This window comes from Nocardia rhamnosiphila NBRC 108938, from assembly GCF_000720425.1.
Classification (GTDB): Bacteria; Actinomycetota; Actinomycetes; order Mycobacteriales; family Mycobacteriaceae; genus Nocardia; species Nocardia rhamnosiphila.
This window is the reverse complement of the sequence record NZ_JOAJ01000015.1, coordinates 1-112,179: the sequence shown is the minus strand read 5'-3', so window position 1 is coordinate 112,179 and position 112,179 is coordinate 1. Positions and strand designations below refer to the sequence as shown.

Sequence of the window (112,179 nt, the reverse complement as noted above, 5' to 3'; positions counted from 1 at the left end):
TTCGTGCTGGTACTCGGCGCCGTAGGAGGCGGTGTAGCGGACCTGGGAGAGCGCGTAGTCGAAACCGTTGCGTTCGGCCGTCTGGGCGAGTTTCTTGTTGTACTCGAAATCCCAGCCGGTGCGCTGTTCGATCTCACTGGTCACCAGACCGCCGCTGACATTGGGGACCCAATAGGCGAACCGGACCTGGTCGCTGATCTTCTCAGTACTCAAAGGAGCCTCCTCGGGCTGTTTCATGCGTCGGCGGAGGCCGCAGCGAAGGCGGAGGTAGGCCGCAGCGAAGGCGGAGGTATCGCCTCACGGTGGCCCTCCTCGGGCTGTTTCATGCGTCGGCGGAGGCCGCAGCGAAGGCGGAGGTATCGCCCCTCCCTGGAGCTGGTACATGCGGTCCGCGAAGGCCGCATCGACAGCGGAGGTATCGCCTGATCGCTGCTCCCGTTGCTCGCCGTCGGCATCTGTGGTCCGGACGCCGGGCACGGCAACCCTGCACCGGCGCGAGTCCAGTTCACCAGCGCGGTTGTGGGCGGACGAGGTTTTGAATCGGCGGGAACCTATCCCACAGGTGCGCGCGTACTCGGCGGCGGGGACGGCCCCGTGGACCCGCACCCGAGTACCGGCGACCCGTGTCCGGTACTCGGGCTCGCGGCCGGCGGCCCGGCGACCGAGGGGCCGCCGAGTCGCCGGGGTCGGGGGGCCGGTCAGGCGGTGGCTGCGGCTCCGTTGTACCGCGACCTGCTGAATCGTCCGGCGGGCCGGAACCGGCCCAGCACCTCGGCCGCGTCCTCCCCGGTGACCTGGGCGATGAGCTGGTGCGCGTCCGCCACCGAGTTCACCGGGCGCGCCGCTTGCGGGCGGTGCAGTGTGCCCACGAGCGCCGACGCGAAGCGAGGGTCGGCCGCGGCCGCGCTGAAGAACTGGCCGCCGATCTCGGCGAACTCGGGGTCGCTGAGGAACAGCCGGGTGACCTTGGCGGCGTCCTCGGCGCGGGCGTCGAGGAATGCCTCGTACTGCGCGGTGATCCAGGCATCGTCGAAGGCGCCGTCGTGGGTGGCTGCCGCGGCGACCAGGCGCTGTGCCTGGATGAGCCCGCTCTGCGCCCCCTGCCCGGCGATCGGGTCGTAGGTCACGGCGGTATCGCCCAGCGCCGCCACCGGATGCCCACCCGCGGTGTGCCCGACCCCGCGCCGGAACAGCGGCCGCACCGCACCCTTCAACCACGAGTGTGGATCCTCGGAGAGGACCTTCGTGGCGAGCACCTCCGGCAGGTCCCAGTCGAGGTAGTCGCGGTAGAGGTCGGTGACGATCCGGTGCGCCGATTCGGCCGAATCGGCGGCCGCGAACCGCTTCTCCCAGTCGCCGCCCGGCCGTGCCCAGCCCAGGAACGCCCAGGTAGGCCCGGCGTCCTTGTGCAGGTACGGGCCCCACCATGCCTCGCCTTCCTCGGCGACGATGGAGAACCCGCTGCGGCCACCGCCGGCCGGGCTGCGGTGGGCGAACGCCGACTCGTCGTGCGGGAGACCGGTCACGGTCACGGTCAGCAGGCTGCGCTGGGGGGCGTCGTACACGGTCCGGGTCTCGTCCACCGCGAACAGCTGGGACAGCCCGCCCCGGCCGGTCGCGACCAGGGTGAGGTCGTTGTCGGCGGCGATCGGGTCGAGCCGTTCGGGTGTCACCGGGTCGACGACGAACCGGCCGCCGCGTTCCAGGAAGGTGGTGAGCCGTTCGTCGGCCTTGAGCCGTGTGTCGACGGCGAGACCGTGGAACCCGTCGAACGCGCCGTCGAAGGCGATCAGTTCCTCACCGCCCCCGGCGACACGGACCGTGAGGCCGCTGTGCAGTGGTGCGCGGTCGAGGTAGGTGGGCAGCCCGAGCGCCGCTTCGGCGGCCTGGGCCTCACCGAAGATCAGGGCGGTACCGGTGGCCGGCACCTTGTCGCGCAGGTCACGCTGGTCCTTGTCGCTGTAGACGGTGACCGCGAACCCGGCGTCGAGCAGGCCGAGCGCCGCGGTCACGCCGGTCTGCCCGGCCCCGATCACGGCGGCCTTACGGTGGGAGGTGTGCTGTGTTGTCATAGCGCCATGGTCACGATCACAGCGGCCGGGCTGCACTATTACACTCACCGCGAGTTGATGCCGAACAGCCCCGCATCGCAGCGCTTTTCGTGACACCATCGACGGTTTCCGCGGAAACGGCCCGGGCCGGGCCGCTCTACCATCCGTACATGACCTTCGACCTCGTCCCGCCGACCGGCGACCGCGCCGAGGGGTACCGGCAGCTCACCGCGCAGGCCGCCGCCCTGCTGTCCGGTGAAGCCGACCGGATCGCGAACGCCGCCAATCTGAGTGCGCTGATCTACCACAGTCTGCCCGAGGTGAACTGGGCCGGTTTCTACTTCTACGACGGCCGCGAGCTCGTCGTCGGGCCCTTCCAGGGCAAACCGGCCTGCGTGCGGATCGCGCTCGGCGCGGGTGTGTGCGGTACCGCCGCTCACACCCGCCGCACCCAGCTGGTCCCCGATGTGCACGCCTACCCCGGCCATATCGTCTGCGACGCCGACAGCCGGTCGGAGATCGTCGTGCCGCTGATCGGCGCCGGTGAGCTGGTCGGTGTGCTCGATCTCGACAGTCCGCGCGTCGCGCGGTTCGACGAGACCGACCGGCGGGGGCTCGAATCGGTCGCCGAGGTGTTCGTGCGGTCGCTGTCCGCGCCCTGATCGGCGCCACGCCGCGGCGGTTCTACAGCCGGACCCGCTCCTGCGCCCGGCGGTGCAGGCGCCGGCGACGCGGCGTTCTGCCTTCGGCTTCCTGCCGTACCTGCGCGACGAGGTGGTCGGGGACGAACGGGGCGATGTCGTACCGCGAGCCGATCACCAGTTTGCGCAGTACGGAGGCCAATTGCGCCTCGGTGGTGCGCACCGAGGTGCCCCGGCGGGCGGCGATGGCCCGGTCGGTCCATCCCGCGGCGGCGAGTAGCGCGACCGTGCACTCGGCCCCGGACAGCTCGCGCCACGGTTCCCGGTCGGCGGCACGCCCGGGCGCAGCTCCGGCGCCCACCCGCCGATCGCAGGCGCCGAGTACTGTCGGGCGGACGCGCGGGTCGTGCAGCACCGGCGTCACAGGGGAGCCGTGAGTTCGAGATGGATCCCGTCGGGGTCGTCGAACGACAGGATCGCGATGCCGAACTGGTCCATCTCGATGACCGCACCGTGCTCGATACCCGCGGCCGCCAGTCGTGCGGCCGCGGTGACGAGGTCCTGCCGGGAGTCCACACCGAAGCTCAGATGGTCCAGGCCGACCCGCTCGGAGTCGAACGAATCCCCGGCGGGCGCGACCGGGCGCAGCCCCAGCAGTAGGGCACCGGCCTGGAAGACGCAGCCGCCGTACAGCCGGTGCGGATCGGTGCGCACCGCCGGATCGTCCGGGCGTCCGGGGGATTCGGCGACGATGTCGAACCCGAGCACATCACGGTAGAAGTCGCGGGACCGATCGATATCGGTGACCGTGAGGCGGATGTGGTGGGGGCCACGGGTGGCGAGGACGGGCATGTGCACTCCGGGATGGGTGTCGCGCTGGACGTCGAGGTGGTGAGTAAACCGACCGGCCGGGCCGGTACGGTCTCTTCATCGCGAAAGCGTAGGACCGATTCATCCGGAACAGGAGTGTCGGAAACGACATTTTTCGTACTATTCACGACATGGACGTCATCCTATTCGTCGTGGACGGTATCGCCGATTTCGGCTTCGCCGCCCTGCTCGAAACCTTCGCCACGGCGAACGCGATGCGCACGACCCTCGACGCACCGCCGGAACCGTGGCGGGTCCGCGTCGCTTCGCTGGGTACCGAGATCCGTTCCGGACACGGCCACACCGTGCCCACGGTCCCGCTCGGCGAACTCACCGACGACCCCGATCTGCTCCTGATACCCGCCGTCAGCGCGCTCGAGGCCGACGCCCTGATCCAACTGGTCTCCGCACCCGAGAACGCCGCCGTGCTGGATCGGATCAGAGGTATGCACGCCGCCGGCGCCCGGCTCGGCGCCGCGTGTACAGGTACCTTCCTCCTGGCCGAGTCCGGAGTATTGAACGGGTGCCGCGCGACCACCAGCTGGTGGCTGGGCCCGAGCTTCCGGCGGCGCTACCCCGAGGTCGAGCTGGACGAGAGCGTGACACTGTGCCGCGGCGAGCGGGTGACCACGGCGGGCGCGTCGCTGTCACATCTGGATCTGGCGCTGTCCTTCGTGCACGCGCGCAGTCCCGCGCTCGCCGACCTCGCCGGCCGATACCTGGCCGACGGAAACCGCCGGACCCAGGCCAACTTCGCCGTCCCCGAGGTGATCGCCGCCGGCCATTCGCTCACCTCCGGTTTCGAGCGATGGGTCCGCGAACACATCGGGGAAGGATTCCGGATCTCCCGGGCCGCCGCCGAACTCGGCGTCACCGAACGCAGCCTGCAACGCGCCACCCAGGCCGAACTCGGCAGATCACCGCGCGATTTCGTGGACGATATCCGGCTCGAGCGGGCCGCGCACCTGTTGCGCACGACGGCTCTCACGGTGGACACCGTGGCGGCGAAGGTCGGCTATCTGAACGGCGGTACGCTGCGCAACCTCGTCCGGCGGCGCCGCGGTATGTCCATGGCCGAGTTCCGGTCGGCCGGTCCGGCGTGGTGAGCCCGCACCGGCCGCGAATGCGTCGTGCGGCCGAATGCGCGTTCGCCACACTTTTCACGCGTGGGCGATGAATTCGGGAAGCGGACCGGGTCTGCCCTTTTATGACCCGAATCATCGCTGACCGCGCGTTCGTCGCCGGAACGGATCGGCCGCCCCAATGACCACTATCGACCTCGATGGGATCACCTTGGGCATCGAGTCGTTCGGTGACGACGACGCGCCCCTCGTTCTGCTCGCGGGCGGGACGACGATGCTCTCCTGGCCCGACGCGCTCTGCGAGCACCTCGCCGCCGGCGGGCACCGTGTGGTGCGCTACGACCTGCGCGACAGCGGGGAGTCGACGACGACGGACCCGGAGGCACCCGCCTACACCCTGCGCGACCTCGCCGCCGACGCGGCGGCACTCGCCGACGCGCTCGGCGGGGGGGCTGCGCACCTCGCCGGGATCGGCGTCGGCGGGATGGTCGCCCAGGTGGCCGTGCTCGACCATCCGGGCGCGTTCTCGGCGCTCACCCTCGTCGGCACCCGCGCGGTCGCCCCTGGTCCGCCCGACGACGACCTCCCCGACCACGATCGTGCGACGATGCGCAGGCTGTTCGCGCGTCCGATGCCCGACTGGGCCGACCGTGCGGCGGTGGCGGATTTCGCCGCCGGCGGTGCGGAGATCCGCGGCGACGACCCCGGCACCGCGCGCACACTCGCGGCACGTATCTGGGACCGCACACCCGGCACCACGCCCCCGGTTCAGATGGCCAACCAGCTGGCCATGCTGTTTTCCAGGCTCGACTGCACACCCCGCTGGCGCGAGCGCCTGCCCGAGATCGAGGTCCCCACGCTCGTCGTCCACGGCCGGCGCGACCGGTTCTTCCCTGTCGGCAACGGCGAGGCGATCGCGCGCGAGATCCCCGGCGCACGGCTGCTCGTCCTCGAGGAGGCCGCCGGTGCGATCCCCGATATGGCGGTCGGCGAGGTCGCCGAGGCGATGCTCACGCTCGGACAGACCACGGCGGGTGCCGCGCGGGTCCGGCCTCCACGGACTAGGTGATCAGTTCGCCGGCGACGTTGCGCGACACCTCGTCCGGCAGCACGGTGGAACCGGGCCCACCCAGCCGATAGCGTGCGCCCCGATGCTCGGGCGGGAGCCGGTCCCCGCGTTCGAACAGCGCGTTGCGCAGCGTCCCCGGCACGTACTCGGTGGGGTAGACGCCACGTTCGGTCAGCACCGGGATCACATACCGGACGATGTCCTCGAAGGTCCCGGGCGTGACGGCGTAGGCGAGATTGAACCCGTCGACATCGGTGTCGTCCACCCATTCCTGCAGCCGGTCGGCCACCGTGGCGCCGGAGCCGACGAACACCGGTCCGATCCCGCCGATCCCGGCCCAGCGCCCGATATCGCGGACCGTCCATTCCCGGCCGTCGTCGTCGAACTCCTGGAACGCCGCCACCGCCGAGCGGATCGCGTTGCTCTCCACCTCGCCGATCGAGTCGTCGAGGTCGTAGCGGGACAGGTCGATCCCCATCCAGCCCGACATGAACACCAGTCCGCCCTCGACACTGGCATAGGACAGGTATTCCTCGTGTTTGCGGCGTGCGGCGTCGTCGGTGGCATCGGTGACGATGGTGGCCAGCGCGTAGATCCGGGCGGCGTGGCGGTCGCGGCCCGCCGTCTCCAGCGCCGCCCGGATACCGGACACCGTCTGCGCGAGTACTCGTTTCGACGGGGCGGCGACGAAGATCGCCTCGGCGTTCTCGGCGGCGAACCGCACCCCGCGCGACGAGGCACCCGCCTGGAAGATCACCGGCGTCCGCTGCGGCGACGGCTCGGACAGGTGCACGCCGGGAACCGTGTAATGCCGCCCGGAGTGGCCGATATGGTGCACCTTCGCCGGATCGACATAGATATTGCGTTCCGGGTCGCGGACGACCGCGTCGTCCTCCCAGGACCCCTCCCACAGTTTGTAGAGCACTTCCAGATATTCGTCTGCCTGGTCGTAGCGGTGGTCGTGGTCGAGCTGATCGTCGGCCCCGAAATTCCGTGCGGCCGAGGGCAGATACCCGGTGACGACATTCCAGCCGATCCGGCCGCCGGTCAGATGGTCCAGGGTGGACAACCGGCGGGCGAACGGATACGGATGTTCGAACCCGGTGCCGGTGGTGATCCCGAAGCCGAGATGTTCGGTCACCGCCGCCATCGCCGAGACCAGCAGCAGCGGATCGGCCACCGGGATCTGGGCGCCGTTGCGCAGCGCCGCGCGATCGTCGCCGCCGTAGACGTCGTAGGTGCCGAGCACATCGGCGATGAACAGGCCGTCGAACCGCCCGCGCTCCAGCAGCGTGGCCAGCTCCGTCCAGTAGCCGAGCTCCTTGTACCGGTGCGACCGGTCGTCGGGATGCCGCCACAGTCCGGGAGACTGGTGGGCGACACAGTTCATATCGAAGGCGTTGAACCGGATCCGCCGGGCCATCACACCGCCCCTTCCGGCTTACGCTCCCCCGCGCTCCAGGCGAATGGCAGCGCGGTGCCGTTCAGCAGGTGGTCCCCGATGGCCCGGGCCTTCTGGATGGCCGGGTTGTGCACCGAGATGGTGCGCGCATTGCGCCAGTGCCGGTCCAGCCGCAGCCCCTCCGAGGTGATGGACGCGCCGCCCACCTCGAACAGCTGCGTCGTGGCGGCCAGCACGGTATCGATCACCCCGAGTTGCGCCTGGGCCGCCGCCAGTTCGGCGTCGATCAGTCCCTGCTCTTCGGTGGCTCCGGCGGCGAGTACCTCGTCGAGCACATCGGCGACCGCCAGCACACTGGCGCGGGCACCGAACGCCGCCGCCGACAACCGGCCGATCACCTGCTGCACCAGCGGATCGTGACGGGGTAGATCGGCCGCGGAATGGGTGTAGCCGCGGCGGCGCGCGGCCACCCATTCGCGGGTGTCGCGTTCGGCCCGCTGCGCGATACCGGCCAGCACGGCGAGCTGGAACAACTGCAGGTAGGAGGTCGAATAGGTGGCGCCCGCGTCCCCGTAGCCGGGGCCCAGAATACGGTCCGGAGCAATGGCGACGTCGGTGAACTCGGTGGTACCGCTGGCGGTCAGCCGCTGCCCGAAACCGTCCCAGTCGTCGTGCCGGCGCACCCCCTCGGCCTCGGCGTCCACCAGCACACTGACCCGTTCCCCGTCCCGGTCCGCGGCGACCAGAATGTGGTCGGCGTACAACGATCCGGTGCTGTAGTACTTCGTCCCGTTGAGCACCCAGCCGTCCCCGGACTGCGTCAGCCGGGTCCGATACCGGTCCACCGCGCCCACGCCGGGTTCGGTGATCGCATTCCCGACCAGCGTCCCCCGCGAAATCTTGCGCAACCACTCCGCGCGCGCCGGACCCGCCTCGGCGAGCAACTGGTCCTCGGCGAACACGAAATGCACACGCAGCGCCTGCGGCAGATTCGACTCGGCGGCGGCCAGCTCGATCAGCTGCCGGAACAGCTGGCGCACGCTCGCGCCGTACCCGCCGTATTCGACCGGTACCCGCAGCGCGCCGAACCGCGCCGCGCGTAACCGGCGCACTTCGTCGTGGGCGAGCCGGCGGTCGATCTCGCGCTCGACCGCGCCCGCCGCGATATCGGCGTAGATCGGCGCGAACACCGCGTCCAGATCGGTATCGGAGACAGGTTGTGCGGTGGAAGTCATCAATCCACGATCACCGACCCCGCACTCCCCCTCACCGGTTACACGCAGCCGGATTCGAAACACTCGCGGCAAAAAATCCCGTCGATTCCAACCGGCGACACCGCGCCCGTGATCGGTCAGGATCACAGATCGGCCCGGCGAGGAGCTCGGCCACCGCACTGTCCGCTCCAGAGCCCCTCGAAGGAGGTTTCCGGTGAGTCTGTCGTTCCACTGGTTCCTACCCACCTACGGCGATTCCCGCGGTCTGATGGCCGGTGGTCACGGCACGTCCATGTCCGGCGACCGCCCCGCCTCGCTGCGCTACCTGAACCAGATCGCGGGCGCCGCCGAGGAGAACGGCTTCGAGGCGGTACTCACCCCGACCGGCGCCTGGTGCGAGGACGCCTGGCTGGCCACCGCCATGCTGGTGGAGACCACCGAGACCCTGAAATTCCTGGTGGCCTTCCGGCCCGGACTGGTGAGCCCGACCCTGGCCGCCCAGATGGCCGGCACCTATCAGCGGCATTCCCGGGGCCGGCTGCTGCTCAACGTGGTCACCGGCGGCGAACCGCACGAGCAGCAGGCGTTCGGTGATTTCCTGGACAAGGAGCAGCGCTACGAGCGCACCGGCGAATTCCTGCACATCGTGCGCGAACTGTGGGAGTCGCGGGAACCGATCAGCTTCGAGGGCACACACCTCCAGGTCCGAGGCGCCCTGCTCAACAACCACCCCGACCCGGTCCCCCCAGTCTTCTTCGGCGGCTCCTCCGCCGCCGCGGGCCCCGTCGCCGCCCAATACGCCGACACCTACCTGACCTGGGGTGAACCGCTGGTCGCGGTCGGCAAGAAACTGGAATGGATCCGCGGCCTCGCCGCCGAACGCCACCGCACCCTCGACTACGGCATCCGCCTGCACGTCATCACCCGCGACACCTCCGAGGCCGCCTGGGCCGAAGCCGACCGCCTGCTCCAGGGCATCGACCCGGCCGATATCGAGCGCGTGCAGTCCAATTTGGCGAAGAGCGAATCCGAGGGCCAGCGCCGCATGCTCGAACTACACGGCGGCCGCACCGACCGCCTGGAGATCGCCCCCAACCTGTGGGCGGGCGTCGGCCTGGTCCGCGGCGGGGCGGGCACCGCGCTGGTCGGGTCGCACGAAGAGGTCGCCGAACGGCTCATCGAGTACTCGCGGCTGGGTCTCACCCACTTCATCCTGTCCGGCTACCCGCACGTCGAGGAGGCGTACTGGTTCGGCGAGGGTGTGCTGCCGATCCTGGAGAAGAAGGGCCTGTGGCGCCGGCCGGTCGACCGGCCCGTCGCGGCCACCGGAACCCCATTCGCCACCGCCTCCACCAGCTGAGTCGCCTCCGCGTCGGGACACCCGCGCACCCTCGAGCCGACCGCCGGCTGCGACCCGTGGCGTTCAAAGCCGTGCATGCAGCGGGATACGCGCTCGTCGACGTCGCGGCAAAGCTCAGGTCGAATTCATTCTGCACAGCCACTTACCAGGCGTTTGCCCGCTACCCCACGAACTCGATACCGTCGGCGCACAACTTGTCGAGCTACCACGAAGCAATTGACAGTGCACGGGGCCCAAACTACGATTGGCCAACTCCGAGCAGTTGTTCGAGCGCTGGTCGGCTCAGGAGCAATGGTGATCACTTACACAACCCTCATGGGTCTTGCAGCCGGTCTCGGAATGATTCTGCTTTGCACTCTCGGATATCACCTGTACCGACAAGAGAGTCTGCCGACCTTCGACGGCTGGGCGTTCTCGTTCGCCGCTCTCGGCGGAATCCTCACCGTACTCGGCGGTCATATGACCCTCACCTGGCCGTTGCAGGCACCGGAGCGGTTCAAGAACTTCATGTTCGGAGAACCGCTCCTGTTGTTCGGGGTGCTGCTGATAGCCGCCGCGGTCTTTCTCCGGCGTAGCGGAACGGACCTTCTGGAACTGCGCCGAAATGAAAGCGGCAACAAGGCATTCGACTCCTACTTACTCGCTCTTCTGCGGCCGGTCGTGTGGATCGTATTCGCCATGGGCCTGGTACTGACAGCCTGTACCGTCGCTGCATTCCAATACGATGTATTCGCGACGGCTCCGCAGCAGGAGCCGCTTTTCGGCACAGGCCCGATGAAACATGCTCTCAGCGTTGCCCTCTGCCTGTTGTACGCACTACCGGCGGTAGCGTGCCTACTGGTTCCCTTTGTCTTCTACACCCGTAATCGACCGGCAATGGCAGTCAGTGGAATCGCCTTGTTCATCTCCGGCGCAGGCTGGCTTGCCACAGCGGTCCTTGTCTACTACACGCATATCGGTATGGACTTCAATTTCCGTTCCTAGTACTCCAGCCCGACATAGCCCTCGCGAGAAGAAGAGTGCCGTGAGTGACACAAGCATCCGGACAGGCCCTGCTCCTATCCATCGCTCGGTGTTGGACTACTGGCCCATCGCGCTGGGACTGGCAGCTGCGATATTCCAGATCGTGACCGGCGTCGACGCCGAGGCGGTGGCCATCACGGTCGCCGTTGCCGCCAGCTGTTACTTGGTGGCTGCCGCGTTCGGTAGGCCGTGGACCGCTTGGGCGGCCATTCTGGGCGGCTCGACAGTCGTGGTCCTCAGCGAGATTGCCGGGATCCAATGGTGGATGGGACTTGCAGGTTTCGCGGCTCTATTACTCGGGATCGGTGTCCTCCGCAGGGTTCCTGCGCCGGTCCTCGCCGCCCAGGGCCTCGCCATGGTCGGATTCGGTGGGATAGCAGTGATCGCGGTTCTGGTGTCACCGGGCCTGGGCTCGGCCCTGGCCGGTATCGCACTGGCAACCCACGCGCTGTGGGATTACCGCCATTGGCGCCGCAACGATGTGGTCCCTCGGTCCTTGACGGAGTTCTGCATGGTGCTGGATATCCCTTTCGGGATCGCAGCCATACTGCTCGCCTTCACCGGATGACCCCGATCCTGGTCCGGCCGGCCGGACGTGGTCGTGCCGGCTGATGAGGTGCGGCCGGATCAGAATGCCGAGCCGGTGGGTGGTTTGGCGTTCGGGTCGTAGGGCACGGCCCTGTCGTAGCTGATGCCGACCGGTTCCCGGGGGATCTGGTGATGACGATTGGGAACATGGCGGTCCTCATAGATCAGTGGGCTGCACTCCACGCCGGTGACCTGCACAGTCTCGTGCGGTTTCAGCATGACGTTGAAGGGGATCGATGATTCGAGATACCCGTCGACGACCTTGCATTCCTGCCGCGATTCGACGAGGTAATGCTGATCGGTGTCGTTTCGGCAGGTGGTCCCGGAGCAGCTGACTCCCGGCGGGAAGGGGTCGGCGTGTGCCGGTCCGGCCGGAAGCCCGAGTGCGAGCACCAGCGCGAGGCCGGTAAGGCTCCCGGCCCTCGGAATGTGGTTGAACATGTGCGGTCCTCGAGTTCGCTCTCGTTCGGGTCGCGCGGTGTGGTTCGAGAGCCATCGTCGGCAGCCGGTTCCGGGCGCGCGCAACCGCGGATGAACGGCGCCCTGAGCAGTGGGCGATCAGTGCCACGATGGACGGCATAACGTGCGCGTCAGTCGTCGTCCAACGACGCGTGGTAGTCGGTTTCGGCCCAGGCGTTCCACAGAATCGGGTGAGCGCCGGGACCGCACTCCTCGCTCCATCGGACGGTCGATTCGGGGCGCATCCGCTCCTCCCCGCGGTAAAGAATGCGCAGGTCGGTGCACAGCCCGGCCATACCGGCGGTCGCCGGCCCCACATCGGTGTTCACGCATTCCACGTCGACACGACTACCGACCGCGACCGATGAGCAGTTCGCCCATCCCGGTGGTTCCGCCTGCGCGACGCCCGCACCGGCTGCCGCCGACACCGTCACCATGGCGACGCCGGAAACGACCGCGCCCGCAATCGGAAGGCGCCTGAGAAAGCCAATGGAATCGAACAACTGCGCTCTTTCCTCCCTGTCGAAAGCTGATGCGGGCAATTCGATCACATGGCGAAACCACTTTTCAGCGGCAGGAAGGCAGCCTCTGGAGAAGAATGCCCGCCGACACGCACGCCGCGATGAAGCAGAACCCCCGATTACCCTCACCACCGTGACCACCTCCCAGCCCACCCCCCGCACCGGCCCCGGCACCGCCGTCGCGGACGCCGTCCGCGAGGACATCCTCGCCGGCCGGCTCTCCCCCGGCGACCGGCTGCGTGAGGTGGACCTGGCCGAGCGTTTCGGGGTCTCCCGGGTCCCCGTTCGCGAGGCGCTGTCGCAGTTGCAGAGCGAGGGCTTCGTGACGCTGGTGCGCTATCGCGGGGCGACCGTATCGGCGCCGTCGGGGTCGGCGGCGCGGGAGTTGGTGCAGATCCGGCGGGGGCTCGAGGTGCTGGCGGCGCAGCTGGCCGCGCGCGCGAAGGGCGGGCCGGTGGCCGCGGAGCTGGCGCGGGTGGTGGAGTTGGGCCGCTCGGCCGATCTCAGCCATGCCCACGAGGAGTTGCCGCCGCTGATCCTGCGGTTCCACACCCTGGTCGCCGAGGCGTCGGGTAATCAGCAGTTGCGGGCCATGCTGGAGCAGATCCTGGAGCGGGTGTCCTGGATCTTCGGGCAGCGGTTGGAGAGCCGCACGCATATCTCGTGGAGTGATCACGCGGCGATTGCGCAGGCGATCCTCAACGGGTCACCCGTGCAGGCGGGCTATCTGATGGACGAGCACATCGCGCGGGACGAGGAGCTGCTCGCCGATATGGACGCCGAGGCGACACCGGGCTGAGGCGAGCGCTGGGCCTCCGGCCGGGTGATCGCCCGGTGACCGGAGGCGGCCGAGATGGGGTCCGATGGAACTGGCCGGTTCACCGCAGATCCCCGCTTTCTCCCTCGGGTACCGAATGGCAGACCGATCGGTACGAATGACAAGGTTTGTATACAAGAATCATGCCACCATCGCGTGATCTTGCATAGTTCACAACCCTGGAACCTCGAGCAACATCAGCGAAACAGTATTTGTATACAAATTCTGGTGTTGCTTATTTCTTCTGCCCGAGGCCAGGTCCCATGTCCACAGACGCTGCCCCGACCCAGTCGCCGCCGCTGGCTCCACCCGCTCGCCTATCGTTCTGGCGCGCGTCACTTTTCGGCATCCAGCATGTGCTGGTCATGTACACCGGCTGCGTCGCGGTCCCGCTGGTCTTCGGCGCGGCCCTGGGGCTGGACACCTCCACCATCGCCACCCTGGTGAACGCCGACCTGCTGGTCGCCGGGGTCATCACCCTCGTCCAGGCCCTCGGTATCGGGAAGCTGCTCGGGGCCCGGATGCCGGTGGTGGCGGGAGCCTCGTTCACCGCGGTGACGCCGATGATCCTGATCGGCGAGGAATACGGGCTGTCCGCCGTGTACGGCGCCATGATCGCGGCGGGGATCTTCGGCATGCTGGTCGCGATCCCGTTCTCCAAACTGGTCCGCTTCTTCCCGCCTATGGTGCGGGGCGCGGCGGTCACCATGATCGGGCTGTCGCTGATCGGCAAGGCCGTATCCATGACCTTCGGTGATGAGCCGGCGGGTGGCGCGCCGCTGGCGCTGGCCCTCGGGGTGGTCGTGATGATCGTCGTGCTGATGCGTTACGGCCGGGGTCTCGTCGCGCAGTCCGCGATCCTGATCGCGCTGGTACTGGGCACGGTCGCGGCCGCCGCGCTCTCGCTCACCGATTTCGGCGCCGTCGGCAGCGCCGCCTGGTTCGGCCTGCCCGACCCGTTCCTGTTCGGTACCCCCACCTTCCCGATCGCCGGAATCATCTCGATGTGCCTGGTGATGCTGGTGATCTTCACCGAATCCACCGCCTACCTCATGGCCACCGCCGACCATCTCGGCCGCCCGCTGGAACCGAACCGGCTCGCCCGTGCCCTGGGCGCCGACGGCGCTTCGGCGGTGCTGGGCGGCTTCCTGACCTCGTTCCCGGACACGATCTTCGCGCAGAACGTGAGTCTGGTGCGGATGACCGGGGTGTCGAGCCGCCGGGCGGTCGCCGTCGCGGGCGGTCTGCTGGTGGCGCTCGGGCTGGTGCCCAAGATGGGCGAGGTCGTCGCCAATCTGCCGGGTGCGGTGATCGGGTCGGTGAGCCTGGTCATGTTCGCGACCGTCGCCGGGGTCGGCATCGCCACGCTGGCGCGGGTCGACTATTCGCGCAACGACAACCTGCTGGTGGTCTCGCTGGCCATGGGTATCGGCATGATCCCGGTGGTCGCGCCGGAGGTCTACGAGGGGCTTCCGTCCTCGGTCCGCATCATCGCCGGTGGCGCGATCACCAGCACGGTCATCGTGGCGTTCGTCCTCAACCTCGTCTTCAACCACCTCACCCCCGCCCGCACCCCGAAGGAGGCCGCCGCATGACCGGCATCGCCCTGCTGACCGTGCCCACCACAGACCCCGGCGATACCCGGCCCTTCGAGGTACTGACCGAAAGCGGCTTCCGCACCGACGATCTCGTCTCGGTGATCGGCAAAACCGAGGGCAACGGCTGCGTCAACGATTTCAGCCGCACCCTGGCCACCGCCGTCTGGGAGCCGCGGATCCCGGAGGCCGCGGTCACCGTGTTCTCCGGCGGTACCGAGGGGGTGCTCAGCCCGCATGTGAACATGTTCGTCCGCGACGAGCGGCGCCATGCCGGGTTCGATCGCGGCCTGGTCGCGGCGGCCCGCCGCAGCCGGGTCCTGGATCCCGGAGAGATCGGCCGGGCGGAACAGGTCGATACGGTCACCGATACGGTGGGCAAACTGCTCGCCGAACTCGGTGCCACCCCCGCCGATGTCCATCTCGTGCTGGTGAAATGTCCGCTGCTCACCTCCGACAAGATCACCGCGCTGCACGCCGCGGGCCGGGCTCCGGTCGCCACCGACACCTACGCGTCGATGGGCTGGTCGCGGGCGGCGAGTTCGCTGGGTATCGCGGTCGCGCTGGGTGAATGCGACCGGGCGACCGCGCTGCGGGCCCTGGCCGGCGCAGCCGATGTCTGGTCGGCCCGGGCCTCCGCCAGCGCGGGCGCCGAACTCGACGACTGCCATGTACTGGTGGTCGCCGAGAGCCCCACCGCGGCCAACCCGTTGCGCGCGCTGCACGGGGAGATGGCCGACGCGATCGATCTGGCCTCGGTGCAGCGGTTGCTCGCGCAGGTGGCGGCGGCCGGCGGCACGGTGCGGCAGATCTTCGCCAAGGCCGATGCCGATCCGAGCGGTGCGATCCGCGGGCTGCGCCACACCATGCTCACCGACTCCGATATCAATGCCACCCGGCATGCCCGCGGCGCCGTCGGCGGCCTGCTGGCGGCGCTCAAAGGTGACGGCGCGGTCTACGTCTCGGGTGGCGCCGAGCACCAGGGTCCGCCGGGCGGCGGCAGCGTCACCGTCATCTACGAACTCCCCACCCCCGAAGGGACCGATGCGCCATGACCACCACGACGCTGACCGAACCCGAGAAAACCTGGGAGATCGAGGAGTTCGAGAACGTGCCGGTACCCGCCGACCGGCGGCGCGGCCTGGGCTCGGTCTCCGCGGTCTGGTTCGGCTTTCCGATGGTGCTGACCTGCGCCATCTTCGGCGGACTGATCGTCTACTCTCTCGGCTTCCGGCTCGGGTTGCTCGCCATCGCGGTGGGCAATATCTGCATGATGCTCTACGTCGGCGCGCTGAGCGTGCTCGCCGGGCGAACCGGTAAGAACTTCGCGCTCTCGGCCGCCGAGACCTTCGGCAAGGCGGGGGCGTTCCTTCCCTCGGCCTTCCTGGCGACCGTGGTGATCGGCTGGTTCGCCTTCCAGACAGGTATGGCCGGCGCGATACTGCACGACACCCTCGGCTGGCACGAACAGTTCACCGCGCTCGCCGCCGGGCTCGGTTTCATCGCGGTGACCCTGCTCGGTATCCGGGCGCTGTCGGCGATCGGCATGATCGCGGCGCCGGTGTACATCGTGCTGGGGCTGGTCGCGATCGGGCTCGCGGTCGCCGACGGCGGCTCCTCGCCCACCTCGTACCAGGGACAGGCCGGCGCGGCGGCGATAAGTTTCGGCGCGGCGGTCACCCTGGTCATCGCCTCCTTCATCGACTCCGGCACCATGACCGCCGATTTCACCCGCTGGTCCCGCAACGGCCGCGAAGCCTTCCTGGCCGCGGCCTCGGCCTTCCCGGTGGGTAATTCGATCGCCCTGGTGATCGGCGGACTCGTGGTCGCCCTGGGCGGCAGCGCCGACCCCGCCGCCGACGGCGGGAACTTCCTCGGACTCCTCGTCGACCACGGCGGGCTGCTGGTCCCGCTGGCCGTGGCGTTCGTGTTCATCAACCTGGGTTCGGTCTGCGCGCACTGCCTCTACAACGGCGCGGTCGGCTGGAGCCAGCTCTCCGGCGGCCGGATGCGGCGGCTGACCCTCATCCTGGGCGCGGTCGGCGTGGTGCTGGCGGTCGCGGGTATCTGGTCGTACTTCGAACAGTGGCTCAACCTGCTAGGTGTTATCGTGCCGCCGATCGGCGCCGTGGTCATCCTCGATCAGCTGGTCCTGCCCCGGTTCGGTCTCGGTCCGCGCGACCGCCGCGCCCGCTGGCACCTGCCGGCGTTCACCGCCTGGGCCGGCGGTGCGGTCGCTGCCCTGCTCACCCATCGATTCGCCCCGTGGCTGTCGGACGCCGTCATCGGTTTCGCCGCCGCCGCATTGATTCTCACTCTCGGCGCGGCCGTCACCGCGCGACGCGACAAGGAGCTCACCGCATGACCACGACCACTGTGGATGCCACCCCTTACGCCTGGCCGTTCGATGGCCCGATCGACCCGGCGCGCACCGCGCTGCTGCTCATCGACTGGCAGACCGATTTCTGTGGGCCCGGCGGCTACGTCGATCGGATGGGCTATGACCTGTCCCTCACCCGGGCCGGCCTGGAACCCACCGCCAGGGTCCTGGCCGCCGCCCGCGAACTCGGTCTCACGGTGATCCACACCCGCGAAGGCCACCGCCCCGATCTCTCCGACCTCCCCGCCAACAAGCGCTGGCGTTCCGCGCAGGTCGGCGCGGAGATCGGCAGTGTGGGCCCGTGCGGGCGGATCCTGGTGCGCGGTGAACCGGGCTGGGAGATCGTGCCCGAGGTCGCGCCGATCCCCGGGGAGCCGGTTGTCGACAAGCCCGGCAAGGGTGCCTTCTACGCCACCGATCTCGACCTGCTGCTGCGCGGCGCGGGGATCACCCACATCATCCTCACCGGTATCACCACCGATGTCTGCGTGCACACCACCATGCGCGAGGCCAACGACCGCGGCTACGAATGCCTGATCCTCTCCGACTGCACCGGCGCCACCGAACGCAAACACCACGAGGCGGCCTTGAGCATGGTCACCATGCAGGGCGGCATCTTCGGCGCGGTCGCCACCTCCGAGCAGTTGCTGACCGCCCTCGGGAAGCGGTCCGTCACCGCATGAGAGTCGTCCTGATCCACGGCGTGGCCACCGACAGCCGGGTGTGGGCGGGCACGATCGGCGCCCTCGGCCCGGCCGTCGAAGTCCATGCCCCCGACCGTCCGCAGTCGGGTGATATGGACACCGAGATCGCCGCCCTCGCGCCGCTGTGCGCGGGGGCGCTGGTGGTGGGGGTCAGCGGCGGTGCGACCCTGGGCCTGGAGCTGGCCGCCCGCGGTGTCGAATTCGCCGGGGCGCTGCTGCACGAACCGGCGGCGGGGTCGCTGGCGCCGGGCTTGCTCGACGAGGTGGCCCGGGCGTTCCGGCGGCAGGGGGTGGCCGGATTCGGCGGGGCTCTCTACGGTCCGAGCTGGACGCCGGCACTCACCACCGCCTCGCGGGACACCGTCGCCGGAGAACTCGCGATGTTCCGCGCGTTCGAACCCGGACCGGTGGGCCGGTCGGCGGACCGGATCACGCTGACCGTGGGCCGGTATTCATCCCCGGCCCGGCACCGATCGGTCCACGATCTGGCCGCGGCCTTCGGTATCGAGTGGCGGGTCCTCTCCGGCGCCGGCCACGCGGCACACCTGGAGACCCCCGACCGGTTGGCGCACTGGGTCCGGCGACACTGCGGCGCCGACCTCGGCTCGTACTGCCTACCCCCTTTCCCGTGAACGGCGGCAAATAAAACGAATGGTCATACGCTATTTTTTCCGGCCGCCGGCGCCGGACCGGGCCCGACCGGTCAGGGGCTCGATCCCGTTTGTGCGCGCAGCACGAGAGCGCGCCGATGTTTCATGACGCCGGCCCATAGGCGACACCGCCGGGTCGCCTTACGATGGCAGTGCCAGGTCCGATCGGGCACGCGACGCGCTTCCTCGTTCGTGCGATGCCACTGGGGATTTCGGCACCGATCGGAGTTCGAGATGTTGTGCGGTGGAGAGTCACGATGCCGGTGAAGCCCGACGGGCCGGCCGCTGAATCTCCCTCGAACCCCCGCCGGTTCATGCCACACCGAATCCATCGCGAAAGTACGACTCACCAATGCACGTTCAGCTGTATCGCGCGCCCGGAATTGGATGCTCGTCGGTCCACGGCTGCGTAGAAAGCTCCCCAACCGCCGTGCGGCGCCCGCCGCGCATCACCCCGAGGAGGGGGTGATCGTGCGGCCACAGCCCGGCTCGGGCACATCGTGCCTGCCCACGGCCACCGAGTTGCTGTACGCGGTCGGCGGCCGGCGCGCCGACGGGCCGGTGTGCAGCCTCGCGTCGGCCCTGTCGGAGTCCTATCGGCTCGAAGCGGGGCTCGCCGGAATCCGGCTGCAATCGCGCCGGCGGACGCTGATCGCCGAGATCGACGCCTGGAGTTCGCGGCATCTGCCCGCGCCGACCGCGGGTATACGCGTCTACGAACGCACCCTCGGTGAACTCATCGATGTGATCGCCGCCGGTGCCGCTCGCGCGTTCCATCTGCTGCGCCACGACGACCCGGCCGGTGAGCTCATGCACTTCGAATGGACCCGCCTCGCGGAGTTGCAGCTCATCTACCGCGATCTGGTGCACGATGTCGAGACCGGCCGCTGCTGTCTCCCGAGCGAACAGCACCTCCGGGTGGTCGGCGAGCGGATGCCGTACCAGCTGCCCGTCGGGACGGGAGAGTCGAAATGAGCGAGGCGGACCGGGACATCCCCACCGGACTGGGCACGCTCCACGTCCGGATCACCGGGACCGGGCCGGCGATGCTGCTGTGGCCGAGCCTGCTGATGGACCACACGCTCTGGGACGGCCAGGTCGCCTATTTCTCCCCGCGGTTCACCACCGTCGCCATCGACCCGCCGGGCCACGGCGCGAGCACCCCGCTGGACCGGCCGTTCACCTTCGGGGAATGCGCTCGAGCCCTGCTCCAGGTCCTCGACACGCTCGAGATCGACCGCGCGCACATCGTGGGTAATTCCTGGGGCGCCATGATCGGCACCACCTTCGCCGCGTTATATCCCGAGCGCGTGCTGACCGCCGTGCTGATGAACGGCACCGCCTCGCCGGCCGGTCCGCGGCAGCGCCTCGAATACGGCGCCCTGCTCGCGCTCGCGCGCGTACTGGGTGGATTCCGGGGGCCGCTCGTGCATGCCGCGCTCGCCGCGTTCCTGGGTCCGGAGACGATGCGGAGCCGGCCGCAGGTGGTCGAGCAGGTGCGGCGCACGGTGCGCGCCAACGATATCGGTTCGGCGGCGCACGCGGTGCGCAGCGTGGTCGTCCGCCGTCCGGACCAGCGCGAAGTCGCCGCCGCCATCCGCACGCCCACACTGGTGATCGGCGGCCGGCAGGATGCGACCTTCCCGCCCGCCGAGGTCGAAGAGATGGCGCGCGCCATCCCCGATGCCGAGCTGTCGTTCCTGGAGGACGCCGCCCATCTGGTCGCCCTCGAAGTACCGGACGCGGTGAACGCCCTGGTAGACGACTTCCTCCGCCGGCACGCACCGCACGGCTGAACCCGGGCGCCCCGGCCGCACGGACGGTCACGAACGACCGGCTGCCCGGTGTTCAGCGACATCCCGACCGCGTTACGGCGCCGGGTCGTCGCGCAACGGCGCCAACTGCGCCGTACGTCCCTCGGTGGCGGGATACACCTCCCATGCGGGGAGCCGCCTGCCGGTATTGTCGTACGCCTCTTCGACGGCGAGGAATGGCCGGCGGTCCCACATGATCTGCGATCCGGTGGCGAAGTAGACATCGCGGGTGAAGCCCTCCCTGTGCAGAGCTTCGGTGAAGCGAAAGGCCACGGTCTCGTCCGGTCTACCGGCTTTACCGGCCAGCATGACTAGGCTGCGTTCGGGTTCGGCGTTCGCCAGATCTCGCAGGACACGCTCGTTGGCCACGACCTTGGCGAAATGCTCCGGCTCGAGCTCTATTGTCGTACCACCGAGATCGAGTCGGTCATCATGCGGGTCGAAGGTCGGGACCTCTGCCTTCACAACGAACGCCGGTCTCTTGGCGTCCAATTCCGCGTGCACGTAGATGGCGGTACCGTCGAGCCACGGTAGACCGCCGGCGCCGGTGTACTCCGCCTTCCCGCCGTTCAGGAACCGGAATGTGGTGTAGGCGCCGATCCGGTCGGGGATCGCGAGGCGATCCATGAAATCCGCGGTGATGTCGGAATGCGGATAGGCCATTCCCTTGACCGAACCGGACGGGTCTCGGATACCTACCTTGCCGACATCCCCGGACCACAGATCGAGTTCCCGCCCGTTCAGGTCGATGCCGTGCAGTGGAACACCGCGGATCGGGCGGACACCGTTCTCCGGGAGTTCGAAGTCGGTCATCGGGGCGGCGTAGTCGAGCAGGTGGGCGTCCTCGTCGGACAACGAGAACTCGTCCAGACTGCGCCGGATATCGATGGAGGTCCGGTGGCGATACTGGTGAGCCCAGGAATGCGTCAGTTGGCCGGTGGTGTCGGTCAGACGCCGTCCGAGAACCATGCCGATGTTGATCAGTTCGCCGTGACTCATCGCCCCTCCCTTTGGTTGACGGCCGCACGAACCTCGCCACTATGACAGCACACCGGCCTGGGCGGGTCCGTCCCGTCAGCTGCTCCCGCTGGGCACCGTCCGCCCCCGCACCGCCGCCTGGATCAACGCCCGTGCCCCCTCTCCCGTCTCCGACTGCCGGGCCAGGATGTCGAACGCCCGCCCGTATACATCGATCTCGCGCGGCTGGGTGATGGTGAGTTCGGCGGCGGTCCCCTCGACCATGACCAGCCGGTTGTCGAACATGGCGAAATTCGTGGACACCACCAGCGCTTCGGCGGTGAACGGCACGATTCCGATGGTCACGCGAGGCATGCCGATCAGGGAGGACAGCCGGTCGAGCTGGCCGATCATCACCGCATCGTCACCGACCGTGGTGTAGAGGGCCTGCTCGGCGATCAGGAAGTGGAACAGATGGTCGCGCTGGTACAGGATGCGTTGCCGTTCCATCCGCTTCGACACGGCGTTCTCGACGTCGTCGGGGACGCGATGGAATTCGATACCGCGACGCAGTTTGGCGGCCGCGTACTCCGCTGTCTGGAGCAGCCCGGGTACGATCTGCGGCTGGTAATCGCGGATATGGGCGGCCGCCGCCTCGAGTTTCAACGATTTCTGTTGCCGGCGGCCGAGGCCGGTGCCGAGGATCTTGCGCCATTCGAGGTAGGCGACCTCGATGGTGTTCGAGGTGGCCAGCAGGTCCGGTAGCTGGTCCTCGGCGCCGCAGTGGCGGCAGTACGCGCGAATATCGTCATCGGAGGGTCTGATCCGGGCGAACTCGATCTTGCTCACCTTGGATTCGTGCCAGCCGCAGAGTTGCGCGAGTCTGCGGTTGGTGAGGCCGGCCTGGCGCCGCAGCTCCCGCAGCCGTGCCCCGAGAGCTTCTCGCGCATCGTGCACTTCGTTCATCTGTCGACATATTCCGTGTAGGGCGTAGCCATGTCCCAGAGCCGGTGCTTCACACACCGGGCGTACTGGATGATCCCCCGATCGGTCGTCACCGCGAGACCGGAGGGTTTGCCGTGCTCGTCGACCAGGTTGTAGACGACGCGATCGTCATCGATCAGCCACCAGTCGTCCGAGGGCACGTCGCCGGCCAGATGCCGCGGGACGTACCGGATATCCTCGCCCGCGTCGGTATTGGTGCCGGTCACCGAGAGCAACCAGCGGTGATAGTCGCTGTGCGGCACCGATACCACGCGGACCCTTCGTACCGTGACGCCCCGGCCGATGGTCTCCCGGATCAGGGTGTTCCACCGATTCTTCTGATCGTCCGGTAGCGCGGGCCGACCGTCCAGGAAGCGACCGAGCCGGCCGGTTTCGGCCGGGACGGCGTAGACGTCGCGGACTTCGAGATGGAATGCCTCGGAGACGCATTCGCGGAAGAGCGCGGCCCAGTCCGGCGGCTCATGCGGAAGATAGCGCACCGTAGAACGTCCTTTTGGTCTTCGGGACTTCGATCGCGACCTCGTCGGGTGCCAGATCGAGCTGCTCCAAGATCTCACGCTCGGCGACCGGACGGCCGGCGAGGGTGAACGTTCCCCTGCCGGTATCCTGCATGGGCGCGCCGATGAAGGTATCGGGTTCGGCGTAACCGAGCAGAAGATGCGGGATCTCGACGGTCGCCGGTCTGTCCGTCTCCCATCCCTGCACCAGATAGCTTCCCTGATCGGTCGTGTACAGACTGGGGCATCCACCGAGATCCGAGCCCCCCTTACCGAGAAACCGCAGACGCATACTTCAACCCCTGTTCGATGGTTAGCACGAGTTTTCCCGCACTTCGTACATGATGCACTTTTCCACTGAGACCGGAAAAAGAGCGCAGCGTAGTTGTGCAAACTTGTGCTCACTACTCGCCATGATCGGTCTGCACTCCTTAACGTCGATTCAACCGTCGCGCCCGATAGCCGTGCCGGGAAGCAGTTGTGCGGGCGGGCCTTACGACCAAGGGGTGAGCATGCGATTCGAGGTGAAGGTGAGCAGATACGGGGACCGATGGCTCATCTCCGCACCGGCGTTCGGCATCCGCAAGATCGTGGACGAGGAGTCGGCCATCCTGAGCGAGGCCTACCGGCTGATCGCCCGATGCGGCGCCGCGCCGGGCGATTTCGAGGTCGAGCTCGTACCGGGCCGCGGTCCTGATATCACGGCGGTGGGCAACGATCCGGCCGGGCCCGTGGAGGCTCATGGCCCCCACCGATTTCCCCGCGGCGCGTCGGTACACCAAATTCGGGCCGGTCTCCCGCGCACGGACGAACCGCTGGTCGACGACGGCTTCTGACCCGACGCAGGGGTTCTAGAGTCGTGGCATGGGATTTGGGGACGGCAGCCGTGCCGTAGACGTCCGCGACATCGTGACCGGCCAACTGCCCGGCTACCGGATCGACACGGTGGCGCTACTCGGGGAGGGGGAGGACAACCTCGCCTATGAGGTCAACGGCGAGTTGATCGTGCGTTTCGCCAAGGAACCCGATCCCGTGAGTCGAGCCGCGCGGGTGACCGATGAAGCCGCTCTCCTGGCCGCTGTCGCGAATATCTCGCCGCTGCCGGTTCCCGAGCCGTGTTTCCGCGTTCCCGAGCAGGGTTGCCTGGCGTACTTCGAACTCCCCGGCCGACCGCTGATCGACGTGCCCGCGGCGCGGCGATCGGCCCGGCTGCGACCGATCGCCACGGAGCTCGGTCGATTCCTCGCCGCCCTGCACGCCGCTCCTGTCGACCGGATGGCCGACCTGGTGGACACCGACGACGAGCCGGCGGAATCGTGGCTCGCAGAGGCCACGGGGACCTACGAGACGGTCGCCGACGCAGTTCCCCGCGCGCACCGCGCTGTGGTGGAGGCGTTTCTCGGAACAACGCCCCCGGCGGATCGCTACGACCTGGTGTTCTCCCACAACGACCTCGGGATAGAGCATGTTCTCGTGGAACCGGTTTCGGGAACGATTACCGGCGTCATCGATTGGAGCGACGCCGCGATCGTCGACCCGGCCCACGATTTCGGCCTCGTCTACCGCGACCTCGGCCCGGCCGCCCTGGACACGGCGTTGGACAATTACCGGACAGCTGCCCATGACGTGCGGGCGATCCGGGCGCGTGCCGCCTTCTATGCCAGGTGCAGCGTGCTGGAGGATATGGCCTACGGGCTCGAGCACGGGCTGCACAAATATCTCGACAAGAGCCTCACGGCATTGACGTGGCTGTATCCGTCCCCCGCCGACTGACCCCGCCCCTTCGGCGACGGCAGGCACAGCACGCGCACGAATATCGTCGGCAGCGGCCACCACCTCACTGGATCTCGTAACCGACTTCGCCTTCGGCGCCATGTGGTACCGGCTGCTCGGCCGTCACGCAGCGGTAGCGCCGGTCTCGCGCGGGAGATCACCGCGGCTGTCGCGGCCACGCTCGCACCGCGAGCCGACGGGACAGCACACATCCTCCGGTAGCCACGACACGGCCGGCTACCGGAGGACACGCTCGAACATCACCGGGACGCGGCCCGGGACAGTGGAATTCAGGGTTTCGGCACGGTCGGCAAGGCGATGGCCGGATCGATGAATTCGTTGGTCACCAGGTCCGCGGCGGTGAGTCCATCGGCAATGCTGTCGCCACGTGCGCGCAGGATGGGGGTGACGGCGTCGATCACCCGGTCGACCCGCGCCTCGTCGAAATTCCCGAGAGTGCTGTCCGGCCCGTTACCGACTATCTTCTCGGCCACCTGCACCTTCACCGAATCGGCATTACCGGCGGCGGTCATCGGCGGCCCGTCGGGGATGGTGTCGGCGATCCGCAACAGCGCCTGATTCACCGGTTCCGGATTCGCGATGTAATCGACCTGGGCCTGCTGCAACATCGGGACCAGCTCCGCCAGGCAGGGGCGCAGGGCATCGAGTTCGCCGGTCCGCACCGACCAGGCGTGTGGATAGATCTCGTAGCCGGATTCGTGGACGAGCAGATAGTCGGTGGGTTTGCGCCAGCCCTCGACATCGTGTTCCCAGCGGAAGGGCTCATTGGACACATAGCCCTGCTGCATCACGCGACCGCGCTCGGCGACGAAACGGCTCGGGGTGCCGTCGAACGAGGCATCGGCCTGGTCCGGGCGCACATAGCCGTTGGCGGTCAGGTAATCCATGAAGATCTTGCCCTCGCTGTACACCACGGGGGCGCCGGTGCCGGGTACGTCCTGCCACGATCCGACGTGATAGGTCGCCGGATCCCACATGACGATCTGCGGATTCACATCGAGCGAGGCGAACACGCCGGTCACCGGGAAATCGGCCTGCGCGCGGACGGCATCGTCGGTGGGCACGAAACCCAGGGTGATCGAAGTGTCCTGGTACATCTGCGCGGGTACCGGCTGGCCACCCAGGAACGGGCCGCCGAGCCGGACCTCGACATTGACACCTGTGGCGCCCAACGGCCCGACGTAGGAGCCTTTGTCGACGTCCACGGTGCCGTCGGCGCCGACGAGCTGGAACGCGGCGGCGCGTTCCGGGGTGGCGTACCAGTCCGTCTGGATCACGACGGTCGATGGGCAGACCCCGGCCAAGGGTCCCTCGCCGGTGGGTTCCGGGACCGAGTTCGCGCCTCCGCAGGCGGCGGTGAGCAGTGCAGTACCCGCGAGAGCGGTGAGGGCGGACAGTGGTTTCTTCATAACGATTCCTGAGGTGAGCGATGGTGGGGCAGAAGCGGTCGGGAAGGTCAGTGGCCGCGGCGGCGGCCGTGTGCCCGCTCCACGCGGACGGCCAGGAAATCGAAGAACCAGAACAGGAGCAGGCCGGCCAGCAAGGACAGCAGCAGCGCGGTGAGCAGTTCCTCGGTGGCCAGTCGCTGCCGGTACACGTCGATCATCCGGCCGATACCGGGTTCGCCCTGGCGGAAGAAGAAATCGGCCACGATCGAACCGATGATCGCCATCCCGCCGGAAATCTTGAACCCGGAGATCATCGCGGGCAGCGCGGTGGGCAATTGGAGTTTGCGCAACCGCTGCCGGCGGCTCGCGCCGTGCAGCGTGAACAGATCGTGTTCGGCCGGCGCGACGGCTTTCAGCCCGAACAGGGTGTTGGTGACGACCGGGAACAGCGACACCATCACACAGACGATCACCCGGCTGCCGAATTCGTAGCCGAACCAGAAACCGAACAGCGGGACCACGGCCAGGATCGGAATGGTCTGCAGGATCACCGCATACGGGTACAGCGAGTACTCCGCCCACCGTGCCTGGCTCATCGCGACCGCGAATCCGACGCCCAGCACCATCGCGACGATCAGCCCGCTCAGCGCGACCAGCACCGTGGAGCCCAGCGCGGACAGGATCTCCGACCGCACCGCCGCATCCAGCAGTCCTTCGCTGAGCACCTGGTCGGGGCCGGGCAGCAGGAAGCGCGATTCCGCCGCGATCAGATAGTGGCTCGCGAAGTACCAGAGGCCCGTGACGAGTACGAAAACCACCACGGGGGCGATGATCCGCACGGGTGCGGCCCGGCGCCGGGGTGTGCCCGCCGCCTGCTTCGGCCGAGCATGCGGCACGACCGTTCGGGTGGCGGTATCCGCCGCGACCGTGGTCATGCCGCGACCCCCTGTTCGGCCGTGTGCAGGGCCGCCGAGACCGCGCCCGCGATCTCGGCGAATTCCGGGGTATAGCGCAGTCCCGGTTCACGCGGGAAGTCCAGGGGTACCGGGATATCGGCGGCCACCCGGCCCGGACGGCCGGTGAGCACGACGACCCGGGTAGACATGAACACCGCCTCCGGGACCGAATGGGTGACGAAGACGCCCGCGAAGGCGTCCCGGCGGAAGAGCCCGCCCACTTCCTCGTTGAGCCGCTGGCGGGTGATCTCGTCGAGGGCGCCGAAGGGTTCGTCGAACAGGAACAGTTCCGGGCGCAGAGTGAGTGCGCGGGCGATGGAGGCCCGCATCCGCATACCGCCGGAGAGCTGGGCGGGTTTGTGTTTCTCGAATCCGGCCAGGCCCACCCGCTCGATGGCGCCCAGTGCCGCCGCGCGACGTTCGGTGCGGTCCACCCCGGCCAGTTCGGCGGGCAGTTCCACATTGCGCAGCACCGTCCGCCACGGCAGCAGCGTCGCCTCCTGGAAGACGTACCCGAGTTGCCCGGCCGCCACGTCGACCGCTCCGGAACTGGCCTCCTCGAACCCGGCCGCCAGCCGCAGCAGGGTCGATTTTCCGCAGCCGGACGGCCCGACGAGGGAGACGAATTCGCCCGGGCGGATGGTGATGTCGATATCGCGCAGCGCGGCGGTCCCGTTCTCGAAGACCATCGACACATTCCGGAACGCGAGTGCCGGATCCGGCTCGGTCGTATACGTTGCCGCCCCCGCCGGGGCCGACGCCGAGATAGCCTTTGTGCTCATGGAACAGTTCTATCGGCCGCGCATTGCCGATGGCGGTCGTCGGGATTACACCCCTGTTTCGTATACGATCAGTCGGCCAATTGCCCGTCCCGGGCCACCACCCGGCCGCCCTTGAGGACCAGTTTCCGGGTCGGCACACCGACTACCGCCGCAGCGGGCGTCGCGGCGTCGACCGTCACGAGATCGGCCCGGCCCCCCACGCCGATACCGTGGTCGGCCAGCCCGAGAACCTGCGCGCCGCCGAGAGTTCCGGCGGCCAGTGCCAGTTCGATCTCCTCGTCCGCGAGCAACCGGTCGCGGAAGGCGACGGTGCCGATGCGGCGCAACATATCGCCGTCGCCGTACGGCGTCCACAGGTCCCGGATCCCGTCGTTGCCGAGCGCGAGAGTCGCCCCGGCGGCGTGCATCACCCGCAACGGCACCACCGGCGCGTCACCGACCGCGCAGGTCACCATGGCCACACCCGCCTCGGCGAGCCGGTCGGCGATCCGCCGCTGCTCGTCCGCCGGAAGGGCGCCCATCGCATAGGCGTGACTGATGGTGACCCGCCCGCCCAGACCCGTGGCCTTCGTCCGTTCGATGATCAGCTCGAATTCCCACGCACCGAGGCTGCCGCCGTCGTGCAGGTGGATATCGACCTTGGCGCCGTGGCGTTCGGCCAGCCCGAAGATGATGTCCAGCTGGCCGGTCGGGTCGCCGTCGAATCCGGCGGGATCTATCCCGCCGACCACTTCGACGCCACCCGCCAGCGCTTCGTCCAGCAGTTCCGCGGTCCCGGGCCGGCGGACCAGGCCCCCCTGCGGAAAGGCAACCAACTCGACGTCGACCCGGCCGCGGTGCCGTTCGGCGGCTGTCCGCACTGCCTCCACCCCCGCCAGCCCGACCGAGGGGTCGATATCGATATGGCTGCGCACATGCGCGGTGCCCCCGGTGATCATGGTCGCGAGCAGGGCGGCGGAGTAGTCGGCGCGGGGGATGCCGAGTTCGGCGCGGCGGTTCTCGCCGTTGGCGATCCGGCCGGCCAGCGAGCGTCCGCCGGTATTGGGCACCCAGGGACCGCTCCACAGGGTCTTGTCCAGATGACAGTGGGTATCGACGAAGCCGGGCAGGACCAGCGCACCGGCCAGGTCGAGGGTTTCGACGCCGGCCGCCGCCAGGTTCGCGCCGATCTGCGCGATCCGGCCGTCGCGCAGCAGCAGATCGGCGGTGTCCAGCGGGCGCCCGGGCATCCAGGGGCGCCCGTTACGCAGCAGCAGATCGGTCATGGTTCCTTCTTTCACCCGATTCATGTGAACAACATCGCGATGCCCGCACCGGCACCGAAGACGATCACCACGGCACGAAACGCGCCGGGGCGGAGACGGTCGGAGATCTTGGCGCCCACCATGCCGCCGAGCAGACAGGCCGGAGCCAGGACCGCGACCGACCACCAGTCGACCGGCCCGAACACCGCGACCGCGATCGTCGCGGTGGTGGAGACGGTCAAGGTGAGCACGCTCTTCAGACCGTTGAGCAGGTTGACCGACGCGTCGATACCGAGGGCGAGCGCGGTGAGCAGCACGATTCCCATTCCGCCGTTGAAGTACGCGCCGTAGACCCCACCCAGGAACACACCGGCGAAGAGCGTGAACCGGGAGTCGCTGCCCTTTTCGGCGAGCCGCCGGGAGATCAGCGGCTGGGCGGCGAACAGGGCGGTCGCCGCCAGGACGAGGTAGGGCACCAGGGCGGTGAACACTTCGGGCGGTGCCGCGAGCAGCGCGACCACACCGCCCACGGCGCCGGCCGTACCCACCACGATCAGCCGGGGCAGCAGACTGCGATGTTCGGTCAGCCGGGAGCGCAGCGCGGCGGCGCCCCCGAGGTAGCCGGGCCATACGGCGACAGCGTTGGTCACAGTCGCGGTCACCGGCGGCAGGCCGGCGGCCACCAGGGCGGGAAACGACAGCAGGCTGCCGCCGCCGGCGATGGTATTGCACACACCGGCGCCGAAACCGGCCGCGAGCAGCAGAACCGCGTACACGGGGTCCATGGCGTCCTTCCGATCGAAATCGAGACCGGATCGTATACGAAAATCCGCACCCTCGCCGGGCATGTGCCGCCGGTCACTGCGAAGACACGCCGCTCCCGGGGACCCTCGACGGCAACCGAGACGCTCTCCTGGTATCCAGGTGGAGTGCCGAGCGGCGGATCGTATGCGACCGCCCGCCGATTCCCCGAACCGAGGACCAGGTGGACAGCAAGAACCCGCGGATGACCAAACAGCAGGTGTGCCGCGCCATTCGCGACGACATCATCCGCGGCGTATTCGCACCGGGCCAGCGGTTGACCGAGGACACCCTCGCCGAGAGCTACGGGGTCTCCCGGGTACCGGTACGGGAGGCCTTGCGCACGCTGGAGGCCGAGGGTTTCGCCTACTCGCGGCCCTACGCCGGAACCTTCGTGGCCGAACTGACCGAGGACGAGGCGGCCGATCTGCTGGAGATCCGTGCCCGGCTGGAACCGCTGTGCGCGAGCCGCGCCGCCCACCGGCGCACCCCGGAACAGCTCGGGCGGCTCAAGGAGCTCACCGCGCTGGGCCAGGAATCGGTGCGCTCCGGCCGGCTCGACGATCTGACCAGGCTCAACAGCCGCTTCCACGAGGTGCTGGCCGAGGCATCGGGCAGCAGCCTGCTGGCCGGCCTGATCACCCAGCTCGGCTGGAAGATCGCCTGGGTGTACGCGGTCGAGCTGCCGCGCCGCGCCACCGACTCCTGGGACGAGCACGAGCGGATCTGCGCCGCGCTCGAGGCCCGGGACGCGCAGCTGGCCGAACGGCTGGTCACCGAGCACATCGCCCACGCGACCTCCGCCTACCAATTGCGGCACATCCGCTCCGCGCCCCCGGGCGCCGGTTCGTAACCTCCGCGAAGCAATACGCGGGGGCATCAGAAACAACCGGGTCGTATACAACCGGTGTGACTGTTTCGGAACCCGAGGTAGCCCGGGCGCACGCATCGCCACTCGACCGCACGGATCTGCTGCTACGCGACGCGCGGATCGACGACGAGACCACACCAGTGGATATCGCCGTCGCGGAGGGGGTCATCACGGCGATCGGCCCGGCGCTTGCGCGCACCGCCCCGGCGGAGATCGACTGCGCGGGCCGCGTGGTGATACCCGGCCTGGTGGAATCGCATGTGCATTTGGACAAGGCGCTGCTCGACGCCGAACGCGCGAACCCCGACGGCACCCTGGCCGGAGCCATAGCGATCACCGCGGAGCTGAAACGCGATTTCACCGCCGCGTCGATCCGGGACCGTGCCCGGCGCGTACTCGAGCAGGCGATCGGCAACGGCACCACAGCCATCCGGGCACATCCCGATGTCGACCCCATCGTCGGGCTGCTGGGAGTGCATACGCTGCTGGAGCTGCGCGAGGAGTTCCGCGGCCGGATAGATCTACAAATCGTGGCGTTCCCCCAGGAGGGGATCTTCCGGGCACCCGGCACGCTCGCGCTGCTCCGCGAAGGCCTGCGCGACGGCGCCGATGTGATCGGCGGCTGCACCTACAACGAGGAGTCGGTGGCCGAATGCCGGCGCCATATCGACCTGGTCTTCGAGTTGGCCGCCGAGTTCGGGGTCCCGGTGGACCTGCACGCCGATTTCGCCGACGACACCGCCGACCCGCGTTTCGCGCTGGCCGATTACATCGCCGAGGTCACCGATCGCACCGGGATGGCGGGCAAGGTGACGATCGGCCACGCGACCTCGCTCGCCGCCCGCTCCCCCGCGGATCGGCGCCGGGTCCTGTTCCGGCTCGCCGACGCGGGCGTGGCCGTGGTGCCGCTGCCGGCCACCGATATGTTTCTCGGCGGGCGCGGCGATACGGCCAATATCCGCCGCGGTATCGCACCGGTGCGGGAGCTGTGGGACGCCGGAGTACGGACCGCGTACTCCTCCAACAACATCCGTAATGCCTTCACCCCGTACGGCAACGCCGATCTGCTCGATATCGGCCTGTTCCTGGCCCAGACCTCGCATCTGGCCGGGCCCGCCGAGCTGACCCGGGTCCTCGGGATGGCCACCTACGAGGCCGCCGCGGTGATCGGTATCGCCGACGACTACGGGTTGCGGGTGGGCGCGGCGGCCGATCTGGTGGTCCTGTCGACGCGGCGCGTGGCCGACGCGCTGCTGGACCGCCCCGACCGCTGCTATGTCGTGAAAGCGGGCCGGGTCGTCGCGCGGACGACCCGGACCCGGGAGCTGCTACCGGCGGCCCCGGTCCGATGACGGTTCAGGCGGCGGCCCGGTCGCCCTGATGGATCAGCGCGTCGATCCGCCGCTTGTAGTCGTTGAACTCCGGTGCGGTCGCCTCGCGTTCGCGGGGCAGATCGATGGTGACGACCTCCCGCACATGCCCGGCCGTACCGTGCGCCGTACCGCCCGCCATGACCACCACCCGGTCCGACAGGTACACCGCCTCCTCGACACTGTGGGTGACGAAAACGACCGTGACGCCGGAATCGCGGTGCATCCGGGCGAGTTCGGTCTGCATATCGCCACGGGTGAGGGCGTCGAGCGCGCCGAAGGGTTCGTCCATGAGCAGGACCGCGGGCCGGTTGGCCAGCACTCGGGCGATGGCGACCCGCTGCTGCATACCACCGGAAAGCTGGTGCGGGAACGAATCGCGGACCCGGCTGAGACCGACGGTCGCCAGCGACCGGTCGGTGGTCTCGCGGATATCGTCGCGGGTCATCCGGGCCTGTTTCGGCCCGTAGGCGATGTTCTCGGCGACGGTGAGCCACGGGAACAGGCCGTAGTCCTGGAATACGACACCGCGGTCCGGGCCGGGGCCGGTGACCGGTTCCTCCCCCACCGAAACGGTTCCCTGGGTGGCGTTCTCGAAACCCGCGAGGATGCGCAGCAGCGTCGATTTACCGCAACCGCTGGCGCCGACCACACAGACGAATTCCCCGGCGGCGATATCGAGGTTCACCCCCTCGACCGCGAAACCCGCCGCGGCGGGATAGCGTTTGCCCAGGTCGGCCAGCACGATACGGGCGGGCCGGTGCGGCCGGCGGCGGGTGGAGTAGATCTTCATGTCATCACCTGATCCGAGGAGGGGTCACGGGAGCAGCGGTCGCCGCCCGGCGACCAGGCGTACGGCGAGCATCATGATCCGGTCGGCCGCGAACCCGGCCAGTCCGATCACGATCATGACGGCGACGATGAGGTCGGTACGCGACTGCTCACGCGCCTGGGTGATCAACGCGCCCAGGCCGACCCGGATACCGACCGTCTCGCCGACCACCAGGATCACCCAGGACAGCCCGAGCGCGATCCGCAACCCGGACACGATCGTGGGTATCGCGGCCGGGAGCACCACCTTGTACAGCGTCTGCGCGGGCGGTGTGCCGAGCATGGCGGCGGCCTCGAACAACCGGGCCGGGACCGCGCGGACGCCGGCGATCGTATTGATCAGGATCGAGAACACCGCGGCCAGGAACACCAGGAAAATGGTGGCCCGGTCACCGAATCCGATGATCAGCAGCGACAGCGGTGCCCAGGCCGTCACCGGGATCGGGCGGACCAGATTCAGCGTCGGTTCGAGCATCCGATGGACGAGCGGCGAGCGGCCCATCACGATCCCCAGCGGCACCGCCACCGCGGCCGCGATCGCGAAACCCTGCAGCACGCGCGCCGTACTCGCGTAGAGATGCAACCACAGCGTGCCGCTGTAGGAGTCGTCGACGATCCCGCCCACCGCCAGATCCGCCAGCCGCCGCGCGACTTCCACGGGGGTGGGCAGGAATTGCATCTGGATCCCGAACGGCAGGGTCCAGCCGCCGCCGACTCCACGGTCCCACAGCAGCAGTACCAGCAGCGGTACCGGCAGCGCCCAGCAGATCGCGATGATCCGGGACCGGGCACGACCGCCGCGCGGCTTCGGGTCCGCCGCGCCCGTCGTGGTGCCCGGATCCCTGGGTGCGGTCGTCTGCCCGGTCCGGATTCCCAGGGTGGTCATCACTGCGCGCCCACGGCGTCGAGGAACTCGGTGCGGAAGACGTTCCGCATATCCGGTGCGGCCGGCAACTGGTCGAAGTCCACCATCTGCCGGGCCAGTTCGGTCACCCGCCCGCGGAACTCGTCATCGAGTTCCCAGCGCAGCCACACATTGCCGATGGCGATATCGGTGACCGCCGGGTCCAGGCCGAAGGTCTCCACCAGGCCGGCCGCCCAGGCCGCGCGGTCGCCCTTCATGAAATCGATGGCGCGGGCGAAGACTCGCACGGCGTCGCGGGCCCGGTCGGGGTGTTCGTCGAGGAACCGGCCGTTGCCGCCGACGACGATATTGGTGGCCCCGATCGGGGTCTCGTAGGGCGAGACGATCTCGTGCGCCCCGGCCTGCCGGGCCAGGGAGACGCCCATCTCCGCGCTGAGGAAGGCATCGACACGTCCGGAGCCGTAGGCGCTCGCCATATCGGAGTACGCCAGGTTGACCAGCTGCACATCGGTGTCGGGGTCCAGGCCGTGGGCCCGCAGGGTGAGTTTCAGCGCGATCTCCTGCGACGACCCCGCCGGGAACCCGATCCGCTTACCGCGCAGATCCTGTGGGGTACGGATCTGCGGCAACCCCACGAACCCGGATCCGCCGTCGGCCGCCGACGCGATGATGTGCACATCCTGTTCCGCCGCGACACCGGCGAGCACGGCGGGCGCGCCGAGGACCCCGATATCGACGGCACCCGAGGCGAGCGCGTTCTTGATATCCGGTGAGTTCTCGAACAGGACGATCTCGTAGGTGGTGCCCTCCGGGGCGAAGCGCTGCATGAAATAGGGCGCGTAGAGATGCGGCTGCCCGCGCAGGGTCCCGATCCGGATCGCCCCCGGGTCACCGCCGAGACTGTCCGGGGTGGCGATACAGCCGGTCAGTCCCGCGACCGCCGCCAGCATGACCGCGAGGAACGAGAAGAGGTGACGGAGTGGTCGTTTCATGGTCGGTCCTCACTGTGGATCGAGCCCCCGGCGGGTACAGCGACACTGCTGAGCGCGAGGTGGATCAGGGAGCGGTCGGCGCCCGGCGCGCCGAGCAGGCACAGGCCGAACGGGCCGCCGGTACCGGACCGCAGCGGCACCGTCAGCGCGGGCAGGCCGGCGATGGATGCCAGGCAGGTCAGCCGCAGGGTGCGGGCGCGGGCCTGTTCCCATACCGCCTGCCCGCCCGCACGCCGCGGCGGCCGGGTCGCGGCGGCCGGCAGCAGGAGTACGCGATCACCGAGCGCGGACCGCAGGGTTCGTGCCGCCACGCTCAGGACCTCCCGCGCGCGGGCCGCCTGTGCCGTGGTGACCGTCGCGGCGAAGGCGAACCGCTGCGCCACCGCCGGCTCCAGCACTCCCGGATGGTCGTCCACCCACTCACCATGGTTGGCCCAGGCCTCGAATGCCTGGACCGTGCGGAAGGCGGCGACCCAGCTGTCGGCCACGGGTATTTCGACCGGTCCGGCGCCCAGCGATGCTGCCGCGGTACCGACCGCGGCGGCGATCGCCGGGTCGGCGTATAGGCAGAGGCCGGGATCCACCACGAATCCGGCGGCAGCCGAGGTATCGGTGTCCAGTAGGCAGTCGGCGACGGCCGCCAGAGTCGCCCCGTCACGCGTGATCCAGCCGACGGTGTCGAAGGACTGCGCGAGCGGCAGCAGCCCGGTGGTATCGGCCCGGCCGTGCGTGGTCCGGATCCCCCACAGTCCCTGATAGGCCGCCGGGACCCGGATCGAGCCCGCGGTATCGGTGCCCAGGCCGATATCGGCCGCACCGCGGGCCACGGCGACCGCCGGGCCGCTCGTGGACCCGCCGGGGATCCGGTCGGGCGCCGCCGGGTTCACCGGCATACCGAAACAGCCGTTGCCACCGGTGAGGCTGTAGGCGAATTCGTCGGTCTGCGCGATCCCGCCGACCTGCGCCCCGGCGGCCAGTAGTCGCGCCACCGCGTCCGCGTGCCGGGACGCGGGGGGCTGCTCCCGCCGGTAGGCGGGCACCCCGGCGCCGACGGGGAATCCGGCCACCGCGTACAGGTCCTTCACCGCCACGGTCGTCCCGGACAGCGGGCCCGGCGCGGTGGCCGCCACCAGCGGCGAACCGGTCACCCGCCAGACGCTGGTGTCGAGCCCGGGTTCCATCGCGAGCCCGGTCATCGCGCGCGCTCCAGTACTCGCCGCGCGAAGGCCGTCTCGGCGGACCGGCCGAAATCGGCGCACCGCACCGCGGCGTGCACACCGCGCACCTGATCGACGGCCTGTGAGATCGTGAAATCGGCCGCGGCACTGAGGTACAGGTACGCCTGCCGCGGGTCGGCCTCGAACAGTCCGGTCACCAACTCCACCGCATGCGTGACGCACAATTCGAGTGCGGTGTTCAGATCCGCGTGCAACCCGGTCGGGATCAGCAGGCCGTGCGCCGCGGCGAAGGGCCCGATCCGGCCACCGAATCCGCCGGCGATCTCCGCCGCCGGCACGAGGTCCAGGGTGAGGCGCGCCCGCAGCGGAGCCTCCAGCGCCGTCAGCGCGACCTCGCCGTCGCCCTGCGCGAAATGCGGGTCGCCGATGTAGAGAAGGGCCTCGGGCACCTGCACCGGCAGGAACAGGGTGGCCCCCGCGGTGAGCAGTTTGACGTCGATATTGCCGCCGTGCGGCCCGGGCGGCACCGAGTTCACCCGGGTCCCGGTATCGGTGGCCACACCGATGATCCCCAGGAACGGCGCCAGCGGAAACGTCGCGTGCCCGGCCTTCCCGGCCGTGTCCAGCGGCATCGTGGCGACCCACTGGTCGTCGCCGGGACGCACCCGGCAGAACTGCCCGTAGTCGCCGTCGAATCCGGCCCGCCCGCCGAGCACTCCACGGCCGTGCCGGGTGGACACCACCCCGTAGGGCGCGCGCATGGTGAGCTCATCGATCCGCACGGCCAGCAGATCACCGGGTCGCGCACCGGCGACCGCGATCGGTCCGGTCACGATATGCGGCCCCGCCCCGGGGTCGCGGCTCCGGCGCGCGGCCACGGCCACCGCGTCCTCGAGCACATCGGCGCGGTCCACGCCGCGTTCGCCGAAGTACCGCAGCGGGTCCGAGCCCTGGTCCTCGAGAATCCCCTCGTGGCTGACGGTATCGATCACCACCGTGGTTCCCGGCGCGACCGTGGCGATCGCGGTATCGGTCCGGCAGGGCAGCCGGCCCCAGAAAACCCGGTCGGGTTCGGCCGGTACGTACACCGTGCCCGGGTCGATTCCCATGTCCTGCTGCAGGACCGGAAACGCCGGGGCCGCTTCCTTCGATGCCAGCGTCGTCACCGCGCTCCTTATTGGTCCGACCACTTGATGCACCGACCATAAGAGGCGCGGCACCCGCCCGCGACCGCCGCCGCGGAACGTAACGACCGGTTTACCGGTCGGCAACAGAGGCCCCGAATACACCGGTTATCGGTAACTTTCCCGAAGCACGGCGGGTGCGCGGAAGGCCGCGGCGACAAGCGGACGCGCGACTCGTAGAATCCCTGTCGGAGCAACGATCGAGAATTGGTCGGACCGTGTGGGACGGTCGCCGTCCGCGCCGGACCGGCATCCGTGGCCGAGTGGCCGGTGTCAGGAGGGGCCATGACCAACGCAGAGATTCCGCCGATGCGCCGCCACTCGCGCAGTGTCGGCGCCGAGGTCGCCGCCCACCTGGAGAAGCTGATCATCAGCGGGGAACTGCGCGCCGGGGACCGTCTTCCGCCCGAGCGCGAACTCGCGGCGAGTTTGAACATCTCCCGGTCCTCACTGCGCGAGGCGATGTTCGAGCTGGAATCGAAGAAGCTGGTGCTGCGGCGTCAGGGCCGGGGCAGCACGGTGGCCGATATCTCGCGCGGGGCCTCCCGGCTGTACGAGGACCTGGCCGATCTCGATGTCGAGCTCGGTTATGCCACCGAACTGCGCGATCTGGTGGAGCCGCGGATCGCCGAACTCGCCGCGCTGCGGGCCGTGGAGTCCAATCTGCTCTCGCTCGACGACGTACTGACCCGTTCGCGGGAGAACCTGCCGCCCGGGGAATCGATGCGGCTGGATATCGAGTTCCATACCCTGCTGGCGCATGCGGCGCAGAACCCGCTGCTGGTCACGCTGTGCACGATGACCACCGAATGGACACAGCGCACCCGGGCACTCTCCCACCGCACCGCGCTCGGCCGCCGGATCTCCGTCCAGGGCCACGAGCTGATCTACCGGGCGGTGTGCGACCACGACGGGGCCGCGGCCGCGGCCGCGATGGAACAGCATCTGCGCGAGGTCCGCGAAATCAGCTCACCGAGGGGTTGAGCTGCCCGCGGGCTCGCCAGTTCCGGAAAACCGACGAATCGCGGTTCACTTTCCGCTATCGTCGCGGTCGCCGGGTGATTGCCCGGCGGGGGCCGGTGACGCCGCACGCGTCGCGGGCCCCGGCTCGGCTCGGCGGTCGTCCTCCGATCGCTTCGTTCCGTAGAGGAGCAGTATGTATCCCGGCGCGCATGTCGATGATTTCCCGGATAAACCAGCCGTTATCGTCGCCGAGACCGGCGAGACGCTGACCTATCGGGAGCTGGAGGACAACTCCGTCCGGCTCGCCCGGCATCTGCACGCCGCCGGATTGCGCCGCGGCGATCATGTCGCGTTGCTCTCCGGTAACGACCCGAAGGTCTACGAGGCGTACTGGGCTGCTCTGCGATCGGGGCTTTACATCACCGCCGTGAACCGGCATCTGTCGCCGGCCGAGATCAGCTATATCGTCGGCGACTGCGGCGCGAAGGCGCTGATCGCGTCCGCCGGTCTGCGCGAAGCGGCCGAGGCGATCGTCGAGCAGACGCCCGGGGTGGAGATCCGGCTGGCCTTCGGCGGCCCGGTCGAGGGCTACCAGTCCTATGAGGACGCACTGGCCGCCCAGCCCGCGCAACCGCTGCCCGACCAGCCGCGCGGCGCCGATATGCTCTACTCCTCCGGCACCACCGGGCGGCCCAAGGGCATCAAACAGCCGCTCTCGGACCAGCAGGTCGGTGATCCCCCCGGTGACCCCTACACCGCCGTCTTCGGCCCGCTCTACGGTTTCGGCACCGAATCGGTGTACCTGTCGCCCGCCCCGCTGTACCACGCAGCGCCGCTGCGGTTCGGTGGTGTCGTCCAAGCCCTCGGCGGCACTCTGGTCGTGATGGAACGCTTCGATGCCGAGCAGGCCCTGGCCGCGATCGAACGCTATCGCGTCACGCACAGCCAATGGGTGCCCACCATGTTCGTCCGGATGCTGAAACTCGACGAGGCCGTCCGCTCCCGCTACGACATCTCCAGCCTGAAGGTCGCCGTGCACGCCGCCGCGCCCTGCGCCGTCGACGTGAAGCGCGCGATGATCGAATGGTGGGGTCCGGTGCTCTACGAGTACTACGCCTCGACCGAGGCCAACGGCGCCACCTTCATCGACAGCGAGCAGTGGCTGCGCAAACCGGGTTCGGTCGGCCCGGCCGGTATGGGCTCGATCCGGATCTGCGGCGACGACGGCGCGGAACTGCCGACCGGCGAGATCGGCACGATCTATTTCGAACGCGACGAACTGCCCTTCGCCTATCACAACGACCCGGCGAAAACCGAGGCGGCGATACACCCGGACCATCCGACCTGGACCACCACCGGCGATATCGGCTATGTCGACGCCGAGGGCTTCCTGTTCCTCACCGATCGCAAGGCGTTCATGATCATTTCCGGTGGGGTGAACATCTACCCGCAGGAAATCGAGGACGCGCTCGCCCTGCACCCCGCGGTGCTCGACGTCGCGGTGATCGGAGTCCCCGACGAGGAAATGGGTGAATCGGTGAAGGCCGTGATCCAGGCGGCGCCGGGCGCGACCCCCGGCCCGGAACTCGCCGCGGAACTGCGCGACTATCTGCGCGAGCGCATCGCTCACTACAAGGTGCCGCGCAGTATCGACTTCGCCGACGAACTGCCGCGTACGCCGACGGGCAACGCTCCCTCGCTCCGTCGGTCCAGAATCGGGGGCGGGCCCCGACCATGGAGGTAGACCATCCGGAATAGACAGAAGGTGCATGCTGTCGTGCGCCTCGACCAGCCTGGGGAGGTTCACGACTCTGTCAGTGCTCAAAGGTCTCCACCCTCTGGACGGCCAACCGCACACGCTCAGTCGCTGCGCTCCCTCGCTCCGTCGGTCCAGAATCGGGGGCGGGCCCCGACCATGGAGGTAGACCATCCGGAATAGACAGAAGGTGGATGCAGGCGTGCGCCTGGACCGGCCTCGGTAGGTTGGCGACCCTGTCAGTGCTCAATGGTCGCCGGTCTCCGGACGGTCGGCCGCACACGCCGACCGGGGATGTTTGTTCTGCCGCCCCCGGGAAATACGGCGGGCAGGAGGGCTGAGCGATGACCAACGATGCGGAGAAACGCTGGTCCGACGATGGAAACTTCCGGCGGGCCGTGCGCTACGCGCTCGTCGTGCTCGGCGTCGCGGCACTGGTCTGCGCGGTCACCGCCATCTGGGCGGCGACCGGGCGGTGCCGTGACGCCGACGCACTGCTGTGCGACACCACCGCGCAGACCGCTGTACTTTTCGGACCCGGTCTGGTGCTGCTCGCGGGCGGTATCGGCGCCTTCGTGGAGACCCTCCGGGTCTGGCGACGGGGCGGGCCCTGGCCCATCTGGCAGGGGGCGGGCTGGTTCCTCTTCCTGATCACGCTGTTCTACCTGGGAATCGGCGCGAGCACCGTCCCCGCGGATTGACCGGCGGCCCGCACCTCCGGGTATATCTCCGGCCCTGGTGAGGGCAACCGCCCGGTAGCACTGCTATCTCCGCGGCACCTGTGGCAGACTTTCCAGGACTGCTCGGACTACGGCCGCTCGACGACCGTGCGCGGAAGGTGATGCGGGAATTGAGATCGCGATGGACCTGATCGCCATCGAGGGCCGGGTGGCCGCGGACCGGCTCGCGGCGCGGGACCGAACACCGGAGGCAGAACTCCAGCTGGCCACCACACTGTGTGAACTCGCTTCGGCCTATCTGGCCACCCAGACCGACGGTTCGGTGCGCAACCGGGTGGCCGGCGCGTTGGAGCCCGCGCAGGAAGCGGTGATGATCCGGCTGCGCTGGTTCACCTCCGGTCATGTGTCCGCGGTGTTCGCCAACCAGGTCCAGGACACGCTGCGGCTGCTGGAACAGGCCGCCCGCGCCATCGGCCATCGGGAACTGGCGACCGCCACCATTCGCGACGCCTGCAACGCCTACACCCGGGTGGCGCACGAGTATCCGAATGTCGCGGGGGTCTGCGCGGACGGCCTGTCGAAATGCGGTGTGTGGCTGTGCCGGCCGGATCCGGGCGCGGCCGTGGTGGCCACCGACGAAGCGGTCCGCATCCGGGCCACCCTGTTCGAGGCCGACCCGGAACAGTCCCGGAAGTACCTCGCCACCCTGAACACCCTGCTGCGCACCCTGATGGTGGGCCGGCAGCGTAAGCAGGCGGTGGCCATGTACCGCGAACGCTATACCGCGCTCACCACCGCGGCCATGGCGTCGCAGCTGCGGAACCTGAAGATCGAGGAGATCGGTTTCACCACGAAAACGCAGGCTGCCCTGCGGAAGCTGGAATGCCGGACCCTCGAACGCGCCGGTTACCTGACCCAGCAGCAGATCCTGTATCAAAGCGCCGGGGATCTGGCCACGATCGAGGAGATCAACTGGCAGCTCGCGCTGGTCGGGCTGAAACCGCTGGTGGCCGGGGCGATGCCGGACCAGCCGGCCAAACCGGTGGAGATCGGGTCCTCGTTCGGCGCGTTGAGCGTGCTGTGCTCGGCACCGGATGCGCTGGAACAGGTGCGCGACGCGATCGTCGCCGCGTTCACCGGGGCCGGTGCCGAACCGGTGGATATCAATACCGCCTACGGCGTGGACAAGGCGCACTGGGGCACCCGGGATCCACAACTCAACGCCACCACCGAACTCGGTGAGGACATCGTCCTGGTCGAGCGCATGTCGGGCAGCTGGATCGCGGTGAAGAGCCTCAAATGGGAGCTGACACCGGTGGCGAAGAATCCGCTGGCGCTCGCCCTTTCGCAGCAGTGGCCGGTGATGAGTGTGACGAGCACCGAGAACCTGGCCTACGAGTTGTGCTGGTACGAGCAGGGGTCGGCCACCCAATACGCGGCGCTCGGCCGGCCCGCCGAACCGGTCGCCCTGGATACTCCGCTGGCACCGTTGGATTTCGGCAAACTCGCCGACTACGGCGCGGATTACGCCTCGGAGACCCAGATCCGTTCCGCGTTCGGTAATGCCACCATGTTCGCCAAACTCACCGAACTTCCGGCCAGTGGTATCCGGCAGGCCGCCGAGGCCCAGCCGCTGGCCGGATACGGCGAACGGGTGCTGTGTTTCCGGGTCGCGGGCGCGAAACGCGCGGCTACGGCGGGCAGTGGCAACCGATCACGAGCAATTCCGGAATAAACCGTAACGTCCCGGCTTCGATACCCGAAAAGAATGCCTGGTGAGAGTAGTAGTTTTCGAGACTGAAACGTATTGCTTTCGCTAATGTCTGGTACCGGAGTACGACGCATTGCCGGGAGACCGCAGTGCCGGGATAGTTGGGCGGTGAGCCGGCGGCGATGATGCTGTTCGCGCGCATCCCCGGGAACGAGTTGATCTACTGTGTCCAAGCGGCTGCCTCTCCCCGAGTTCGCATCGACTTCCCGTTCCCGACCGAGTCGAACGCGCGGCCGCGTCGGCATTCGGACCCGGCTGCTCGCCATAGTGCTCATCACCAGCATCACGCTGCTCACGGTCGCCATCGTCGCCGCGGGCTATCTGGTGAAATCCGGTCGGCAGGCGCAGGAATGGGCCGATCTGGCCAGTAGCACCACCACCCCCGCCATTCTGATGGTGCAGGGTCTCGAAGAGGAACGGCGCCTGTCGCTGCTGTATCTGGCGGGCGATCCCGGGGCCGCGCCGGCGCTCGCGGACGCACGGAAACGCTCCGATATCGCCCTGGCCGAGGTCACCGCGAAGGGCGACGCCGCCCAGCGGCTCGATCCCGACGGCTCGGCCGGCCAGATCGAGGGCTACCGCAAACTCTTCGAGGCCGTGCCGAACCTGCGCGCGGCCATCGACGCGCGCGCGATCCCGCGGGAAGAGGCGTTCGGCTTCTTCAGCTCGGTGATCGACACCATCATCGGGGCGTCGGTGCTGGCGGCCCGGGTCGCGCCCGATGCCGGTGTCGGTCTCGCACTCAACTACGGTGTCGAGCCGCTGCGGGCGGCCGAGGCTTTGTCGAAGGCCGACACCCTCGGCGCCGTGGCGGTGACTCTCGGTGAACTCACCGACGCCCAGCTGGTGGAATTCAACCGGCACGTCGGTGAATTCCGGGGTGAGGTCGCGTATTCCGCCACGGTGCTCAAAGGCGACCGGCTGGCCCAGTTGCAGGCCCTCACCGCTTCACCGGCCTGGCGGCAGCTGATCGCCGTCCAGGACGCCGTCATGCTGCGCGGGGCGGTCTCGGCCGAGGACGCGGAGACCGCGGACTCCACGACCGGGCGCACCGGCACCCGTACCGGCTCCGGCTACAGCACCACCGACGAGTCCACCGAGTCCGATACGCCGGTCCTGCCGTTGACCGTCGCGGAGTGGCAGCGGGTTTCCGGCGAGGTCGTCGCCGCCCTGCTGAAACTCTGGGAGGGGCAGAGCGCCGACGCCCACGCCATCGGCCGCGCCCAGGGGGCCGACACCGCCAACGGCTCGCTGGCCGGCGGCGCCGCGGTCCTGGGTATCACGGCGCTGGCGTTCCTGGCCGCGCTCGTACTGGCCAACCGGTTCATCGCGCGGATGCGCCGCCTGCGCGACGACACCCTGAAACTCGCCGACGAGCGGCTGCCCGACATCATGGACCGGCTCGACCGCGGCGAGGACATTGATTCGGCCGCCGAGGTCGCGCGCCTGGACTTCGGTACCGACGAACTCGGCGAAGTGGCCGACGCGTTCAACCGCGCCCAGGTCGCGGCGGTTTCCGCCGCGGTGGCCGAATCCAAGACCCGGGCCGGCTTCCATACCGTGTTCCTCAATATCGCCCACCGCAACCAGCTGGCCGTACACCGCCAGCTCGCCCTGCTGGACAAGGCCGAACGCCAGGAGGAGAACGCCGACCAGCTCGAACTGCTGTTCCAGCTGGACCATCTGGCCACCCGCGCCCGCCGGCACGCCGAGAACCTCATCGTGCTCGGCGGTGAACAGTCGGGTCGCCGCTGGCGCAATCCGGTTCCGCTGTGGGAACTCATCCGCGGCGCGGTCGCGGAGAGCCTGGACTACACCCGGATCCACACCGGACGCGTACCCGATGTGCTGATCGCCGGAAAAGCCGTGGCCGACCTCATCCATCTGCTCGCGGAGCTGATGGACAATGCCACGGCGTTCTCGCCGCCGGAATCCCAGGTCGAGGTATCGGCCTCGGTGGTCGGCCGGGGGGTCGCGGTCGAGGTCGCCGATCAGGGGCTGGGGATGACCGCGGAGGAGATCGCCGAGCGCAACGCCCTGCTGGCCGAACCACCGGATTTCGGCGTCGCGGCCCTCACCGGCGATACCCGTCTCGGCCTGTTCGTGGTGGCCACCCTGGCGGCCCGCCACGGTGTCACGGTGCGTCTGACGGATTCCGTGTACGGCGGCATCAAGGCCATCGCGCTGATCCCGACCGCACTCACCGAATCCGGCGGCCCGGCCCGGCCCGGCCGTCCGGCCCTCGAGCCCGCGGCGGCCGCCGCCCTCGGTATCTCCGCCAACGGGTCCGCCGCACAGGTCGCCGCCCCCGCGCCGCCCCGGCCCGCCGATTCGCAACCCATGACCGTGATCTCGCAGCCCCGCCCGGACGAGGGCGCGCGCCCGGCGCTGCCGCGCCGGCAGCGGCAGTCCGCCGAAGCCGATACGGGGGTCATTCCGGTCGTCGATATGCCGCGCACCCGCACTCCCGAGCAGGCCCGAAACCTCATGTCCGCCATCGAGAGCGGATCCCGGTCCGGCCGCCGTCCCGATTCCGACTCGCCCGCCACCGATCGCACTCCAGAAGAAGGCAACGATGACAACTCCTCCGCGCACTGACCTGAGCTGGCTGCTGGAAGAACTGGTGAGCGGATTGCCGGACGCCGAATCCGCGGTTCTGCTGTCCACCGACGGACTGCTGATGGGCCATTCGACGGGTCTGGAGCGCACCGAGGCCGAACGGTTCGCGGCGATGGCGTCGGCCTTCCACTGCTGGCCACCGAATCCGCGAATATGGGCATGGTCGCGTTCGAGATGAACCGAACCGTCCAGCGGGTCGGCAGCCATCTGGCCGTCGACTCGCGCCCGCGGCCGAACGGGGCGAGACAGCCGTGAACAGGCCGCGCGAACCCTGGGAGGAAGAGGAGGCCGGTCCGGTCGCACGGCTCTACGCGATGACCGGCGGCCGGGGTCGCACCGCGCGCAGCGAACTCACCCTCGACACCATGGTGGTCGATGTCGGAGCCGGCTTCGCCCCGCGGCGGACCGATCCCGAATACGTCGAAATCGTCCGGTTCTGCCGGATACCGCAATCGGTGGCGGAGGTCTCGGCGCAGCTGCGGATTCCGCTGGCCATGACAAAAGTGCTCATCGGCGATCTGATCGATGACGGCCGGCTGGCCGTGCGGGCTCCCGCCGAGAGCACCGACAGCGCGGCCGAGCTCGGTCTGCTGCGGACCATCGCGAACAGCCTGCGGGGTGGTTGAGACCGGGTACCACGCTCGCCACCGTCCCCACCTGGCACCCCGGGTTTCGAACGAACGCCCTTTAACATTTCGGCGGCTTCTGTAGCCGCGCTCACACCGATACCCCGAGCCCCGCTCGGTGAGACCGGTCTCCGGTAGGCGCCCGGCTTTCGCTATGGTCTGGACGAGAGCTGATGCATTGCCGGAGAACGGCAATGCCGAGAACATTGGGTGACGCGCCGGTCACCGCGGTGTCGCACTGGCGCACGCCCGGAACGGGTTGATCTATCGTGGCTGTTCGGCGGCATCTACCCGAAGTACTGGTGCGGGCGTTCCGTTCCGGCGCAGACGCGACTCGTGGCCGGCTGGGCATCCGCGCCCGTCTCCTGTCGATCGTGCTGATCACCAGCGTCACCCTGGTCGTCGTCGGGGTCGGCGCCGCCGGATATCTGGTCAAATCCAGTGTCACCGCGACGATCTGGGCCAATCTGATCAGTGGCACCACCACCCCGGTGATCTCGATGGTGCAGACCTTCGAAGAGGAGCGCCGGCTGTCCCTGCTGTATCTGGCCGGAGATCCGAATGCGGCCGGCGGCCTGGTCGACGCCCGGAAGCGCTCCGATATCGCCCTCGCCGCGGTGATCGCCAAGGGCGAGGCGGCCCAACGCCTCAACCCGGACGGATCGGCCGCCGAACTCGAGACCTTCCGCCCGCTCTACAACCGGGTCCCCGGCGTGCGCACCGCGATCGACTCGCGTGCGATGCCGCACGCCGAGGCGTTCGAATTCTTCAGCACCGTGATCGGCACGATCCCCAAGGCGTCGATGGTCGCGGCCCGGGTGGCTCCCGACGCCAAACTCGGTATCGCCCTCGGCTACGGTGTCGAGCCGCTGCGTGCCGCCGAGGCACTCTCCCAGGCCGACACCCTCGGTGCCGTCGCCCTCACCCGCGGCGAACTCACCACCGCGGAGTTGCTCGAGTTCACCCGCTACGCCGGCGAAGTCCGCTCGCAGGTGGCGTATTCGGCCACGGTGCTGACCGGCTCCCGGCTCGCCCAGCTGCGGGCCATCACGGATTCACCGGACTGGCAGCAGGTGACCGCCATGCAGGACGCGCTCATTCTGCGCGGTCCCGTCCCCGCCGCAGACGCCGCGGCGGAGACCTCCGATTCCGGGTACGACTCCGAGCAGTCCACGGAAACCGGGCCCGCTCCGCTACCGATGACGGTGCCCGCGTGGCAGGATGCCTCGGTGCGGGTGAGCGCGGCCCTGTTGAGCCTGTGGGAGAACCAGAGTCGCGATGCCCATGCCATCGCCCGGTCCGAAGGCACCGATACCGCGGGGATCTCCCTGATCGGCGGTATCGCGGTGCTGATCGTGACGGCGGTGGCGCTGCTGGCCGCACTCATCGGCGCGAACCGGTTCATCGCGCGGATGCGCCGCCTGCGCGACGATACCCTGGAACTGGCGGATGTTCGTCTGCCCGATCTCATGCGGCGCCTCGACGATGGGGCGGAGATCGATACCGCCGCGGAGGTGGCACACCTGGACTTCGGTACCGACGAGCTCGGCGAAGTGGCCGACGCGTTCAACCGCGCCCAGGTCGCGGCGGTCTCGGCCGCGGTGGCCGAATCCAAGACCCGCGCGGGGTTCCGCACGGTCTTCCTCAATATCGCCCACCGCAACCAGCTGGCCGTACACCGCCAGCTCGCCCTGCTGGACAAGGCCGAACGTCAAGAGGAGAACGCCGACCAGCTCGAGCTCCTCTTCGAACTCGACCATCTGGCCACCCGCGCCCGCCGGCACGCCGAGAACCTCATCGTGCTCGGCGGTGAACAGCCGGGCCGCCGCCGGCGTAAACCGGTTCCGCTGTGGGACCTGGTCCGGGGTGCCGCGGCGGAGAGCCAGGACTACACCCGTATCCACACCGGCCGGATTCCCGATCTGAAGATCACCGGCCCGGCCACCGCCGACCTCATCCACCTGCTCGCGGAGCTGATGGAGAACGCGACCACCTTCTCGCCGCCGGAATCACGCGTCGAGGTATCGGCCGCGGTCGTCGGCCGCGGCGTGGCGGTCGAGGTCGCCGACCGCGGTCTGGGTATGTCGGCGGAGGAGATCATCGAGCGAAACGAACTGCTGGCCGCACCACCGGATTTCGGGGTGGCCGCGCTCACCGGGGAGACCCGTCTCGGCCTGTTCGTGGTGGCCACCCTGGCGGCGCGCCACGGTGTCACGGTGCGACTGGCGGATTCGGTCTACGGCGGAATCAAGGCCGTGGTGGTGATCCCGGCCGCGCTCCTGGAGACCACGGACCCCACCGAACCGCCCGCCGAGCCCGCCTACGCGACGGCGCCCCCTGCCGCTTCCCCCGATACCGCGTCGGGTGAGAGCGTTGCCGCGCAGCCGCAGGCCGCCGCCGCGCCGCCGGCCACCACCGCACCCGGTGACGGCACCCGTCCCGCGCTCCCGCGCCGACGCCGACAGCTTGCCGAACCGGAGGCCACGGAAGCGCCGGTCACCGAGGAGACCCCGCGGACGCGCACACCGGAACAGGCTCGCAATCTGATGGCCGCCATCGAAGGCGGCACCCGGTCGGGACGCCACCCGCATCCCGATCCGACCGCGGCCGATCGGCCCCGACAGGAAGGCGACGATGACAACTCCTCCGCGCACTGACCTGAGCTGGCTGCTGGAAGAACTGGTGAGCGGATTGCCGGACGCCGAGTCCGCGGTCCTGCTGTCCACCGACGGGCTGCTGATGGGCCGCTCGGCGGGACTGGATCAGACCGAGGCCGAGCGATTCGCTGCGATGGCTGCTGGCCACCGAATCCGCGAATATGGGCATGGTCGCGTTCGAGATGAACCGAACCGTCCAGCGGGTCGGCAGCCATCTGGCCGTCGACTCGCGCCCGCAACCGAACGGTGCGCCGCAGCCGTGAACGGCCCGCACGACGACGACTGGGACGAGGAGGACACCGGCCCCGTCGTACGCCTCTACGCGGTGACCCGGGGCCGCGGCCGCGCCTCGCGCAGCGACCTCACCCTGGACACCATGGTGGTCGACGCCTCGCCCGGGCTGGCCTCGCGGCGGACGGAACCGGAATACGTCGAGATCGTCCGCCTGTGCCGGGTCGCGCAATCGGTGGCGGAGGTGTCGGCGCAACTGCACGTTCCGCTCGCGCTGACCAAGGTCCTCATCGGTGATCTCGTCGACGACGGACGCCTGCTGGTCCGCGCCCCGGCCGAGACCGGCGACACCGCCGATCTCGGCCTCCTGCAGACCATCGCGAACAGTCTGCGCGGCGGCTGAGCCGAACCGATCAGGTCAGCCGGGCGGCCAGCCGTTTCGCGTTCATATGGGCGATCGCCTCGATCGATACCATCGGGTTGACCCCGGAGGAGGTCGGGAAGCAGGACGCGTCGGCGACGACGATGTTCTTCACATCCCAGGTCGCGCCGTCCGGGTCGGTCGCCGAGATCTCCGGCGAACCGCCCATCCGCGCCGATCCCATGATGTGCAGGGCGCCGAGCGCACACTGTCCCGGCCCGTAGCCCGCGGTGCGGCAGGCAGCGGAGAATTCGGCGTGCGACCCCCGGGCGCCGGGTTCGTAGGAGATCCCGGCCTGGTGCCCGGAGAAGATGCGCCGCGCCCCGGCGGCTTCCAGAATGCTCGCCGCGCCCTCGATCCCGGTGTGCAGATGCCCGGCGTCGTAGTCGGAGATGCGGTAGTCGACGGTGGGATGCCCGTCGCGGTCCACCTTCACCTCCCCGGAATCACGATCGCGGGTGATGATGCCGATCGCGTTCGAGCGGCCGAAGTCGAGCATATTGGTGCGATGGTTCGCGGCGCCGCGCCAGCTCATGAACCCGGTCGACAGCCCGGGATGCAGCGGCCCGGTCTCGTAGATGACGCCGTATCCGTTGCCGTCGAGATCCGCGTGGCGACGGCAGATACGGGTCTGCAAACCACCTTCCCACGGCCGGATCTCCTCGTCGAACACCCCGAACACCGCCGCGGCAGGATGCAGCCGCAGGTAACGGCCGATGTTCTTGTTCGCCAGCCCCGAGCGCTTCAGCAGCGCCGGGGTCTGGATCGCGCCCGCCGCGACCACCACGGCCCGGGCCCGGATCTCGAATTCGATACCCGTCGCGGTGCGCGCCGATACCGATTCGGCCTTACCCTCGCGGACCGCGATCCGCCGCACATCGGCGTCCACGATCAACCGCGCACCCCGCGCGGCGGCATCGGCCAGCCACGTCTTGGTGACCGACTGTTTGGCCCCCACCCGGCAGCCGTTGCCGCACCGGCCGCATTCCACCCCGGCATCGCAGGCGTCGGTCACATTGCGCGGCAGCGGGTCCACCGCCCAGCCCAGCGCGCCGGCACCACGTTCCAGCACCCCGTCGCGCGCCGAGAGGATCGAGCGGCGTTCGTTCACCCCGAGCCGGCGCACCACCGCGTCCAGCGATTCGCTGAACTCCGCCTCGCCGAATTGCTTCGCGCCGACCCTGGCCCACTCCTCGCGCACAGTATCGGGTGTCGGCAGCGAGGTACTCCAGTTGACCACCGTCCCGCCGCCCAGACAGGTTCCCGCGACCAGCGTGATCTGTCCTTCGGCCGAGGCCGACGGTCCCGGCGCGTACAGCTGCTGCAGGCCGGCGAGTTCGCCCGCGCCGAAATCCTTGTCGTCGTAGTAGCCGCCGCGTTCGACGACGATCACGTCGAGTCCCGCTTCGGCGAGCACGGCGGCCGCCGTCCCACCGCCCGCGCCCGACCCGACGATCACCACATCACAGGTGAGTGTGCCGGGTTCGGTGATCCGCTGCGGCGCCAGCGCGGGCTGCGGTGCGGTCGGCAACGGTCCGGGCGGTCCCGGGTAGCCGATCTCCTTCCACAGCGGGTGGAACCCGGTGGGTCCCGGCGTGACGTTGTAGGCGAGCAGCGACGCCTGTTTCAGCGCCTGGAAAACCGCCCGTACCGCGCCGATGCGGGAGTCGCCGAGCCGCAGCAGCGCCCGCTCCCGCTGTTCCTGGGACAGCTTCGAGAATCGCCGCGGCCCCCGCCCGGTGAGCAGACCGGTCACGGGGGAATCCCATACATCCAGCAGCGTCGCCAGCTGCTTGCCCTCGGCCTCCCGAGGATTGCGCCCCAGCAATTCGAATACGGTGTCCACGGCACCGATTTCGGTCGCCGACGGCAACGTGAGACCGTCCCCCGGCACGAACGTATCGCAGATCGTCCCGAGCGCGGCACGTTGCTTGGCTGTCGCCTTCATACCTATCCGCCTTTCAGATTGCCGAAGTTCTATCACGGTGCGTGAATCACCGCTTACAAAAGTGGATAAAATCCGGCGTGAATACGGCAAATATCCCAGAACTCCGATTCACTTCGACCGGCGATCGGCTGCGACCGACCGGCTCCCGCGGCGACGAACGGCCAACCGGGCGACGAGGGGCCCATGCGGTCGGCCCGGACCATCCCCGGTCAGTGAGCGTCGGTGAGCCGGGCGAGCACGATACCGGCGACGATCATCGACAGCGCCAGCACCCGGCCCACACTGAGCGGATCCTTGTTGACGATCACGCCGAGGCCGATGGCACCGAGTGCACCGATGCCGGTGAACACGGCGTACGCGGTGCCGACGGGCAGGGTGCGCATCGCATACGAAAGCAGGTATACAGCGACAGCGGCGAGCCCGAAACAGAGCAGCGTGGGCAGCGGCCGCGTGAAATTCTCCGTCGGTTTGATGCTCTGCGACCAGGCGATCTCGACCACTCCGGCGAGAGCGAGTACGAGCCAGCTCACCTCAGTACGCCTTCCCGAGTCTGCGGGCGGTGTCGAGGGCGCGCGCGTACGACGCATCGTGCTCGCCGCGCAGTCGCGACAGGGCCGGGTCCTGACGCGAGTTGGCCAGCTCGGCGTTGATGAAAACCGGGTCGGTCACGGCGAAATGACCGGCGAAGAAGTCGCGTAGGTAGCGTTCCTGATAGTCGAGAGCGGCCTTGGGCATACCGGGCGAGTAGGCGCCGCCGCGTGCGGTGACGACCACGAAACGGCGCGGCGCCAGCGACATCCGCGGAAAGGTCACCTGATCGAGCCACGCCTTGAGTGCCGCCGGAATGGAGTAGTTGTACATCGGGGTGCCGATCAGCACGATATCGGCGGCGAGCAGCTCGGCCAGCAGCGGTTCGATGGTCCGCCACGCCGCGGCCTGGGCAGGGGTGCGAACCAGCGTGGCGAGCCGATCGAGGTCGGTGGCGCCCGCGGCGAGGACCGCGTCGCAGAGCTCGGTCCAGCCGGAATCGATGAACGGTACCGGGTCGGCCGCCAGATCTCGGTACACATAGCCCGCGCCGGGATGTTCGAGACGCCAGGAGTCGGCGAACGCCGCGCTCACCTCCCGGCTGATCGAACGGGTGCGTGCGCTCGAGTCCAGGTGCAACAGAGTGGACATGATGAAACCTCCAGATAAGTGGACAGCGCGTCCACTTATCGGATCGTAGAGACAAGTGGACGCAATGTCCACTTATTGCGTTAGGGTGCTGGGATGGATATTCGTGTCGACCTGCTCACGGCACCGGCACCCAGTGGTGGCGAACGAGCGGACGCGGCGCGCAATCGGGCGAAGATCCTCGCCGCGGCGGCCGAACTGTTCACCCGCCGCGACCCACGTGCGGTAACCATGGACGACATCGCCAAGGCGGCCGGCGTGGGGCGCGGCACGCTGTATCGCCGCTATCCGGATATCGGCGCCATCGCGACGGCCCTGCTGGACGACCACGAACGAGAACTCCAGGAGCAGTTGCTCGGTGGAGCACCACCATTGGGTCCCGGCGCACCCCCGGCGGAGCGGCTGGCCGCCTTCTACGCGGCCATGATCCAACTGCTCGATGCGCACGCCGATCTCGTATTGGGCGCGGAGAGCGGTGGCGCACGGTTCGCCACCGGCGCATACGGGTTCTGGTCGGCACATGTGCGGGCGCTACTGGTGACAGCGGGGGTGGCGCGGCCCGACCCGCTCGTCGACGTCCTACTCGCCCCCGTGGCCGTGGAGGTCTATCGGCATCAGCGCGAGCGAGGCATCGATTCCGCCCAGATCACCAGCGCGCTCACCGAACTCGCCCACGCCGTCATCGCGTCCGCTGCCGGCTGACCCATGTGCCCGCCGGCCGCACCCGGATCTCGTCATCGAGGGCTCGCGGGGTCCATTCGCCGAGTACGCGCGAGGGAGCGCCCGGCCCACGGTGGCGGCCGAAAGGGCCCGCCCTCAGAACAGCGTCATGGGCTCGGCGTCCGCCGGATCCGGCAAGGGCTCGAGTGCGGGCACCAGGGCGCGGACCTCGTCGTGGAACCGGCGCGCGAGATCCCGGGAAGAAGCATTGTCCGGAGTGTGCAGGAAGACCGTCGGCGACCGCCCCTCGCGCAGCCATTCCGCGGTCCGCTCGACCCAGGGCCGCCAGCCCGCGACCGTGACCGCGTGATCGTCGCGGCCGTGGTATCGGACGATCGGTGCGTCCGTCAGTGCTTTCATTCGGCGCGGCAGCCGCGGTTTTTTGGATCGGGCCTCGAATTCGGCCGGGCTCGCGGCGGGCGCGGCGAACAGCACGGTGGTGTCGAACGGCACCCATTCGGCGCCGACTCGGCCCAGCACCCGCTCGAGTTGCGCGGCAGCACCCTCGTCGGTGAAGAACTCCGGATGCCGCACCTCCACCGCGAGCGGCAGTTCCGCGGGCAGCCCACGGAAGAACATCGCCAGCGCACCCAGGTCCGCGGGCCCGAACGAGGACGGCAGCTGCACCCACAGCGCATGCAGCCGGGACCCGAGCGGTTCCATCGTGTCCAGGAACTGCCGCAGCTCGGCCTCCACCCCGGACAGCCGGCGCTCATGGGTGAGGGTTTTCGGCAGTTTGATCACAAATCGGAAATCGGGATCGGTCTGGTTCGCCCAGTTCTCCACGGTCCGCCGCGCCGGAACCGCGTAGAATGTCGTATTCCCCTCCACCGCGTTGCACCACTGTGCATAGCCGCGCAGTTTGTCCCCGCGGACCGGCCACGCGGTATGCGTCCACATGGCACAGCCGACGTGGAGCTTCAACGCTTCAGCCCGTGCATCCCCGCGACGATCTTCTCGATCACCGTCGCGGGCGCCAACCGCTGCAACAGAAAGACGATCGGCGCGCGACTCCCCCTGGCGTACAGCGGTTTCGGCTTATCCGCCTCGATCGCCCGCAGAATCGTCTCGGCCACCTGCGCCGCTGATATCCCGGCCCGCTCGTTGCGATCCAGATGCGTGATCATCGTGTCGAAATCCCGCGCGTACACCGAATCCGGCGCGATGTACTTCGTCCGCCGCTCCCCGATCCCGGTGGCGATGGATCCCGGTTCCACGGTGCTGATCCACACCCCGAACGGCGCCGTCTCCAGCCGCGCCGCATCAGCGAACCCCTTGATCGCCGCCTTCGCCGCCACGTACGACGACCGATACGCCAGCGGAAAACTCGCCAGCATCGACCCCACCATGACGATCCGCCCGTAACCCCGCTCCCGCATCCCCGGCAGCACCAGCTGCGCCAGCCGGACGGCCCCGAAAACATTCAACTGGAACAATCGCTCGATCGCCTCGATCGGCAGTTCCTCGAGCGGCCCCGACTGGCTCTCCCCCGCATTGTTGACCAGCACATCCACCGGCCCCAGATCGGCGCCGAACCGCTCCATCCCCGCCTGATCGGTCAGGTCGAGCGCGCGATACTCCACCCCCGCCACCCGCGCCGAGTCCGCGATCGTCTCCGGATTCCGGCTGGTCCCGATCACCCGGTAGCCGCGCCGCACCAGCAGCGCGGCAGTCGCCCGCCCGATCCCCGAGGACGCTCCGGTCACCAGCGCGGTCTTGGCCATACGACACCTATCCTCGACGATCCGTGGTCAACCGGGTGAGGCCACCCGATCCGCCAATCTAACGGACCCGCGCGCAGCCCGGGCGGGTGCCGCCGACGCCCGGCCGGGCCGGAGCATGCCTTCCCTCGCCGTGCGGCGCGCGGGCCGGCGAACCGGGAGAAGGAATCGAGCCGTCGGCGTGGCGCCGCGCTCGGTCGACAGCCGGATGCGGGTGACACCACCGGCTCGACGCGATATGTCCAATAGGCTGGCGACTGTCGGGTGCCAGGAGAGGATCACATCGTGCAGAGTGAATTGTTCGCCGCCGAGAACACGGCGCAGCCCGCCACCGCCCCCGGCCTGACCGCGCAGAGCGCCAAATCCCTGAAATACGCGGTGAACGGTGAATGCCTCGCCCGCCAGGGCTCCATGGTCGCCTTTCGCGGGGACCTGCGGTTCGAGAAGAAGGGCCAGGGTGTCGGGAAGTTCCTGCAGCGCGCGCTCACCGGTGAAGGCGTGCCGCTGATGACGGTCCGCGGCCACGGCGAGGCCTGGTTCGCGCATTTCGACCGCAACTGCTTCACCGTCGACCTCGCCCCGGGCGACGCACTGACCCTCAACGGCCGCAATGTGCTGGTGTTCGATTCGAGTCTGCACTACGACATCCGCATGGTGCAGGGCGTCGGGATGGCCGGCGGCGGGCTGTTCAACTGTGTGTTCTCCGGGCAGGGACGGCTCGGTCTGGTCTGCGCGGGAACACCGATCATCATTCCGGTGCACCCTCAGGCCCCTGTTTTCGTCGACACCGACGCCGTGGTCGGCTGGAGCGCGAACCTGCAGACCTCGCTCAACCGGTCGCAGTCGTTCGGCTCGATGGTGCGCGGCGGGTCCGGTGAGGCGTTCCAGCTGCGGCTCGACGGTGAAGGCTTCGTCATCGTCCAGCCCAGCGAAGCCTGACCGATCCCCGGACGCGGACCACGCTCACGGCTTCGAAGCGGCCCGCAGTCGTAACAAGTGCGGGTGGTTGGCATCGTCCAGCGCCAACGCCGCAGTCCACAGCGAGACATCCAGACCTGCGGTGATACGCCAACGATCAGGTGGGGTCGCGGGCAGGTGGATACGCACCGGGCCCAGTTCCCTCAGGTGCCGCCCGACCACGGCCCACCACTGACGGCCCCGCGCGTCCGCGATCGCGGCCACGATGAGGTCGTAGGCGCCGGGTAGTTGTTCGGCCGCCGCACGAACCTGCTCGGGAATGTGCCGGTGCTCCGGCCGATCGGTGAGCTGATCGGCGAAGACGACGAATACCAGACCGAATCCGAACATGCCCGGCCCGAGCAGCCGGCGCAGATCCGCCGCGCGCCGATGGATCGGATTGGCCTCCCCCTCCCCGCGCTCACCCGCAAGATCCACGGCGGCGCATTCCGCGTCGATGGCGTGGCCGTCGAAACGGAACCCGTACAGCATCGGCATCAACGCGGTGGGCAGCGACAGCAGATAGCGGGCGGTGATCTCGTCGACCGACTCCGGGTCGGGATAGCGGATCAGAGTCATCCGTGCACCGCCGCGGCCAGCCGGGACCACAGATCGTGCCGGACAGCGTCCCACAGTGGCGCCAGCTCGGGGCAGCGCTCCCGCATCTCCGCCAGATCCGGCGCGCCCGAGACCGGCATCCGGCTACCGGACGCATCACGCACCTCGACGACCCGGACACAATCCCGGTCGAGCCACCACAGCACCCGCCGGCCGTCGAACTCGGTACAGCGCAAGCCCCGCGGCACACCGATCAACGCCGGGCGCCGCTCGGCACCCATCCCCGAGCGCGCCCGCGCTCCTACCGCGCGGTGCGCGGACTCGTCGTGATCCTGTCGTCCTGCCCTGGTCAGCGGGCTTCCGTGTTGCTCGGCCATATGGTTATGTTGCTGCCCGCACGCCGCGACCGTACGGCTCAGCAACACAGCAGAATTCAGCTCATCCGTACATCCAGACAACAGTCCGGTCGACCGAGCGGCGTCGTCCGGAACGGACCGCCACCTGGGCCGTTCCGGACCGATCTGGGGAAGGGGAACAATGCCGACACACGATCAACCCGGTTCGACGCTGCCGCGCCGGCAACTCGGTCGCGCACTGCGGGAAGCGCGCGAGGGGGTGGGGTTCACCCTCGAGCAAGCGGCACGGGAAATGGAGATGAGCAAAACGGCGCTCATCCGACTGGAGAAGGGACACAACGAGAAGGTCAAGCTGAGAGACGTGGAGGGGTTCGGGAGGCTTTACGAACTCGACGATGCCAATATCGACGATCTGAAAGAGCTGGCACAGCAGGCGGCAACCAAGTCGTGGTGGAACGGGACGCACCGCTTGTTCAAAGGCGGATTCAGCACCTACTTGGGACTCGAATCAGCAGCCTCTCACCTGGATATCTACCAGTCCTCAGTCGTACCCGGGCTCTTACAGTCGGCCGAGTACGCGAGAGCGGTCGAGAGACCCTTCTTCCCGCACGATACGCCGGAAGACCTAGAACGCCGTGTCACGCTGCGAATACGCCGAGCTGCGATACTCACTCGGCGAATCAGTCCCGTGTCAGCAGAGTTCCTTATGCACGAGAGCGTCCTGCACATAAGAGTGGGATCGCAGTCGGTCATGGGCGCGCAGCTACGTCATATCGCCGACTTGAGCACGCTTCCAACCGTAACGGTCCGAGTACTACCGTTCGCAGCGGGCTTGCCAGGGAAATGGAATCCTGTCCTTCCCTATATCGTTCTCGATTTCCCGAAACACAGCCGCGAGTACCGTGATGAACCTCCGGTGGTCTACACCGAGACAACCACTGGCTCAATGTTTTTCGAAGATGCATCGGACGTGGACGTCTATCGCGAGATCCACGAGACGCTCCGATGCGCCACACTGGATGAACAGCGATCGCGCGATCTACTGCGGCAGGTAGCAAGGAGATACGAGCAATGACGATGGATCGGCCTCACGGCCGATGGTTCAAATCATCGCACAGCCACACAGCCGGAGAATGCGTGGAAGTCGCCTGGCTGGGCGATGGGCGAGTCAGCATCCGGGACTCGAAGCGTCCGGACGAGCCTGCCTTGGTCTTCGACGCGCGCGCGTGGTCGGCCTTCGTGACCAGCGTGCGGAACGGTGAGCCCACTCTTTCACCATCGTGACGGGTGCCGCCGCGCAACCACAGCCGCCACCGAGTTTCGGCGAGACACCGAGCAACCAAGTCGACGACTGACCGGGCGCGCCGGAACTAAGGCAACTCACCCACTCAACCACCACGTTTGCGGTGTCGGGCGAGAAGGCGACCCGGTATGGTGAGTCCGGGTCCGTGTGGAAGGTTCACACGTTGTTGCAGGAGGGGCATGCGTACTGCGAGGAAACACACTGCGACCACCGTCGGGCACGCCGTGCTGGCCATTTCGGCGTTGGGGTTGGTCACAGGGTGCGGGACCGTCGTCGACGGAAGCTCAGCAGCGGAGGGACAGAACACCAGCCAGCGCGAGCAGACCGTCGGGTGGAACCCCTGCACGGAGTTGTCAGAAGAGGCATTGCGAGCGACCGGCGCTGATCCAACAAGCAAAAGCACGGATTTCGACGCGCCCGGTGACAAGGCCGCATGGCGGATGTGCGCTTGGGATTCAATCGATGCCCCTTACTTCATTGGCGTCGGTGCTACCACACTGACTCAGGATGAAGTGCGGAAGAACAGTTCCGTGACCGGATTTACTCCAGTTGAGGTCAACGGCCGTTCAGGGCTCACTTACTACCCGGGCACCGGCGAAACTCCGGTTCGTCGGTGCTATGTGAGTCTTCCGATGGAGGGAGGGATGCTCAACGTTTACGTGGACTGGCGGTACGGAGAGCATCATGCGATGCCGGAGTCGCCGCCTTGCGGTTCGGCAGTCCAGCACGCTCAGGAACTAGAGCCGTATCTACCTGAGTGACGTCGTTATGAGTGTTGACCTATCCGGCACCATCACACCGAGAAAGCTTCCGCGGGGGGAAAGCCGTGAGTGACCCTGACCCGAGCACCTCAGAAGCAGCGATGCTTCAGCAGTGGCAGACCTTCAAGACCCAGGCCGAGGCCGGCGAGCTGCGCATGGATGCCGATGTCGGGGCGAGTCTGGCAGCACGGTGCAATATTTTTTTGGACCGACTACAAGTAATGCTCCGGCAAACCGACAGCCTCGCTTATTTGGAAGGATTCGGAACTCTTCGCTCAGCGGATACCCTGCGGACCAAGTTCGCAGGCAAAGCTGTGACCGATCCGGACTCCGCCGCCAATCGTCTGAAGGCTGCGATAGACATCGTCATGCTGATGAAGCAGACATTCGAACTCTCCGCACGACAAGTCGCGGAAACCGACGAGTCCACCTCCACTGCTCTAGGCAACGCAGGAGCATAGCGCTATGGTCAGCCTCTCCCAATGGCTCAACCCGATCCTCGACGGACCGAACCAGGCTTCCAAGAACAAGACGGACGATTCGCAACGCGCCGAGGATCAGAACACCACCTGGAACCAGGATCGAGCGGTTGTTGGCGGTGAGTGGTCGGGTTTGGTCAGCGAGTTCGGCGGCCAGTTCGCGCCACCCGCCGTCCTGGAAAAGGATGGTTTTCCGGCCATGACCCATGAACAGATCTGGAAAAAGCTCGAAGGCGTCGACTCTTCACTGATCAACGACAAAGCAACGGCGTGGCGGAATCTGGCGAAAGAGGCCCGCGCAGCGAACGACGCTTTTCTGATGGCGGTGAACATCGATCTGGAGCAAGGCTGGGACGGGGAGTCCGGGACCGCGGCAGTCGACGGTGTCCGAGAATTCTGCGCCTCGTTCACCACTCTGGCAGCGGGTTTCCAGATGGTGGCCCACGGTCTCGACCTCATGGAAGGCCATCTCGCCCAGGCCAAAGCATCCGTCGGGAAACCCGACAACGTAACCCTCGGCGACAAGGTCATCAATTCCCTGCCTTTCGGCGATACCTTCAAAAGCCCCCAGTACCGCGCCGACGAGGCCCAGGAAACCGCCCGCTGGGTGATGACCACCTATTACGAGCCCGGCGCCACCGATGTGGACAGCAAAACCCCTGTCCTGCCCGAGCCGAAGAAGACCGTCGACGACGGCAGCAACCCTCCTCAACAGCCGGTGCAGCCGACCGGCGGGCCGTCGCAGACGGCAGGGCCGGCCACGCAACCGCAGGAAACCACCACCACCGACGACGGCACGCAGACCGAGGACGGCACCCAGGATCCGTCGGCCGAGCCGGAGGATCCGCAGGCCACCGAGCCGCAGAGCACGACCCCGCAGTCGACCACGCCGGAGACGCCGACCTCCCCCGCGCTCACCACCGGCACCCCGACCGGCACCACACCGGGAAGCCCGTCGGGGTCGCCGTCCGGATCTCCTTCCGGTACGCCGCAGACCACCACTCCGTTCGTACCCGGGCAGACCGTGCAGGGCGCGCCGAAGACCACGACCGGGGGGCCGGCGGCAGCCTCGACCGCTGCGTCCACTCGTGCCGGGCGCAGCGGTATGCCGGGCATGATGTCGCCGGGGGCGCGCGGTAACAAGGGTGACGAGGACGATGAGCACAACACACCGGACTACCTGGTGTACGACCGGGGCAGTGAACTGCTCGGCACCCAGCCGCCGGCGCTGCCGCCGGGTGGAGTGATCGGCGGGTGAACGATCCACAGTGGCGCCTGGACGGGGAGATGTTCTCGCAAGCCGTCCGGGCGTTCGGCCGGGACCGGCTGCCCTACCCGATCCGGGTGCTGCCGCTCGGGCCCACCGATCCACCGCCGACACTCGACGAATACGAGCAGTTCCGCTCGGCCGCGGCGCAGCGGCTGGCCGCGATCGCGGACAAGCGGTTGTTCCACGCCCTGGAGACTTTGCTGGAACCGCAGGTGCGCATCGAAGTCCACGGCATCTACGACCGCGGATTCGAGCGGGTGGTGCGGATGCACGCGGGGGTGGCCGGGCGGTCCGCCACGCTCGCCGTCCAGGCGTCGGGACCGACGAAGGAGTACGGCGGCGACGTGCTGCTGCACACCGTGCCGGCTCAGCAGCTGGCGGCCCGGCTCGTCGCGTACCTGCCGCGCTGCGCCGCCGGCGGTTATCGCACGGTCCATGGTGCGCGCGCCGATATCGGGAAGATCGAGTACTCCCGCCATCCCACCCGGATCTCGCGCACCGAGGAGATCAACCGGATCATCCGGCGCCCGCGGTCCGGAATCGGCGAGATCGGGGTGTTCGCGGGCCCGGCGATCGACTCCCGGCCCACCGGGAACCCGCACGGTTTCCACTGGATGGACTATCTGCCGGAGGACGGCCGCTATCTGCTGATCAACCACACGAAAGAGGAATTCACTCTCACACCGGGCCCGCCCGAGGAGATCACGCGGCGTCTCCAGCAGGCCGTCGCGACCGTCCGGCCGACCGCGGCCTCGTCACCAGGCGTCCGCCGTGAGCCGGTCCGGGACGCGGCCGACGACTACTACCGGCAACGCAAAGAACGCGGCTGGACGATCTGACCCGACCCGTCGCGAAACATCAGATCTTCACATCGGTCGCGCGCGGCGACCGCTGGGCACATACTTCACCTGGTCACGACATGATCATGGAAGGTGTCACGACATGGGTACTCCCACCGCGCTGGTGCTGTTCGCCGCGGGCCTGCTGTTCCTGACCGCGCTCGGGCTCGGGGTCTGGAAATGGCAGGCCATGGTCGCTTCGCCCGACGGGGTGGCGCATCCGTATGTGGACATCGCCCACCGGTCGGCCCTGCTGTACTCGTTCGCGACCGCCATGATCGCGCTCTTCGTCGAGTTCTCGGCGTGGCCGGCGACGGTCGACGCGACCGCCGCCGGGCTCCTGGTGCTGATGTTCGTGATCACCATCGCGAACTACATCAGGCACGGCATCCTGCGCGACACCACGAACCAGATGCACAATCCGCCGGCGTCGTTCCGTTTCGTGCTGGTGGCATTGATCGTCGGCGAGATCGGCGGATTCGCAGTGCTACTCGCCGGATTCGCCGCCGGCGAACTCTTCTGAGCGGGCGTCACCATTCCACGAGAAGCTGTTTCGGGCCGCGGACCAGCAGACCCGATTTCCACGGGATCTCGTCGAGCGGCCGCGACAGCCGCAATGACGGGAAACGTTCCAGCAGCGCCTCCAGCGCGACCTGGAGTTCGACGCGCGCCAGCTGCGCCCCCAGGCAGTGGTGGGCGCCGTAGCCGAACGCCACGTGCGGGTTACGCTGCCGGGTGAGATCCAGGGACTCGGGATCGTCGAAAACGTTCTCGTCGCGGTTGGCGGCCTGGGTGTTCACGAAAACCGAATCCCCGGCCCGCACGGTCACGCCGCTGAGCACCACGTCCTCGGTGGCCACCCGGGGTTGTCCGGCACCGGCGCCGAGCTGCACGTAGCGCAGCAGTTCCTCCACCGCGCCCGGAATCAGCTCGGGCTCCGCGCGCAGCAGCTCCCAGTACTCGCGCTGGGTGAGCAGCACATAGGTGAAATTGGCGATCTGGTTGGCGGTGGTCTCGTGGCCCGCGATGAGCAGGCCGACGCCGAGGTTCACCAGTTCCCGTTCGCTGAGGCGATCTTCTTCGTCGCGGGCGGCGACCAGCGCGCCGAGCAGATCGTCGGTGGGTCGCTGCCGGCGCTCGGCGACCACCTCGGCGAGGTAGGTCTCGAGCGAATCCCGGGCACTCTCGATCTGTTCCCGGGTGTAGGCCGTGGTGGACAGGATCGCGTCGGAGAAATCGCGGAACCGGTGCTGGTCACGCGGTGGCACCCCGAGCATCTCGCAGATCACGGTGACCGGTAGCGGCAGTGCGAAACCTTCCACCAGATCGGCGGGCGCACCGGCCTGTTCGAGTGCGGTGAGTTTCTCGTCCACTATCGCGCGGGTGCGCGGGCGCAGTTCGGCGACCCGGCGGCCGGTGAATGCCTTCGCCACCAGTTTCCGCAACCGGCTGTGCTCGGGCGGGTCCATGCTCAGCAGGGAATCGGGGCGGACGGGCGCGGGAGTGGCCCGCGGCAGATCCTCCCGGCCGACGGTCGCCGCGCGGCTGAACCGAGGGTCGGCGAGGACCAGTTTGACGTCCTCGTATCGGGTGACCAGCCAGCCTTCGCCGCCATAGGGCAGTTCGACCCGGCAGACCGGCTCTTCCCGGCGCAGTTTTGTGAACAGCGGGTCCATATCGAGGCGAACCGGTTCTCCAAAGGGGTACCGACGTACCTCGGTGTTCACGGTCATACGGTCTCCCTTTCCCGACGCCCGGCGGCCCAGCTTGTAAGCGATTGCTTACTTAGGCAGGGTAAGGGTTTCTGTGAGGTGGCGTCAACGACGTAACAGCGTTACGCCGGAGGGAATCTCGTATCGTTGCGCTCCAGGAGCACTTCCGCCGCCCGCAGCACATGACCGGCGACCTGCGCCGGGTCCGCACTGTGCAACGGCTCCCGGTGCAGCACGGATCGAACCAGCCCGATCCCCAGCAGCCAGGCCAGCAGCAGATCCGCGCGCAACTCCCCGTCGCCACCGTCGGTGAGGGTCGACAGCGCCCGGATGTACTCCTCCCCCAGCTCCCGGCGGATCACCGACGCGCCTTCTTCGTGACCGCTGGAACGCAACGCCGCCTGTAACCAATTACCCGGCGAGACAGTCTCGCTCGGCTCCAGCGCACGCTCCAGCAACCGCGACAGCAACGCGTCCACCGGCCCGGCGTCGAGCACCGAACGCCCGCGATCGGTCATCGTCGCCCGGAAGAGTTCGTCCTTGTTCCCGAAATAGCGGAAGAGCAGCGCCTGATTCACCCCGGCACGGGTGGCGATATCGCGTACGGTGGCGCGCTCGTACCCCCGTTCGGCGAACAATTCCTGCGCCGCCGCCAGAATCGCGGCCCGCGTGGCCGAGGAATCCCGTCGACGACCGACCAACTCGTTTCCGCTGACCATGCACCCTCCACTCCGCGTGCCATTTGGAAGAGCAGCGTAAGGCACAACGGATCGGACAAAGCGGGCGCCCAGCAACGTCCCCGCACACCACCCCGGCGCAACACACCCTGGACGCGAGCCGGACAGGGCTCTACGCTCGGATGACCATGCCGGAACTCCTCGGGATCAACCATCTGACCCTGTCCACGACGGACCTGGACCAGCTCGTGGCGTACTACACCGGAGTGCTCGGGGCACGGTTGTCCTTCGAGCGTCCCGCCTCGGGCACCCACCCTCGTATCGCTGTCCTCGACGTCGGGGGCGCCGATCACCTGGCGATCGTCGAGACCACGATCGGTCCGACCACCGACCTCGACCCGCTCGGACGGGCCGGATGGGGTCTGCGCCTGGCGACCTACGCCCAGCTGTGCGAGGTCCGCGAGCGGATCATGGGTGCCGGGCTCCCGGCCGGGCCGATCGAGACACTCCCCACCCAGTGGACGATGACGGCCCAGGACCCGGACGGTCGCCCGGTCGATATCCGGGCCCACCGCCCCTGAGCCGCGGGCCCGGCACCATCCCACTGTTCCGCATCGATACGCCCGGCCTCACCGAGCACACCGCCCACCTCTGGGGGCCTCGGAAGACTTCGGCACATCGCGCCCACGGGTCCGGTTCGTCCCGGCCCGAAGCTTTCACTCGACCCGCTGTCCACGCAACGCCGATCGTGCCTCCATGAGCGCGAACCCGAGCAGGTTCAGCCCTTTCCATCGCGCAGGGTCCTCCGCCCGAGGATCGTCCGCCGCCAGCCCGATCCCCCAGACCCGGTCCACCGGGCTGGCCTCGACCAACACCCGGTCCCCGGTATCCAGCAGGAAACGCCGCAACTCCTCGTGCCGACCGAACTTCGCGATATTGCCCGCGACGACGATTCCGAATCGGTGCAGGCCCCACAGCTCCTCGTCGAAACCAACGATCCGCCGCCCCAACGCCTTCGCCGCTCCGGGGCTGCCCGCCTCCAGCACCTCCGCGGCGATCGCCCCATCGTCGAACAGCATCGCTTTTCGCCACATCATGTAGTGCTCGGCCGTCGGAAAGACCGTTCCGTCGACCGTGAATTCCGCCGGCCACCACTGGCTGAGGCAACCGGCACCGACCGATCCGTCGCTACGGGGGTGATGGCCCCAGAACGGCAGATACTTCACCCGGCCGCTCTCGGCCACGATATGGATCAACTCACTGACACTCCGTGCGGTCATCCGGTCAACCCTGCCCGAAACGCGTGGACAGCGCATCCGGCTTTCGATCGGCCGGAGGCGCCCGGAGTGAGGCGGCGGACGGCCGCGGAACGCCACCCCGGCCGCGCGGTTACCCACCCGACCGGGTCCTCCGCGTCGTCGTTCACGAAGCCCCGGCGCGGGCCACGGGCGGTTTCTCACAGGACGCGCAGCGCGGTCACCTTCCAGGGTGTGGTGCTGCCACGCTCGATACGCCCGGCGAGGACCAGGCGGCGCGGACCGCGCCGGTAGGTGGCCACCATCTCCGCCGCCCGCTCCTCCACCTGGAACAACCGCACAGCGCCGGGCACGGCCGACCCGAGGGTCCGCCCGGGAGCGTGATCGCCTGCCACCAGGGAGCCGATGGCGCCGACCAGGCCCGGCGTGCACAGGGCGGTGAGCTGGGCGACCGGGCGCCGGCGGTCGAGTACCTCGAGCAGGATCCGGACCGAGGTCGTGGCGAAGGCCCGGGCACCGGCGGGTTCCGGGTGCCGGGACGTGTCGTGACCGGCACGCCGGGCTCGCCGGATGCCCGCGGGGGCGCTGTGGTTGCGCCGGAGCGTCTTCCGATCCGGGCGGGTCGCGCAGCCCCGGACGGACGGCTCCTGGTGTGGAGCGAGATCATCGGCTCTCGTCTGCACCGGAACGCACGGTTTCGCGGCCGGCCGGGAATCGAGCACTGTCGCGAGCCGGCTCCGGCCGGGATCGGCGCCCGCTTCTGCGGGCGGCGCCGGTGGCGGGACCGCGGCCGCCTGCCGGTGATGCCCGACGGCCGGGCCTTCGGGACACACCCGATCGACCCCCGGAGGGGTGCCGGCTCGCGCACACGACCGGCGCACCGGCGGTTCGTATCCCGGCACCCGATGGAGAACCGGCTGGAATTCACACATTTCTACGCCCCCCCTTTGCGAAACGGATCGCCCCCACGACGTTTCCTTCCGCGACAGCATCGCACCTCCGGGCGCGGCAGTACAGACGATCATCGGATCTTTCACCGGAAACCCGGTCGAAGCGGCGTGTTCCCGGGCCCGCCGGCGATTCGGCGAGTCGTGTGCACTACGCGCGGGTCCGGGGTGTCGGAATCGATTGCTAACTTGAACGCTACCGTTCGTTCGCTTTTCAGATATCGGGAGAGTTAGTGCTCGGCCATTCCCACGCCACCAGCGGCGCGCTCGCGTTCGTCACCGCCGCCACCGTCGTCCCGACTCCGGTGATGGAGGTGGTGCAGGGGCCGGTGGAGATCAGCGCGCTCGAACTCGTTCTGGGGGCGTTGATCACGGCGGGCGCGGCATTGCTCCCCGATATCGATCACCCGAACGGCACCATCGCGCAATCGCTCGGACCGGTGAGCAACGCACTGGCGAAGGGGGTTTCGGTGGTGTCCGGCGGACACCGTAAGGGAACGCACGGCTTGCTGTTCATCCTGCTCGCCGGGTGGGCGACCTGGGCCGGAGTGCACCATCTGGGCCGGTATTTCACCCTGAGCATGATCTTCGTGATGCTCGCCTTCGGGGTGCGGGCACTGCACCTGACGCCCAAGGGCGATTCACTGCGCGCCTACGGCATGTGTGTGCTGCTGGCCGGCGGCGGCACCGTGCTGATGGACCGCTGGCTACCGGACGCGCCCTACTGGCTACCGTTCGCGATCGGACTGGGGACGCTCATCCATATCGTCGGCGACTGCCTCACCGACCGGGGCTGCCCGCTGCTGTGGCCGCTGAAGCCCCGGCTGGCGTTGCCGATAATCTCCCGGACCGGGAACAAGGTGGAGACCTGGGTACTGACCCCGCTGATGGGCCTGGTCACGGTCGGGTTGCTGTATGTCTACGCGGTACCCAACTAGGCTCCCGCGGCGTCTCGACGAAGCTCGGGCGGGGAAGGGTTGTGATGCCGTTACGGCATCACATACCCCGAGCGCGCAGACGACCGAGAATGGACCAGGCAACCATTTTCGTCGTGGCCACCACGCCATAGGAGACGCCGTCGGAGTAGGGTTCGTCGCCGCGGAGGGTGGCATCCGCTCCGCCGTCTATGAAGATGATCTGACCTGCCATGAAAGAGTTTTCCGCGCCGACCGCCCAAGCGATCGCATCGACTATGGGTTGAACGGGGCCGGGAAAACCTAACGGTTGGGGCAGTGCCTCGGCAAGTACTTTGACTCGAGCGGAATCGTTCAGCATGGTTCGGCGAGCGGTGTCGGTATCGACGATTCCCGGGGCGATCACGTTGACAGGTATACCGCTGCCTGCCCACTCTTCACCTGCCGCATGTTGCCTTACCCAGCGATTGAGCGCGATCTTGGTGGACCGGTATATCACCGCGCCTCGCTTGCGCGCCACGGCCCGCTGAGCAGCGGCAACTGCTGCAGACTCGTTGCCGCCGAGTGCGGCTGCCACGAGACGCGAGTCTCCCGATGACAGCGCGGAGGCGGAGGATATCAAGACGACTCGGGGAGCGACGGATTCGAGCAGCAGTGGCCGCAGCCCGTGCAGCACCGCGAGGGTTCCGAAGTAGTTGACGCTGACGGTCGCCGGCGTCGGGGCGCCGATGCCGGCGACAAGCGCCAGCCCGTCGACGCCGGCGGCAGCGAGCCGGGTTACGCCCGCCACCAGGGCTCGCCTACCGTCCACTGTGCCGATGTCGGCCTGGACATCCACGTCCTCGCCGACGCCGCAACGGATGACCCGCCCTCCTCTTTCTTCCAGCGTTCGCGCGGTGTCGGCGCCGATACCACTATCGGCACCGGTAACCACGTAGGTGCGTTTCCTGTGGTCGCTCATAGCATTCCCGTCTCACTAACTGCACTAGTGCAACTATACACTAGTGCACCTTCGATTCAGGGCGGCCACAGGCACCGGCCGAGGCGTGCACCTGAGCACGTTTACGGGCAACATACAGTCGGCAAACTTGTCCTCACCTGCACATATTCGCCTAGTGTGCGAGTATGACCGAGGCAGCCGAGGACAAGTACCTCCCGCAGACCGGACTGGCGGCGAAACTCAATTGGCTGCGGGCCGGAGTGCTGGGCGCCAACGACGGGATCGTCTCGACCGCGGGTCTCGTGGTGGGGGTCGCGGCCGCGTCGTCGAATACCGACGCGATTCTCACCGCGGGTATCGCGGGCATCAGCGCGGGCGCCATTTCCATGGCGGTCGGTGAGTACGTCTCCGTGAGCACCCAGCGCGATACGGAGAAGGCGCTGCTGGAGCAGGAGAGCCGGGAGCTGGCACAGGATCCGGCCGACGAACTCAATGAGCTCACCGCCATCTACCACGCCAAGGGGTTGTCCGCGGAAACCGCGCGGAAGGTGGCCGAGGAGCTCACCGCCTACGATGTGTTCGCCGCGCACGCCGAGGCCGAACTGGGACTGAATCCCGACGAGCTGACCAATCCGTGGCACGCCGCGCTGTCCTCGGCGGTCTCGTTCACCGTCGGCGCGCTGCTGCCGCTGCTGGCGATCCTGCTCCCGCCGGAGTCGGCGCGGATACCGGTCACCATGGTCGCGGTCCTGCTGGCGCTGGCGCTCACCGGGTCGATCAGTGCCGGGCTCGGTGGTAGCAGCCGGCCACGAGCGATGGCCCGCGTGGTGATCGGTGGTGCGCTGGCGATGGCGGTCACCTACGGGATCGGCCAGCTCGCGAATGTCACCGGTCTCTGATCTGCCGCGAATCCTGTTGCCGGAGCGATATTTCTGTTAAGTGAACCAGCGCCGAGTCGGATACTTTGCTGTACTTGGCGGGTGAGTTCTCTTTTCGCTGTATTGCCCGCGGCCGGTATCGAGTCGGCCGCACAGGCTTACGAGCGTTATCGGTCCCTGGCCGGCGCACCCGAGCCGACCCCGCCGCCGCAACCGGTGGGGGTCGTGTGCACGCTGATCCACCGCTCCGGAACCGGCTTGCGGGTGTACCGGCGGCCCGAAGCCCGCGGGGCACTGCTGGAGGCCACCGTCGATGATCGTTTCGACTGCCTGCGCGCACTGCTGGCACTCACCGCCGACCGCGATCTGGCCGTACTCGATGTCGCCACCCGCCGCTTCTACAATCCGCGGGGAGCCGCCCGGGTCCCGGTGACCGCGGGCGATTTCCGGCTGCCCTATCTCACCGAGAGCATCCTCGACGAGATCCTGGAGACTCCGCCGGATCCGCGCGACCCGGCGCTGAAGGTGATCCGCGCCCCCATGTGCCATATCCGGGCACGCCGATTACCGGAGGAGATCTTCGAGCTCGAGCATCGTGACCTCGACGCGTTCTTCCAGCTCTACACCGACGACGCCATCCTGGTGCGCAAGACGATCTGGGCCTGGGCGACCGGCGATCCGTGGTGGCAGCAGGCCATCGCCTGGCAGCCGATCGACGCCCCGGATCCGAGACGCCGCCGCCCGCCCGAGGACGATATCGATTCCGTCCTGGCCGAACTACGGCAGATGGCCGAGGAGACACCGTTCGAACTCGGCGCGCTGGACCTGATCTCGGCCCTGGGCGATGTCGACAACCAGGCGCAGGCCATCCTCGACCGCGCGAATATCGACGCCCCGGACCAGCCCTGAACCACCGGTCCGGTTATCCGACCCCTACCCGCAGCCGCACCGAATCGTCGGTGGTGCTCTGCAGCGCCTGGCCGATCAGACTGCCGATATCGAGTTGCGGCACGGCGCCGTTCAGTGCGTCGGTGAGCGGCACCAGCCCGGGTTGCAGGGCAGCCAGTTCGGGCCCGGCCTCGTCGAGGAACTCGCGCAGCCGCTGGAGCAGCGAGACCAGGCCGTCGTCGCGCAGATACATCTCCGGTGAGCCCTCGGCGCCGGTGAACCGGCCCACCGCTTCGACGAAATCATCGAGTACTTCGGCGAACCGGGTGAATTCGGTGGCCGCGGCCGAGGTGGCCGGGCCGGACCAGTCGCTGTCCGCGGCGGCGGTCTCGAAATTGTCGAGCAGCTCGGCGATGCGCGGTTCCCGGGACATGATCGTGGCCGCCAGCAGGTCGGCGGCGCGGGTGAGTTCGGGCAGCGCCGCGTCGGTGCCGTGCAGGGCATCGCGCAGGGTCCGCACCAGCGATCCCATGGTCGCCGGGTCGAGCTGGTTCATGGTCCGGGTGACCATCCGCGCGGCCTCCGGAATCGACAGTGGGGTGTGGACGTCCTCCGATTCCAGCCGTTGCCCGTCGCGCAGGTATGGGCCCGCCCCGGTCTCGGGCGCGAACTGCACATAGGGTTCCCCGAGCGCCGAGAGGTGTTCGACGGTGACGACGCTGTCGATGGGCACACGGTGGGAATCATCCACCCGGAAACCGACTTCCACTCCGTCGGCGACGCGGTCCACGGAGGTTACCCGGCCGACCTCGATACCGGTGAGCAGCACCGGTGAACCCACACCGAGCCCGCCGGAGTCGTCGAGGACCAGAGCGGCGTTCAGGTACTCGGTGAACGGGTCCGCGCGCACCACACCGAAGGTCAGATAGCTCGCGCCGAGCACGGTGATGGCCGCGATACCGCCCAGCGAGGCCAGTGGCCCGATCTTCATCGCACGGCTCCGATCATGCGCAGGGTTTCGATGATCCGGTTCACCTGGTCGTCCGTGGACAGACCGCCGGCGCGCACCGAGCGCAGGTTCACCTGGGGCCCGTTCTCCACGAACGGGATGACCTTGTCCCGCAGCAGCGCGATAAGCAGATTCAGGTTCGAGGGCTGCCGCAGGTCCAGCGGTCCGCCGGTCACCAGTGGAACCAGCGCCGCCGCGGCCGCCCCGCCGGACTGCGCGAGCGGCGCCAGCCAGGTCAGCGATCCGCCCACCGGGCCCAACCCGCCGAAGATCTCGGTCACCCCGGCGATGGATTCGGTGGCGGCGTTCATCTGCCGGACCGACTCCGGGCGCAGAATATTGTCCAGCTCGTCCTGGATCCCGTGCATCACCTCGGCATTCGACGCGACGCCGTACAGCAGCAGATCCACTTGGTCCAGGTGGGCGGCCAGGTCCACCGTATCGGTGGCGAGAACCTGCGCGATCCGCTTCGTCTCCGCCGGATCCTGGGGCAGCACCGAGTTGACGCGGTTCACGATGTCCTGCAACTGCCCCACCGACCCACTGTTCACGAAGAACGCGATCGCGGCCATGGTGTCCTCGAGCTGGACCGGCGGCCGGGTGTGGTCCCGGGTGATGGTGTCGCCGGGGCGCAGCAGCGTGGCGTATCCGTCGGGCGGGGTGGTCAGCGCGATATGGATATCGCCGAGCACGGTGTTCTGCCGGAGTTCGGCGATGGTGGTGGCCGGTAGCTCGACCGAATCCTCGACTTCGATATCGACGGCCACGTATCCAGGGCCCGCCGCGTCACCGGGTATCACCTCGACCTTGTCCACATTGCCCACCTGGGCGCCGTTGGCGATCACCTTGGCCCGCGCGGGCAGGTTCAGCACATTGGTGAACTCGATCCGCAGCCGGTAGCTGTCCCCCGCGACCGTGGCGCCGGGCACCGGGATATCGGAGGGGTCGAACGCGCAGCCCGACACGGCCAAAGCCGCCGCCAGGCCGAACGCGGCCAGCGCACGTCGCAGGCGGGTGAGGTCCACGGTGATCCGCGCGGTCATCGAGCACCCACCGATCCCAGCACCAGCCGCGTCAGATCCAGCTCGACCATGCCGCCGGCCGCACCGGCGCAGCGGCCGGGCGATACCGCGTTCACCGCCGCGCACACCTGCTCGGCATTCGCCTGCGGGACGGCCACCCGCGGGGGCGCGTAGGTGAGGCCGGGCGCCCCGCTCGCCGGATCGGTGACCGTCCGGAACGCCGAGACCAGCACCGGCGTGCTGCGCACGATCTCGCCGAGCGACCCGACATTCGCGCGCAGCAACTTCACCAGCGGTACCAGGCCGTCGAGCGAAGCCATGAGCGGGTCGGCCAGGATCACGGTGAGATCGTTGAGCACCGGCAGGATTTCGCCCAGTCCGTCGAACAGCGCGATCCCGGGGGTGAGCAGTTCGGTGTGCGCCTGGTTCAGGGTCGGGGCCAGCCGGGTCAGCATCAGTTTCAGATCACCCCAGTGCTCGGCCACCTTGTTGGACACCGACGCGTAGGCGTCGAAGATACCGGCCAGGTGGGCGATATCGGCGTCCGGTGATTCCAGGACCCGGCCCAGCTGATCGATCAGATGATTGATCCGGGGCCCGGTGCCGGCCGACGCCGTGTCGAGCGCGTCCAGTCCACCGGCCAGGGCGTTCGGCCGGGTTTCGGTGCCGCCGATCTGATCGGACAGTTCCGCGAGCGCGGTGACGGTCTGGGTCAGGCTTTTCGGCGTGAGGGTTTTGGTCACGCACTGTCCGGGATCCCATTCCTCGGTGGTCTTGCCGCTCGACAACACCGCCAACTCCCGGTCGGCGACGACGGTGTTGGATACCGTGGTGGCTCCGGAGTCGGCGTAGAGCGGATGGTCGGCGTCGACCTCGAAATCCACCCGCACCTTCGCGCCCTCCGGCGCGATACCGGTCACCGTGCCGACGGCGATACCCCGCATCGAAACCTGATTGCCCTGGTAGAGGCCGATACTGTCCGGCATGAGCGCGCAGTACGCGCGGGTCTGCTTCAGCGGTTCGAACGCGATCACATAGGCCGCGGTCACCGCCAGCACCAGCACCACCGCCCCGGCGATCGACATGAGCGCCGGCGATCCGAGTACTTTCCGCACCATCAGCACGCCTTCCCGGGCAGCGGGACGCAGAGGAGCGCACCGGGGTCCGGTCCCGGAGCGGTCACCGTGGTCCCCGACCGATCGATGCGCACTCCGCCGTCCGGGCCGGTCAGCTCGCGCAGTTTCGTACCCAGGCTCTGCGCCGAAACGATCATGGGCTCCAACTGGTTGCCGTACTCCTGCAGTCGGGGCAGCGCATCGGCCAACTGCTGGGCCCTGGGCCGCAAGGTGTCGTCCCAGGCGGGCGCCAGCGCGCTCACCCGCTGCACCACCGAACTCAGCAGCGCCAGCGCCTGCCGCAGTTCGGCGCGTTTGTCCAGCAGGACCGTTTCCATGAGGTTGACGTTGTCCATCAGCCGGCCCAGATCCGTTTTCGCGCCGTCGTACATGGTGACGTACTCGTCCGCGGTCGCGATGGCGTTCGACACCTGGGTGCGCTGGCGTTCGATGGCGTCCAGATAACTGCCGACCGTATCCAGCACGCTGCGTAGCGATTCCGGCGCGGCGTCGATGGAGGTGTCGAGCGCGGCGAGGTTGCGGCGCAGGGTGTCGCCGTCGGTTTCGCGCAGCGGGGTGGTGGCGTCCTGGAAGGTTTCCATCAGGCTGTAGGGCAGCCGGACCCGGTCGGCGGGAATCGGTTCGTCACCCAGTTCCTCGCTACCCGCCGGGAACAGCGCCACATAGTGGCCGCCGACCAGGGTAAGCATCCGGATATCGAGGGAGCTGCGGTCGCCGACGAACACATCCCGGTCCACGGTGAAGCGCATGAGCACACGGTCCGGTCGCAGATCCAGGGATTTCACCTCGCCCACCGGTACGCCGGCCAGGCGGATATCATCGCCGGGTTTCACCGATTGCGCCTCGCCGAGTTCGGCGGTGTAGGTCCGCTTTCCCAGCGGCACCACGTACAGCGCCCCGACGGCCACCGCCAGCACCGCCACCGCGCACACGCCGATCACGCCCAGCCGCAACTGTTTGCGCAGTTCGGTCGGTTCGTCGGTGATCGGCTGGTCGCGGTCGAACCAGCGGCCGATGGCCGCCGTCCATGTCCCGAGGTTCACCCGTTGCATATCGCCACCCGCTGTCCGCCGATCAGCACCCGCACCGGAGCCGGTACCTCGGCCGTACCCTTACTGCACTCCGGACGGAACCCCGCCGGCGTCCGAGGGAAGGATGTGTCCACCGCGGCCAGCAACCCGGGCAGCCGGCCGAAGACATCGACGGCCTGCTGCGGGTCGGGGAACAGGGCGCGGATCATGGCGTCGATATCGGGACCCATCTCCGGGGTCAGTCCGGCCGCGGCCAGCAGCCGGTCCACCGGTTCGAGCACCGAGGGCGCGCTCATCGCGAAATCGGCCAGCCCGCCGACATTGCGCTGGAGCGCCTGGAAGATATCGGTGAGCCGGGCCAGCAGCGGCACCAGATGATAGAGGCGGCCACCCACCCGGTCGGACAAATCCGACATGTTCCGGACCAGGGTGCCGATCACCTGCTGCCGGTCGCCCACGTATTCGCTCAGTGTGCCGATGGCGTCCAAGGCGGGCCCGATACCGGCGCCGTCGCCCTCGATCACCGCGAGCAGGCTCTCGGTCAGCTGGTTGAGAGCCTCCGGCGAGAGGGTCGCCAGCACCGGTTGCAGACCGTTGAACAGGCTGGTCACATCGAACGACGGGACGGTCTGTTCCGGGCCGATGGTCGATCCGCCGACGAGCCGGGTACCGGCGTTCGGCTGCTGTTGCAGGTCGATATAGCGCTGGCCGGTGAGGTTCTGGTACCGGATGGCCAGCGTGCTGTTGTCGTAGACCGGGGTGTCGGTGGTGACCGTCAGACGAACCTTCGCCCGGTCGCCCTCCAGCGTCACGGCCTCCACCTTGCCGACCTGCACCCCGAACATCCGGACGTCGTCACCGGTCTTCAGGCCGTTGGCATCGGTGAACAGCGCGTGATGGGTTTCGGTCTCACCGTCCACGGGTCGTTCGATGGCGCCGATCACCAGTGCCAGCACCAGGCCCATCACTCCGGCGAACAGGGCCAGCCGCCAAGCGGCGCGGCGTGCGGTCATCGCGCACCTCCCAGCTCCACGTCCAGATCGAGCACCGGCCCGTCGGGACCTTCCTCGAGCGCGAGCCCCAAGCGGGTGAGCAGGGTACGCAGGTCGGCGGCGGACTGCTGCGGGTCCGGCACGGCCAGCGACAGCAGGTTCAGGGTCGGCGCAAGCGCGTCGGTGTATCCGGACAGCTGCCCGGCGCTGTGCGCGGTGGCGGCCAGACCCGGCAGGATATCGCCGGTGAGCGCCTCGACGCCCGCGTCGTAGTCGGCGCGGTCGGTGCGCAGCACATCGATATCGACGATCTGGTCGAGTACCTCGATGGTGGCGCCGGCGAACTGGCCGCCGCCCTCGAATGCCGGACCGAGCCGCCCGACCAGTTCGTTCGCCGGCATGGACTGATGGTCGGCGATCACCCGGCCCGCGGTGATCAGCGCCTCGGCCAGCGGGGTGAATGCCTTCACATCGGCGGCCGCCTGCGAGATCACCATGGCCATATCGGGTGTGAACACCGTGTCACCGGTCTGCGAGAGGCTGCGCAGCAGCGCCCCCATGGTCGCGTCGTACACATCGGCGGCCCGGCGTCCGGTCAGATCGACCACCGCGCCGGATTCCAGGGGCGCGCCGCCCGCGCCCGGCCGCAGTTCGATCTCGCTGATACCGAACAGGTTGGCGGGCGCGTAGTCCACCAGCATGCTGTCGTCGATACCGTGCAGGCGGTCGCGGTCCAGGGCCAGCCCGATCTCCTGGGTGCCCCGCCCGGCGGGCTCGATATCGGTGACCGCACCGACCTGGACACCGTCGATCCGCACCAGCGTGCCGGCCACCACACCGTCCCCGACCTGTTCGGTCCGCAGCGCGATACGCAATCCGTCGTCCCCGGTCAGCTCCCGGTACCCGTACCCGGCCAGGACGAGCACCACCACGAGCGCGACCACGACAGCGCCGACCCGCCGCGCACTGCGCGGATCGGCGGCGACCCCGGGCATTCCGTACTTCGGCATCTGTCCCTATCCCGTGAAGCTGATCGCCGAGTCGAATCCCCACAGCAGGAGGGTCAGCACCATATCGATGGCGATGATGGCGACGAAACTGGCGCGGACGGCCCGGCCCGAGGCGATACCGACACCTTCGGGACCGCCGGTGGCGAAGAAGCCGTAATAGCTGTGCACACAGATCACCACGATGCCGAAGACGGCGACCTTCACCGTCGCCGCGACGATGTCGAACCCGGCGATGAACTGGAAGAAGTAGTGGTCGTAGACCCCGGCGGACTGGCCGTGCACCAGGGTGATCAGGCCGCGGCAGGCGAAATACGAACCGATCAGCGCGATCAGGAAGGTCGGCACGATGGCGATGGCCCCGGCGATGACCCGGGTGGTCACCACGAATGGTACCGACCGCAGACCCAGTGCCTCGATGGCGTCGATCTCCTCGGAAATCCGCATGGAGCCGATCTCCGCGGTGATCCGGCAGCCGGCCTGCGCGGCGAACCCCACCGCGGCGGCGATGGGGGCCAGCTCGCGCGTCGTCGCGAACGCCGAGACGATACCGGTCACCGGGCCCATTCCCAGCATGTCCAGGGTGGCGAACGATTCCACGCCGATCGACGCGCCGATCACCAGACCCAGCACGATCATCATGGGCACGGTCCCGCCGCCGACGATCACCGAACCGCGGCCCCAGGTCATATTGGTGATGACGCGCAGGGTCTCGCCCCGGTAGCGCTTCAACGCCAGCGGGATCGAGGACAGCACCTGCCAACAGAACACCAGCACGAAGCCGAGCGAATCGACCGCGCCCAGGATCCGGCTGCCGCGCCGGAAATACCGCGCCAGGAAGCCGAGCCCCTTCGGGGCGTAGGAGGTCGCGGCCATCACGCCAGCCTGGTCGGGAGGAACATGGCGGTCACCTGGGTCATGGCCAGATTCACGATGACGATCGACACCACCGACAGCACCACCGCGGCGTTCACCGCGTCGGCGACACCGCGCGGCCCGCCCTTGGCCTCCAGACCGCGCTGGCAGGCGATGATCACCACCAGGAATCCGAAGATGAGTGCTTTGAGCAGGGAGACCCAGACGTCGGCGGCGGTGGTGAAGGAGCCGAAGGTCGCCCAGTAGGACCCGGGCGTCACGCCCTGCCCGCCGATCGCGACCAGGTATCCGGCGATGACGCCGACGAAGATCACCAGGATATTGAGCAGTGGCGCGACCAGCAGCATCGCCACCATCCGGGGTATCACCAGCCGGTGCACCGGGCTGATACCCATGGTGTGCAGGGCGTCGATCTCCTCGCGGATCGTCCGGGCGCCGAGATCGGCCGCGATGGCCGCGGCACCCGCGCCGCCCAGCAGGAATCCGGTGGCCATGGGCGCGCCCTGTTTGATGACGCCGAGGCCGCCGGTGGCGCCGAGCAGCGAATCGGCGCCGAGGTTGTGGATGAGGTTGCCGACCTGCACCGAGACGATCACCCCGAACGGGATCGCCATCAGAATCGCCGGGAAGGCGGTGACCGTGACCAGCCGCCACGCCTGGGTCAGCATCTCCTGCCACTGGAACCGGCCGCGCGCCACATCCGACGCCGCGCCGGTGACCGATGCCCGGGCCATGCCGACCGCGCGGCCGAAGGTGCGCAGCGAGGACACAATGGTGCCCGAGAAATTCTGCTGGACGATTTCTCGCGCGGAGGGATTTCGCGAGAGTTCGGCGGAATCGGATCGGGTCCCGGAATCGATCGCCGCGGTATGGCGCTCGGAGTTCATGGCCGAGATCCAGGTACCGCTCTCGCGGGACGGATTGTTGCGAAATTCATGCGTGTGATCTCTCCGGTCCGGCATCGATGCCAACGGAGAGGAAGCTAATCGTTACGCACGGTGACGGACAAATCCGCGACGGTGTGACAGTGAACACGACAAAGCCGTTGCACACATCAATTTCTGGAGACGATGCGATCCGTCACGAGATTATCCGCAGCGAATCAGTACACGTTTCACCGAATGTTCCGGTGCGGTGCGCACGAATATTCGCGAATATCCTCAGCTGTCGAAATCGACGCGAATCGTCAGCAGATCGGTACCCATGACGCGCACCGCGGCACTGTTGCCACGCGGTAGCGAAGACAACCTGCGCACCGCGTCGTCATCGGGCAGCAGGTGCGCGGTACCGGGCAGCCATTCGCCGCGCAACCGCACCCGGACCCGGTTGTTCGCGCGGATATTGCGCACATAGTCCGAGCGGTCCCCGAACTCCGAGACGAACCAGAACTCGTTACCGGTCCGCCGGCCGCCGACCGGCACGACCCGGGGTGCCCCGCTCACCCGGCCCGTGGTCTCCAGCAACTGCTGCGCCGACCGCTTCCGGTTCAGCGGATTGGCCACATGCCGCTGAAAAGTGGTGACAATGCGATGTTTCATACGCCGCATATCGGTCATGTGGCGACGGTAACACCGGCGTCCGCGACGCGCCCGCAAAACAACCGGCCGAAGGAATCGTCGGTTCATTCGACCGGAGCGCGCGCCATGGGCGACAATTCCCCCGTGCGAACTCAGTTCACCAACGAGCTCGTCGCGTTGACCGCGGATCTGACACAGATGTGCCGTATCACCCATGAAGCGGCCGAACGTGTGACCGATGCCGTCGTCGGGGCCGACCTCGCCGCCACCTACGAGGTCTTCGCCCTCGACGAACGACTCCAGACGATGTACGGCGCCTGCGAAGCGCGCACCGTCGTCCTGCTGGCGCTACAGGCACCGGTCGCCCGCGACCTACGCCATGTGGTGACCGCGATCCAGATCGCGGGTGAGCTGTCCCGGATCGGCCGGCTGTTCAGCCGGGTCGCCGATCAGGTGTACCGCACCCATCCCGACCCCATCGCCCCGCCGCCGGTCCTCGATGTCCTGGCGCAGATGGCCGGCCTCACCGCGGAATGCACCGCCCGGGCCCAGCGCGCCGTCACCCGCGGCCGGCACACCCCCGCCGACGACACCGGCGCGGACACCATGCAGACCCTGAACCGGAAACTGCACAACGCGCTGTCCACGACCGGGGACACCGCCACCGAAACCACGATCACACTGGCCCTCATCGGTCACAAACTGGCCCGGACCCTGGACCACACCGAGCGCATCGAGCGGCTGATCCATTTCCTGGACACCGGCGTCCCGCCGACTGCCCAGATCCACCCCGACGACGAGGACGCCGACATCGCGGAATGACACCGCGATCCACCGACGCGACCCGACTCGCTCCCAATCATGGGAATTCCCTATGCTTTTCACCTGACGGCGGATCGGCGTACACCGGGAGCCGGAATACCGGCCGACTGCCGGACACCTACAGCTGCATATCGAGAACCGGCCGGATCATATCCGGCCCCCAGAACGTCACGGCGAGCGTACCGGTGCGGAAAGACCTCGGGTCTACCCCTCATCAAGCCCCGCGGTGCGTCGTGATCGCCGGTCCGGACAACCGGCCCGCGACTCGCACCGGATCCAGCGCCCGTGACACGGCCACCCCCGAGTCGGCGCCGGCACGGCGACTCGGGGGTGGTGCCCTTCCAGACGGAAGAGGAATACCCCGCTCCCTCATCGGGTACTCCCGCCCAGGTATGCCGAATCTCACACCGGACAGTAGCTTTCGGTTAGCTGACCGGCCGGTAGCTTGACGCTCGGCATATCCCGGCACCTCGGCAAGGAATCTCGTTGAAGCGCACAGCAAATGAACACGAAGCGGGCCGCGCGGCCCTCCCCCATCGATTCGCGGAGGTCCGGCGATGAACTCGCTGCTTTCTGCCCTGCCCGCCCCGGCCCGCAGGTTCGCCGCCCTCGTTGTCCCCGTGCTGATCGCGATAGCCCTGGTCGCGGGCTTTCTCCTGCAGGGCTGTAGTCCCAGCCCGACCGATCCCGCCGCCGGCGCCGCGAAATCGGTCGCCGGCACCGCCGCCGAAATACGGTCCGCGCTCGACAAGCTGCCGGTGCAGGCCGAGGTCGGAATGGCCGGGTACAGCCGGGAGAAGTTCCCGCACTGGGACAACAACGAACCCGAACACGGCTTCGGGCCGGAATTCGCCCAATACCTCAAATGCACCACCCGCGAGGTGATGATGCTGCGCGACGCCACCGGCGAGGTGAGCCTCGATCCGAAGACCTGCGATCTGAAGATCGGCACAGGCGGCGGCTGGCAGGACGCCTACGGCGTCATGGACAGCAAGACCGGGAAACTCAAGCCGTACAAGTTCATCGTCGAGGCCAAGAGTGTCGACGCCGAGCACATCGTGCCGCTGGCCGAGGCCTGGCGGTCGGGTGCCAAGGATCTCGACACCGACACCCGGCGCCGGATCGCCAACGACGCGCTGAACCTCATCGCCTCCGATCCGTCGGCGAACCGTTCCAAAGGCGACCAGGACGCGGCGCACTATCTGCCGCCGGGAAGTTTCCGGTGTGGCTATGTCTCGCATTATGTGCAGGTCAAGCTAAAGTACGGCCTGAGCGTTGACCCAGAGGAACAGACCGCACTGCGTACCGCGGTGGACGACTGCGTCGAACGGGGTGAGTTCAAATAGCCGAAGTCATCGAGTTACCCGCCTCGGCATCGGTGATGACCCGCGAAGAGGGCACCATCTCCGGCGATCTCGACATCACCGTCGATCCCGGGGGTTTCGGTCTCGTCCGCTATCGGGAGACCGAGGACTGGTACACGATCGGCAATCTGGACGACGACGAGCCGCGCACCTGGAAATCGGTCGCGGAACTCGAGGAAGCGATAGTGAAGGGCATCGGGGCCCGCGACGCCGCGGGAAACACGATCCCCTTCGAATGCTGACGACCGGTCGAACGGCCCGGCGGCGAGGGTTTCTCGCCGCCGGGCCGTTCGGCTACCGCGCCGAGGCCGGGGTGCGGCGCACCGGCTCGTCCCAGGTGATCCGGTAGCGCTGCTCGGTGGCGACCGTCTTCTCCGGTTTCATCACCGTGCGCGCCAGGACGGGCATCAGCCACTGCATCATCCTGCGGGCCACCGGTCCCGGCGTCTTACTGTGATTGATCTTCGCCGCGCGCGCGGCCACACCTTCCACCCGAGCGCGGCGCAGCGTCTCGTAGGCCGCGAACGCCTCGGCCGGTTCGGGAATGTCCCGCAGGCACCGAGCCAGTTCGATCGCGCTCTCGATCGCCAACGACGCACCCTGACCGGAGCTGTTCGACGGAGCGTGCACCGCGTCGCCCACCAGCGCCATTCGTCCCCGGTACCAGTGCGGAACCGGCGGCATGATGTGCAACGCGCCCACGGTTTCCAGCCGGTCGGCGGTGGTGGCCCGGGCCAGTTGCCCGCCCGGGGTGTCGGCGCCGTAGGTTTCGCGCAGCACCTCCAGCCAGTGTTCGGCGGGGATCCGGCGCGCGTCGGTCAGTGAGAGATACTCCTTGCTGGGCAGGTTCGCTCCCCAGCCGATCCGGCCGGGACCGGCGCTCCAGTACAGGTAGTAGGCCCGGGAACCGTAGGCGAAAACGATGGTGTCCGGTTCGATATCGACCGCGCAGTCCACGGTCGCGCCGAAACCGAGCATCCCGGTGTATTCCGGGCCCGGCGCCGCCGGATCGATCAGCCCGCGGACGGTGGAGCGGATACCGTCCGCGCCGATGAGCACATCGGCGGTGGCGGTGCTGCCGTCGGTGAACCGGGCGAGCACACCGTCGGCGGTCTGTTCCGCCGATTCGAGCCGCCTGCCGAATTCGACCGGCACCCCCGCGGCGACCGCCCGCTCGTGCAGGGCGCGGTGCAGTTCACCACGATCGACCAGTTGCAGCGGCGGCTGATCCCCCAGCACGGGCATGGACAGCAGCTTTGCGCCGACCGACAGTGCCATCCGCGGGATCGGCACCGCGATATCGCGGACCGCGTCCCCGGCTCCGATCACATCCAGGGCGGCGACACCGTTCGGTGCCAGGGCCAGGCCGCTGCCGATCGTGTACGCGGGGCTCGGATACGCCTCGTAGACGCGGGCCTCGATACCCGCTTTGTGCAATGCGGTGGCCACCACGGGCCCCGCGATACCGCCGCCGATCACCAGGGCGGTCGCTGTTCCGGACATGGAAGTACTCCTCGGGAGTTCGAATCGACGCCGCCGACCCGCGGCGGCACGGTCCGGAACCGTCGTGGTCCGGACCGTTTTCTTTGCCGAACCACCCCGGCGTCCACCCACCCGGTTATCCTGTGTTCTGCCAAACTCGTGGCCGGGTGTGCGTGCGCGCGGGCACGGTCCGAGACGGTGATCCGAGCTCGATGGTGGTGTTGCCGCACCTCCATCGGGCCCGGTGGGTTCACTGATCCGTCGTGCTACCAGCCCCCTCCACGTACGCGCGAGCACGCCCGCTGTCCACGCCCGGCCCGTTCCGGTGCCAGGCCCGCCATTCCGCCAGATCGGGGAAGGTGCCCTCGACCAACTCGGCGCGCAACGCCCTGGTCCACTCCGCCTCGGCCTCGAGCACGGTGAGCCCGTACTCGGATTCGATGAGGAAGAGCCGCGGCAAGGTGCCGGCGAGCTGGGCGAACTCCGCGCGCACCTGCGCGATCTGCTCGTCCAGTGCGGCCAGCCGGCGGCCCAGCAGTTCGGCCACGTCCTCCGGCGGCAGCACCGCCAGAATCGACAGGCCCGCGACGAACCGGCCACGCTCGGGTTCCGGTTCCGCGATCAGTTCCCGGGTCCAGTCGATGAGTTCGCGACGTCCGGCCGCGGTGATCCGATAGATCACCCGCTCGGGCCGCGCCCCCTCGCGCTCACTGCCCACCACCTCGAGGAAACCGGCTTTGGCCAGGTTCTGCACAACCGTGTACAGCGACCCCCATTTGATATCGATGTCCCGGTCTTTGCCGTATTCCCGCAGCCGGGCCGCGATCTGATACCGGTGCATGGCTTCGTCCTGCATCACCGCGAGCACCGCGAGGGCCAGCAGATTGCCGACCTTGCGCTTCTTCGCCATACACCCTCCTTACTCGCCTACGAATATACGTGCACGAGTATATGGACGGCAAGGGTTCGACGCGTGGCACGCCGGAGAAAGCCGGTCGCTACGAAGCCTCCACCGTGTCCGCGACCAGGGATGGAGGCGCCGCCAGCCGCCACGAATCCAGGATTATGGCCCGCATCTCGTCCAGATCGTCCAGCGCCGCGAGCCGTACCCGGACCCACGGGTTGCCGGCCTCGTGCCCGGCGATCCAGAACTTGTCCGGTTCGGCCTGCACCAGTTCGTCCCGGTCGACAACCGGGCAGCGCACCGCCATCGAGGTCTCGTCCTCGGGCAGGGTGAGGAACAGCCGGCGCTCCACCTTGAAGATCGGCATGCCCCAGGCGAATTCTTCGGTCGTGGCCGGAAGGGCCAGGGCATAGGAGCGGACATCGTCCCCGGTGGCGGTCATGACGGTGATTGTGCCCGGACCCGGTGACAACTGCACCCGCCGTGGGCCGCGCTCAGGCGCCGGCCACGACCACGGCGCCGGACAGTTCGACCCCGGCCCCGTTCAGTTCGTCCAAAGCCTTCTCGACGGTCGCCGGTGCGACGCCGGCGGTGAGACCGAGCAGGATCCGCGTGGTGAAACCGGCGGCGACGGCATCCAGCGCGGTCGCCCGGACACAATAGTCGGTGGCGATACCCGCGATATCGACCGCACCGATATCGCGGGCACGTAACCACTCGGTGAGGGTTTCCCCGGCGGTCGACGCGCCCTCGAATCCCGAGTAGGCGGCCGAATACTCGCCCTTGGAGAACACCTCCTGCACCGCGGCGGTATCGAATCGCGGGTGGAAATCGGCCCCCGGGGTGCCGACCCGGCAGTGCGGCGGCCAGCTGTCCAGATAGTCGGGTGTCTCGGAGAAATGGGCGCCCGGGTCGATGTGGTAATCACGGGTGGCCACCACCGCGTCGTATCGGTTCTCGGCCAGATATTCGCTGATCAACTCCGCGACGCGGGCGCCACCCGATACGGCAAGCGAACCGCCCTCGCAGAAATCGTTCTGCACATCCACCACGATCAGCGCGCGTTTCATGATTCCAGTCTCCTCGCGTACGCCCGGTCAGACCAGGAATGTAGTCGCAACCGCCGGGTCGCCGCCGGACAGTTTGAGCCCCTCCCACGGCAGACTCACCAAGCCGCGGGCGACGAGATCCCGGGATTCGGCGAGGCCGGGCCGGTCCAGCACCGCACCACCGCGCACCAGCGGGACCGATAGATCGCGCACCTCGTAGCCGTCGGGCGCCGGCCGGTCGGCGGTCGCGGGGTACACGATCTCCTCCATGATGGTCCCGGTGCCGCGCGCCAGACGCACCGCGCGTTTGGCTCCGCCGCGGGACTCCTTGTGACTGGACCGTTTGGCCACCGGCAGACCCTCGACTTCGACCAGCTTGTAGACCATTCCGGCGGTCGGCGCGCCGGATCCGGTGACCAACTGGGTGCCGACCCCGTAGGCGTCCACCGGTTCGGCCCGCAGTGCCGCGATGGCGTATTCGTCCAGGTCCCCGGATACGACGATCCGGGTTTTCACCGCGCCCAGTTCATCCAGTTGCCGGCGCACCTGCCGGGCAAGGACACCGAGGTCACCGGAGTCGATACGCACCGCGCCCAGTTCCGGGCCCGCGACCTCGACCGCGAGCGCGACGCCGCGGGTGATGTCGAAGGTGTCGACCAGCAGAGTGGTGCCGGTGCCGTGCGCCGCCACCTGACTGCGGAATGCCTCGATCTCGTGCTCGCCGTCGGCGCCGCTGTGTACCAGGGTGAACGCGTGCGCACTGGTACCCGCGCCGGGCACACCGTAGCGGCGGACCGCCTCCAGATTGGAGGTCGCGTGGAAACCGGCCAGATAGGCCGCCCGCGCACTGGCGGGTGCGGCCTGCTCATGGGTGCGCCGCGACCCCATCTCGATCATCCGGCGCCCGTCGGCGGCGCTCACCATCCGGGCGGCCGCGGCGGCGATCGCGCTGTCGTGGTTGAACACCGACAGCGCCAGCGTCTCGAGCAGCACACATTCGGCGAAGGTTCCGGTCACCGAGAGGATCGGCGAACCCGGGAAGTACAGCTCGCCTTCCGGATAGCCGTCGATATCGCCGGTGAACCGGTAATCGCGCAACCAGGCGACCGTATCCGCGTCCAGGAACCGAGCGGCGATCTCCAGCTCCGCCTCGCCGAACCGGAAATGGGCCAGCGCATCGAGGAAACGGCCGGTACCGGCCACAACACCGTATCTGCGACCATGCGGCAAACGCCGGGCGAACACTTCGAAGGTGCACCGGCGCGCCGCGGAACCGTCGGCGAGCGCGGCGGCCAGCATGGTGAGCTCGTATTGGTCGGTCAGCAGAGCGGTGCTACCGGCCGCGTCGCGCAGGTCCACGGATGTCACTGTAAACAGCCGCTTCGCGCCGCGGCGAAGCCCGCCGGGGGCAGCCCCGGGCGCCGGACCGTCGCGGCGGCGTGTCGCGGGTCGTGCGCGGCAGGCCGGTAGGCTTGGACGAGCGGCATCGTTGCTGCTCCGGGTGTTGTGAATTACTCCGCGCGTCGTACTCTTGAATTCATGGCCTTGTGCAACACCGCACCCCGCTCATCGACGACAGAGGTCCTCCTCGGCGCCCCCGGCGTCATGTTGTCGGCGGCCCAGGCGACACCGGAGGCCGTGGAGTACACCGAGATCCTCGAGGCAGAGGATCGGCCATGGGTCACGGTGGTCTGGGACGATCCGGTCAACCTCATGCACTACGTCGCCTACATCTTCCAGAAGCTGTTCGGCTACAGCAAAGCCAAGGCGACCGAGCTGATGCTCAAGGTGCACAACGAGGGCAAAGCGGTCGTATCGTCGGGATCGCGGGACAAAATGGAACAGGATGTCCGCCGCCTGCACGCGGCAGGCCTGTGGGCCACCATGCAACGAGACGACTGATCGGACGGTTACCGTAGCGACGTGCGTAAATGGAGCCGGAAGAACTCATTGAGCGGTCTCAAACTGCGGTCGGAGATGGACGCGCGCGAAGCCAGCGTGCTGCGCTCGCTGGTCGGAGCCGTTTCGGGTCTGCTGGGTGAACGCGCCTCCTCGGCCCCCGAGGACGAGCTCGCCGCTCTCACCGGTCTGCGCAGCGGCAATACCGCGCCGCCCGACGACCCGCGGCTGGCCCGGCTACTGCCCGAATTCCATCGGGCCGAACCGGGCTCCCCCGACGCCGAACGAGCCGATCTGAACAGTGCGCTGCGCGGGCTGCACGAGCCGGAGATCATCGACGCGAAACTGGCCGCCGCCGGGGTGGTACTGCACACCCTCCCCGAGGACGGCGGCAAGATCGTCATCACTCCGGAAGAGGCCGATTCCTGGCTCACCGCGCTCACCGATGTCCGGCTGGCCCTCGGCGTGGTGCTGGAAATCGACGCCGACACGCCCGAGCAGTTCCCGCCCGACGATCCGCGCGCTCCCCATCTGGACGTCTACCACTGGCTCACCTGGATGCAGGACTCCCTGCTGCAGGCGATGGCCCCGTGACCGCCGCGCCCGGAGCGCGGAACGCGCTCACCGATGTGGCGGGCCTGCTCGTCGGCCACCACCACATACTCGATCCGGACGCGACCCGCGGCTCCGGTGCGGCCACCGGCTGCACCGTGGTCCGCGCGCCGGGCGGTGCGGTCGCCGCGGTGGATGTCCGCGGCGGCGGCCCCGGCACCCGGGAGACCGATCTGCTCGACCCCGCCAACACGGTGCGGCAGGTACACGCGATCCTGCTCACCGGCGGCAGCGCCTACGGGCTGGCCGCCGCGGACGGGGTGATGCGCTGGCTGGAGGAACACGGTGAAGGGCTGCCCATGTCGCCCGAGGACCCCACCCGCGTGGTCCCGATCGTGCCCGGTGCCGTGATCTTCGACCTTCCGGTCGGAGACTGGAATACCCGCCCCACCGCCGAATTCGGTTACTACGCGGCCGACTCCGCCGGACCCGATTTCGTGCGCGGTTGTGTAGGCGCCGGGACGGGCGCCCAGGCCGGCGCGCTCAAGGGCGGTATCGGCAGCGCCAGCATCCGGTTCGACGACGGCATCGCCGCCGGACTGACGGTGGGCGCGCTGGTCGTCGCCAACCCGGTCGGATCGGTCTTCGACCCCCGCACCGGGATACCGTGGGGCGCGGGCACCGACGGAGCCGAGTTCTTCGGCCTGCGCCCGGGTACCGCCGAGGAACTCGCGGCCGCGAACGCGCTGGCGGTGAAGGGCACCGTCCTCAACACCACGATCGGCGTGGTCGCCACCGACGCCCCGCTGGACCCGGCCGGATGCCGCCGGCTGGCCACGGTCGCCCACGACGGCCTGGCCCGGGCGGTCCGCCCGGCCCATTCCCCGCTCGACGGGGACACCTTCTTCGCGCTGGCCACCGGCACCGCGACACCGCCGGAGGGGCCTCGGCTGCCCGCCGCGTTCCCCGCCGACCTGGCGGTGGTCGACGCACTGGGCACCGCGGCGGCGGTCTGCGTCGAACGCGCGGTGGTCGACGCGATCCGCACCGCCCACTCCGTGGCCGGCATCCCGGCGTACAGCGACCTGTTCGGTGCCTGATCGACCCCGCTTCCGGCGAGGCGGGCCGGGAGCCCCAATGACCCCGGTTGCATCGGTGGCCCATCCCGCATCACGCGGATGTGCGCATCGAGCGGTAGGGGGCCGTGCAGGGGTGCCGGGAATACCCGAATATCCTCGGCAGTTGTCGGCTGTGACCGGTCGGCGACGGCCGTGACAAGAGGTGGAAGGGTTCGATTGTGCTCGTGATCAGGGCCGACCTGGTGGATGCGATGGTCGCGCACGCGCGCGCCGACCATCCCGACGAGGCCTGCGGCATCATCGCGGGACCCGAGGGGTCCGATCGGCCCGAACGTTTCGTCGCCATGATGAACGCGGAGCGGTCGCCCACCTTCTACCGTTTCGATTCCGGCGAACAGCTGAAGGTCTGGCGGGCCATGGACGACGCCGACGAGGAGCCGGTGGTGATCTACCACTCGCACACCGCGACCGAGGCCTATCCGAGCCGTACCGATATCTCCTACGCCTCCGAGCCCGGCGCCCACTACGTGCTGATCTCCACCCGTGACGCCGAACGCCACGAGCTGCGCAGCTACCGGATCGTCGACGGCGAGGTCACCGAGGAGCCGGTCCGGATCGTCGACGCGTACGAAACCGCCTGACCGCCCCAGTTTTCCGACCCACATACCGAGTACAAGCGAGGAGCAGCACCATGCCGGTCACCGTGTCCATCCCGACCATCATGCGTACCCACACCGGAGGCGAGAAGCGCGTCGCGGCCGAGGGGTCCACGCTCGCCGCGGTGATCGACAACCTGGAGGCCAACCACCCGGGGCTGGCCGAGCGGCTGCTCAACGAGGGCAAGCTGAACCGGTATGTCAATATCTATGTCGACGACGAGGACGTGCGGTTCTCCGGCGGTCTGGAGACCGCCGTGGGCGAGGGCTCGACCGTGACGATCCTGCCGGCCGTCGCGGGCGGGGCCCGATAATTCCGTGGCACGCTACGAGTCACTGATCGCGACCCTCGGGAACACCCCGCTGGTCGGTCTGCGCACTCTGTCCCCGCAGTGGGAGGGCGAGCAGCCGGTACGGCTGTGGGCCAAGCTCGAGGACCGCAACCCCACCGGGTCCATCAAGGATCGTCCCGCGCTGCGCATGATCGAGCAGGCCGAGGCCGACGGCCGGCTGATCCCCGGCTGCACCATTCTGGAACCCACCAGCGGCAACACCGGGATCTCGCTGGCCATGGCGGCGAAACTCAAGGGATACCGCCTGGTGTGTGTGATGCCGGAGAACACCTCGGTGGAGCGTCGGCAGCTGCTCACCATGTTCGGTGCCGAGATCATCGACTCGCCGGCGGCGGGTGGTTCGAACCAGGCGGTGGCCCGGGCCAAGGAGATCGCCGCCGCCAACCCGGACTGGGTGATGCTGTACCAGTACGGCAACCCCGCCAACGCGCTCGCCCACTACGAGACCACCGGCCCGGAAATTCTCGCCGATCTGCCCGAGATCACCCATTTCGTCGCCGGGCTGGGCACCACCGGCACCCTGATGGGGACCGGGCGGTTCCTGCGCGAGAAGGTCCCGAATATCGAGATCGTCGCGGCCGAACCCCGCTACGGCGAACTGGTCTACGGTCTGCGCAACATCGACGAGGGCTTCATCCCCGAACTATACGACGAGTCGGTGCTCACCAGCCGGTTCTCGGTGGGCCCCTACGACGCCGTGCGCCGCACCCGCGAACTGGTTCTCGAAGAGGGCATCTTCGCCGGTATCTCCACCGGCGCGATCCTGCACGCCGCACTGGGGGTCGCCCGGAAGGCGGTCGCCGCGGGCCGCCGCGCCGATATCGCGTTCGTCGTGGCCGACGGCGGCTGGAAATACCTGTCCACCGGTGCGTACGACGGCACCCTCGAAGAAGCCGAGGAACGGCTCGACGGCCAGCTCTGGGCTTGAGGTCACGACAACTCGGTACCCTCGGAAGCAACGCGCCGGGAGCTGTGGCGCGCGGCGAGGAGGAGATCGTCATGACCGGTGGTGGGCCGCTGGGCGCTTCGTTCGACCCCGACCGTATCGCCGCCCTCCGGCCCCCGCCTGGCGGTGGACCGGTTCCCGGCGGCTCGGGTTCCGGCGGGTTCACCACCACCCGTCGCACCTGGTCGCGGGCCGGGATCGTGACCGTTGCGTTCCTGATGGTGCTGTACCTGATCGAGTTCGTCGACGCGGTGATCGACTCGTCCATGGATCGGACGCTGGGCATCGAACCGCGCGAGGTCGACGGCCTGGACGGTATCGCCTTCGCGCCCCTGCTACATCACGGCTGGGACCATCTGATCGGCAATTCCCTGCCCGTGCTGATCCTCGGTTTCCTCACTTTGGCCACCGGCATCCGCCGGGGTCTGGCCGCCACCGCGATCGTCTGGCTCGTCGCCGGGGTGGGCACCTGGCTGACCGGCGGCGAGGGCACCGTGCACGTCGGCGCGTCCTCGCTGGTCTTCGGCTGGCTCACCTATCTCATCTGCCGCGGCTGGTTCGCCCGGCAGCTCGGGCAGATCGTACTGGGGCTGGTGGTCCTGGTCCTCTACGGTTCACTGCTGTGGGGCGTGCTACCCGGTCAGGACGGAATCTCCTGGCAGGGGCACCTTTTCGGCGCTATGGGTGGACTGTTCGCCGGGTGGGTACTCTCCAGTGATGAACGTCGACACCGCCGTCAACTCCACACCGGGCCACTCGCCCAGCCCCGGTGACCGTGGGTGCGGCCAGTATTTTCGGGGGATGCGGTCTTGAATCGGGAAACCTCGTGGCAGCATGGTGACATGCGCCTCACCGTCCTCGGGTGCTCGGGCAGTGTGTCCGGCCCGGATTCCCCCGCGTCGGGTTATCTGCTCACCGGTCCGGACATGTCGCCGGTGGTCATCGATTTCGGTCCGGGCATCCTCGGTGCGCTGCAGCGATTCGCCGATCCGGGCGAGGTGTCGATCTTCCTCACCCATCTGCATGCCGACCATTGCCTCGATCTTCCCGGGCTGCTGGTGTGGCGGCGCTACCACCCGACACCCCCCGCGGGGCGGGCGATCGTCCGCGGCCCCGCCGACGCCCCGCTGCGGATAGGTAACGCCTCGGCCGAGGTCGGCGGGGAATGCGACGACTGGTCCGATGTGATCGATTTCCGCCCGTGGAACGAGGCCGAGACGGTGGAGTTCGGTCCCGGGCACACCCTCACCGCGCGGCGGATGTTCCACCCGCCGGAGTCCTACGGTCTGCGGATCGTCACCGCCGCCGGCCGCACCTTCGTCTACACCGGCGATACCGCGGTCTGTCCGGCCGTCCAGGAACTCGCGCAGGGTGCCGACGTTCTCCTGGCGGAGGCGTCGTGGACCCACGATCCCGCCAATCGCCCGGCGGGCATCCATCTTTCGGGCACCGAAGCCGGCCGTATCGCCGCCGAGGCCGGAGTCGGGGAACTCCTGCTCACCCATATTCCGCCGTGGACCTCCCGCGAAGATGTCATCGCCGAGGCCAAGGCCGAGTTCACCGGGCCCGTGCACGCGGTGACCCCGGGCGAGTCCTTCGACCTGTAGACCCAGGCATGTCCCGGCACGGGTACCCCACTACGCTGAGCCCGTGTCGAGACGAGCCGATGGCAGGGCGGACGACGAACTCCGCGAGGTACGGATAACTCGAGGCTTCACCACGCACCCGGCGGGTTCGGTGCTGGTGGAGTTCGGGCAGACCCGGGTGATGTGCACGGCCAGCGTCACCGAGGGGGTGCCGCCGTGGCGACGGGACTCGGGTCTCGGCTGGCTCACCGCCGAATACGCGATGCTGCCGGCCGCCACTCACACCCGCAGCGGCCGGGAATCGGTCAAGGGCAGGGTCGGCGGGCGCACCCAGGAGATCAGCCGGCTGGTCGGCCGCTCCCTGCGGGCCTGTATCGACCTCGCCGCCATCGGGGAGAACACCATCGCCGTCGACTGTGATGTGCTGCAGGCCGACGGTGGCACCCGGACCGCCGCGATCACCGGCGCCTATGTGGCGCTCGCGGACGCGATCACCTATCTGGGCGCGGCCGGCGCGCTGGCGGATCCGCAACCCATCTCGTGCGCCATCGCCGCGGTGAGTGTCGGTGTGGTGGACGGACGGGTCCGGCTGGATCTCCCCTACGAGGAGGATTCGCGGGCCGAGGTCGATATGAACGTGGTCGCCACCGATACGGGCACCCTGGTGGAAATCCAGGGCACCGGTGAGGGCGCGACCTTCCCGCGGTCCACTCTCGACAAACTGCTCGATTCGGCGCTGGCCGGTTGCGAACAGCTGTTCGCCGTCCAGAAGGAAGCGCTGGCCCTGCCCTATCCCGGCGTGCTGCCCGAGGCCACCGAAACCTCGAAGAAGAAGTGATGACACGTCGGGTTCTGCTCGCCAGCCGCAACGCCAAGAAACTGACCGAACTGCGCCGCATCCTCGACGAGGCCGGAGTCGCGGGTCTGGAGATCGTGGGCCTCGACGATGTACCGGAGTATCCGGAAGCTCCGGAGACGGGCGCGACCTTCGAGGAGAACGCACTGGCCAAGGCGCGCGACGGCGCCCGCGCCACGCGGTTGCCCTGTATCGCCGACGATTCCGGTATCGCGGTGGACGCGCTCAACGGGATGCCCGGGGTGCTGTCGGCGCGGTGGTCGGGCCGCCACGGTGACGATGCCGCGAACAACGCGCTGTTGCTGGCGCAGTTGTCCGATACCCCCGACGAACGCCGCGGTGCCAGTTTCGTCTCCGCGTGCGCGCTGGTGATCCCGGCGGGCGCGGAAATCGTGGTACGCGGGGACTGGCCGGGCACCATCGCGCGGGAGCCGCAGGGCGACGGCGGGTTCGGTTACGACCCGCTGTTCCACCCGGACGGCGGGGAACTCAGCGCCGCCCAGCTCACCCCGGCGCAGAAGGACGGGGCGTCCCATCGGGGCCGCGCGCTGGCGCAGCTACTGCCGGCGCTCGCCGCGCTGGCGGGCTGAGTCCGGCGCCGGGCGGTCAGACCCCGAAGTCCCGCTTGACCTGCTGGGTGTTGCGGTGCTCGACGAAGAACGACAGCAGTGGAATGGTGCCCGCGAGCAGCGTGCCGACGGTGCGTTTGATCGGCCAGCGCACCTTCACCGCCAGATCCGCGGTCAGGATCAGATAGATGAAGTACGCCCAGCCGTGTACCACCGCGATCCAGCTGGGGGTATCCACACCGAATCCGTATTTGGCGATCATCTCGGCGGTGAGGAACAGCAGCCACAGACCGGTGACCCAGGCCAGGACGCGGTAGCGCAGTAGCGCGCCCGCGATCCGCCGGTCGCCGGTCGGCGCGGCGGCGCCGGCCTCGGGTGCGGTGGTGGCGTTTTCGCTCGCGGTCAACCCGCGCTCCTCTCGGTATCGCGGGCCGGGCCCGCCGTGCTGCCCGCGGCGCCGTCGGCGGCGTTCAAACGGGCCAGGTAGCTGTTGTATTCGGCGAGCACCGGATCATCGTCGCGGGCGGCTCGCGGGCGTTCGGGCAGGAAACCGGCCGGGATCTCCCGTGGGCCGGCCGCCGGGGCAGCGCGCCGGCCGGCGAACAGTCCGGTGCGGATATTCGCGGGGCCGGGCCCGGTGTCCGGCGCCTCCGCACCCGGTTCGGTGCTCACGCCGGACGATTCGGTACCGGCGGTCTCTGTTTCCAACCGCACGAACCGGAAGTAGGCGAACAACGCGAACCCGGCGAACAGCGGCCACTGCAATGCGTACCCGAGGTTCTGTGCGGTGCCGCTCGCCGAGGAGAACCGCTCCCACTGCCACCAGCCCAGGGCCAGCGCGGCCAGTGCCAGCACGACCACCAGCAGGACCAGGGCCGGGCGGTGCACGGTGCGGCGAGGTGTTGCGGACACGGCTACCACGGTACCCGTCTACTACACGGACCGTAGTGTGAGGTGGGTATCGGGGCAGCCGGTATCGCCGCCGGTCAGAACTTGTAGACGACCCCGGTCAGACGCTCGGACTCCGCCCACAGCCGCTGCCACAGGTCGGTGTTCTTGGACAGGCGGGTGGACGGGGACGCCTCCACCGGGCCCTGGGACTGGAACAACCGGGTCGGACCCCAGTACGTATCGGGATCGGCGTCGGGTGTGGTGGCCGCGAACAGCGTCGAATGCGCCGCCTTCGCCGGCGCGTGCCCGACCAGCCGGATAACCGGTTTGCTGACCCAGTCCAGCGGGGTCTCGGTGCGGGTGAACAGTTCGGTGGCCGATACCCCCGGGTGCACCCCGTAGGAACGTTTCGCCGAACCGGCCGCCGCCAGCCGGCGCTGGAGTTCGCGCGCGAACATGAGGTTCGACAGTTTGGCCTGGGCGTAGGCCAGGTTGCGCTGGTAGCGGCGGTTCTCGTAGTTCAGGTCGTCGACCCAGAACTTGGGGGTCTGCTTGTGGGCGATACTGGCCAGGGTCACCACCCGGTCGCGCATCCGGTCCAGCAGCAGCCCGGTCAGCGCGAAATGGCCGAGATGGTTCACGCCGAACTGGGTTTCGAAGCCGTCCACGGTCCGCGAGAACGGCACGTTCATCAGGCCGGCATTGTTGACGAGTACATCGAATTCTCCGGTCTGCTCGGCGAATTCCCGGACCGAGGACAGATCGGCCAGGTCGAGCCGGCGGACGCGGAGGTCGCCGCCGATGGCATCGGCGATCTGCTGTGCCTTCTCGGTATTGCGGCAGGCCATCACCACGGTGGCCCCTTTGCCCGCGAGTACTTTTGTGGTCTCGGCTCCGAGTCCGCCGTTGGCGCCGGTGACGACGAATGTGCGTCCGCGCTGGTCGGCTATCTGATCAGGTTTCCACGCCATAATCCGACCTTACTTCTGAGTAAGATCGCTGGGAAGAGCGGTCCGCGCCTCCGGTGTCGAGCGGGCAGGACAGGCCGGGCCACGACTGGGCGCACAGCTGTCGGTGCGGCGCAGTAGGCTGCCCGAGTGCCCGAACTCCCGCCTGTATCAGACCTGCTGGCGACCGCCGTGACCGCGCTCGGCGGTAAGGAACGCCCGGGTCAGATGACGATGGCCGCGGCGGTGGACAATGCCATCGAGAACAAAGAGCATCTGGCCGTCCAGGCGGGGACCGGCACCGGGAAATCGCTCGCCTATCTGGTGCCCAGCCTGCGGTACGCGGTGCGGACCGGGCGCACAGTGGTGATCTCCACCGCGACCATCGCGCTGCAGCGCCAGCTGGTGGACCGGGATCTCCCCCGCCTGGCGCAGGCGCTGACGAAACCGCTGGGCCGCACGCCGGAGTTCGCGATCCTCAAGGGCCGCAACAACTACCTGTGCCTGAACAAGATCAACAGTGCGGTCCCGGAAGAGCCCGCCGAGGCCGAACTGTTCGATGCGTTCGCGGTCTCGCGGCTCGGCCGCGAAGTGAAACGGCTCAACGAATGGGCCTCCGACACCGAGACCGGCGACCGCGACGAGCTCACCCCGGGCGTCGGCGACCGTGCCTGGCGGCAGGTGAGCGTGTCCGCGCGCGAATGTCTGGGCAAATCACGCTGCCCGTTCGGGCAGGACTGTTTTGCCGAACGTGCCCGGGCCGAATCCGCGCAGGCCGATATCGTCGTCACCAATCACGCCCTGCTGGCCATCGACGCCATCAGTGGTGTGCAGGTCCTGCCCGAACACGATTTGGTGGTGGTCGACGAGGCGCACGAACTCGTCGACCGGGTCACCGGGATCGCGACCGCCGAGTTGTCCGCCACCGCCATCGGCACCGCCGCCCGGCGCTGCGCGAAACTCATCGACGAGCGGGAGGTGGACCGGCTCGAGGAGGCCGCCGAGGCCTGGCACACCGCACTCGACGAACTGCCACCCACCCGCTGGGACACGCTGCCCGAGGGCGTCGCCGGGGTGCTGGCGCTCGTCCGGGACGCCGCCTGGAACGCCCGCACCGCGCTCAACCCGCAGGGCTCCGGCGGCAACGACCCCGAGGCCGCCGCCGGCCGGAACATGGCCATCGCCGGAGTGGAGGAGATCCACGACAGCGCGGTCCGCGCGCTCACCGCCTTCGACGAGCCCGACCCCGCGGTCCGCCGCGATGTGGTGTGGCTGTCGGCCGACGAGATCCGCGGCGTCACCCGGCGCACCCTGCGGATGGCCCCGCTCGCCGTGGGCGGGCTGTTGCGCAATCAATTGTTCGGCGCCGCAACGGTCGTCCTCACCTCGGCGACGCTGCAGATCGGCGGAAACTTCGACGGCCTGGCCCGCACCTGGGGACTGCCGCCGCAATCGAACAGCCGCGTCGATCCGGCGACGGCCAACAGCGCCGAGGCACCGAGCGACGCCGATAAGGTGCGCTGGTCCTCGCTGGACGTCGGTTCGCCGTTCGATCACGCCAGATCCGGAATTCTCTACGTCGCCAAACATCTCCCGGCCCCGGGCCGCGACGGCCTGCCCCCGGCCTACCTCGACGAGATCGAGCGGCTGGTGGGGGCCGCGGGCGGACGCACCCTCGGGCTCTTCTCGTCCATGCGGGCGGCGAAGGCGGCCACCGAGGTGCTGCGCAAACGCCTGGACACCCCGATTCTCTGCCAGGGCGAGGATTCCACCGGCGCCCTGGTGCGCAAATTCGCCGACGACCCGGAAACCTCCCTGTTCGGCACCCTCTCGCTCTGGCAGGGCGTCGACGTGCCCGGCCCCTCGCTGAGTCTGGTGATCCTGGACCGTATACCGTTCCCCCGGCCCGACGATCCGCTGCTGGCCGCGCGGCAGCGCGCCGTGGAATCGCGCGGCGGCAACGGTTTCCTCACGGTCGCCGCGAGCCACGCGGCCCTGCTCCTGGCCCAGGGCACCGGGCGGTTGCTGCGCAGCGTCGACGACCGCGGCGTCGTCGCCATCCTCGATCCCCGGCTGGCCACCGCACGCTACGGCGGTTTCCTGCGCGCCTCCCTGCCCCCGTACTGGGAGACGGCCGACCCGGCCGTGGTGGAGAAGGCGCTGCGCCGGCTCTCCGCCACCGCAACGGTCTGATCGGCACCGCTCAGAGCACTGATTTGAAGGTCAGTACGAGCACCGCCGCGACCACGGCGACCACCACCGCGAGCAGACCCCAGACCACGCCGCCGCGCGCCCACGGGCGGTTTCCGTCCACCGAGAAACGGCCCGGACCGGTGAACGCCAGGGCCGCTGCCGCCACGGCGTAGAGCAGGCCCGTCTCGTAACCCTTGCCGGTGAGCAGCCCGCCGTCGAAGGTCGTATGGATGATGACGATGGTGGTACCCAGCACGATGGCCGCGCCCAGCGGAGACAGCACGCCGAGGGCCAGTAGCAGCCCGCCGGTGAATTCGCTGAGTCCGGCCAGCGTGCCGAAGAAGGTGCCCGGGTTGAAGCCCATCTGCTCGAAACCCGCATTGTTGTCGGTCAGGCCCGGGCCGTCGAACCAGCCGAAGAGTTTCTGGCTGCCGTGTGCGGCGATGAGCAGACCGAAGACCACCCGCAGGATCAAGAGGCCGATATCGGTGGACAGAGCTCGATCTCTGGTCGCCGGTACCGCGGTGCGGTCCAGCGTCGACCCGACTGTCATATGAACCCCTCCTTGCACTCCGGATAGTTAGCCACCGAAACAAACGGACCGAGGTCCTCTTGTTCAGGCTATCGGTTGCCGACCGGGGTCTCTAGCAGGCTATTCCGCCAGGAAGAAGAAATATCCGAGGAAGATCAGGGTCAGCACCCACATCACCGGATGCACCTCGCGGATCCGGCCGCGGGCCACCATCACCACCGGGTAGAAGATCATTCCCATGGCCAGCCCGTTCGCGATGGAGTACGTCAACGGCATCATCACGATGGTGATGAACGCCGGAACCGCGAACTCCAGCCGGGTCCAGTCGATTTCCCCCAGCGACCGGGCCATGAGCACCCCGACCACGATCAGCGCCGCCGCGGTCACCGCCCCCGACGCCGCCACCACCGAGAAGATCGGATAACAGAACATGGCCACCGCGAACCAGGCGGCCGTCGCCACCGCGGTCAGTCCGGTTCTACCGCCCGCGGACACCCCGGCAGTCGATTCCACATACGCCGTGGTGGTGGAGGTACCGATCACCGCACCCGCCATGGTGCCCACCGCGTCGGCGGACAGTGCGCTCGCGGCCCGCGGCAGCTCACCCTTGCTGTTCAGCAGGCCCGCCTGGTTGGCGACGCCGATGAGCGTGCCCGACGCGTCGAAGAAATCGACGAACAGCATGGTCAGCACCACCACGGCCATCTGCGCGGTGAACGCGTCGGGCAGATGGATGATCGCCTGCCCGAAGGTCTGGTCAAGCCCCCGGGGCAGCGCCGCGACACCGTCGGGAACATCCACCAGACCGGCGACCATGCCGACCACCGCCGTCAGCACGATGCCGTACAGCACCGCCCCGTGCCAGCCGCGGACCAGGAAGATCACCGTGACCACCAGGCCGAACAACGCCAGCACCGTCGTGCCCTGAGTGAAATCGCCGAGTTTCACCAGCGTCGAATCACTGTCGACCACGATGCCCGCGTTCTTGAACCCGAGAAACGCCACGAACACGCCGACCCCGGCCGCGACCGCCAGTTTCAGCTGCAGCGGGATCGCATTGAGGATCTTCTCCCGGATCCTGGTCACCGCGAGGACGAAGAAGATCACACCCGACAGGAATGTGCCCGACAGCGCGACCTGCCAGGGAATGCCCATACCCAGCACCACCGAGAACGCGAAGAACGCGTTCAGGCCCATCCCCGGCGCCAGCGCGATCGGATACCGCGCCCACAACCCCATGACCAGGGACCCGGCCACCGCCGAGACCGCGGTCGCGGTGAACACGGCCTGGGCCGGGATGCCCTGGTCGCCCAGCGCGCCCTGGTCACCCAGGATGGACGGGTTGACCGCCAGCACGTAGCACATGGCCAGGAACGTCACCGTGCCCGCCATGAGCTCGCGGCGCATGGTCGACCCGTGCACCCCGACAGCGAAATAGGTATCGATCCGCCCGCGGGTCCGGGTCAGAAGATCGGTGGCCATAGGACCTCCAGTCGGTCGGATATGACACCCGCCCACGCGCGAACGGGGAGCGGACCGGAGTCCGGCAGGAACTCGCCGGGCACCACTCCGGCCGGTACCCGGCGCGTACGCACCGAACCGAACCAGAAGGCGACAGCCCCGTATGCCCCTACTGGTGAGCGCGCAGTACACAGTGGGAGGTCCGACGCCCGGCAGCGCCAGTGTGGAACGGTATCCGATACCTGTGACGAACCGAAGTCGCACCACCCCGACGCGGGTGGCCCCGGTCGCCCGGGCCGCCGGTACCCGGCGGCATCGACGTGCGCGACCCGACACTGCATGTCCGGATGGGGTGTCTCGCAGCGAAGCTTTTCTGCGGACGCTCTCGGTGGCATACCCGAACCCGTCGCCCTTGCCGACGAGCCCGGTTTCGTCCCGACCACCGCGACCACCGTGGAGGCGGAGAGGCGGATCGCGCGTCGATCGGCGCCGGCGGTCAGGCGTTGACCACCCGGCCCAGCTCCGCGGGCGTCGCCAGCAGCTCGTGGGCCGGCAGCACCCGGACCGTATAGCCGACCGCACCCGCGCGCGGCACCGGAGTCTCGACGGTGAAGACCGCGAGCGCGGATTCGTCGGACTCCGCTCCGGTACAGGCCATCGCCACGGCCCTGGTGTCGGTCAGCTCGTCCTCGGGTGTGACCCGCCCGAGCACGGCCTGAACCGTGACGTCGTCGGGTCCGAGGCCACCGAGATCCACCCGCGCGGTCAACGACAGCGGCGCCCCGATCACGGGGGCGTCCGGAAGACCGGCCGCGTCCACCTGCGCCACCCGCACCCGCGGCCACGCGTTGTCCACCCGCCTGCGGTATTCGGCCATCTCCCGCGCGCCCCGCAGGTTCTCCCCGGTGATCCGACGAGACGCCGCCGCGGCCGGCAGGTAGTAGCGCTCGGTGTACTCGCGCACCATCCGGTCCGCGAGTACTTCGGGTCCGAGAACGCGCAGTGTGTGGCGCACCATCTCGACCCAGCTGCCCGGGACACCGGCCACGTCGCGCTCGTAGAAACGCGGCGCGACCGTCCGCTCCATCAGCTCGTAGAGTGCGTTCGCCTCCAGATCGTCGCGGCGCTCGTCGTCGGACACGCCGTCGGCGGTCGGGATCGCCCACCCGTTCTCCCCGTCGAACATCTCGTCCCACCAGCCGTCGCGGATCGACAGGTTCAACCCACCGTTGAGTGCCGATTTCATCCCGGACGTACCGCACGCCTCCAGCGGCCGCAGCGGGTTGTTCAACCACACATCACAACCCCAGTACAGGTACCGGGCCATCGACATGTCGTAGTCGGGCAGGAACACGATCCGGTGGCGCACCGCCGGATCGTCGGCGAACCGCACCACCTCCTGGATCAGCGCCTTACCGCCCTCGTCCGCGGGATGGCTCTTACCCGCCACCACCAACTGGACCGGCCGGTCGGGGTCCAGCAGCAGATCCCGCAACCGCCGCGGATCGCGCAGCATCAGGGTCAGCCGCTTGTAGGTCGGGACCCGGCGGGCGAAGCCGATCGTCAGCACCTCGGGGTCGAATACCGAATCCACCCAGGACAGTTCGGCATCGGCCGCGCCCCGCTGCCGCCACGACTCGCGCAACCGCCGCCGCACCTCCCGCACCAGCTTCGCGCGCAGCGTCCCGCGGATCTCCCAGAGCCGCTCCGGCGCCAGCTCACCCAGCGCCTCCCAGATCCGCGGACGGTCGCCGGTATCGAGCCCCTCCCCCCATTCCCGGGCGGCCCAGGTGGGCGCGTGCACACCGTTGGTCACCGAGCCGATCGGCACCTCGGCGGCATCGAAACCGGGCCACAGCGAGTCGAACATGCTCCGGCTCACCGCGCCGTGCAGGCGGGAGACCCCGTTCGCGCGCTGCGCCAGCCGCAAACCCATATGGGCCATATTGAACACCGCGGGATCGTCCTCCCGGCCCAGCGCGATGATCCGGTCCACCGTGATCCCGGGCAGCAGCGGCGATTCCGATTCCCCGGACGATCCACCGAAATACCGGTGAACCAGTGAGACCGGGAACCGGTCGATCCCGGCCGGCACCGGTGTGTGCGTGGTGAAGACGGTCCCCGCGCGCACCGCCGCGAGCGCGGTATCGAAATCGTGGCCCGCGGCCAGATACTCCCGGATCCGCTCCAGCCCCAAAAAACCCGCGTGGCCCTCGTTCATATGGAAGACCTCGGGGTCCGGGAGCCCGGTGGCCGCGGTGTAGGCCCGGACCGCCCGCACGCCGCCGATACCGGCGAGGATCTCCTGCTCGATCCGGTGTCCCTGGTCGCCGCCGTAGAGCCGGTCGGTCACCGACCGCAGCTCCGGATCGTTGGCCGCGATATCGGAGTCCAGCAGTAGCAGCGGCACCCGCCCCACCTGCGCGATCCATACCCGCGCCGCCAGCACACGCCGGTCCGGCAGCGCCACGTGCACCAGCACCGGCGCGCCGTCGGCGGACAGCTTCCGCAACGGCAGCCCCTGCGGATCCAGCGCCGGATACCGCTCGACCTGCCGGCCGTCAGCGGTCAGCGACTGCCGGAAATACCCGGACCGATACAGCAGCCCCACCCCGATCAGCGGCAACCCCAGATCCGATGCCGCCTTCAGATGGTCCCCGGCCAGGATGCCGAGCCCACCCGAATAGTTGGGCAGCGCCTCGGTCACCCCGAACTCCATCGAGAAGTAGGCGATCCCCCGCACCCCCGGCTCCGGGACGGGGCGCTCCAAATAGGCCCGCAGATCCGCGGCCACCGCATCCACTCGGGCGCAGAACTCCGCGTCACCGGCGAGTTCGTCCAACCGCTCCGGCGGCACCTCCCCCAGCATCCGTACCGGATCATGCCCGGTCTCCGCCCACCGGCGCGGGTCCAGGGCGGCGAATACATCCTGGGTCGGACCGTGCCACGACCAGCGCAGATTGGTGGCGAGCTCGTCCAGCGCGGCCAGCCGCGCCGGCAGGTGGGCGCGGACGGTGAACCGACGCAGTGCCTTCATCCGCCCGAGCTTATTGGGAGGGGTGAACGGTGAAGCGGCTGGCCTGCCGCCCGCGTCCGGTTTCCGCACTGCAGTCGTTGCCAATAACGTGGTGAGGATGACCGGCCGCATCGCCATCGATGACACCGCCCCGCACATCCCCGGCGGCTACCCGGCGAAGGCCGTGGTCGGGGAGGTTTTCCCGGTGCGTGCCGTGGTGTGGCGGGACGGGCACGGCGCGGTCGGCGCCACCCTGGCGGTGCGTGCGCCGGGCGCGTCGCGTTCGATCCGGGTCCCGATGACCCCCGATTACGAACCCGATGTCTTCAATGGTGTCTTCACGCCCACGACGCCCGGGGTGTGGCATTTCCGGGTCGAGGGCTGGGCGGATTCCATAGCGACCTGGCGGTCGGCGGTGGAGGCGAAACTGGCGGTCGGGCAGAGCGCGGCGGATCTGGACAACGATCTGGAGATCGGGGCCCGGCTGCTGGACCGGGCGGCGCAGGCCGTACCGAAACGGGAGTTCGAGCGGCTGCGGGCGGCCGCGGTCGCGCTCCGCGGCGCCGACCCGCTTCCGGCACGGGTGGCTCCGGCGTTCACCGACGAAGTCACCGAGATCCTGCGGCGGATGCCGCTGCGGGAGCTGCTCACGCGCGGGCCGCAGTATTCGGTGCTGGTGGAGCGCCCGCGGGCCCGCACCGGGTCCTGGTACGAGTTCTTCCCCCGTTCGACCGGCGGACGCGCCGCCGACGGGTCCCCGGTGCACGGCACGTTCGCGACCGCCGCGAACGAACTGCTTCGGATCGCGTCCATGGGTTTCGACGTGGTCTACCTGCCGCCGATCCATCCCATCGGCGTGGTGAACCGCAAAGGCCGCAACAACGCGCTCACCGCCGGTCCCGGCGATGTCGGCTCACCGTGGGCGATCGGTTCGGCCGAGGGCGGTCACGACGCGTTCCACCCGCAACTGGGTACCGAGGCCGATTTCAGCGCCTTCGTCCGTACCGCGACGGACCTGGGCCTCGAGGTCGCGCTGGATCTGGCCTTGCAGTGCGCGCCCGACCATCCATGGGTGAGCGCGCATCCGGAATGGTTCACCACGCTGCCCGACGGCACCATCGCCTACGCCGAGAACCCGCCCAAGAAATACCAGGACATCTATCCGCTCGATTTCGACCACGATCCGGACGGCCTGTACGCCGAGGTACTGCGGGTGGTGCGGTACTGGGTCGGGCTCGGCGTGCGGATCTTCCGGGTCGACAACCCGCACACCAAACCGGCCGATTTCTGGGAGTGGCTGATCGCCGCGGTGCGCCGCACGGATCCGGACGTGATCTTCCTGTCCGAGGCGTTCACCTATCCGGCGCGGCTCTACGGTCTGGCGCGACGCGGTTTCAGCCAGTCCTACACCTACTTCACCTGGCGCACGCACAAACACGAGCTCACCGAATTCGGTCTGGAGCTCGCCGCCAAAGCCGACGAAGCCCGGCCCAACCTCTTCGTCAATACGCCCGACATCCTGCACGAAAGCCTGCAGCACGGCGGTCCGGGGATGTTCGCGATCCGCGCGGTCCTGGCCGCGACCCTGGGCCCCAGCTGGGGGGTGTACTCGGGTTACGAACTGTACGAGCACCGGGCGGTGCGCCCCGGCAGCGAGGAGTATCTGGATTCGGAGAAGTACGAGCTGCGACCGCGCCCGTTCGCCGAGGCCCGCGCCCGCGGCGAATCCCTCGAACCGCTGCTCACCCGGCTCAACGAGATCCGCCGCCGGCATCCGGCGTTACAGCAACTGCGTTGCCTGCACTTCCACCACATCGACAACGACAACCTGCTCGCGTATTCGAAGATCGACCCCGCGACCGGCGACGCGGTCCTGGTGGTGGTGAACCTGAACCCCTTCACCGCCGAACAGGGCATGCTGTCGCTGGACCTGCCCGCCATCGGCCGGGAATGGCACGACCACCCGGTGGTCCACGACGAGATCAGCGGCGAGCAGTACCACTGGGCACAGACCAACTACATCCGGCTCGATCCCGCGCACGCGGTCGCCCACATCATCGCGCTCCCCCCGGTGCCCCATCACGCCCGCGCCGCCCTGGCGTACCGGCGCGGGTTCCGGTGACACCGTGATGGACCGCCGCGACCTGCTGCTCCTCGCCGCGGGCACCCACCCCGACCCGCATACGGTGCTCGGCGCGCACCCGCACCCCGACGGCACCGCGGTACGAGTACTGCGACCCGCCGCGGAATCGGTGTCGGTGCTGGTCGGCGGCGTCGATCATCCGCTGGACTCGCTGGGGCACGGCGTCTTCACGGCCGTGCTGCCCTACCCGGAGATCCTCGACTACCGCGTCGTCACCGTGCACCCCCACCGACCGGCCACCGTGACCGCCGACGGCTACCGCTTCCTGCCCACCCTCGGCGAGCTGGACCTGCATCTCATCGGGGAGGGCCGGCACGAACGATTGTGGGAGGTGCTGGGCGCGCACCCGCGTACCTATCGTGGTCTCGACGGTGAAGTCGCCGGTGTCTCCTTCGCGGTCTGGGCGCCGAACGCCCGCGGCGTCACCGTGTTCGGCGATTTCGATCGCTGGCAGGGCGGTACCTGGCCGATGCGCTCGCTCGGGGAGTCGGGGGTGTGGGAGGTTTTCGTCCCCGGCGCGGCACCCGGTGACCGGTACAAGTACCGGGTGCACGGGGCCGACGGCCGGATCACCGATCACGCCGACCCGGTCGCGTTCGCCACCGAGGTCCCACCGGCGACCGCGTCGGTCGTCACCACGACCGAGCACCGCTGGACCGATCAGGGCTGGCTCACCGCCCGCGGCCACACCGATCCGGCACGTGCCCCGTTCAGTGTCTTCGAAGTGCACCTCGCGTCCTGGCGGCCGGGACTGGACTACCGCGAACTCGCGACCGAACTCAGCGAATACGTACGCGGGCTCGGTTTCACCCATGTCGAACTGCTTCCCGTGGCCGAACATCCCTTCGGCGGATCCTGGGGATATCAGGTCACTTCGTACTACGCCCCGACCGCACGCTTCGGCAGCCCGGACGATTTCCGCGCCTTCGTCGACCATATGCACGCCCACGGTATCGGCGTCATCCTCGACTGGGTTCCCGCGCATTTCCCGCGCGACGCCTGGGCGCTGGCGCGTTTCGACGGCACCCCCCTGTACGAACACCCGGACCCGCGCCGCGGCGAACAGCCCGAATGGGGCACCTACACGTTCGACTACGGACGGGCCGAAGTACGTAACTTCCTGGTCGCCAACGCCCGGTTCTGGGTCGAGGAGTTCCATATCGACGGCCTGCGCGTAGACGCGGTCGCGGCCATGCTCTACCTCGACTATGCCCGGCCCGGCGGCGGCTGGGAACCCAATGTCCACGGCGGCCGTGAGAACCTCGAGGCCGTCGCCTTCCTCACCGAACTCAACGACAGCCTGCACACCGCGTATCCGGGTGTCGTCACCATCGCCGAGGAATCCACCACCTGGGCCGGCGTCACCCGCGCCACCGAGGTCGGCGGACTCGGCTTCTCGATGAAATGGAATATGGGCTGGATGCACGACACTCTCGGCTATCTGAGCCGAGACCCTGTGCACCGCACCTGGCACCACAACGAGATCACCTTCTCGCTCATGTACGCGTGGAGCGAGAACTATGTCCTACCCATCAGCCATGACGAGGTCGTGCACGGCAAAGGCACACTGTGGACCCGGATGCCCGGCGACGAGTTCACCAAAGCCGGCGGGGTCCGCGCACTGCTCGCCTACATGTGGGCCCACCCGGGTAAGCAACTGCTGTTCATGGGCCAGGAGTTCGGGCACTACCGCGAATGGTGGCACGACCACAGTCTCGACTGGCACGAACTCGATAATCCGTTGCACCGCGGTATCCAGCTGCTGGTGGCCGACCTCAACCGGGTCTATCGCGACCATCCCGCGCTCTGGAGCCAGGACACCACCCCCGGCGGCCACTCCTGGATCACCGCAGACGACCGGGAGTCCAACGTTCTCGCGTTCCTCCGCCACGGCGCCGACGGCAGCACGGTCGCCTGTATCTGCAATTTCTCCGGCGCCACCTACCGTGACTACCGGATCGGCCTGCCCGCCGCCGGGCACTGGACAGAAATCCTGAACACCGACGCGCTCGAATACGGCGGCACCGGCTCGGGAAATCTCGGCGTGGTACACGCCGACCCGGTCAGCCGCCACGACCGTCCCGCGTCGGCCGCGCTCACGCTGGGCCCGCTCAGCGTGATCTGGCTGACCCCGCGCCCCTGAACAACCGCACCTCCCCGGACAGTCACGACCACCAGCGCCGAGCCGACGAAGCCCTGAGAACGTCAGAGAATCCGAGAGATCTCGGGCGGCGATCCGCTAAACCCCGACTCATGCGATTGCGTCGGCATCCACCATGCCGGTCACCCTCTCGGTGCCGAGTCTTACGAGGCCCTGAAAGGGTCGAGGCCTGTCCCGCCGTTCAGGCCTCGAAAGCGCATGAGCCGAAGGCTCGAGTCTCGAGGCCGAAACGGCGGGGCGAAGGGGCCTCGACCCCCGCGGCGCCGGAGGCGTCGACATAAACTCAGTACAGGGCGGTTGCCAGTTTGCGGCGGGCCGCCACGACGAACGGCTCGGCCTGGTCGAAGAGTTCGAACAGTTCCAGCAGGCGGGTCCGGACCGTGGTGCGTTCGTCCCCGGCGGTCCGGGCGACCAGTGCGATGAGCCGGTCGAACGCGGCCTCGGGCTGCTGCTGGAAGAGTTCCACATCGGCGGCGTCGAGCGCGGCCGCGACATTGCCGGGGTCCGCGTCGGCGGTGGCGATCGCCGATTCCGGGAGGTCCTGCGCCCGGCGCAGGAACTTCACCTGCCGCAGCGCCGCTTTGGCCTCGGAGTTACCGGGTTCCTGCTCGACGATCGATTCGTAGGCCGATTCCGCTCCCGCGAGGTCGCCTTGTTCGAGCAGCGCTTCCGCCGCCGCGAACCGGGGATCGGCGGGCGGCTCCTGTGGCGCCGCGCTCGGGTCGCCCTCGAGTTTGCCCTCCACCGCCTGCACGACGGCGGTCAGCCATTGCGAGACCTGCGCTTCGGGCTGGTTGCCCTGGAAATCGGCGAGCGGTTGCCCGCCCGCGACCGCGATCACCGTCGGGATGCCCTGGACGCCGAAGGCCTGCGCGATCCGCATATTGCTCTCGGCTTCGACGGCGGCGAGATCCCAGGTGCCGTCGGCCTCGCCCACGAGCCGCTCCAGTAGCTGGACCAGTTCGATGCTGCCGGGACTGCGCTGGGAGTACAGCGCCACCACGACCGGTACCTGGGCGGAGCGGCGCAGCACCTTGGTCTCGAAATCCGCCTCGGTGACCGTATGGTCGCCCGCGGCGGCCGGCGCACCCGCCGGCGGCTGCTTCAGAGCGGACAGATCCACCGCCCCGGACATGGCGGCGGCTACGGCGGGTGAAGGACGACGGGATGCTGGTCGAGTCACAGGGTCCAGTTTGTCACGAAGAAGCCGCGAGGGTCTGCGGGGACTCGGTGGCGCCGACCGCACTCAGCTCACCCAGCTTGCCGGTGCGTACGGCCCACACTTCGAAGATGACCGTGAAGAACGGCGGAATACTGGACAGCAGCGCCAGCACCGTGGTCTTCCAGTTCCATTCGAGCTCACGCGCGGCCAGCAGTGCCGTCAGCAAGAACAGGACGAAGATGCCGCCGTGCACCGGGCCGAAGATCTTCACGCCGATCTCGTTGCCCTCCGCGGGGAGGTACTTGAACGCCATTCCCACCAGCAGGCCGAGCCAGGACAGTGCTTCGAGCACTGCGAAGAAGCGGAACCTGCCGGCAACGGTACCCAGACCAAGGAAGTTCATGCGCCCATTGTGCACTAGCCACTACACGGTGTCGTAGTCGAACCGGTCACACCGGTCACACGAGACAAACCGGGCGGTCTACACCTTGACGATCAGCGCATCACCCTGGCCGCCGCCACCGCACAGCGCGGCCGCGCCGATCCCACCGCCGCGGCGCTTCAACTCCAGCGCCAGATGCAGCACGATCCGCGCGCCCGACATCCCGAGCGGATGCCCGACCGCGATGGCGCCGCCGTTGACGTTCACCTTCGCCGGATCGATCCCGAGCTTGCGAGTCGAGGCGATACCGACCGCCGCGAAGGCCTCGTTGATCTCCACCAGGTCCAGATCGGCCGGGTCGATACCCTGCTTGGCGCAGGCCTTGGCGATCGCATTGGCCGGCTGGTCCTGCAGGGTCGAATCGGGACCGGCCACCACACCCGCCGCACCGATCTCGGCAATCCAGCTCAGCCCCAGCTCTTCCGCCTTGGCCTTGCTCATCACGACCACCGCGGCCGCGCCGTCGGAGATCTGCGAAGCCGACCCGGCGGTGATCGTCCCGTCCTTGCGGAACGACGGGCGCAACTTGGACAGCGATTCCGCGGTGGTATCGGCCCGGATCCCCTCGTCCTGCCGCACCACGACCGGATCACCCTTACGCTGCGGCACCTCCACCGGGGCCACCTCGTCGTCGAAGATCCCGTTCTTCCAGGCGGCGGCCGCGCGCTGATGCGACGCCGCGGCGAACGCGTCCTGATCGGCCCGGGTGATCGGGTCGGTGTCGTTGCGCTGCTCGGTGAGCGCGCCCATCGCCTGGTCGGTGAAGATATCGTGCAGCCCGTCGTAGGCCATGTGATCGCGCAGAGTCACGTCACCGTATTTGAATCCCTCGCGGCTCTTCTCGAGCATATGCGGGGCGCGGCTCATCGATTCCTGCCCACCGGCCACCACGATCTCGTACTCCCCGGCCCGGATGAGCTGATCCGCCAGCGCGATCGCGTTGATCCCGGACAGACACACCTTGTTCAGCGTCAGCGCGGGCACATCCATCGGGATACCGCCCGCCACCGCCGCCTGCCGGGCCGGAATCTGTCCCGCACCCGCGGTGAGCACCTGGCCCATGATCACGTAGTCCACCTGGTCGCCCCGGACACCGGCCTTTTCGAGCGCCGCGGCGATCGCGAACCCACCCAGATCCGATCCGCTGAAATCCTTCAGACCGCCCAGCAGCCGGCCGATCGGGGTACGCGCACCGGCCACGATCACAGAGTTGGTCACGACGAGCCTCCTGTATCTGTTGCGTCGCCTTCGGCGGCGCGGGGTCGGGGCCCCTCGGGACCCCGGGCTGTGTTCATTTGCCCCGCCTTCGGCAGGGCCGGGGTCCTCGTGACCCTGGTTCTCCCACTCCGGCGTTCCAGCACGGGGCGGCCCTCGACCGTGGATGCCGGCCGTCCGGAGAAGACGGAAAGTGCGGGTGGTCGTGCGCGCCGAGCAGCCGCACGGTAAGTGCTCACGACCACCGACCTCCGACCGCTGCCGCGCTCTTCCACCCTGTCGCTCCGCCCCGGCGCGGGCTCCGATCACACAGGTGACCGGCCCGGGAACGGTCTCGCCCGGCTCTCGGGCTCGGCCCGGGACGCGCGCGATGCGACCCCGCGATCCGCGTGTAACCCGAAAGCGACGCGCGGCGCGGACTACTCCACGGTAGCCTGCGGTCTCCCCGGATCGGCGTGCAGGGATGCGCAGATCACCTCGGCAAGATTTGAGGGCAGCCGCCCTCTATCGACCCCGATCCGGGTGGGTACGCGACCGCGGCAGGGTGGAACGCGCTACTTTCGAAGGGTGAGCACCGCTACCCCGTCATCAGAATTCATCCCCGCCGACTACATCGTCGCGGTCGACCATGTCGGTATCGCCGTCCCCGACCTGGACACCGCCGTCGCCTGGTACGCGGAGAATCTCGGCCTGGTCGAAACCCACCGGGAGGTCAACGAGGAACAGGGCGTTCAGGAAGCGATGCTGTCCGCGCCCGCCGCCGAGGACGATTCGACTGCTCTGCAGTTGCTGGCTCCGCTCGACGACACCTCCACCATCGCGAAATTCATCGATCGCAGCGGCCCGGGTCTGCAGCAGCTCGCCTTCCGGGTCACCGATATCGAAGCCGTTTCCGCATATCTACGTGATCGCGGCATGCGCCTGCTGTACGAGGCGCCGCGGCGCGGAACCGCCGACTCCCGTATCAATTTCGTCCATCCGAAGGATGCTGGCGGTGTGCTGGTCGAGTTACTGGAACCGGATCCGAATGTTACGCACTAGTCTCGAGATCGGGCTGTAAGGAGACGCTCCGATAACATTCCCGGTCGGCTCACCATGCGCAGGTCTCAGGCTGTAGTTTGTTGGCCATGTCGTCACCCGAGTCCGATCGCAATCGCTTCGTTGCGCTGCCCTTCACCGTTGTGCGCAAGGGTTATGCGCAAGACGAGGTGCGTAACTATTTCGACCGCTTCGATGCCGAGTTGCGGGTTACCGCCACCGACCGCGACGCCGCCGCCGCCCAGGCCCGGAACCTCGCCAGTCAGCTGGAAGACGCCCGCGACGAAATCGACGAACTCCGCAAGGAAGTCGACCGGCTGTCCGTACCGCCGACCACCGCGGAGGGGATGAGCGACCGCATCTCCCGCATGTTGCGATTGGCCTCGGACGAGGCGTCCGAGGTTCGCGCCCTCGCCCAGGCCGAAGCCGCCGAGATGGTTTCCATCGCCGAGCAGCAGGCCACCGAAATGCGCGGTAAATACGAATCACTGCTTGCCGAAACCAAGGAAAAGCGCGAAGCGCTGGAAATCGAATACGAGCAGACGCTGGCGAATGCTCGTACCGAATCCGCGAAGATCATCGATGCCGCGCAGGCCGACGCCGAGCGACTGGCCAAGGAGTCCGAGGCCAAGCGCAAGGCCAACCAGCAGGACTTCGAGGTCACCATGGCCGAGCGGCGCACCAAGCTGACCCGGGCCATGGAAGAGCTGGAGGCCACCAGCCGCGCCGAGGCCGCCCAGCGGATCAAGGACGCCACCGACGAGGCCAACCGCCTCATCACCTCGGCGACCCAGACCTCCGAGCGCAAGATCGCGCACGCGAAGGAACTCGCCGAGGAGATGCGCGTACTGCGTGGCCGGGTCCTGGCCCAGCTGCTCGGTATCCGCGGCCAGCTCGATTCGGTGCCGGCCATGCTCGCGGCCGTCAACCGGGAGAGCGAACTGCTCGACGGTGTGCCCGAGCAGCCGCGTAAGTCCATCGGCAGCGGTCAGGGCAACAAGTCTGTGAACGGCCCGCGTCAGAAGGCCATCCCCGAGCTGAGCTCCGAGGACGAGTCCGACGATATCGTCGAGGAAGAACGCGAGAACGCCGACATCAGCCGCTGAGCTGCTGTCGGGACGTACACGGCGACAACCGAACACCAGAACAGATCCGAAGGCCGCCCCAACCGGGGCGGCCTTCCTCATATCCGGCGACCGGCCTCTTCGCCTACGACACCGGCCGAGAGGTCCTGCACGGGACCGACCTGGTACTCGAACCGGGGACGGTCCCGGATAGCCGGTCGTCCGTCACACGGACACCGGCAGATATCCAGCGGCCGGCCACCGGCGCCGGCGCACTGGGCGGGCGCACCGACTCGGCCACCCCACCCGGACCGCAGTCCTGTCACCGCCGCGAAGGGCGCAGCGGCGCGGGGTCACCGCTAGGACCACCGACGGGTGATCCCCCGGGTCCCCCGGCCCTTCCAGCAGCCACCGTGCCAGTGCCGCCGGTCCGTCTCACCGCTGCCGACCGGCCAGGTCACCACATGCGGCACCCCCGGCATGATCTCGTGGTCGCAGCCCGGACAGCGGTACCGTTTCATCGCACGCGCCCCCGGCACCGTACGGACGATGTACTCGTCCCCGTCCGGCCCCGGTTCGGTCCGCCGATAGACGTCGCCGAGCCCGCCACCGGTCCGCGACGGCTCCGCCCGGGAGCGCGCGCTGCGCGGATTTCGTCGTGGCATGACCCCAAGTCTAGAAGAGGCGGAATTCGTTGCTCTCGGTCCCACGTAGGGCGTCGTAATCCAGGGTCAGGCAGCGGATCCCACGATCCTCGGCCAGCGTACGCGCCTGGGGCTTGATCTGCTGTGCCGCGAACACTCCGGCAACCGGCGTCAGCAACGGGTCCCGATTCAGCAACTCCAGGTACCGGGTGAGCTGTTCGACTCCGTCGATCTCGCCCCGGCGCTTGATCTCCACGGCCACGGTTCCTCCGTCCGCGTCACGGCACAGCAGATCCACCGGCCCGATCGCCGTCATGTACTCCCGCCGGACGAGGCTGTATCCGGCACCGAGGGTTTCCACGTGCTCGGCCAGTAGTTCCTGCAGATGCGCTTCCACCCCGTCCTTCACCAGCCCGGGATCCACGCCCAGCTCGTGACTGGAGTCGTGCTCGATCTCCTCGATCCCGATCCGCAGTTCCTCCCCCGCCTTGTTGCTGACAACCCACAGCGCCTTCAGTTGCGCGGCGGCCGCGTCCGGCTGCCGCTCGTCCAACCAGCAGGGCGGGCTCATCCAGTTCAACGGCTTGTACGAACCCCCGTCGGAATGGACCAGCACCGACCCGTCCGCCTTGATCATCAGCAGCCGGCGGGCCATCGGCAGGTGAGCGGTCAACCGCCCCACGTAGTCGACCTGGCACCGTGCAATCACGAGTCGCATCCGGCAGAGTCTAGGCGCTACCGCCGCCCACCGATCACAGCGGAGGTCTGCCCGTCGCCACTTCCACAGGAGCGGAATTTCCATCGGCCGAGCGAGTCCGGGCGCACGTTCCCACGACTGCCGTGCTTCTGCCAGTGCAGACCGTGCCACCGATGAACCACCACATCGCTGAGATGATCGAGGGCCGGCACTGCCTATCGGGTGCAGACCGCCCGCCGATCACTCGGCCATCAGCTCGTTCTGCCGACGGCCATCCAGCGAGATCTGGACGTCGCAATACCCGTCGTTGTCCAGGAGGAGAACGAAACATGGTTCCGGCCGGCCAGACCTCGCGGATGAGAAACCAGCAACGCCGCAACCCGGGCAGCCCCGGAACACCGTGAATCGCACGCGCCCAACAGAGCTGGAGGGCATGCCCGCCGATATCCGGCCGGTACGCGAAATCAGGTGGTGGAAGATCGTGTGGCCTGCTGCGGCAGTTCGCTCGCTCGCATGCACAATATCCGCTGTCCGAACGGATATTTCGTCACCGAGAGGCGAACCGCGAGAATAAAAGGCCTCGAAAACCACTTCAGGGGGCCCACAATTGTGGGCCCCCTGAAGGGAAATATGTTCCGGCGGTGTCCTACTCTCCCACACCCTGTCGAGTGCAGTACCATCGGCGCTGGCAGGCTTAGCTTCCGGGTTCGGAATGGGACCGGGCGTTTCCCTGCCGCTATAACCGCCGTAACTCTATGAAACTATCCACAGAGAGCCACCCACCCTTCCCGGAAATGTTTTCCGGTGTGTGTGGTGTCTTCTGTATCTGTGTGTTGTTTCAGATACTGCACAGTGGACGCGTAGCAATCTTCGTTTGGTAAGCCCTC

117 protein-coding genes, 1 rRNA gene and 1 pseudogene (1 of these 119 only partly in view) are annotated in these 112,179 nt (G+C 68.5%); 59 read left to right on the top strand and 60 right to left on the bottom strand.

Going from position 1 to position 112,179, the window contains the following annotated elements:
- Positions 1-213, bottom strand: the start of a protein-coding gene (gene sfnG / locus IG75_RS0134205) for a dimethylsulfone monooxygenase SfnG (RefSeq protein ID WP_030525397.1). 906 nt of this gene lie to the left of the window's left edge; the window shows 213 of its 1,119 coding nt (coding positions 1-213); it begins with the start codon at positions 211-213; its stop codon lies beyond the left edge, outside the window.
- Between the two features lie 485 nt (positions 214-698).
- Entirely contained in the window at positions 699-2,072 is a 1,374-nt protein-coding gene (locus IG75_RS0134200) for a styrene monooxygenase/indole monooxygenase family protein (protein WP_030525398.1), read from the bottom strand.
- Between the two features lie 149 nt (positions 2,073-2,221).
- Between IG75_RS0134200 and IG75_RS0134195 the strand changes: the two genes are divergently transcribed.
- Complete coding sequence (locus IG75_RS0134195; RefSeq protein WP_030525399.1) at positions 2,222-2,713, top strand: GAF domain-containing protein; 492 nt, start codon at positions 2,222-2,224, stop codon at positions 2,711-2,713.
- 22 nt (positions 2,714-2,735) lie between these two features.
- On the opposite strand, the gene IG75_RS0134190 is transcribed toward IG75_RS0134195, so the two are convergent.
- Complete coding sequence (locus tag IG75_RS0134190) at positions 2,736-3,053, bottom strand: helix-turn-helix domain-containing protein (RefSeq protein WP_162183830.1); 318 nt, start codon at positions 3,051-3,053, stop codon at positions 2,736-2,738.
- Between the two features lie 59 nt (positions 3,054-3,112).
- Positions 3,113-3,544 carry a VOC family protein gene (locus tag IG75_RS0134185; RefSeq protein WP_030525401.1) on the bottom strand — a complete coding sequence of 144 codons (432 nt, stop codon included), beginning with the start codon at positions 3,542-3,544 and terminating at the stop codon, positions 3,113-3,115.
- A gap of 149 nt (positions 3,545-3,693) precedes the next feature.
- Between IG75_RS0134185 and IG75_RS0134180 the strand changes: the two genes are divergently transcribed.
- Positions 3,694-4,668, top strand: coding sequence for a GlxA family transcriptional regulator (locus IG75_RS0134180; RefSeq protein WP_030525402.1), 975 nt, complete (start codon positions 3,694-3,696; stop codon positions 4,666-4,668).
- A gap of 157 nt (positions 4,669-4,825) precedes the next feature.
- Complete coding sequence (locus tag IG75_RS0134175; RefSeq protein WP_030526091.1) at positions 4,826-5,713, top strand: alpha/beta fold hydrolase; 888 nt, start codon at positions 4,826-4,828, stop codon at positions 5,711-5,713.
- Here IG75_RS0134175 and IG75_RS0134170 read toward each other — a convergent pair.
- The gene (locus tag IG75_RS0134170; RefSeq protein WP_030525404.1) at positions 5,706-7,136 is read right to left on the bottom strand and encodes an LLM class flavin-dependent oxidoreductase; all 1,431 of its coding nucleotides are present in this window, start codon (positions 7,134-7,136) and stop codon (positions 5,706-5,708) included. The genes IG75_RS0134175 and IG75_RS0134170 overlap by 8 nt on opposite strands.
- Positions 7,136-8,350, bottom strand: coding sequence for an acyl-CoA dehydrogenase family protein (locus tag IG75_RS0134165; protein WP_030525405.1), 1,215 nt, complete (start codon positions 8,348-8,350; stop codon positions 7,136-7,138). The genes IG75_RS0134170 and IG75_RS0134165 overlap by 1 nt, the downstream gene beginning before the upstream one ends.
- 193 nt (positions 8,351-8,543) lie before the next feature.
- Here IG75_RS0134165 and IG75_RS0134160 point away from each other — a divergent pair, with 193 nt between their 5' ends.
- The 3 genes from IG75_RS0134160 to IG75_RS0134150 all read left to right on the top strand — a co-directional run bounded on the left by IG75_RS0134160 (position 8,544) and on the right by IG75_RS0134150 (position 11,280).
- A complete protein-coding gene (locus IG75_RS0134160) occupies positions 8,544-9,689 on the top strand; it encodes an LLM class flavin-dependent oxidoreductase (RefSeq protein ID WP_030525406.1) in 1,146 nt (381 codons plus the stop codon).
- 291 nt (positions 9,690-9,980) lie between these two features.
- The gene (locus IG75_RS0134155) at positions 9,981-10,673 is read left to right on the top strand and encodes a DUF981 family protein (protein ID WP_051715494.1); all 693 of its coding nucleotides are present in this window, start codon (positions 9,981-9,983) and stop codon (positions 10,671-10,673) included.
- A gap of 88 nt (positions 10,674-10,761) precedes the next feature.
- Positions 10,762-11,280 (top strand): hypothetical protein, encoded by a 519-nt coding sequence (locus IG75_RS0134150; RefSeq protein ID WP_210436872.1) that lies wholly within the window; start codon positions 10,762-10,764, stop codon positions 11,278-11,280.
- A gap of 59 nt (positions 11,281-11,339) precedes the next feature.
- Here IG75_RS0134150 and IG75_RS0134145 read toward each other — a convergent pair whose 3' ends face one another.
- Both IG75_RS0134145 and IG75_RS39620 read right to left on the bottom strand, forming a co-directional pair.
- A complete protein-coding gene (locus IG75_RS0134145) occupies positions 11,340-11,741 on the bottom strand; it encodes a hypothetical protein (protein ID WP_030525409.1) in 402 nt (133 codons plus the stop codon).
- Positions 11,742-11,890: 149 nt separating this feature from the next.
- On the bottom strand, positions 11,891-12,310 hold the full coding sequence (locus IG75_RS39620) for a hypothetical protein (protein ID WP_162183829.1): 420 nt from the start codon (positions 12,308-12,310) through the stop codon (positions 11,891-11,893).
- A 103-nt stretch (positions 12,311-12,413) separates the two neighbouring features.
- Here IG75_RS39620 and IG75_RS39615 point away from each other — a divergent pair, with 103 nt between their 5' ends.
- The 8 genes from IG75_RS39615 (at position 12,414) to IG75_RS0134100 (ending at position 20,222) form a co-directional block, all read left to right on the top strand.
- Entirely contained in the window at positions 12,414-13,079 is a 666-nt protein-coding gene (locus IG75_RS39615; protein ID WP_162183828.1) for a GntR family transcriptional regulator, read from the top strand.
- A 281-nt stretch (positions 13,080-13,360) separates the two neighbouring features.
- Positions 13,361-14,692 (top strand): nucleobase:cation symporter-2 family protein, encoded by a 1,332-nt coding sequence (locus IG75_RS0134130; protein WP_081877327.1) that lies wholly within the window; start codon positions 13,361-13,363, stop codon positions 14,690-14,692.
- The gene (gene atzD, locus IG75_RS0134125; RefSeq protein ID WP_030525413.1) at positions 14,689-15,747 is read left to right on the top strand and encodes a cyanuric acid amidohydrolase; all 1,059 of its coding nucleotides are present in this window, start codon (positions 14,689-14,691) and stop codon (positions 15,745-15,747) included. The genes IG75_RS0134130 and atzD overlap by 4 nt, the downstream gene beginning before the upstream one ends.
- Positions 15,744-17,057, top strand: coding sequence for a cytosine permease (locus tag IG75_RS0134120; protein WP_081877328.1), 1,314 nt, complete (start codon positions 15,744-15,746; stop codon positions 17,055-17,057). Before atzD ends, IG75_RS0134120 begins: the two co-directional genes overlap by 4 nt.
- Positions 17,054-17,755, top strand: a complete 702-nt coding sequence (gene biuH / locus IG75_RS0134115) for a biuret amidohydrolase (protein WP_030525415.1) — start codon at positions 17,054-17,056, stop codon at positions 17,753-17,755. Before IG75_RS0134120 ends, biuH begins: the two co-directional genes overlap by 4 nt.
- Positions 17,752-18,408: an alpha/beta fold hydrolase gene (locus IG75_RS0134110; protein WP_030526090.1), complete on the top strand. Its 657-nt coding sequence runs from the start codon at positions 17,752-17,754 to the stop codon at positions 18,406-18,408. Before biuH ends, IG75_RS0134110 begins: the two co-directional genes overlap by 4 nt.
- 489 nt (positions 18,409-18,897) lie before the next feature.
- Positions 18,898-19,401, top strand: coding sequence for a hypothetical protein (locus tag IG75_RS36825; protein ID WP_156059367.1), 504 nt, complete (start codon positions 18,898-18,900; stop codon positions 19,399-19,401).
- Positions 19,398-20,222 (top strand): alpha/beta fold hydrolase, encoded by an 825-nt coding sequence (locus IG75_RS0134100; RefSeq protein WP_030525417.1) that lies wholly within the window; start codon positions 19,398-19,400, stop codon positions 20,220-20,222. The genes IG75_RS36825 and IG75_RS0134100 overlap by 4 nt, the downstream gene beginning before the upstream one ends.
- A gap of 72 nt (positions 20,223-20,294) precedes the next feature.
- Here IG75_RS0134100 and IG75_RS0134095 read toward each other — a convergent pair whose 3' ends face one another.
- The 4 genes from IG75_RS0134095 to IG75_RS0134080 form a co-directional block, all read right to left on the bottom strand.
- Complete coding sequence (locus IG75_RS0134095; RefSeq protein WP_030525418.1) at positions 20,295-21,239, bottom strand: hypothetical protein; 945 nt, start codon at positions 21,237-21,239, stop codon at positions 20,295-20,297.
- A gap of 75 nt (positions 21,240-21,314) precedes the next feature.
- The gene (locus tag IG75_RS0134090) at positions 21,315-22,163 is read right to left on the bottom strand and encodes a helix-turn-helix domain-containing protein (protein ID WP_030525419.1); all 849 of its coding nucleotides are present in this window, start codon (positions 22,161-22,163) and stop codon (positions 21,315-21,317) included.
- A complete protein-coding gene (locus IG75_RS36820; RefSeq protein WP_036515906.1) occupies positions 22,160-22,681 on the bottom strand; it encodes a DUF6879 family protein in 522 nt (173 codons plus the stop codon). Before IG75_RS36820 ends, IG75_RS0134090 begins: the two co-directional genes overlap by 4 nt.
- The gene (locus IG75_RS0134080; protein WP_030525421.1) at positions 22,662-22,991 is read right to left on the bottom strand and encodes a hypothetical protein; all 330 of its coding nucleotides are present in this window, start codon (positions 22,989-22,991) and stop codon (positions 22,662-22,664) included. Before IG75_RS0134080 ends, IG75_RS36820 begins: the two co-directional genes overlap by 20 nt.
- 214 nt (positions 22,992-23,205) lie before the next feature.
- Here IG75_RS0134080 and IG75_RS0134075 point away from each other — a divergent pair, with 214 nt between their 5' ends.
- Positions 23,206-23,535, top strand: a complete 330-nt coding sequence (locus IG75_RS0134075) for a hypothetical protein (RefSeq protein ID WP_156059370.1) — start codon at positions 23,206-23,208, stop codon at positions 23,533-23,535.
- Between the two features lie 28 nt (positions 23,536-23,563).
- Positions 23,564-24,472 (top strand): phosphotransferase family protein, encoded by a 909-nt coding sequence (locus IG75_RS0134070; protein WP_030525423.1) that lies wholly within the window; start codon positions 23,564-23,566, stop codon positions 24,470-24,472.
- A gap of 290 nt (positions 24,473-24,762) precedes the next feature.
- Here IG75_RS0134070 and IG75_RS0134065 read toward each other — a convergent pair whose 3' ends face one another.
- From IG75_RS0134065 to IG75_RS0134045, 5 genes are all read right to left on the bottom strand, one after another.
- Positions 24,763-25,902 (bottom strand): hypothetical protein, encoded by a 1,140-nt coding sequence (locus tag IG75_RS0134065; RefSeq protein WP_030525424.1) that lies wholly within the window; start codon positions 25,900-25,902, stop codon positions 24,763-24,765.
- 47 nt (positions 25,903-25,949) lie between these two features.
- Complete coding sequence (locus tag IG75_RS0134060) at positions 25,950-26,816, bottom strand: ABC transporter permease (protein WP_081877329.1); 867 nt, start codon at positions 26,814-26,816, stop codon at positions 25,950-25,952.
- A complete protein-coding gene (locus IG75_RS0134055) occupies positions 26,813-27,619 on the bottom strand; it encodes an ABC transporter ATP-binding protein (RefSeq protein WP_030525426.1) in 807 nt (268 codons plus the stop codon). Before IG75_RS0134055 ends, IG75_RS0134060 begins: the two co-directional genes overlap by 4 nt.
- A gap of 68 nt (positions 27,620-27,687) precedes the next feature.
- The gene (locus IG75_RS0134050) at positions 27,688-28,884 is read right to left on the bottom strand and encodes an amidohydrolase (protein WP_030526086.1); all 1,197 of its coding nucleotides are present in this window, start codon (positions 28,882-28,884) and stop codon (positions 27,688-27,690) included.
- 20 nt (positions 28,885-28,904) lie between these two features.
- The gene (locus tag IG75_RS0134045; protein ID WP_030525428.1) at positions 28,905-29,648 is read right to left on the bottom strand and encodes a sulfite exporter TauE/SafE family protein; all 744 of its coding nucleotides are present in this window, start codon (positions 29,646-29,648) and stop codon (positions 28,905-28,907) included.
- Positions 29,649-29,848: 200 nt separating this feature from the next.
- Between IG75_RS0134045 and IG75_RS0134040 the strand changes: the two genes are divergently transcribed.
- Entirely contained in the window at positions 29,849-30,517 is a 669-nt protein-coding gene (locus tag IG75_RS0134040; protein ID WP_210436873.1) for a GntR family transcriptional regulator, read from the top strand.
- 56 nt (positions 30,518-30,573) lie between these two features.
- A complete protein-coding gene (locus IG75_RS0134035) occupies positions 30,574-31,887 on the top strand; it encodes an amidohydrolase family protein (RefSeq protein WP_030525430.1) in 1,314 nt (437 codons plus the stop codon).
- 4 nt (positions 31,888-31,891) lie between these two features.
- Here the strand turns inward: IG75_RS0134035 and IG75_RS0134030 are convergent, their stop codons facing one another.
- The 5 genes from IG75_RS0134030 to IG75_RS0134010 are packed head-to-tail and all read right to left on the bottom strand — an operon-like array spanning position 31,892 to position 36,937.
- On the bottom strand, positions 31,892-32,698 hold the full coding sequence (locus IG75_RS0134030; protein WP_030525431.1) for an ABC transporter ATP-binding protein: 807 nt from the start codon (positions 32,696-32,698) through the stop codon (positions 31,892-31,894).
- Between the two features lie 24 nt (positions 32,699-32,722).
- On the bottom strand, positions 32,723-33,622 hold the full coding sequence (locus IG75_RS0134025) for an ABC transporter permease (RefSeq protein WP_081877331.1): 900 nt from the start codon (positions 33,620-33,622) through the stop codon (positions 32,723-32,725).
- The gene (locus tag IG75_RS0134020) at positions 33,622-34,593 is read right to left on the bottom strand and encodes an ABC transporter substrate-binding protein (protein WP_051715491.1); all 972 of its coding nucleotides are present in this window, start codon (positions 34,591-34,593) and stop codon (positions 33,622-33,624) included. Before IG75_RS0134020 ends, IG75_RS0134025 begins: the two co-directional genes overlap by 1 nt.
- Entirely contained in the window at positions 34,590-35,789 is a 1,200-nt protein-coding gene (locus IG75_RS0134015; protein WP_081877332.1) for an amidase family protein, read from the bottom strand. Before IG75_RS0134015 ends, IG75_RS0134020 begins: the two co-directional genes overlap by 4 nt.
- A complete protein-coding gene (locus IG75_RS0134010) occupies positions 35,786-36,937 on the bottom strand; it encodes an acetamidase/formamidase family protein (RefSeq protein ID WP_245713410.1) in 1,152 nt (383 codons plus the stop codon). The genes IG75_RS0134015 and IG75_RS0134010 overlap by 4 nt, the downstream gene beginning before the upstream one ends.
- A gap of 303 nt (positions 36,938-37,240) precedes the next feature.
- Between IG75_RS0134010 and IG75_RS0134005 the strand changes: the two genes are divergently transcribed.
- The 10 genes and pseudogenes from IG75_RS0134005 to IG75_RS0133955 all read left to right on the top strand — a co-directional run bounded on the left by IG75_RS0134005 (position 37,241) and on the right by IG75_RS0133955 (position 48,661).
- Positions 37,241-37,939, top strand: coding sequence for a FadR/GntR family transcriptional regulator (locus IG75_RS0134005; protein WP_051715488.1), 699 nt, complete (start codon positions 37,241-37,243; stop codon positions 37,937-37,939).
- A gap of 172 nt (positions 37,940-38,111) precedes the next feature.
- Positions 38,112-39,662, top strand: a complete 1,551-nt coding sequence (locus tag IG75_RS0134000) for an acyl-CoA synthetase (RefSeq protein WP_030526081.1) — start codon at positions 38,112-38,114, stop codon at positions 39,660-39,662.
- Between the two features lie 356 nt (positions 39,663-40,018).
- Positions 40,019-40,375, top strand: a complete 357-nt coding sequence (locus IG75_RS0133995) for a hypothetical protein (RefSeq protein ID WP_030525438.1) — start codon at positions 40,019-40,021, stop codon at positions 40,373-40,375.
- Between the two features lie 160 nt (positions 40,376-40,535).
- Positions 40,536-42,089 (top strand): hypothetical protein, encoded by a 1,554-nt coding sequence (locus IG75_RS0133990; protein WP_051715484.1) that lies wholly within the window; start codon positions 40,536-40,538, stop codon positions 42,087-42,089.
- 303 nt (positions 42,090-42,392) lie between these two features.
- Entirely contained in the window at positions 42,393-44,723 is a 2,331-nt protein-coding gene (locus IG75_RS0133985) for a sensor histidine kinase (RefSeq protein ID WP_245713411.1), read from the top strand.
- Positions 44,701-44,922 (top strand): roadblock/LC7 domain-containing protein, encoded by a 222-nt coding sequence (locus tag IG75_RS0133980; RefSeq protein WP_030526079.1) that lies wholly within the window; start codon positions 44,701-44,703, stop codon positions 44,920-44,922. Before IG75_RS0133985 ends, IG75_RS0133980 begins: the two co-directional genes overlap by 23 nt.
- A 73-nt stretch (positions 44,923-44,995) precedes the next feature.
- A complete protein-coding gene (locus IG75_RS0133970) occupies positions 44,996-45,370 on the top strand; it encodes a DUF742 domain-containing protein (RefSeq protein ID WP_030526078.1) in 375 nt (124 codons plus the stop codon).
- A gap of 269 nt (positions 45,371-45,639) precedes the next feature.
- Positions 45,640-48,027: a sensor histidine kinase gene (locus IG75_RS0133965; protein WP_245713412.1), complete on the top strand. Its 2,388-nt coding sequence runs from the start codon at positions 45,640-45,642 to the stop codon at positions 48,025-48,027.
- Positions 48,005-48,112 (top strand): annotated as a pseudogene (locus tag IG75_RS40800) (roadblock/LC7 domain-containing protein); the annotation flags it as partial. The gene IG75_RS0133965 and the pseudogene IG75_RS40800, both read left to right, overlap by 23 nt.
- Before the next feature lie 174 nt (positions 48,113-48,286).
- On the top strand, positions 48,287-48,661 hold the full coding sequence (locus IG75_RS0133955) for a DUF742 domain-containing protein (protein ID WP_030526077.1): 375 nt from the start codon (positions 48,287-48,289) through the stop codon (positions 48,659-48,661).
- Between the two features lie 10 nt (positions 48,662-48,671).
- On the opposite strand, the gene IG75_RS0133950 is transcribed toward IG75_RS0133955, so the two are convergent.
- The 3 genes from IG75_RS0133950 to IG75_RS0133940 form a co-directional block, all read right to left on the bottom strand.
- Positions 48,672-50,627 carry a GMC family oxidoreductase gene (locus IG75_RS0133950; RefSeq protein ID WP_030525445.1) on the bottom strand — a complete coding sequence of 652 codons (1,956 nt, stop codon included), beginning with the start codon at positions 50,625-50,627 and terminating at the stop codon, positions 48,672-48,674.
- 209 nt (positions 50,628-50,836) lie between these two features.
- Positions 50,837-51,157: a DMT family transporter gene (locus IG75_RS0133945; RefSeq protein WP_030525446.1), complete on the bottom strand. Its 321-nt coding sequence runs from the start codon at positions 51,155-51,157 to the stop codon at positions 50,837-50,839.
- A 1-nt stretch (position 51,158) separates the two neighbouring features.
- Positions 51,159-51,806: an FMN-dependent NADH-azoreductase gene (locus IG75_RS0133940; protein ID WP_030525447.1), complete on the bottom strand. Its 648-nt coding sequence runs from the start codon at positions 51,804-51,806 to the stop codon at positions 51,159-51,161.
- 93 nt (positions 51,807-51,899) lie between these two features.
- Here IG75_RS0133940 and IG75_RS0133935 point away from each other — a divergent pair, with 93 nt between their 5' ends.
- Entirely contained in the window at positions 51,900-52,505 is a 606-nt protein-coding gene (locus IG75_RS0133935; RefSeq protein WP_030525448.1) for a TetR/AcrR family transcriptional regulator, read from the top strand.
- A gap of 114 nt (positions 52,506-52,619) precedes the next feature.
- On the opposite strand, the gene IG75_RS0133930 is transcribed toward IG75_RS0133935, so the two are convergent.
- Both IG75_RS0133930 and IG75_RS0133925 read right to left on the bottom strand, forming a co-directional pair.
- A complete protein-coding gene (locus IG75_RS0133930; RefSeq protein ID WP_030525449.1) occupies positions 52,620-53,423 on the bottom strand; it encodes a DUF72 domain-containing protein in 804 nt (267 codons plus the stop codon).
- Between the two features lie 20 nt (positions 53,424-53,443).
- A complete protein-coding gene (locus IG75_RS0133925; RefSeq protein WP_030525450.1) occupies positions 53,444-54,247 on the bottom strand; it encodes an SDR family oxidoreductase in 804 nt (267 codons plus the stop codon).
- Between the two features lie 282 nt (positions 54,248-54,529).
- On the opposite strand from IG75_RS0133925, the gene IG75_RS0133920 reads away from it, so the two are divergent.
- Positions 54,530-55,183 (top strand): AIM24 family protein, encoded by a 654-nt coding sequence (locus tag IG75_RS0133920; RefSeq protein ID WP_030525451.1) that lies wholly within the window; start codon positions 54,530-54,532, stop codon positions 55,181-55,183.
- 24 nt (positions 55,184-55,207) lie between these two features.
- Here the strand turns inward: IG75_RS0133920 and IG75_RS0133915 are convergent, their stop codons facing one another.
- Together IG75_RS0133915 and IG75_RS0133910 are read right to left on the bottom strand one after the other, a co-directional pair.
- A complete protein-coding gene (locus tag IG75_RS0133915; protein ID WP_030525452.1) occupies positions 55,208-55,780 on the bottom strand; it encodes a hypothetical protein in 573 nt (190 codons plus the stop codon).
- Complete coding sequence (locus IG75_RS0133910) at positions 55,777-56,136, bottom strand: hypothetical protein (protein ID WP_156059373.1); 360 nt, start codon at positions 56,134-56,136, stop codon at positions 55,777-55,779. Before IG75_RS0133910 ends, IG75_RS0133915 begins: the two co-directional genes overlap by 4 nt.
- A 160-nt stretch (positions 56,137-56,296) precedes the next feature.
- Between IG75_RS0133910 and IG75_RS0133905 the strand changes: the two genes are divergently transcribed.
- The 7 genes from IG75_RS0133905 to IG75_RS0133885 all read left to right on the top strand — a co-directional run bounded on the left by IG75_RS0133905 (position 56,297) and on the right by IG75_RS0133885 (position 61,290).
- On the top strand, positions 56,297-57,190 hold the full coding sequence (locus IG75_RS0133905; protein WP_030525454.1) for a helix-turn-helix domain-containing protein: 894 nt from the start codon (positions 56,297-56,299) through the stop codon (positions 57,188-57,190).
- Positions 57,187-57,399, top strand: a complete 213-nt coding sequence (locus tag IG75_RS38705) for a DUF397 domain-containing protein (protein ID WP_081877334.1) — start codon at positions 57,187-57,189, stop codon at positions 57,397-57,399. The genes IG75_RS0133905 and IG75_RS38705 overlap by 4 nt, the downstream gene beginning before the upstream one ends.
- A gap of 198 nt (positions 57,400-57,597) precedes the next feature.
- On the top strand, positions 57,598-58,179 hold the full coding sequence (locus IG75_RS38700) for a DUF3558 domain-containing protein (RefSeq protein ID WP_162183827.1): 582 nt from the start codon (positions 57,598-57,600) through the stop codon (positions 58,177-58,179).
- 101 nt (positions 58,180-58,280) lie between these two features.
- Positions 58,281-58,640, top strand: coding sequence for a hypothetical protein (locus tag IG75_RS0133900; protein ID WP_030525455.1), 360 nt, complete (start codon positions 58,281-58,283; stop codon positions 58,638-58,640).
- 4 nt (positions 58,641-58,644) lie between these two features.
- On the top strand, positions 58,645-59,916 hold the full coding sequence (locus tag IG75_RS0133895) for a WXG100 family type VII secretion target (RefSeq protein WP_030525456.1): 1,272 nt from the start codon (positions 58,645-58,647) through the stop codon (positions 59,914-59,916).
- Positions 59,913-60,767 carry an ESX secretion-associated protein EspG gene (locus IG75_RS0133890; protein WP_030525457.1) on the top strand — a complete coding sequence of 285 codons (855 nt, stop codon included), beginning with the start codon at positions 59,913-59,915 and terminating at the stop codon, positions 60,765-60,767. Before IG75_RS0133895 ends, IG75_RS0133890 begins: the two co-directional genes overlap by 4 nt.
- 103 nt (positions 60,768-60,870) lie before the next feature.
- The gene (locus IG75_RS0133885) at positions 60,871-61,290 is read left to right on the top strand and encodes a hypothetical protein (RefSeq protein ID WP_030525458.1); all 420 of its coding nucleotides are present in this window, start codon (positions 60,871-60,873) and stop codon (positions 61,288-61,290) included.
- A 7-nt stretch (positions 61,291-61,297) separates the two neighbouring features.
- Here the strand turns inward: IG75_RS0133885 and IG75_RS0133880 are convergent, their stop codons facing one another.
- Both IG75_RS0133880 and IG75_RS0133875 read right to left on the bottom strand, forming a co-directional pair.
- Positions 61,298-62,500 carry a cytochrome P450 gene (locus IG75_RS0133880; RefSeq protein WP_030525459.1) on the bottom strand — a complete coding sequence of 401 codons (1,203 nt, stop codon included), beginning with the start codon at positions 62,498-62,500 and terminating at the stop codon, positions 61,298-61,300.
- A gap of 101 nt (positions 62,501-62,601) precedes the next feature.
- Positions 62,602-63,198 carry a TetR/AcrR family transcriptional regulator gene (locus IG75_RS0133875; RefSeq protein WP_030525460.1) on the bottom strand — a complete coding sequence of 199 codons (597 nt, stop codon included), beginning with the start codon at positions 63,196-63,198 and terminating at the stop codon, positions 62,602-62,604.
- Between the two features lie 146 nt (positions 63,199-63,344).
- Between IG75_RS0133875 and IG75_RS0133870 the strand changes: the two genes are divergently transcribed.
- Positions 63,345-63,737 carry a VOC family protein gene (locus tag IG75_RS0133870; RefSeq protein ID WP_030525461.1) on the top strand — a complete coding sequence of 131 codons (393 nt, stop codon included), beginning with the start codon at positions 63,345-63,347 and terminating at the stop codon, positions 63,735-63,737.
- Between the two features lie 135 nt (positions 63,738-63,872).
- On the opposite strand, the gene ybiA is transcribed toward IG75_RS0133870, so the two are convergent.
- Both ybiA and IG75_RS37685 read right to left on the bottom strand, forming a co-directional pair.
- A complete protein-coding gene (gene ybiA, locus IG75_RS0133865) occupies positions 63,873-64,436 on the bottom strand; it encodes a riboflavin biosynthesis intermediates N-glycosidase (RefSeq protein ID WP_030525462.1) in 564 nt (187 codons plus the stop codon).
- A 176-nt stretch (positions 64,437-64,612) separates the two neighbouring features.
- Positions 64,613-65,095 carry an Rv3235 family protein gene (locus IG75_RS37685; RefSeq protein WP_156059376.1) on the bottom strand — a complete coding sequence of 161 codons (483 nt, stop codon included), beginning with the start codon at positions 65,093-65,095 and terminating at the stop codon, positions 64,613-64,615.
- Positions 65,096-65,592: 497 nt separating this feature from the next.
- Here IG75_RS37685 and IG75_RS0133855 point away from each other — a divergent pair, with 497 nt between their 5' ends.
- Positions 65,593-66,297, top strand: coding sequence for a metal-dependent hydrolase (locus IG75_RS0133855; protein ID WP_030525463.1), 705 nt, complete (start codon positions 65,593-65,595; stop codon positions 66,295-66,297).
- Between the two features lie 58 nt (positions 66,298-66,355).
- Here the strand turns inward: IG75_RS0133855 and IG75_RS0133850 are convergent, their stop codons facing one another.
- Positions 66,356-67,234 carry an SDR family oxidoreductase gene (locus IG75_RS0133850; RefSeq protein ID WP_063834233.1) on the bottom strand — a complete coding sequence of 293 codons (879 nt, stop codon included), beginning with the start codon at positions 67,232-67,234 and terminating at the stop codon, positions 66,356-66,358.
- 164 nt (positions 67,235-67,398) lie between these two features.
- On the opposite strand from IG75_RS0133850, the gene IG75_RS0133845 reads away from it, so the two are divergent.
- Both IG75_RS0133845 and IG75_RS37680 read left to right on the top strand, forming a co-directional pair.
- Positions 67,399-68,112: a VIT1/CCC1 transporter family protein gene (locus IG75_RS0133845; protein WP_030525465.1), complete on the top strand. Its 714-nt coding sequence runs from the start codon at positions 67,399-67,401 to the stop codon at positions 68,110-68,112.
- Between the two features lie 81 nt (positions 68,113-68,193).
- Positions 68,194-69,000, top strand: a complete 807-nt coding sequence (locus tag IG75_RS37680; protein ID WP_156059379.1) for a hypothetical protein — start codon at positions 68,194-68,196, stop codon at positions 68,998-69,000.
- Positions 69,001-69,013: 13 nt separating this feature from the next.
- Here the strand turns inward: IG75_RS37680 and IG75_RS0133835 are convergent, their stop codons facing one another.
- The 9 genes from IG75_RS0133835 to IG75_RS0133795 all read right to left on the bottom strand — a co-directional run bounded on the left by IG75_RS0133835 (position 69,014) and on the right by IG75_RS0133795 (position 77,608).
- Positions 69,014-69,970 (bottom strand): MlaD family protein, encoded by a 957-nt coding sequence (locus IG75_RS0133835; protein ID WP_030525467.1) that lies wholly within the window; start codon positions 69,968-69,970, stop codon positions 69,014-69,016.
- The gene (locus IG75_RS0133830; protein ID WP_081877338.1) at positions 69,967-71,031 is read right to left on the bottom strand and encodes an MlaD family protein; all 1,065 of its coding nucleotides are present in this window, start codon (positions 71,029-71,031) and stop codon (positions 69,967-69,969) included. Before IG75_RS0133830 ends, IG75_RS0133835 begins: the two co-directional genes overlap by 4 nt.
- Positions 71,028-72,128, bottom strand: coding sequence for an MlaD family protein (locus tag IG75_RS0133825; RefSeq protein WP_030525469.1), 1,101 nt, complete (start codon positions 72,126-72,128; stop codon positions 71,028-71,030). The genes IG75_RS0133830 and IG75_RS0133825 overlap by 4 nt, the downstream gene beginning before the upstream one ends.
- The gene (locus IG75_RS0133820) at positions 72,128-73,198 is read right to left on the bottom strand and encodes an MCE family protein (RefSeq protein WP_030525470.1); all 1,071 of its coding nucleotides are present in this window, start codon (positions 73,196-73,198) and stop codon (positions 72,128-72,130) included. Before IG75_RS0133820 ends, IG75_RS0133825 begins: the two co-directional genes overlap by 1 nt.
- Positions 73,186-74,190: an MlaD family protein gene (locus tag IG75_RS0133815; protein WP_030525471.1), complete on the bottom strand. Its 1,005-nt coding sequence runs from the start codon at positions 74,188-74,190 to the stop codon at positions 73,186-73,188. Before IG75_RS0133815 ends, IG75_RS0133820 begins: the two co-directional genes overlap by 13 nt.
- Positions 74,187-75,179, bottom strand: a complete 993-nt coding sequence (locus tag IG75_RS0133810) for an MlaD family protein (protein ID WP_030525472.1) — start codon at positions 75,177-75,179, stop codon at positions 74,187-74,189. Before IG75_RS0133810 ends, IG75_RS0133815 begins: the two co-directional genes overlap by 4 nt.
- Positions 75,180-75,185: 6 nt before the next feature.
- The gene (locus IG75_RS0133805; protein ID WP_030525473.1) at positions 75,186-76,052 is read right to left on the bottom strand and encodes an MlaE family ABC transporter permease; all 867 of its coding nucleotides are present in this window, start codon (positions 76,050-76,052) and stop codon (positions 75,186-75,188) included.
- Positions 76,052-76,939, bottom strand: coding sequence for an MlaE family ABC transporter permease (locus IG75_RS0133800; protein ID WP_036515936.1), 888 nt, complete (start codon positions 76,937-76,939; stop codon positions 76,052-76,054). The genes IG75_RS0133805 and IG75_RS0133800 overlap by 1 nt, the downstream gene beginning before the upstream one ends.
- 273 nt (positions 76,940-77,212) lie before the next feature.
- Positions 77,213-77,608: a nitroreductase/quinone reductase family protein gene (locus tag IG75_RS0133795; RefSeq protein ID WP_030525475.1), complete on the bottom strand. Its 396-nt coding sequence runs from the start codon at positions 77,606-77,608 to the stop codon at positions 77,213-77,215.
- 105 nt (positions 77,609-77,713) lie between these two features.
- Here IG75_RS0133795 and IG75_RS0133790 point away from each other — a divergent pair, with 105 nt between their 5' ends.
- The 3 genes from IG75_RS0133790 to IG75_RS0133780 all read left to right on the top strand — a co-directional run bounded on the left by IG75_RS0133790 (position 77,714) and on the right by IG75_RS0133780 (position 79,997).
- Positions 77,714-78,391, top strand: a complete 678-nt coding sequence (locus tag IG75_RS0133790) for a phosphate signaling complex PhoU family protein (protein ID WP_245713414.1) — start codon at positions 77,714-77,716, stop codon at positions 78,389-78,391.
- Positions 78,392-78,948: 557 nt separating this feature from the next.
- Positions 78,949-79,737: an HNH endonuclease family protein gene (locus IG75_RS0133785; RefSeq protein WP_030525477.1), complete on the top strand. Its 789-nt coding sequence runs from the start codon at positions 78,949-78,951 to the stop codon at positions 79,735-79,737.
- 35 nt (positions 79,738-79,772) lie between these two features.
- Entirely contained in the window at positions 79,773-79,997 is a 225-nt protein-coding gene (locus IG75_RS0133780) for a hypothetical protein (RefSeq protein WP_168165652.1), read from the top strand.
- Between the two features lie 52 nt (positions 79,998-80,049).
- Here IG75_RS0133780 and IG75_RS0133775 read toward each other — a convergent pair whose 3' ends face one another.
- The 5 genes from IG75_RS0133775 to IG75_RS0133755 all read right to left on the bottom strand — a co-directional run bounded on the left by IG75_RS0133775 (position 80,050) and on the right by IG75_RS0133755 (position 84,549).
- Entirely contained in the window at positions 80,050-81,258 is a 1,209-nt protein-coding gene (locus tag IG75_RS0133775) for an FAD-dependent oxidoreductase (protein WP_030525479.1), read from the bottom strand.
- Positions 81,259-81,487: 229 nt separating this feature from the next.
- Positions 81,488-82,147, bottom strand: a complete 660-nt coding sequence (locus IG75_RS0133770) for a PadR family transcriptional regulator (RefSeq protein WP_030525480.1) — start codon at positions 82,145-82,147, stop codon at positions 81,488-81,490.
- An 88-nt stretch (positions 82,148-82,235) separates the two neighbouring features.
- Positions 82,236-82,583 (bottom strand): MmcQ/YjbR family DNA-binding protein, encoded by a 348-nt coding sequence (locus IG75_RS0133765; protein ID WP_030525481.1) that lies wholly within the window; start codon positions 82,581-82,583, stop codon positions 82,236-82,238.
- A 52-nt stretch (positions 82,584-82,635) separates the two neighbouring features.
- On the bottom strand, positions 82,636-83,211 hold the full coding sequence (locus IG75_RS0133760) for a nicotinamidase (RefSeq protein WP_030525482.1): 576 nt from the start codon (positions 83,209-83,211) through the stop codon (positions 82,636-82,638).
- Positions 83,212-83,238: 27 nt separating this feature from the next.
- Entirely contained in the window at positions 83,239-84,549 is a 1,311-nt protein-coding gene (locus IG75_RS0133755) for a nicotinate phosphoribosyltransferase (protein WP_051715469.1), read from the bottom strand.
- 180 nt (positions 84,550-84,729) lie between these two features.
- Here IG75_RS0133755 and clpS point away from each other — a divergent pair, with 180 nt between their 5' ends.
- The 10 genes from clpS (at position 84,730) to rdgB (ending at position 91,707) form a co-directional block, all read left to right on the top strand.
- Positions 84,730-85,092 carry an ATP-dependent Clp protease adapter ClpS gene (clpS, locus tag IG75_RS0133750; protein ID WP_030525484.1) on the top strand — a complete coding sequence of 121 codons (363 nt, stop codon included), beginning with the start codon at positions 84,730-84,732 and terminating at the stop codon, positions 85,090-85,092.
- Between the two features lie 21 nt (positions 85,093-85,113).
- Positions 85,114-85,683, top strand: a complete 570-nt coding sequence (gene aosR, locus IG75_RS0133745; RefSeq protein ID WP_030525485.1) for an oxidative stress transcriptional regulator AosR — start codon at positions 85,114-85,116, stop codon at positions 85,681-85,683.
- Positions 85,680-86,741, top strand: a complete 1,062-nt coding sequence (locus IG75_RS0133740) for a P1 family peptidase (RefSeq protein WP_030525486.1) — start codon at positions 85,680-85,682, stop codon at positions 86,739-86,741. The genes aosR and IG75_RS0133740 overlap by 4 nt, the downstream gene beginning before the upstream one ends.
- A gap of 197 nt (positions 86,742-86,938) precedes the next feature.
- Positions 86,939-87,361, top strand: coding sequence for a M67 family metallopeptidase (locus IG75_RS0133735; protein WP_030525487.1), 423 nt, complete (start codon positions 86,939-86,941; stop codon positions 87,359-87,361).
- 50 nt (positions 87,362-87,411) lie between these two features.
- Positions 87,412-87,690, top strand: a complete 279-nt coding sequence (locus IG75_RS0133730) for a MoaD/ThiS family protein (protein ID WP_030525488.1) — start codon at positions 87,412-87,414, stop codon at positions 87,688-87,690.
- A 4-nt stretch (positions 87,691-87,694) separates the two neighbouring features.
- Positions 87,695-88,657 carry a PLP-dependent cysteine synthase family protein gene (locus IG75_RS0133725; protein ID WP_030525489.1) on the top strand — a complete coding sequence of 321 codons (963 nt, stop codon included), beginning with the start codon at positions 87,695-87,697 and terminating at the stop codon, positions 88,655-88,657.
- A gap of 71 nt (positions 88,658-88,728) precedes the next feature.
- Complete coding sequence (locus IG75_RS0133720) at positions 88,729-89,448, top strand: rhomboid family intramembrane serine protease (RefSeq protein WP_030526075.1); 720 nt, start codon at positions 88,729-88,731, stop codon at positions 89,446-89,448.
- A gap of 69 nt (positions 89,449-89,517) precedes the next feature.
- Positions 89,518-90,282 (top strand): cyclic nucleotide-degrading phosphodiesterase, encoded by a 765-nt coding sequence (locus tag IG75_RS0133715; protein WP_030525491.1) that lies wholly within the window; start codon positions 89,518-89,520, stop codon positions 90,280-90,282.
- Positions 90,283-90,325: 43 nt separating this feature from the next.
- Complete coding sequence (gene rph, locus IG75_RS0133710) at positions 90,326-91,099, top strand: ribonuclease PH (protein ID WP_030525492.1); 774 nt, start codon at positions 90,326-90,328, stop codon at positions 91,097-91,099.
- On the top strand, positions 91,099-91,707 hold the full coding sequence (gene rdgB, locus IG75_RS0133705) for an RdgB/HAM1 family non-canonical purine NTP pyrophosphatase (protein WP_030525493.1): 609 nt from the start codon (positions 91,099-91,101) through the stop codon (positions 91,705-91,707). Before rph ends, rdgB begins: the two co-directional genes overlap by 1 nt.
- 16 nt (positions 91,708-91,723) lie before the next feature.
- Here rdgB and IG75_RS0133700 read toward each other — a convergent pair whose 3' ends face one another.
- The 3 genes from IG75_RS0133700 to IG75_RS0133690 form a co-directional block, all read right to left on the bottom strand.
- A complete protein-coding gene (locus tag IG75_RS0133700) occupies positions 91,724-92,023 on the bottom strand; it encodes a DUF3817 domain-containing protein (RefSeq protein WP_245665535.1) in 300 nt (99 codons plus the stop codon).
- Between the two features lie 65 nt (positions 92,024-92,088).
- Entirely contained in the window at positions 92,089-92,598 is a 510-nt protein-coding gene (locus IG75_RS0133695; protein WP_030525495.1) for a glucitol operon activator, read from the bottom strand.
- 74 nt (positions 92,599-92,672) lie between these two features.
- Positions 92,673-93,548, bottom strand: a complete 876-nt coding sequence (locus IG75_RS0133690; protein ID WP_030525496.1) for an oxidoreductase — start codon at positions 93,546-93,548, stop codon at positions 92,673-92,675.
- Between the two features lie 126 nt (positions 93,549-93,674).
- Here IG75_RS0133690 and IG75_RS0133685 point away from each other — a divergent pair, with 126 nt between their 5' ends.
- On the top strand, positions 93,675-95,717 hold the full coding sequence (locus tag IG75_RS0133685; RefSeq protein ID WP_030525497.1) for an ATP-dependent DNA helicase: 2,043 nt from the start codon (positions 93,675-93,677) through the stop codon (positions 95,715-95,717).
- 10 nt (positions 95,718-95,727) lie between these two features.
- Here the strand turns inward: IG75_RS0133685 and IG75_RS0133680 are convergent, their stop codons facing one another.
- The 3 genes from IG75_RS0133680 to glgP all read right to left on the bottom strand — a co-directional run bounded on the left by IG75_RS0133680 (position 95,728) and on the right by glgP (position 100,747).
- A complete protein-coding gene (locus tag IG75_RS0133680) occupies positions 95,728-96,270 on the bottom strand; it encodes a DoxX family protein (RefSeq protein ID WP_030525498.1) in 543 nt (180 codons plus the stop codon).
- Positions 96,271-96,369: 99 nt separating this feature from the next.
- Complete coding sequence (locus tag IG75_RS0133675) at positions 96,370-97,731, bottom strand: NCS2 family permease (protein ID WP_036515917.1); 1,362 nt, start codon at positions 97,729-97,731, stop codon at positions 96,370-96,372.
- A 475-nt stretch (positions 97,732-98,206) separates the two neighbouring features.
- Entirely contained in the window at positions 98,207-100,747 is a 2,541-nt protein-coding gene (gene glgP, locus IG75_RS0133670) for an alpha-glucan family phosphorylase (protein WP_030525500.1), read from the bottom strand.
- 97 nt (positions 100,748-100,844) lie between these two features.
- Here glgP and IG75_RS0133665 point away from each other — a divergent pair, with 97 nt between their 5' ends.
- Positions 100,845-102,848: an alpha-1,4-glucan--maltose-1-phosphate maltosyltransferase gene (locus tag IG75_RS0133665; protein ID WP_030525501.1), complete on the top strand. Its 2,004-nt coding sequence runs from the start codon at positions 100,845-100,847 to the stop codon at positions 102,846-102,848.
- 7 nt (positions 102,849-102,855) lie between these two features.
- Positions 102,856-105,012 (top strand): 1,4-alpha-glucan branching protein GlgB, encoded by a 2,157-nt coding sequence (gene glgB, locus IG75_RS0133660; protein ID WP_030525502.1) that lies wholly within the window; start codon positions 102,856-102,858, stop codon positions 105,010-105,012.
- Positions 105,013-105,313: 301 nt separating this feature from the next.
- On the opposite strand, the gene IG75_RS0133655 is transcribed toward glgB, so the two are convergent.
- The 3 genes from IG75_RS0133655 to IG75_RS0133645 all read right to left on the bottom strand — a co-directional run bounded on the left by IG75_RS0133655 (position 105,314) and on the right by IG75_RS0133645 (position 107,852).
- Positions 105,314-106,165: a tetratricopeptide repeat protein gene (locus IG75_RS0133655; RefSeq protein WP_030525503.1), complete on the bottom strand. Its 852-nt coding sequence runs from the start codon at positions 106,163-106,165 to the stop codon at positions 105,314-105,316.
- 61 nt (positions 106,166-106,226) lie between these two features.
- A complete protein-coding gene (locus IG75_RS0133650) occupies positions 106,227-106,595 on the bottom strand; it encodes a DUF3817 domain-containing protein (RefSeq protein ID WP_030525504.1) in 369 nt (122 codons plus the stop codon).
- A gap of 78 nt (positions 106,596-106,673) precedes the next feature.
- On the bottom strand, positions 106,674-107,852 hold the full coding sequence (locus tag IG75_RS0133645; RefSeq protein WP_030525505.1) for an acetyl-CoA C-acetyltransferase: 1,179 nt from the start codon (positions 107,850-107,852) through the stop codon (positions 106,674-106,676).
- Between the two features lie 564 nt (positions 107,853-108,416).
- Here IG75_RS0133645 and mce point away from each other — a divergent pair.
- Positions 108,417-108,890 carry a methylmalonyl-CoA epimerase gene (mce, locus tag IG75_RS0133640; protein WP_030525506.1) on the top strand — a complete coding sequence of 158 codons (474 nt, stop codon included), beginning with the start codon at positions 108,417-108,419 and terminating at the stop codon, positions 108,888-108,890.
- Positions 108,891-108,976: 86 nt separating this feature from the next.
- Positions 108,977-109,993: a coiled-coil domain-containing protein gene (locus IG75_RS0133635; protein ID WP_030525507.1), complete on the top strand. Its 1,017-nt coding sequence runs from the start codon at positions 108,977-108,979 to the stop codon at positions 109,991-109,993.
- A 317-nt stretch (positions 109,994-110,310) separates the two neighbouring features.
- On the opposite strand, the gene IG75_RS0133630 is transcribed toward IG75_RS0133635, so the two are convergent.
- The 3 genes from IG75_RS0133630 to rrf form a co-directional block, all read right to left on the bottom strand.
- Positions 110,311-110,616, bottom strand: a complete 306-nt coding sequence (locus IG75_RS0133630) for a hypothetical protein (RefSeq protein ID WP_030525508.1) — start codon at positions 110,614-110,616, stop codon at positions 110,311-110,313.
- 10 nt (positions 110,617-110,626) lie between these two features.
- Complete coding sequence (gene nucS / locus IG75_RS0133625) at positions 110,627-111,313, bottom strand: endonuclease NucS (RefSeq protein WP_030525509.1); 687 nt, start codon at positions 111,311-111,313, stop codon at positions 110,627-110,629.
- Positions 111,314-111,925: 612 nt separating this feature from the next.
- Positions 111,926-112,042, bottom strand: a 5S ribosomal RNA gene (gene rrf, locus IG75_RS0133620).
- Between the last annotated feature and the right edge of the window lie 137 nt (positions 112,043-112,179).

Excerpts from the sequence above, each read along its gene's own strand:
- IG75_RS0134070 (WP_030525423.1), top strand. The coding sequence starts at position 23,564 with ATGGGATTTGGGGACGGCAGCCGTGCCGTAGACGTCCGCGACATCGTG.
- IG75_RS0134185 (WP_030525401.1), bottom strand. The coding sequence starts at position 3,544 with ATGCCCGTCCTCGCCACCCGTGGCCCCCACCACATCCGCCTCACGGTC.
- IG75_RS0134030 (WP_030525431.1), bottom strand. The coding sequence starts at position 32,698 with ATGAAGATCTACTCCACCCGCCGCCGGCCGCACCGGCCCGCCCGTATC.
- IG75_RS0134200 (WP_030525398.1), bottom strand. The coding sequence starts at position 2,072 with ATGACAACACAGCACACCTCCCACCGTAAGGCCGCCGTGATCGGGGCC.
- IG75_RS0133950 (WP_030525445.1), bottom strand. The coding sequence starts at position 50,627 with ATGAAGGCGACAGCCAAGCAACGTGCCGCGCTCGGGACGATCTGCGAT.
- IG75_RS0133795 (WP_030525475.1), bottom strand. The coding sequence starts at position 77,608 with ATGACCGATATGCGGCGTATGAAACATCGCATTGTCACCACTTTTCAG.
- IG75_RS0133665 (WP_030525501.1), top strand. The coding sequence starts at position 100,845 with ATGACCGGCCGCATCGCCATCGATGACACCGCCCCGCACATCCCCGGC.
- glgB (WP_030525502.1), top strand. The coding sequence starts at position 102,856 with ATGGACCGCCGCGACCTGCTGCTCCTCGCCGCGGGCACCCACCCCGAC.
- IG75_RS0133900 (WP_030525455.1), top strand. The coding sequence starts at position 58,281 with ATGCTTCAGCAGTGGCAGACCTTCAAGACCCAGGCCGAGGCCGGCGAG.
- IG75_RS0134175 (WP_030526091.1), top strand. The coding sequence starts at position 4,826 with ATGACCACTATCGACCTCGATGGGATCACCTTGGGCATCGAGTCGTTC.
- IG75_RS0133715 (WP_030525491.1), top strand. The coding sequence starts at position 89,518 with ATGCGCCTCACCGTCCTCGGGTGCTCGGGCAGTGTGTCCGGCCCGGAT.
- IG75_RS0134055 (WP_030525426.1), bottom strand. The coding sequence starts at position 27,619 with ATGAGCACAAAGGCTATCTCGGCGTCGGCCCCGGCGGGGGCGGCAACG.
- IG75_RS0133915 (WP_030525452.1), bottom strand. The coding sequence starts at position 55,780 with ATGACTCTGATCCGCTATCCCGACCCGGAGTCGGTCGACGAGATCACC.
- IG75_RS0133775 (WP_030525479.1), bottom strand. The coding sequence starts at position 81,258 with ATGTCCGGAACAGCGACCGCCCTGGTGATCGGCGGCGGTATCGCGGGG.
- IG75_RS0133980 (WP_030526079.1), top strand. The coding sequence starts at position 44,701 with ATGACAACTCCTCCGCGCACTGACCTGAGCTGGCTGCTGGAAGAACTG.
- IG75_RS0134155 (WP_051715494.1), top strand. The coding sequence starts at position 9,981 with ATGGTGATCACTTACACAACCCTCATGGGTCTTGCAGCCGGTCTCGGA.
- IG75_RS0133815 (WP_030525471.1), bottom strand. The coding sequence starts at position 74,190 with ATGACCGCACGCCGCGCCGCTTGGCGGCTGGCCCTGTTCGCCGGAGTG.
- IG75_RS0133825 (WP_030525469.1), bottom strand. The coding sequence starts at position 72,128 with ATGGTGCGGAAAGTACTCGGATCGCCGGCGCTCATGTCGATCGCCGGG.
- IG75_RS0133880 (WP_030525459.1), bottom strand. The coding sequence starts at position 62,500 with ATGACCGTGAACACCGAGGTACGTCGGTACCCCTTTGGAGAACCGGTT.
- clpS (WP_030525484.1), top strand. The coding sequence starts at position 84,730 with ATGGCCTTGTGCAACACCGCACCCCGCTCATCGACGACAGAGGTCCTC.
- IG75_RS0134095 (WP_030525418.1), bottom strand. The coding sequence starts at position 21,239 with ATGAGTCACGGCGAACTGATCAACATCGGCATGGTTCTCGGACGGCGT.
- IG75_RS0133930 (WP_030525449.1), bottom strand. The coding sequence starts at position 53,423 with ATGTGGACGCATACCGCGTGGCCGGTCCGCGGGGACAAACTGCGCGGC.
- glgP (WP_030525500.1), bottom strand. The coding sequence starts at position 100,747 with ATGAAGGCACTGCGTCGGTTCACCGTCCGCGCCCACCTGCCGGCGCGG.
- IG75_RS0133820 (WP_030525470.1), bottom strand. The coding sequence starts at position 73,198 with ATGCAACGGGTGAACCTCGGGACATGGACGGCGGCCATCGGCCGCTGG.
- IG75_RS0133680 (WP_030525498.1), bottom strand. The coding sequence starts at position 96,270 with ATGACAGTCGGGTCGACGCTGGACCGCACCGCGGTACCGGCGACCAGA.
- IG75_RS0133800 (WP_036515936.1), bottom strand. The coding sequence starts at position 76,939 with ATGAACTCCGAGCGCCATACCGCGGCGATCGATTCCGGGACCCGATCC.
- IG75_RS0133635 (WP_030525507.1), top strand. The coding sequence starts at position 108,977 with ATGTCGTCACCCGAGTCCGATCGCAATCGCTTCGTTGCGCTGCCCTTC.
- IG75_RS0134015 (WP_081877332.1), bottom strand. The coding sequence starts at position 35,789 with ATGACCGGGCTCGCGATGGAACCCGGGCTCGACACCAGCGTCTGGCGG.
- IG75_RS0133835 (WP_030525467.1), bottom strand. The coding sequence starts at position 69,970 with ATGAAGATCGGGCCACTGGCCTCGCTGGGCGGTATCGCGGCCATCACC.
- IG75_RS0134100 (WP_030525417.1), top strand. The coding sequence starts at position 19,398 with ATGAGCGAGGCGGACCGGGACATCCCCACCGGACTGGGCACGCTCCAC.
- IG75_RS0134165 (WP_030525405.1), bottom strand. The coding sequence starts at position 8,350 with ATGACTTCCACCGCACAACCTGTCTCCGATACCGATCTGGACGCGGTG.
- IG75_RS0133690 (WP_030525496.1), bottom strand. The coding sequence starts at position 93,548 with ATGGCGTGGAAACCTGATCAGATAGCCGACCAGCGCGGACGCACATTC.
- IG75_RS0133885 (WP_030525458.1), top strand. The coding sequence starts at position 60,871 with ATGGGTACTCCCACCGCGCTGGTGCTGTTCGCCGCGGGCCTGCTGTTC.
- IG75_RS0133760 (WP_030525482.1), bottom strand. The coding sequence starts at position 83,211 with ATGAAACGCGCGCTGATCGTGGTGGATGTGCAGAACGATTTCTGCGAG.
- IG75_RS0134045 (WP_030525428.1), bottom strand. The coding sequence starts at position 29,648 with ATGGACCCCGTGTACGCGGTTCTGCTGCTCGCGGCCGGTTTCGGCGCC.
- IG75_RS0133845 (WP_030525465.1), top strand. The coding sequence starts at position 67,399 with ATGACCGAGGCAGCCGAGGACAAGTACCTCCCGCAGACCGGACTGGCG.
- IG75_RS0134180 (WP_030525402.1), top strand. The coding sequence starts at position 3,694 with ATGGACGTCATCCTATTCGTCGTGGACGGTATCGCCGATTTCGGCTTC.
- IG75_RS0133925 (WP_030525450.1), bottom strand. The coding sequence starts at position 54,247 with ATGGCCAAGACCGCGCTGGTGACCGGAGCGTCCTCGGGGATCGGGCGG.
- biuH (WP_030525415.1), top strand. The coding sequence starts at position 17,054 with ATGACCACGACCACTGTGGATGCCACCCCTTACGCCTGGCCGTTCGAT.
- IG75_RS0134145 (WP_030525409.1), bottom strand. The coding sequence starts at position 11,741 with ATGTTCAACCACATTCCGAGGGCCGGGAGCCTTACCGGCCTCGCGCTG.
- IG75_RS0133995 (WP_030525438.1), top strand. The coding sequence starts at position 40,019 with ATGACCAACGATGCGGAGAAACGCTGGTCCGACGATGGAAACTTCCGG.
- IG75_RS0134080 (WP_030525421.1), bottom strand. The coding sequence starts at position 22,991 with ATGCGTCTGCGGTTTCTCGGTAAGGGGGGCTCGGATCTCGGTGGATGC.
- IG75_RS0133655 (WP_030525503.1), bottom strand. The coding sequence starts at position 106,165 with ATGTCCGGGGCGGTGGATCTGTCCGCTCTGAAGCAGCCGCCGGCGGGT.
- IG75_RS0133650 (WP_030525504.1), bottom strand. The coding sequence starts at position 106,595 with ATGAACTTCCTTGGTCTGGGTACCGTTGCCGGCAGGTTCCGCTTCTTC.
- nucS (WP_030525509.1), bottom strand. The coding sequence starts at position 111,313 with ATGCGACTCGTGATTGCACGGTGCCAGGTCGACTACGTGGGGCGGTTG.
- IG75_RS0133875 (WP_030525460.1), bottom strand. The coding sequence starts at position 63,198 with ATGGTCAGCGGAAACGAGTTGGTCGGTCGTCGACGGGATTCCTCGGCC.
- IG75_RS0133935 (WP_030525448.1), top strand. The coding sequence starts at position 51,900 with ATGGATATTCGTGTCGACCTGCTCACGGCACCGGCACCCAGTGGTGGC.
- IG75_RS0133805 (WP_030525473.1), bottom strand. The coding sequence starts at position 76,052 with ATGGCCGCGACCTCCTACGCCCCGAAGGGGCTCGGCTTCCTGGCGCGG.
- IG75_RS0134025 (WP_081877331.1), bottom strand. The coding sequence starts at position 33,622 with ATGACCACCCTGGGAATCCGGACCGGGCAGACGACCGCACCCAGGGAT.
- IG75_RS0133910 (WP_156059373.1), bottom strand. The coding sequence starts at position 56,136 with ATGGCCGAGCAACACGGAAGCCCGCTGACCAGGGCAGGACGACAGGAT.
- IG75_RS0134000 (WP_030526081.1), top strand. The coding sequence starts at position 38,112 with ATGTATCCCGGCGCGCATGTCGATGATTTCCCGGATAAACCAGCCGTT.
- IG75_RS0133780 (WP_168165652.1), top strand. The coding sequence starts at position 79,773 with ATGACCCGCGAAGAGGGCACCATCTCCGGCGATCTCGACATCACCGTC.
- rdgB (WP_030525493.1), top strand. The coding sequence starts at position 91,099 with ATGACACGTCGGGTTCTGCTCGCCAGCCGCAACGCCAAGAAACTGACC.
- IG75_RS0133850 (WP_063834233.1), bottom strand. The coding sequence starts at position 67,234 with ATGAGCGACCACAGGAAACGCACCTACGTGGTTACCGGTGCCGATAGT.
- IG75_RS0134130 (WP_081877327.1), top strand. The coding sequence starts at position 13,361 with ATGTCCACAGACGCTGCCCCGACCCAGTCGCCGCCGCTGGCTCCACCC.
- IG75_RS0133675 (WP_036515917.1), bottom strand. The coding sequence starts at position 97,731 with ATGGCCACCGATCTTCTGACCCGGACCCGCGGGCGGATCGATACCTAT.
- IG75_RS0133720 (WP_030526075.1), top strand. The coding sequence starts at position 88,729 with ATGACCGGTGGTGGGCCGCTGGGCGCTTCGTTCGACCCCGACCGTATC.
- IG75_RS0133765 (WP_030525481.1), bottom strand. The coding sequence starts at position 82,583 with ATGACCGCCACCGGGGACGATGTCCGCTCCTATGCCCTGGCCCTTCCG.
- atzD (WP_030525413.1), top strand. The coding sequence starts at position 14,689 with ATGACCGGCATCGCCCTGCTGACCGTGCCCACCACAGACCCCGGCGAT.
- IG75_RS0133770 (WP_030525480.1), bottom strand. The coding sequence starts at position 82,147 with ATGGCGAAGAAGCGCAAGGTCGGCAATCTGCTGGCCCTCGCGGTGCTC.
- ybiA (WP_030525462.1), bottom strand. The coding sequence starts at position 64,436 with ATGACCGCACGGAGTGTCAGTGAGTTGATCCATATCGTGGCCGAGAGC.
- IG75_RS0134060 (WP_081877329.1), bottom strand. The coding sequence starts at position 26,816 with ATGACCACGGTCGCGGCGGATACCGCCACCCGAACGGTCGTGCCGCAT.
- IG75_RS0133990 (WP_051715484.1), top strand. The coding sequence starts at position 40,536 with ATGGACCTGATCGCCATCGAGGGCCGGGTGGCCGCGGACCGGCTCGCG.
- IG75_RS0133785 (WP_030525477.1), top strand. The coding sequence starts at position 78,949 with ATGAACTCGCTGCTTTCTGCCCTGCCCGCCCCGGCCCGCAGGTTCGCC.
- IG75_RS0133870 (WP_030525461.1), top strand. The coding sequence starts at position 63,345 with ATGCCGGAACTCCTCGGGATCAACCATCTGACCCTGTCCACGACGGAC.
- IG75_RS0134170 (WP_030525404.1), bottom strand. The coding sequence starts at position 7,136 with ATGGCCCGGCGGATCCGGTTCAACGCCTTCGATATGAACTGTGTCGCC.
- IG75_RS0133810 (WP_030525472.1), bottom strand. The coding sequence starts at position 75,179 with ATGCCGAAGTACGGAATGCCCGGGGTCGCCGCCGATCCGCGCAGTGCG.
- IG75_RS0134050 (WP_030526086.1), bottom strand. The coding sequence starts at position 28,884 with ATGACCGATCTGCTGCTGCGTAACGGGCGCCCCTGGATGCCCGGGCGC.
- IG75_RS0134195 (WP_030525399.1), top strand. The coding sequence starts at position 2,222 with ATGACCTTCGACCTCGTCCCGCCGACCGGCGACCGCGCCGAGGGGTAC.
- IG75_RS0133830 (WP_081877338.1), bottom strand. The coding sequence starts at position 71,031 with ATGACCGCGCGGATCACCGTGGACCTCACCCGCCTGCGACGTGCGCTG.
- IG75_RS0133630 (WP_030525508.1), bottom strand. The coding sequence starts at position 110,616 with ATGCCACGACGAAATCCGCGCAGCGCGCGCTCCCGGGCGGAGCCGTCG.
- IG75_RS0134120 (WP_081877328.1), top strand. The coding sequence starts at position 15,744 with ATGACCACCACGACGCTGACCGAACCCGAGAAAACCTGGGAGATCGAG.
- IG75_RS0133940 (WP_030525447.1), bottom strand. The coding sequence starts at position 51,806 with ATGTCCACTCTGTTGCACCTGGACTCGAGCGCACGCACCCGTTCGATC.
- IG75_RS0133895 (WP_030525456.1), top strand. The coding sequence starts at position 58,645 with ATGGTCAGCCTCTCCCAATGGCTCAACCCGATCCTCGACGGACCGAAC.
- IG75_RS38705 (WP_081877334.1), top strand. The coding sequence starts at position 57,187 with ATGACGATGGATCGGCCTCACGGCCGATGGTTCAAATCATCGCACAGC.
- IG75_RS0133905 (WP_030525454.1), top strand. The coding sequence starts at position 56,297 with ATGCCGACACACGATCAACCCGGTTCGACGCTGCCGCGCCGGCAACTC.
- IG75_RS38700 (WP_162183827.1), top strand. The coding sequence starts at position 57,598 with ATGCGTACTGCGAGGAAACACACTGCGACCACCGTCGGGCACGCCGTG.
- IG75_RS0134110 (WP_030526090.1), top strand. The coding sequence starts at position 17,752 with ATGAGAGTCGTCCTGATCCACGGCGTGGCCACCGACAGCCGGGTGTGG.
- IG75_RS0134065 (WP_030525424.1), bottom strand. The coding sequence starts at position 25,902 with ATGAAGAAACCACTGTCCGCCCTCACCGCTCTCGCGGGTACTGCACTG.
- IG75_RS0134020 (WP_051715491.1), bottom strand. The coding sequence starts at position 34,593 with ATGAAACGACCACTCCGTCACCTCTTCTCGTTCCTCGCGGTCATGCTG.
- IG75_RS0133730 (WP_030525488.1), top strand. The coding sequence starts at position 87,412 with ATGCCGGTCACCGTGTCCATCCCGACCATCATGCGTACCCACACCGGA.
- IG75_RS0134090 (WP_030525419.1), bottom strand. The coding sequence starts at position 22,163 with ATGAACGAAGTGCACGATGCGCGAGAAGCTCTCGGGGCACGGCTGCGG.
- IG75_RS0134005 (WP_051715488.1), top strand. The coding sequence starts at position 37,241 with ATGACCAACGCAGAGATTCCGCCGATGCGCCGCCACTCGCGCAGTGTC.